General features: G+C 65.3%; 78 protein-coding genes and 1 pseudogene. 55 read left to right on the top strand and 24 right to left on the bottom strand.

Annotation, left to right across the window (positions count from 1 at the left end; all coding sequences use genetic code 11):
* Positions 1–252 (bottom strand): annotated as a pseudogene (locus tag V9L17_RS19160) (HNH endonuclease signature motif containing protein); the annotation flags it as partial.
* Positions 253–620: 368 nt separating this feature from the next.
* Here V9L17_RS19160 and V9L17_RS19155 point away from each other — a divergent pair.
* Positions 621–1,742, top strand: coding sequence for a zinc-dependent alcohol dehydrogenase (locus V9L17_RS19155; protein ID WP_337352526.1), 1,122 nt, complete (start codon positions 621–623; stop codon positions 1,740–1,742).
* A gap of 19 nt (positions 1,743–1,761) precedes the next feature.
* Here V9L17_RS19155 and V9L17_RS19150 read toward each other — a convergent pair whose 3' ends face one another.
* Both V9L17_RS19150 and V9L17_RS19145 read right to left on the bottom strand, forming a co-directional pair.
* Positions 1,762–2,670, bottom strand: coding sequence for a DUF1905 domain-containing protein (locus tag V9L17_RS19150; protein WP_337352525.1), 909 nt, complete (start codon positions 2,668–2,670; stop codon positions 1,762–1,764).
* A gap of 61 nt (positions 2,671–2,731) precedes the next feature.
* Positions 2,732–3,145, bottom strand: coding sequence for a hypothetical protein (locus V9L17_RS19145; RefSeq protein WP_337352524.1), 414 nt, complete (start codon positions 3,143–3,145; stop codon positions 2,732–2,734).
* A gap of 88 nt (positions 3,146–3,233) precedes the next feature.
* On the opposite strand from V9L17_RS19145, the gene V9L17_RS19140 reads away from it, so the two are divergent.
* Positions 3,234–3,956 (top strand): helix-turn-helix transcriptional regulator, encoded by a 723-nt coding sequence (locus V9L17_RS19140; protein WP_337352523.1) that lies wholly within the window; start codon positions 3,234–3,236, stop codon positions 3,954–3,956.
* Here the strand turns inward: V9L17_RS19140 and V9L17_RS19135 are convergent.
* Positions 3,922–4,503 carry a hypothetical protein gene (locus V9L17_RS19135; protein ID WP_337352522.1) on the bottom strand — a complete coding sequence of 194 codons (582 nt, stop codon included), beginning with the start codon at positions 4,501–4,503 and terminating at the stop codon, positions 3,922–3,924. The two genes, V9L17_RS19140 and V9L17_RS19135, sit on opposite strands and share 35 nt — an antisense overlap.
* Before the next feature lie 159 nt (positions 4,504–4,662).
* Between V9L17_RS19135 and V9L17_RS19130 the strand changes: the two genes are divergently transcribed.
* The 7 genes from V9L17_RS19130 to V9L17_RS19100 all read left to right on the top strand — a co-directional run bounded on the left by V9L17_RS19130 (position 4,663) and on the right by V9L17_RS19100 (position 16,649).
* A complete protein-coding gene (locus tag V9L17_RS19130) occupies positions 4,663–6,834 on the top strand; it encodes an elongation factor G-like protein EF-G2 (protein ID WP_337347245.1) in 2,172 nt (723 codons plus the stop codon).
* 124 nt (positions 6,835–6,958) lie between these two features.
* Positions 6,959–8,824: a gamma-glutamyltransferase family protein gene (locus V9L17_RS19125; protein WP_337347246.1), complete on the top strand. Its 1,866-nt coding sequence runs from the start codon at positions 6,959–6,961 to the stop codon at positions 8,822–8,824.
* Between the two features lie 105 nt (positions 8,825–8,929).
* Positions 8,930–9,982 carry a hypothetical protein gene (locus V9L17_RS19120; RefSeq protein ID WP_337347247.1) on the top strand — a complete coding sequence of 351 codons (1,053 nt, stop codon included), beginning with the start codon at positions 8,930–8,932 and terminating at the stop codon, positions 9,980–9,982.
* Between the two features lie 28 nt (positions 9,983–10,010).
* On the top strand, positions 10,011–10,364 hold the full coding sequence (locus V9L17_RS19115; protein ID WP_337347248.1) for a hypothetical protein: 354 nt from the start codon (positions 10,011–10,013) through the stop codon (positions 10,362–10,364).
* A gap of 60 nt (positions 10,365–10,424) precedes the next feature.
* Positions 10,425–12,602, top strand: a complete 2,178-nt coding sequence (locus tag V9L17_RS19110) for a hypothetical protein (protein ID WP_337347249.1) — start codon at positions 10,425–10,427, stop codon at positions 12,600–12,602.
* Between the two features lie 32 nt (positions 12,603–12,634).
* Positions 12,635–14,587 (top strand): M20/M25/M40 family metallo-hydrolase, encoded by a 1,953-nt coding sequence (locus tag V9L17_RS19105; RefSeq protein ID WP_337347250.1) that lies wholly within the window; start codon positions 12,635–12,637, stop codon positions 14,585–14,587.
* 22 nt (positions 14,588–14,609) lie between these two features.
* The gene (locus tag V9L17_RS19100; protein WP_337347251.1) at positions 14,610–16,649 is read left to right on the top strand and encodes a M36 family metallopeptidase; all 2,040 of its coding nucleotides are present in this window, start codon (positions 14,610–14,612) and stop codon (positions 16,647–16,649) included.
* A gap of 13 nt (positions 16,650–16,662) precedes the next feature.
* Here the strand turns inward: V9L17_RS19100 and V9L17_RS19095 are convergent, their stop codons facing one another.
* Positions 16,663–17,490 (bottom strand): DNA/RNA non-specific endonuclease, encoded by an 828-nt coding sequence (locus V9L17_RS19095; RefSeq protein ID WP_337347252.1) that lies wholly within the window; start codon positions 17,488–17,490, stop codon positions 16,663–16,665.
* 178 nt (positions 17,491–17,668) lie between these two features.
* Here V9L17_RS19095 and V9L17_RS19090 point away from each other — a divergent pair, with 178 nt between their 5' ends.
* Positions 17,669–18,409 (top strand): AfsR/SARP family transcriptional regulator, encoded by a 741-nt coding sequence (locus V9L17_RS19090; RefSeq protein ID WP_337347253.1) that lies wholly within the window; start codon positions 17,669–17,671, stop codon positions 18,407–18,409.
* Here V9L17_RS19090 and V9L17_RS19085 read toward each other — a convergent pair.
* Together V9L17_RS19085 and V9L17_RS19080 are read right to left on the bottom strand one after the other, a co-directional pair.
* Positions 18,406–18,678, bottom strand: coding sequence for a hypothetical protein (locus V9L17_RS19085; protein WP_337352521.1), 273 nt, complete (start codon positions 18,676–18,678; stop codon positions 18,406–18,408). The genes V9L17_RS19090 and V9L17_RS19085 overlap by 4 nt on opposite strands.
* Before the next feature lie 188 nt (positions 18,679–18,866).
* A complete protein-coding gene (locus V9L17_RS19080; RefSeq protein ID WP_337347255.1) occupies positions 18,867–19,895 on the bottom strand; it encodes a M12 family metallopeptidase in 1,029 nt (342 codons plus the stop codon).
* Between the two features lie 217 nt (positions 19,896–20,112).
* On the opposite strand from V9L17_RS19080, the gene V9L17_RS19075 reads away from it, so the two are divergent.
* The 3 genes from V9L17_RS19075 to V9L17_RS19065 are packed head-to-tail and all read left to right on the top strand — an operon-like array spanning position 20,113 to position 29,859.
* A complete protein-coding gene (locus V9L17_RS19075; protein WP_337347256.1) occupies positions 20,113–21,693 on the top strand; it encodes an esterase/lipase family protein in 1,581 nt (526 codons plus the stop codon).
* Positions 21,693–24,950, top strand: a complete 3,258-nt coding sequence (locus V9L17_RS19070; protein WP_337352520.1) for a hypothetical protein — start codon at positions 21,693–21,695, stop codon at positions 24,948–24,950. Before V9L17_RS19075 ends, V9L17_RS19070 begins: the two co-directional genes overlap by 1 nt.
* 13 nt (positions 24,951–24,963) lie before the next feature.
* Positions 24,964–29,859: a hypothetical protein gene (locus V9L17_RS19065; protein ID WP_337352519.1), complete on the top strand. Its 4,896-nt coding sequence runs from the start codon at positions 24,964–24,966 to the stop codon at positions 29,857–29,859.
* 68 nt (positions 29,860–29,927) lie between these two features.
* Here the strand turns inward: V9L17_RS19065 and V9L17_RS19060 are convergent, their stop codons facing one another.
* A complete protein-coding gene (locus V9L17_RS19060; RefSeq protein ID WP_337352518.1) occupies positions 29,928–30,404 on the bottom strand; it encodes an NUDIX domain-containing protein in 477 nt (158 codons plus the stop codon).
* Between the two features lie 148 nt (positions 30,405–30,552).
* On the opposite strand from V9L17_RS19060, the gene V9L17_RS19055 reads away from it, so the two are divergent.
* Positions 30,553–32,028: an APC family permease gene (locus V9L17_RS19055; protein WP_337352517.1), complete on the top strand. Its 1,476-nt coding sequence runs from the start codon at positions 30,553–30,555 to the stop codon at positions 32,026–32,028.
* A 33-nt stretch (positions 32,029–32,061) separates the two neighbouring features.
* Here the strand turns inward: V9L17_RS19055 and V9L17_RS19050 are convergent, their stop codons facing one another.
* Positions 32,062–32,346: a hypothetical protein gene (locus V9L17_RS19050; RefSeq protein ID WP_337352516.1), complete on the bottom strand. Its 285-nt coding sequence runs from the start codon at positions 32,344–32,346 to the stop codon at positions 32,062–32,064.
* A gap of 100 nt (positions 32,347–32,446) precedes the next feature.
* Here V9L17_RS19050 and hrpB point away from each other — a divergent pair, with 100 nt between their 5' ends.
* Together hrpB and V9L17_RS19040 are read left to right on the top strand one after the other, a co-directional pair.
* Positions 32,447–35,155 carry an ATP-dependent helicase HrpB gene (gene hrpB, locus V9L17_RS19045; RefSeq protein WP_337352515.1) on the top strand — a complete coding sequence of 903 codons (2,709 nt, stop codon included), beginning with the start codon at positions 32,447–32,449 and terminating at the stop codon, positions 35,153–35,155.
* 154 nt (positions 35,156–35,309) lie between these two features.
* The gene (locus tag V9L17_RS19040; RefSeq protein ID WP_337352514.1) at positions 35,310–35,462 is read left to right on the top strand and encodes a hypothetical protein; all 153 of its coding nucleotides are present in this window, start codon (positions 35,310–35,312) and stop codon (positions 35,460–35,462) included.
* Positions 35,463–35,470: 8 nt separating this feature from the next.
* On the opposite strand, the gene V9L17_RS19035 is transcribed toward V9L17_RS19040, so the two are convergent.
* Entirely contained in the window at positions 35,471–36,148 is a 678-nt protein-coding gene (locus V9L17_RS19035; protein WP_337352513.1) for an alpha/beta hydrolase family protein, read from the bottom strand.
* Between the two features lie 90 nt (positions 36,149–36,238).
* Between V9L17_RS19035 and ligD the strand changes: the two genes are divergently transcribed.
* Positions 36,239–37,261, top strand: a complete 1,023-nt coding sequence (gene ligD, locus V9L17_RS19030; protein WP_337352512.1) for a non-homologous end-joining DNA ligase — start codon at positions 36,239–36,241, stop codon at positions 37,259–37,261.
* 107 nt (positions 37,262–37,368) lie between these two features.
* Here the strand turns inward: ligD and V9L17_RS19025 are convergent, their stop codons facing one another.
* Entirely contained in the window at positions 37,369–37,989 is a 621-nt protein-coding gene (locus tag V9L17_RS19025) for an L-threonylcarbamoyladenylate synthase (RefSeq protein WP_337347266.1), read from the bottom strand.
* A 119-nt stretch (positions 37,990–38,108) separates the two neighbouring features.
* Here V9L17_RS19025 and V9L17_RS19020 point away from each other — a divergent pair, with 119 nt between their 5' ends.
* The gene (locus V9L17_RS19020) at positions 38,109–38,624 is read left to right on the top strand and encodes an AAA family ATPase (protein ID WP_337352511.1); all 516 of its coding nucleotides are present in this window, start codon (positions 38,109–38,111) and stop codon (positions 38,622–38,624) included.
* Here the strand turns inward: V9L17_RS19020 and V9L17_RS19015 are convergent.
* Complete coding sequence (locus tag V9L17_RS19015) at positions 38,621–38,791, bottom strand: hypothetical protein (protein WP_337347268.1); 171 nt, start codon at positions 38,789–38,791, stop codon at positions 38,621–38,623. The genes V9L17_RS19020 and V9L17_RS19015 overlap by 4 nt on opposite strands.
* A gap of 131 nt (positions 38,792–38,922) precedes the next feature.
* On the opposite strand from V9L17_RS19015, the gene V9L17_RS19010 reads away from it, so the two are divergent.
* The 3 genes from V9L17_RS19010 (at position 38,923) to V9L17_RS19000 (ending at position 40,368) form a co-directional block, all read left to right on the top strand.
* Positions 38,923–39,288, top strand: coding sequence for a DUF1801 domain-containing protein (locus V9L17_RS19010; RefSeq protein ID WP_337352510.1), 366 nt, complete (start codon positions 38,923–38,925; stop codon positions 39,286–39,288).
* Between the two features lie 107 nt (positions 39,289–39,395).
* Positions 39,396–40,049: a DNA alkylation repair protein gene (locus V9L17_RS19005; protein ID WP_337352530.1), complete on the top strand. Its 654-nt coding sequence runs from the start codon at positions 39,396–39,398 to the stop codon at positions 40,047–40,049.
* 196 nt (positions 40,050–40,245) lie between these two features.
* On the top strand, positions 40,246–40,368 hold the full coding sequence (locus tag V9L17_RS19000) for a hypothetical protein (RefSeq protein WP_337352509.1): 123 nt from the start codon (positions 40,246–40,248) through the stop codon (positions 40,366–40,368).
* Between the two features lie 396 nt (positions 40,369–40,764).
* Here the strand turns inward: V9L17_RS19000 and V9L17_RS18995 are convergent, their stop codons facing one another.
* Positions 40,765–41,037, bottom strand: a complete 273-nt coding sequence (locus V9L17_RS18995) for a helix-turn-helix domain-containing protein (protein ID WP_337352508.1) — start codon at positions 41,035–41,037, stop codon at positions 40,765–40,767.
* A 52-nt stretch (positions 41,038–41,089) separates the two neighbouring features.
* On the opposite strand from V9L17_RS18995, the gene map reads away from it, so the two are divergent.
* Positions 41,090–41,860 (top strand): type I methionyl aminopeptidase, encoded by a 771-nt coding sequence (gene map, locus V9L17_RS18990; RefSeq protein WP_337347272.1) that lies wholly within the window; start codon positions 41,090–41,092, stop codon positions 41,858–41,860.
* Positions 41,861–41,890: 30 nt separating this feature from the next.
* On the opposite strand, the gene V9L17_RS18985 is transcribed toward map, so the two are convergent.
* The 3 genes from V9L17_RS18985 to V9L17_RS18975 form a co-directional block, all read right to left on the bottom strand.
* Positions 41,891–42,838, bottom strand: coding sequence for an alpha/beta fold hydrolase (locus V9L17_RS18985; RefSeq protein WP_337352507.1), 948 nt, complete (start codon positions 42,836–42,838; stop codon positions 41,891–41,893).
* Between the two features lie 64 nt (positions 42,839–42,902).
* Positions 42,903–43,388, bottom strand: a complete 486-nt coding sequence (locus V9L17_RS18980; RefSeq protein ID WP_337352506.1) for a class I SAM-dependent DNA methyltransferase — start codon at positions 43,386–43,388, stop codon at positions 42,903–42,905.
* A gap of 87 nt (positions 43,389–43,475) precedes the next feature.
* Positions 43,476–45,452, bottom strand: coding sequence for an amino acid transporter (locus tag V9L17_RS18975; protein WP_337352505.1), 1,977 nt, complete (start codon positions 45,450–45,452; stop codon positions 43,476–43,478).
* A 178-nt stretch (positions 45,453–45,630) separates the two neighbouring features.
* Between V9L17_RS18975 and V9L17_RS18970 the strand changes: the two genes are divergently transcribed.
* The 8 genes from V9L17_RS18970 (at position 45,631) to V9L17_RS18935 (ending at position 52,412) form a co-directional block, all read left to right on the top strand.
* The gene (locus V9L17_RS18970; RefSeq protein ID WP_337352504.1) at positions 45,631–47,589 is read left to right on the top strand and encodes a DUF4118 domain-containing protein; all 1,959 of its coding nucleotides are present in this window, start codon (positions 45,631–45,633) and stop codon (positions 47,587–47,589) included.
* Positions 47,586–48,305 (top strand): response regulator, encoded by a 720-nt coding sequence (locus V9L17_RS18965; RefSeq protein ID WP_337352503.1) that lies wholly within the window; start codon positions 47,586–47,588, stop codon positions 48,303–48,305. The genes V9L17_RS18970 and V9L17_RS18965 overlap by 4 nt, the downstream gene beginning before the upstream one ends.
* 121 nt (positions 48,306–48,426) lie before the next feature.
* Positions 48,427–48,858 carry a VOC family protein gene (locus V9L17_RS18960; protein WP_337352502.1) on the top strand — a complete coding sequence of 144 codons (432 nt, stop codon included), beginning with the start codon at positions 48,427–48,429 and terminating at the stop codon, positions 48,856–48,858.
* A 57-nt stretch (positions 48,859–48,915) separates the two neighbouring features.
* Entirely contained in the window at positions 48,916–49,599 is a 684-nt protein-coding gene (locus V9L17_RS18955; protein WP_337352501.1) for a hypothetical protein, read from the top strand.
* A gap of 15 nt (positions 49,600–49,614) precedes the next feature.
* Positions 49,615–50,124 (top strand): HAD domain-containing protein, encoded by a 510-nt coding sequence (locus V9L17_RS18950; protein ID WP_337352500.1) that lies wholly within the window; start codon positions 49,615–49,617, stop codon positions 50,122–50,124.
* Between the two features lie 152 nt (positions 50,125–50,276).
* Positions 50,277–51,530, top strand: coding sequence for an inorganic phosphate transporter (locus V9L17_RS18945; protein ID WP_337347281.1), 1,254 nt, complete (start codon positions 50,277–50,279; stop codon positions 51,528–51,530).
* Entirely contained in the window at positions 51,527–51,748 is a 222-nt protein-coding gene (locus V9L17_RS18940; protein ID WP_337347282.1) for a hypothetical protein, read from the top strand. Before V9L17_RS18945 ends, V9L17_RS18940 begins: the two co-directional genes overlap by 4 nt.
* Before the next feature lie 106 nt (positions 51,749–51,854).
* Positions 51,855–52,412 (top strand): dihydrofolate reductase family protein, encoded by a 558-nt coding sequence (locus V9L17_RS18935; protein ID WP_337352499.1) that lies wholly within the window; start codon positions 51,855–51,857, stop codon positions 52,410–52,412.
* Positions 52,413–52,430: 18 nt separating this feature from the next.
* Here the strand turns inward: V9L17_RS18935 and V9L17_RS18930 are convergent, their stop codons facing one another.
* Positions 52,431–52,910 carry a hotdog fold thioesterase gene (locus V9L17_RS18930; RefSeq protein WP_337352498.1) on the bottom strand — a complete coding sequence of 160 codons (480 nt, stop codon included), beginning with the start codon at positions 52,908–52,910 and terminating at the stop codon, positions 52,431–52,433.
* Between the two features lie 193 nt (positions 52,911–53,103).
* Here V9L17_RS18930 and polA point away from each other — a divergent pair, with 193 nt between their 5' ends.
* The 5 genes from polA (at position 53,104) to rpsA (ending at position 60,420) form a co-directional block, all read left to right on the top strand.
* The gene (gene polA, locus V9L17_RS18925) at positions 53,104–55,746 is read left to right on the top strand and encodes a DNA polymerase I (RefSeq protein WP_376048186.1); all 2,643 of its coding nucleotides are present in this window, start codon (positions 53,104–53,106) and stop codon (positions 55,744–55,746) included.
* Between the two features lie 55 nt (positions 55,747–55,801).
* A complete protein-coding gene (locus tag V9L17_RS18920) occupies positions 55,802–56,413 on the top strand; it encodes a GyrI-like domain-containing protein (RefSeq protein ID WP_337352497.1) in 612 nt (203 codons plus the stop codon).
* A 72-nt stretch (positions 56,414–56,485) separates the two neighbouring features.
* Positions 56,486–57,772, top strand: a complete 1,287-nt coding sequence (locus tag V9L17_RS18915; protein ID WP_337352529.1) for a GNAT family N-acetyltransferase — start codon at positions 56,486–56,488, stop codon at positions 57,770–57,772.
* 274 nt (positions 57,773–58,046) lie between these two features.
* Complete coding sequence (locus V9L17_RS18910; protein ID WP_337352496.1) at positions 58,047–58,763, top strand: polysaccharide deacetylase family protein; 717 nt, start codon at positions 58,047–58,049, stop codon at positions 58,761–58,763.
* Positions 58,764–58,944: 181 nt separating this feature from the next.
* On the top strand, positions 58,945–60,420 hold the full coding sequence (gene rpsA, locus V9L17_RS18905; protein ID WP_305940977.1) for a 30S ribosomal protein S1: 1,476 nt from the start codon (positions 58,945–58,947) through the stop codon (positions 60,418–60,420).
* Between the two features lie 189 nt (positions 60,421–60,609).
* On the opposite strand, the gene V9L17_RS18900 is transcribed toward rpsA, so the two are convergent.
* Complete coding sequence (locus tag V9L17_RS18900) at positions 60,610–61,104, bottom strand: GNAT family N-acetyltransferase (RefSeq protein WP_337352495.1); 495 nt, start codon at positions 61,102–61,104, stop codon at positions 60,610–60,612.
* A complete protein-coding gene (locus tag V9L17_RS18895; RefSeq protein ID WP_337347289.1) occupies positions 61,088–61,780 on the bottom strand; it encodes an IMPACT family protein in 693 nt (230 codons plus the stop codon). The genes V9L17_RS18900 and V9L17_RS18895 overlap by 17 nt, the downstream gene beginning before the upstream one ends.
* Positions 61,781–61,865: 85 nt before the next feature.
* On the opposite strand from V9L17_RS18895, the gene coaE reads away from it, so the two are divergent.
* The 4 genes from coaE (at position 61,866) to V9L17_RS18875 (ending at position 67,967) form a co-directional block, all read left to right on the top strand.
* The gene (coaE, locus tag V9L17_RS18890) at positions 61,866–63,104 is read left to right on the top strand and encodes a dephospho-CoA kinase (RefSeq protein ID WP_337352494.1); all 1,239 of its coding nucleotides are present in this window, start codon (positions 61,866–61,868) and stop codon (positions 63,102–63,104) included.
* Between the two features lie 44 nt (positions 63,105–63,148).
* Complete coding sequence (gene uvrB / locus V9L17_RS18885) at positions 63,149–65,248, top strand: excinuclease ABC subunit UvrB (protein WP_337347291.1); 2,100 nt, start codon at positions 63,149–63,151, stop codon at positions 65,246–65,248.
* Between the two features lie 224 nt (positions 65,249–65,472).
* Positions 65,473–66,516 carry a TerC family protein gene (locus V9L17_RS18880; protein ID WP_337347292.1) on the top strand — a complete coding sequence of 348 codons (1,044 nt, stop codon included), beginning with the start codon at positions 65,473–65,475 and terminating at the stop codon, positions 66,514–66,516.
* A 110-nt stretch (positions 66,517–66,626) separates the two neighbouring features.
* Entirely contained in the window at positions 66,627–67,967 is a 1,341-nt protein-coding gene (locus tag V9L17_RS18875) for an MFS transporter (RefSeq protein WP_337347293.1), read from the top strand.
* On the opposite strand, the gene V9L17_RS18870 is transcribed toward V9L17_RS18875, so the two are convergent.
* Genes V9L17_RS18870 through V9L17_RS18860 form a run of 3 tightly spaced genes read right to left on the bottom strand, consistent with a single transcriptional unit; the run spans position 67,953 to position 72,401 of the window.
* Positions 67,953–69,341: an alpha/beta fold hydrolase gene (locus V9L17_RS18870; RefSeq protein WP_337352493.1), complete on the bottom strand. Its 1,389-nt coding sequence runs from the start codon at positions 69,339–69,341 to the stop codon at positions 67,953–67,955. The genes V9L17_RS18875 and V9L17_RS18870 overlap by 15 nt on opposite strands.
* The gene (locus tag V9L17_RS18865; protein ID WP_337352492.1) at positions 69,334–69,834 is read right to left on the bottom strand and encodes a GNAT family N-acetyltransferase; all 501 of its coding nucleotides are present in this window, start codon (positions 69,832–69,834) and stop codon (positions 69,334–69,336) included. The genes V9L17_RS18870 and V9L17_RS18865 overlap by 8 nt, the downstream gene beginning before the upstream one ends.
* 20 nt (positions 69,835–69,854) lie before the next feature.
* The gene (locus tag V9L17_RS18860) at positions 69,855–72,401 is read right to left on the bottom strand and encodes a DEAD/DEAH box helicase (RefSeq protein WP_337352491.1); all 2,547 of its coding nucleotides are present in this window, start codon (positions 72,399–72,401) and stop codon (positions 69,855–69,857) included.
* A gap of 340 nt (positions 72,402–72,741) precedes the next feature.
* On the opposite strand from V9L17_RS18860, the gene V9L17_RS18855 reads away from it, so the two are divergent.
* The 16 genes from V9L17_RS18855 (at position 72,742) to V9L17_RS18780 (ending at position 91,271) form a co-directional block, all read left to right on the top strand.
* Positions 72,742–74,490, top strand: coding sequence for an ABC transporter ATP-binding protein (locus tag V9L17_RS18855; RefSeq protein WP_443198050.1), 1,749 nt, complete (start codon positions 72,742–72,744; stop codon positions 74,488–74,490).
* The gene (locus tag V9L17_RS18850) at positions 74,487–76,382 is read left to right on the top strand and encodes an ABC transporter ATP-binding protein (protein ID WP_337352490.1); all 1,896 of its coding nucleotides are present in this window, start codon (positions 74,487–74,489) and stop codon (positions 76,380–76,382) included. The genes V9L17_RS18855 and V9L17_RS18850 overlap by 4 nt, the downstream gene beginning before the upstream one ends.
* Positions 76,379–76,759, top strand: coding sequence for a GntR family transcriptional regulator (locus tag V9L17_RS18845; RefSeq protein WP_337352489.1), 381 nt, complete (start codon positions 76,379–76,381; stop codon positions 76,757–76,759). The genes V9L17_RS18850 and V9L17_RS18845 overlap by 4 nt, the downstream gene beginning before the upstream one ends.
* A gap of 45 nt (positions 76,760–76,804) precedes the next feature.
* Positions 76,805–79,732, top strand: a complete 2,928-nt coding sequence (gene uvrA / locus V9L17_RS18840; protein WP_337347299.1) for an excinuclease ABC subunit UvrA — start codon at positions 76,805–76,807, stop codon at positions 79,730–79,732.
* A 90-nt stretch (positions 79,733–79,822) separates the two neighbouring features.
* The gene (locus V9L17_RS18835) at positions 79,823–80,539 is read left to right on the top strand and encodes an HAD hydrolase-like protein (RefSeq protein ID WP_337352488.1); all 717 of its coding nucleotides are present in this window, start codon (positions 79,823–79,825) and stop codon (positions 80,537–80,539) included.
* On the top strand, positions 80,526–81,194 hold the full coding sequence (locus V9L17_RS18830; RefSeq protein ID WP_337347301.1) for a lysophospholipid acyltransferase family protein: 669 nt from the start codon (positions 80,526–80,528) through the stop codon (positions 81,192–81,194). Before V9L17_RS18835 ends, V9L17_RS18830 begins: the two co-directional genes overlap by 14 nt.
* A gap of 55 nt (positions 81,195–81,249) precedes the next feature.
* On the top strand, positions 81,250–83,256 hold the full coding sequence (uvrC, locus tag V9L17_RS18825; RefSeq protein WP_337352487.1) for an excinuclease ABC subunit UvrC: 2,007 nt from the start codon (positions 81,250–81,252) through the stop codon (positions 83,254–83,256).
* 71 nt (positions 83,257–83,327) lie between these two features.
* Positions 83,328–84,251, top strand: a complete 924-nt coding sequence (rapZ, locus tag V9L17_RS18820) for an RNase adapter RapZ (protein ID WP_337347303.1) — start codon at positions 83,328–83,330, stop codon at positions 84,249–84,251.
* Positions 84,251–85,270, top strand: coding sequence for a gluconeogenesis factor YvcK family protein (locus V9L17_RS18815; RefSeq protein WP_337347304.1), 1,020 nt, complete (start codon positions 84,251–84,253; stop codon positions 85,268–85,270). Before rapZ ends, V9L17_RS18815 begins: the two co-directional genes overlap by 1 nt.
* Positions 85,271–85,279: 9 nt before the next feature.
* Positions 85,280–86,260 (top strand): DNA-binding protein WhiA, encoded by a 981-nt coding sequence (gene whiA, locus V9L17_RS18810; RefSeq protein WP_066284919.1) that lies wholly within the window; start codon positions 85,280–85,282, stop codon positions 86,258–86,260.
* A 138-nt stretch (positions 86,261–86,398) separates the two neighbouring features.
* Entirely contained in the window at positions 86,399–87,025 is a 627-nt protein-coding gene (locus V9L17_RS18805; RefSeq protein WP_337352486.1) for a superoxide dismutase, read from the top strand.
* A 262-nt stretch (positions 87,026–87,287) separates the two neighbouring features.
* Complete coding sequence (gene gap / locus V9L17_RS18800; protein WP_337347305.1) at positions 87,288–88,298, top strand: type I glyceraldehyde-3-phosphate dehydrogenase; 1,011 nt, start codon at positions 87,288–87,290, stop codon at positions 88,296–88,298.
* 10 nt (positions 88,299–88,308) lie between these two features.
* Positions 88,309–89,535, top strand: coding sequence for a phosphoglycerate kinase (locus V9L17_RS18795; protein WP_337347306.1), 1,227 nt, complete (start codon positions 88,309–88,311; stop codon positions 89,533–89,535).
* A gap of 101 nt (positions 89,536–89,636) precedes the next feature.
* Positions 89,637–90,452, top strand: a complete 816-nt coding sequence (gene tpiA, locus V9L17_RS18790) for a triose-phosphate isomerase (protein ID WP_337347307.1) — start codon at positions 89,637–89,639, stop codon at positions 90,450–90,452.
* Positions 90,453–90,503: 51 nt separating this feature from the next.
* Positions 90,504–90,761, top strand: a complete 258-nt coding sequence (secG, locus tag V9L17_RS18785) for a preprotein translocase subunit SecG (protein WP_337352485.1) — start codon at positions 90,504–90,506, stop codon at positions 90,759–90,761.
* 114 nt (positions 90,762–90,875) lie between these two features.
* A complete protein-coding gene (locus V9L17_RS18780) occupies positions 90,876–91,271 on the top strand; it encodes an RNA polymerase-binding protein RbpA (RefSeq protein WP_337352484.1) in 396 nt (131 codons plus the stop codon).
* Here the strand turns inward: V9L17_RS18780 and pgl are convergent.
* Both pgl and V9L17_RS18770 read right to left on the bottom strand, forming a co-directional pair.
* The gene (gene pgl, locus V9L17_RS18775) at positions 91,224–92,042 is read right to left on the bottom strand and encodes a 6-phosphogluconolactonase (protein WP_337352483.1); all 819 of its coding nucleotides are present in this window, start codon (positions 92,040–92,042) and stop codon (positions 91,224–91,226) included. The two genes, V9L17_RS18780 and pgl, sit on opposite strands and share 48 nt — an antisense overlap.
* Positions 92,032–92,172: OpcA/G6PD domain-containing protein (locus tag V9L17_RS18770; RefSeq protein ID WP_337352527.1), on the bottom strand; the 141-nt coding region annotated here is incomplete at its 5' end. The genes pgl and V9L17_RS18770, both read right to left, overlap by 11 nt.

Raw genomic sequence — 92,172 nt, 5'->3', positions numbered from 1 at the left:
CGCATACGCGGCGGCCAGGCGCACCCTGAACGCCGCCACCATCGCCTCCACCCGGACCGAACCGCCCAGCCCGTCCAAGCACGCATCCGCCTGCCCCCGCAAAGGATCACCACCCCCGGAACCCATCCCGGAACCCATCTGGAAACCCGCCTGAGAACCGCGGCCACCCAGCCCCCGGCGCATACAGGCAGCAAACTCCGCAGCAGCAGCCTCGAAGGCCTCAACCGCCTCCTCAACACCCGGGATCCCCATACCCCCATCATCCAGCGACCCGCCAACAAAAACACCACAGCAAATTCCCTATGTGGATAACCTCAGGACCCTCTCAGAATTGCCTTTGGGCGGTTTTCGTCCCCGGGTGCAGGGCAGCAAGTTGAAGGCCTCCGGCCGAGGCTGCCGTGAAAACCGGACTCGAGAGCGAACTTTTTCCGTCGGCGGTGTCATCCCCATGATCCGTGCCGGACCATCCCTGCGGCCACGAAGGACACGGAATGAGTTAGCGCTTCCAACCGGTCTTCTCGGAAGCCGCTGCTGCCCGTATCGTGGTGGGCGTCCCCGGCAGAATGAGCGGCAGGGGAGAAGATCATCAGCAGAGGGCTCCCCACAGAACGGATCCACCCATGCGTGAACTGAATTTCATCAGCACCGGCAAGCTGGAGTGGATTGAACGCATCGACCCGAGGCTGATCACAGGTGATGATGCGATCGTGCGCCCGATTGTTGTGGGCCGTTGCGACGGTGACACTCTGCCGATCCACCACCGTGTCTCGCGGGGGTTGCAGGCCGGTTTGAAGGCAGGGGTGATCGACCCCGTCGTCGGAAACATCTGTGGGCCGGTGCCCTTCCAAGGACCGTTCGCGATTGGGCACGAAGCGATCGCGGAGGTGGTCGAGACCGGCCCGTACGTCAGGAATCTCAATGTGGGCGACAAAGTGGTTGTGCCATGGTCCGTTTCTTGCGGACGGTGCGCAATGTGCAAGCGGGGCCTGACCTCCAAATGCACCGTTGCCCGGGACGGACGCGCCATCGCCGCTTACGGGTTCGGCCCGGCCTGCGGGCCCTACGGCGGGATGGTGGCAGACCTGATCCGGGTGCCGTTTGCCGAGCACATGCTCGTCCCGCTGCCTGACGGGCTGGACCCACTGCGCGTCGCGGCCGCCAGCGACAACCTCGCGGATGGATGGCGGACCGTGGTGCCGCAGCTCCGGGCCAGGCCCGGCGCGAAAGTCTTGGTCCTTGGTGGCGGGGGCAAGTCCATCGGCCTCTACGCCGCCGGCCTCGCCGTCGCACACGGCGCCTCGAAGGTCGATTATGTGGACACCAGTCACCGTCGCCTTGATGTTGCCCATTCCCTCGGAGCCGATGCCCACCAGCGCACCGGGAAGTCTGCCAGTCCAAGGGCCGGGTACGACATTGTGGTCGAGGCTTCCAGCACTGCTTCCGGGGTGCGCAAGGCCATCCGTGCCACGGCCCCAGGAGGGATCTGTACGGCCATTGGCTACTATCCGGGCACCAATACCGGAATCCCTCTGATGCACATGTACGCCAACGACATCACCTTGCATCTGGGTGTTTCCCATCCCCGCGCGGTCCTGCCCGAACTCCTGGACTGGGTCCATACCAACAACTTCCCCGCGGAGAAGGTCACGAGCCACCTCGCGGACTTCGACGACGCTCCCAGCGCGTACGCCGAGCACGCCACCAAGCTTGTCCTCCACCGCCCGGCTCTCATTCAGGCCTGAACGGGCATGGGCAAAGTGACTAGGGTTCCCGCAGGTGATGCTGGCAGCCCACCTCATAGGCTTCGCGGAGCCAGCCGGCGAGCTCGTCGTCGACAGCGGCGCGATTGGTGACGCGGACTGTGTAGATGTGCGTGTACGGCGTTAGCGTTTCAACTTTCCGGAACCGGGGAGACTCGATCCTGCGGGTGAGCCAGAAGTCCACATCGAGCCATCTCTTCGCCGGCTTGGCTCCGGCAAAGCGCACTCGGACCATAAAGGCCATGCGGTCCCGGTAGGGGACAAGCGTCACAGGTCCCATCGCTTCCACAGTTTGGCGGACCAGATCGAACAGTTGCCGGATTTCGGGCGGCTTCCCGCGGTATGGTTCGTCCAGTGAGTGCACGGCGCAGGAATGGTTCATGTTCCGAGTGACAAATGACTGACCGCAGTCCGGGCATGTCCACAAAGGCAGGTCGCTTTGGCGGCCCGGCGGGAGAACCGCCCCGCCGACGAGCTGCGCCACGACCTGGTCAACCCTTCGCTTCCGTGATCCCTGGGATCGGCCGTCTTCGATGAAGCGGGCCAGCTCCCGCCGATACGCCACCGGCAGCTGGCTCCAACGGTCCGCGACGCCTTGTTGATCGTGGAGCGCGGAGGCCAGTTCGCCGGGCGGGAGGACCTGCTGGGCAGTTTGCGGCTGGAGATCGACGGACACCACGTCGCCGGCCTTCACGCCAGTTGCCGCCCGAAGACCACCGGGAAGATACAGCACGTGCCCCCTGCCCTTGACGGGCATCAGGGTGGCGTTGAAGCCGGTGCCGTTGAGCTGACCGGCAATCCTGATCCGGCCATTCTCCGCAAAGGGCAACAAACCGCGCTCGGCCGGATCGGGTACATCGAGGCAGGGGTTGCGTCCCTGCAGCCGAACGAGAGCGCTGAAGTGGACCATGCGGCCATTATTTCTCCGCGCCCGCAGCCCGGCAAGGGTCCGGAAAGGGCCCTTGAGACGCCTAATGCGACTCCGCCGTGGCGAGCCGATTAAGTGCCAGGGCACCAACCAGGAGGCCGAAGTCGCGCAAGGCAATATCAAAGAAACTGCCCAGCAGCAGGAGGTTGACGATGATTCCCAGCAACCAGGCTGCCACGAGCAGGGACCCGAAGTGCGGTCGAACCGCCACCACGAGGCCGGCGATGATCTCCACCACTCCAACGGCATACATGATGGTCTGCGCCGGGAGGGGCACCACGCTGCTCGCCACGGGGGCCAGATAGATGGTCCAGTCGGCAAGAAGGTTGGTGAACTTGTCCAGCCCGAAAAGGATGGGGGCAACGGTAAAGACGGTGCGAAGCAGGAGGAACGCCTGATGCCCCGGTTCAGCCACCAGGCTCCGGCCGTTCGTCCGCTCCGCAGCAGTGGATTTCATGATGACTCCTTCTAAAAGTAGGTAATGCTATTTTAGAAGTGAAGCTATGATTAATCAACAGTTGTTGTTTTTAGAAGGAGGCTCCCTCATGCGCAGACTTCCGTGGGCCGGCCGGCTGGCCGCCGTCGCATCGTTGGGGGATGAAAAGCGCCGCCAGCTGTTCGAGTTTGTCTCAGCGTCGGACGGTGCCGTTGGCCGCGACGAAGCGGCAGCGGCCGTGGACTTACCGCGAAGCACCGCGTCCTTCCACCTGGACCGGCTGGTGAAGGACGGCCTGTTGGCCGTGGAGTTCCACAAACCGGCGGGAAAGACCGGCCCGGGTTCGGGACGGCCAGCCAAGATGTACAGGACCGCCGAGCCTGAGATCGGGGCCTTCGTTCCGGACCGGAACTACGATCTCGCCGGCGAGCTGCTCGCTGCAGCCATTGAGCATTCGTCGTCCGGCGGGACGCCCATCCGGGAAGCGCTCCTTGTCACTTCACGTGAAGCCGGCCGCACCGCGGCTGCGGGAAACGGGACACTGGAAGGCTTCCTCACGGCCGAGGGCTACCAGCCTGAACCGGATGGCGCCGGCGGCCTGACGCTGCTGAATTGCCCTTTCCATCGGCTGGCGGACAGGCATCCGGACACGGTTTGCGCGATGAACGGCGCATTCCTCCGCGGTGCGGCGTCCGGATGCGGTGATTCCGAGGACAGGGTGCTGGGCAACGACACTCCCGGGCAGTGCTGCGCAAGAATCGCCCCGCCAGGAGCGAACGACGCCGGATCCGCTGACCTCAGTCAACTGCCGGCAGGAACCTCCCGTTCCTGACCCGCGATTCACCGAACGCCACGGTCATGGGCGGAATCCCCACCGGTCCGCGGGACCGTGACTTCGGCCGGCCCACCGCCACGTGCGGCACCCAGTGCGGGTATCTGAACCCCAGTGCGGGCGAACTGAGGATAAAGTCGTCCACGTTGTCCACGAGCAGGCCGTCGAGCAGCACCCGCAGTCCCTCCACCAGCGACACCTGGAAATCATGCACCTGTTGCGGCACATCCACTTCCAGTCCGGCGATGCGACCTCCGCCCAGCACAATGAGCCGGTCTGACGTTCCGGAGAAGGCGCCGAGCACCGGCAGGGACCGCAGCCAACGTACCGTTTCCCGGGCTGCAGCGTCGGCGCTGGTGATGCCTTTGGTCCACTCGGTGACATCTCGGGAGAAGTCCTCCAGGATGCCGATGTGCAGCAGCGTCATGTGCAGTCCCCCCACCCGGCGCAGGCTATCGACGCGCTGGGCAAGGCCCTCATAGTCTGCCGGCCCCGATCCCACACCCAGCACAGGTACCTCCACCGTGATGCGCGGAAATGGCTGCATCCGGACCCCCTCACGCCAGCGCTGACTGTTCGGCTTGGTTGCAATTATCCACCGGTCCATGAATCGCCCGGCGGTGCCCTTGCCGTTCCGCCCGCCAGGGTGTCGAATCAAGTAACACGTTCAGCCCGGGTGGCATGGCAAAGACGCCAGGAGGTTCCAATGTCGGTGAAAGGTACCAAGGACGCAGCGAGGACGGCCGGCCGCGGCGGACCGGAGGCACGCCGGTCCGATGCCTCGGCCGGCATCCCCGCCCAGGACCCTGCGCAGGTCCGGAATGTGGCGCTGGTGGGCCACTCCGGAGCGGGCAAGACCATGCTCATTGAAGCGCTGCTTGCCGCGAACGGCATGATTACCCGCAAGGGCAGTATCGCGGACGGCACAACGGTCAGCGACTCGGATCCTTCTGCCGTCCATCAGCAGCGCTCGGTCACGCTGTCAGTAGTTCCGCTGTTGCTTGGCGACACCAAAGTGAACCTCCTGGACACGCCCGGATATCCGGACTTCATCGGGGAGCTCCGGGCAGGGCTGCGGGCTGCGGACGCCGTCCTTTTTGTGGTGTCGGCCGTTGACGGCATCGACGCGACCACCACGGCCCTGTGGGGTGAGTGCGAACACTTGGGGATGCCCCGCGCCGTGGCCATCACCCGTCTGGACCATCCCCGCGCCGATTACGACGGCGTCCTGGCCGCCTGCCGTGCGGCGTTCGGGGATTCAGTGCTGCCGCTCTATGTCCCGGTACGGACCGGCGGTGAAGTCACCGGCCTCCTCGGCCTGTTGTCGGGGACTGTCTCTGAATACGGGACGGGGGAGGTTCGCCCCACCGGGCGCCCCGGCAGTGCCCGGGAGCTGGAGGAAGCAGAATCTGCCCGGGCGGAACTCATTGAAGGGATCATCGCCGAAAGCGAAGACGAGACGCTGATGGACCGCTATTTGGGCGGTGAGGACATCGATACCGCTGTGCTGGTCGAGGACCTGGAAACCGCCGTCGCCCGCGGTTCCTTCTTCCCGGTTCTCTCCACATCGGCCGTGACAGGGGTGGGCGCGGCCGAACTGCTGGAGGTCCTGACCCAGGCGTTTCCATCACCGCTGGAGCGCTCCCTGCCTGACGTGACCGATCTGGCCGGAACCCCGTTGGGTGCCTTGGCGTGTGACCCTGCCGGGCCGCTGGCCGCGGAGGTTGTCAGGACCAGCATTGATCCGTTCCTGGGCCGCGTGTGTCTGGTCAGGGTGTTCTCCGGGGAGCTGCGGGCGGATACCCCGGTGCATGTGGCTGGCCACGGCCTGGCGGACCGCGGCCACCAGGACCATGACACCGACGAACGCGTCACCCACCTGTATTCCCCGTTGGGAGCCAACCTGCGTCCTGTGTCCAGCTGCATTGCCGGGGACATCTGCGCTGTGGCCAAGCTCGGCAGCGCCGAGACCGGGGATACGATTTCCGGCCGCGAGCAGCCCCTGCTCCTGGCCACTTGGGAGATCCCCGAGCCCCTGATGCCCGTGGCCATCGAGGCTGACTCCCACAGCGACGAAGACGTACTGGCCCGCAGCCTTGGAAAGGTGGCAGCGGGGGACCCTACCCTGAGGGTGGAACGAAACGCCGAAACCCACCAGCAGATCCTGTGGTGCATGGGAGAAGCCCATGCCGAGGTGGTGCTCGACAGGCTGCGCGACCAGGGCGTGAAACTGCACACCGTCAGCGTCGTGACGCCCCTCCGGGAAACCTTCGCCGCTCCTGCTGCCGGCCACGGCCGGCACGTAAAACAGTCCGGCGGCCACGGGCAGTACGCGATTTGCGACATTGAAGTCGAACCCCTCAGCCGGGGTGGTGGCTTCGAATTCGTAGACCGGACTGTGGGTGGAGTGATCCCGGGAACGTTCATCTCGTCCGTCGAGAAAGGTGTCCGGTCGCAGATGCAGAAAGGTGTCTCCGCTGGTTTCCCGGTGGTGGACCTGCGCGTAACCCTGGTGGGCGGAAAAGCTCACAGCGTGGACTCTTCGGACGCCGCCTTCCAGGCAGCCGGCGCCCTGGCGCTGCGGGAAGCCGCGGCAGCGGGGCGTATCCAGTTGCTGGAACCTGTTTCTTCAGTTGTCATCAGCGTCTCGGATGAGCATGTGGGGGCGGTGATGAGTGATCTTTCCGCCCGCCGCGGACGCCTGACCGGGACAACGTCCTCCGGCTCGGATCTGACCGAAATCAGTGCTGAGGTCCCCGACCAGGAACTCCTGAAGTACGCCGTGGAATTGCGGGCCCTTACTGCCGGCACCGGACGGTTCCGGCGCAGGTACCTGAGGCACGACCCTGTGCCCGGCAACACGGTTCCTGTCGCCTGAACGGCAGGGCCGCGGGCTGGCGCATTACCAGGGCGCGGGCTTTCGAACCACCGTTGAATGTCGAACTGCCGCGGAGTAGGCTGACGCCCACCTCAACCCGCACCACCCTCATCAGGGAGCGACTATGCCAGGTTTACGACGTCGACTTGCTGCCTCTACGGCGGTTTTGGCTTTGAGCGTTATGGGCGGGGCGGTGATGAATCCGGCCTCCGCCGATCCTCGCGAGACGACGAAGGAGGCTGTTGCCACCGGGTACGGCGGGGCGGTGAGCACCGTTGACCCGGAGGCATCGGCTGCGGCCATTGAGGTCCTGCGGGACGGCGGTAATGCCGTGGACGCCGCTGTTGCCGCCGCGGCTACGTTGGGCGTCACAGAGCCTTATAGTGCCGGGATTGGCGGGGGCGGCTATTTTGTGTTCTACGACGCGAAGACCGGCAAGGTGGGCACTATCGACGGCCGTGAAACCGCCCCGGCAACCATGCCGCCAACGGCGTTCGTGAACCCGGCGACAGGGACCTTCTACACGTTTGCGGAGCTCGTCTCCAGCGGCGTCTCGGTTGGTGTACCGGGCACGCCGGCCACATGGGAACGCGCCTTGGAACGATGGGGCACGCTGGACCTCGATGAGGCCCTCGAGCCTGCCATCAAGGTGGCCAACCGCGGGTTTGTGGTGGACGAAACGTTCCGCCAGCAGACCCTTGACAACAAAGTCCGTTTCTCCGCTTTCACGCCCACCAGTGAGCTTTTCCTTCCCGGTGGCGACGCCCCCGCCGTCGGCAGTGTCTTCCACAACCAGGACCTCGCGAAGACCTACCGGCTCCTCGCGAAGGAGGGGACGGATGCCTTCTACGGCGGCCCGCTCGCGGCGGAGATCGCCGCCACGGTGCAGGATCCGCCGAAGGATCCCACCTGGGTGGCTCCTGCACCCGTGCCACCTGCGACGACGCCCGTCTCCATTCCCGCTGTGCCCGGATACCTCACGACGGCGGATTTGGCTGCGTACCGGACGATTGACCAGGAGCCCACGCACGTCAACTACCGCGGCTACGACGTCTACGGCATGGCGCCGTCCAGCAGCGGCGGCACAACAGTCGGCGAGGCACTGAACATCCTTGAGCCGTTCGACCTCGCCGGAATGTCCGACGCCGGTGCCCTGCACCACTACCTCGAGGCGAGTGCGCTTGCCTTCGCGGACCGTGGCGCCTACGTGGGTGACCCCGCGTTCTTCGACGTCCCCACCGAGGTACTGACGGACCCGGTATTCGGCAAGGAACGGTCCTGCCAGATCGATCCGGACACTGCGGCCATCAAACCGGTACCGGCCGGGAACGTGACATCCTACGACGGCGTATGCCCGGTTCCACCCGCTGCGGCCGCTGATGAAACGGACACCGAAAACATCTCAACCACCAACCTGACCGTGGCTGACAAGTGGGGCAACGTCGTGGAATACACCCTCACCATCGAGCAGACCGGCGGCTCGGGCATTGTGGTGCCCGGCCGCGGATTCCTGCTCAACAACGAGCTGACCGACTTCTCCTATACCTCCACAAATCCGGACGACCCGAACCGGATTGAACCCGGGAAGCGTCCGCGCTCGTCAATGTCGCCCACGATCATCCTTCACGAAGGAGAACCGTTCCTGGCGCTCGGTTCGCCCGGCGGTTCCACCATCATCACCACGGTTCTGCAAACCATCCTTAACCGGGTGGATCTGGGCATGGGCATTTTCGACGCGCTCGCCGCGCCCCGTGCAGCCCAGCGCAACACGGTGAACGTCACGGCCGAGCCGGACTTCATCACGCTCTATGGATCCCAGCTGGCACCGTACGGCCACAACCTGGTACCCGCAGGGGACGCCTTCACGTCCGCGGCAGAGATCGGCGCCGCAACAGCCATTGAGTTTGGCCCGGATAACAGCATGACCGCAGTGGCCGAGCCCCTCAGGCGCGGGGGTGGTTCAGCGATGGTGGTCCGGCCGGCCAAGTGAGCGGTGGAAAGGATGGTTCCGTAACGCCGGTGTAACGCCGCCTGTCCATACTGGGTGCTCGTGGGGGGATGACAGATTCAGCCGCACGGGCGGAAGGCGACCGGGATGAGTGATCCAACCGAGAACGGGACGGTCCAGCAAGACCGGTTACGCCACAAAAACAGGATCTGGGCGGAGCAGGTCCTGACCCGCGCAACCCGGCTCAGGGCCCTGTCCGTGTGGATGCAGTCCCGCAGCAACGACGAATTCCTTGCAGTCCTCGACGAGGGCATCAGCCGGCACCTGGATATCGCCGAGACCTCCGCCGGGGGCAGGAACCACCGCGGATTCACCGACTTCGGCGGATCAGCCATCGAATGCGCCGTCAGCAACCTGGATGCCGCAGAATCCCTGCTGCTGCTACGCGCGCCGGACGATTACATCCAGGGGCATTTCCCCGGCATCCACTCGGACGTCCGCCGGTACCTTGAAGCCGAAGACCCACGGAGAAGGCGGATCGAAGCGCTGTCCAAACAGAGCCTTGAGTCGCCGGTCAGCATCGACACGCGCGAGAGCCTTGGCATAGCCCTCACGGCGGCCCGGTCGCATTCACGGCAGCAGTACATCAAGGTCCGGAACTTCCGGAACGCGGTGGTAGTGGCCACCGTGGTGCTGTTCTCGGTGGCCGTGGCATTGGGGATCTGGGGCCTGAGCGCGCCGCAGTCCATCCCGCTGTGCTTCAACCCCGATGACAAGATCGTCTGCCCTGCTGCGGAGTCGCTGTACCGCCCGGACGCCGGTGACGACAAGGACCTGGTGGTCTTGAGGACAGCGATGCCGGGGGACATCTTCCTGATCCAGTTCGTTGGGCTGGTGGCGGCTGCCGTGTCCGGGGCAACGTCCCTGCACCGCATGGAGGCAACCCCGGTTCCGTTCAGCCTCCCGATTGCCCTCACGGTCCTCAAGCTCCCCACCGGGGCACTTACCGCGGTGCTGGGCCTGGTCCTCATGGGCGGCGGGTTTGTGCCCGGACTGAGCGCACTGGATTCGGCGCCCCAGATCCTGGCCTGGGCCATCCTCTTCGGGGCGTCCCAGCAGTTGTTAACCGGCCTTGTGGACCGGCAGGCGAGGGGCGTCCTGGACGGCGTCGGCGGGAAACCGCACGGAGCCCGGACCTAGCGCTCCGATGGGCACTCCGGAGGAACGCATGGCCGAGGAATTCGTGGAGGCGCTGGTAGTACTGGACGTGGAGGCCGCCGCCGGTGGGCGGCTCGCGGAGTTGCGCCAGCACGCCGTCGTGCTTCAATGGCTGCCGCCGCGGATTGCCATTGTGCGAGTGCCGGCAACCCATCCGCTGCCCGAGGCAGTCCCGGGGACGCGCTGGTTCACTGGGGGCGTCCCGGCGGAAGTGGCAGCGGATTTCACGCCGGCGGAGCGGCTGTTTGCCGAGGCGTGGCTGTCCCGCCGCGAAGCCAAGACCCGCCCGGGGGAAGGCCTGCCGTGGGACGCGCCCGGAAGGGAAGCCCCTGACTGGCCGGAGGAGCCTCCGCAGCAGCAATAACACTCCAGTAACGCCCGCCGTCGCATAGTCCTTGCTGTACGCCGGTGTAAGGAGAGGGCAATGTCTGGAGATTTGAATGTCAGGGAGCAGGCCGTCCTGGACGATTTTCCGGGGCTGCGGAGCGGGGCGGATCCGAACCCGCCGGTCCACCAGTACGGGCGGATCCGGATCACCGTTGTGCCGCAAGGCGGCGGTCCACTGCGGAACGGCCTGGCGCCTGACGCGGTGCCGGAGGATCTCACGGACACCGAGCGACTCGGCTTGGATGCGCTCCGCCTGCGCGATTCGCAGGAGTTCCGGACCGCCAAGGAGAACCGTCCGCGGCAGGGGGAGCCCTGGGACATGACCGGCTGCACGGACGTCGCGCCCGTGGGGGAGGCGGACGTAGGCGCTGACAGCCTGGCCTTCGCTGCCGCACCCACCAGCAGTTACCTCGAGGGCACCGTTGCTGTGGGCATAGTGATAGTCCAGGGCCCGACGGCGGCCCTGCGGTTTTCGGACGCAGAGGTCCTGAAGGTGGTGGCTGAGGTCCAGAACGGGCTGGGCTACTTTGCCACGACCAACCCGATCGCAGGCATCAGCTTTGCCTATGACATCCAGAACGTCACCCTGGCTACCCCGGCGGATCCGGCAAACCCCGATCTGGAAGGGCTGTGGCGGAATCCGGCCATGGGCGCCATCGGATACAGCGCCGACTGGAGCGGCGTGGGTGCCTACGTGGAGGACCTGCGGACACGCTTTGGCACACGCTGGACCTTCTGCGGCTTCTTCACCAAGTACCCGCTCGGGCATTTTGCGTACGCGTCGATCGGCGGACCGCGGATTGTGATGGACTACAACAACGACGGCTGGGGACCGGACAACATCGACAGGGTCTTCGCCCACGAAACCGGGCACATCTTCGGCTGCCCCGACGAGTACGCGGCCAGCGGCTGCAACTGCGGCGGAAGCTGGGGCCGGTACGGGACAACCAACGGCAACTGTGAGAACTGTGCTGCCAGCGGCGGTGTCCCGTGCCTGATGAAGGGCAATACATTCACGCTGTGCGGCCACACCCCCGCCCATTTGGGCTGGTCGCCGCAACTCCTGGTCCGCAACTACGGGGCTTCCGCCGGCGGCTGGCAGGTGGGCCGCCACCCGCGGATCCTGGCCGACACTACGGGTGACGGCCGGGCCGACATTGTGGGCTTCGGCGACGCCGGCGCCTACCTGTCCCGGGCCCAGGCGGACGGACGGTTCGAAGTGCCCCATCTTGCCGTGAACGACTTCGGGTATGTGGCTGGTGGCTGGCGGGTGGAGAAGCACCCGCGGTTCCTGGCCGACACTACGGGTGACGGCCGGGCCGACATTGTGGGGTTCGGCGACGCCGGCGTGTACGTGTCCCGGGCCCAGGCGGACGGCACGTTTGATGCCCTGCGCCGTGTAGTGGACAACTTCGGGTATGTGGCCGGCGGCTGGCGGGTGGAGAACCATCCGCGGTTCCTGGCCGACACCACCGCGGACGGCCGGGCCGACATCGTCGGCTTCGGCAACGCCGGCGTGTACGTCTCCCGGGCCCAGGCGGACGGCAGTTACGACGCCTTGCGGCTGGTGGTGAACAACTTTGGGTATGTGGCCGGCGGCTGGCGCGTGGAGAACCATCCGCGGTTCCTGGCCGACACCACGGCGGACGGCCGGGCCGACATTGTGGGCTTCGGGGACGCCGGCGTGTATATCTCCCGTGCCCAGGCAGACGGCAGCTACGGCCCCGTGACGCTGGCTGTCGCCAACTTTGGCTACGTGGCAGGCGGCTGGCGCGTGGAGAAACACCCGCGCTTCGTGGTTGACCTGACAGGTGACGGGCGGGCGGACATCCTGGGCTTCGGGGATGCCGGGGCTTATGTTTCCCTTGCCCAGGCCGACGGCAGCTACGGCCCGGTGACCCTGGCCGTGGCCAACTTCGGGTACGTTGGCGGCGGATGGCGCGTGGAGCGGCATCCCCGGTTCCTGGCCGACACCACCGGCGATGGCTTGCCGGACATCGTGGGGTTCGGCGACGCCGGAGTGTACGTTTCCCGGAACCTGGGCGGCGGCGCTTTCGAGGGCCCCGGCTTGGTGGACACGCATTTTGGGTATGCGAACACGGCAGGCGGCTGGCGGATCGAACGGCATCCCCGCTTTGTGGTGGACGTGACCGGGGGCGGGAAGGCTGACATTGTCGGCTTCGGCGAAGCCGGGGTCTACGTGGCCCGGGCCTAGCTACCTCAACGCCTGGCACTGGAGGCACGAAGATGGCCACCGTCTTCTTCGACATCGGCGCGACGCTCGCGGATGCGAGTGCTGCCCCGGACGGTTCGCTGACCTTTCGGCCGCGTCCCCGTGTCCTCGAAGTCCTCGACGCGCTCGCCGACATACCTCTGGGGATCATTTCGAATCCTGGCCCCGGCGAGCGCGCACGGTCCAACGCCGCCGCGGCACTGGAGGTTGGGTTCCCCGGGCGTTTTACCGACGACGCGCTGATCCGCTGGGGACCGAAGGATTCACGCGCCATTTTTGACGACGCCGTGGCCGGGGCGGGAATCGACGCGGGAGACTGCGTTTTTGTCGGCGAGGACCCGGACGAGCGCGCTTTTGCCCGCGACGCGGGACTCCGGACAGCTCCCCATCCCGTGTTTGCCACCGCCGCCATCGACGGGCGGCGCGTCTTCTGGATCCGCATTGACCTGACGGCGGACCAAAACCTCCAGGATCTCGGGGCCGTGGCAAATGCTGCCGAAGTTGTCCCCGTTCACGTGCCGTCGGCACTGCTTGTCCTTGCCATGGCCACTGCGTCCGGCGCGGAGCAGTTGGAGCAGGCAGGCTTCTCCGTGGACCAGCAGGCGCCTGTGGACGACACCGTTGCGTTCCTGGTGCGGGACGACAGACCTGTCCAGCCGCCGTCGGGCGTTGAAGCCGCGGCAGAAGCGGCCGAGACTAACGCGGGAGGGCCGTCGATGGGCCTGGCCCGCGCCTCCGCCGCCTTTGCGTTTATGACCGGTGGGCTGACCGGGCTGACGCAGACGGTGACTTCCCTGGGTCCGGCACCCGGCGGCGTCTACATCGCGGCGGCCGCCGGCACATCGGTGGAGGAACTGCACATCCCCGGCGCCCGCCATGGCCACACCGAACGGCTGCTGCCTGACCCAGGCCTCCTCGGCCGTCCGGGGGAACGCGACGCCGGCGCGCTGGTGTCCGGGTTCGCCCGGGCCGGCTTCGCGGCGGCTGTGCCGTCGCCGGAAACGCTCGACGCCGTCCGTGCTGCGGTCACGTCCTCGGCAATCCGCCGGCACATCGCGAGGATCTCCGGTAAGGCCCCGCTGGTTGACGGTGGCGAGCGGACGGTCAGGAGCCGCGACGCCTCGCATCCCGACAACATGGAGGTGGTGGATGCTTTGGCGGCACAGTTCCGCGGCTTGGGCCTTGCCGTCACCCTGCAGCCCTTCACATGGCGGGGCCACCGGCTCGCCAACCTGGCGGCCGAACACCGGGTCGAGGGATCGGACGGGGCCGTCCTGGTTACCGCGCACCTCGATTCAACAGCGGCCTACGGCGCCTTCCTGGATCCGGACGGCAGTCCCCGTCCCTACGATCCGCGGACCGACCCGGCGCCGGGAGCAGACGACGACGGGAGCGGCACCGCGGGCGTCCTGGCGGCGGCAGAGTGCCTCAGCGACATGCTGGCCCGCGGCGCGACGCCGGCGCGGACCGTCCGCTTTGTCCTGTTTAATGCCGAGGAACAGGGCCTCATCGGCAGCAAGCTGTACGCCCGCGCAGCTGCCGCGATGGGCGACAGCATCACCGCCGTGCTGCAGATGGATATGATCGCCGGTCTGCAGGACGGCGCCCGCAGGGTGGAGATTCACGCGGGTTCGTCAGTGCCGGGGCCAGCGGTGGCTGCTTCGAACGCACTCGGTGACCGGGTTGCGGAGGCGGCGGCCGCGGTGGAGCCCGGGCTGGAAGTCCAACGGCTCACCGGGAGCGCGGATCCGGCCGCGGGGCGCAGCGACCACGCGAGCTTCCACGAACGAGGCTGGGCGGCAGTTGCCATCTCCGAGAACTTCTTCGCCGACACCTCACCCGCCACCGGCACCCGGCAGTATCACCTACCGGGAGACACGCTTGACGACGCCGACCACAACACCGAGTACGCCGCTACGATCGCGCGCGCCGTCACTGTGGCGGCGCTGACGCTTGCCGGACTCTGAACAACCGCCGAAGGGATACGCCATGGGCAGCATCATTGATCAACGGAATCTGGACTACGACCGCCTCGCTGAGCGCGGCGGCGAACGGCCCCCGCGGGAAAGTGCCGGCAGGGCTGCGCCCGGGGCCGGTCCGGAATCCGGTAGCGAAGCGGGCAACGTACGCGAGAACGTGAACCGCTTCACCGGGCACCGTTCCGAACTAAGGGCAGACCAGGTACCCGGCTTCGACGCCGGGGAGGAACGCAGCGAGTCAGAGTTCATTGCCAAAGCGAAGTCGTATGCCGTCTCCGTGGCGGACGCCGTCGGATTCGAGGTGGGCGTTGCACCGGAATTTGAGGCCGATCCAACAGTCACCACCACATCGGAAGGAATGCGGGTGGTCAGCCTGCAACAGATGTCGAACGGCATTGAGGTTTGGTCCATGGCTCCCAAAGTGTGGCTTCACAGCGACGGGGCTGTGGACCGGCTGGTGGGCGACACAGTGAGCGTCCCACCGGATCTCCCCGCCAAACCTGTTGTAGCCGCAGAGGCGGCCCTGCTGGCTGCAGTCCGGGAAGCGGCGAAGGCACGGACCGTGAGGAGCAATTTCGGCGATGACGAGCTGCCGCAGCTCGAGATCTCGGAGGGAGACTTCACCCGGTTGTCGTTCCAGTCGTTGCCGGCCCGGCCGATGACGTTCAGCCGCGGAGCTTTCGCCGAGGACATTCCGGCCCGGCTGGTGTACTTGGACATGGGCGGCAGCTTCAGGCTCACGTGGTTCTTTACGCTCTCCCGCGAGGACCTGATCGTCCAATACAAGGCCTTTGTGGAAGCCGATGAACAGACCAGGGACCCGGAAGCGCCGGAGATCCTGTACTTCTATGACTCCGCCAGCCACGCTGTGGGCGGCCGCGTCATCACCAGGAACCCCGGCCAGACCGACTTCCGCGACGTCCCGTTCCCCCTGCCCGTCAGTGAGTATCCGGTTGAGCCGCCGGTTGGCTTCCCGGCCTTCGGATCGTGGACGGACCCGGTAAACGGGAAGCTGGCCACGGTGGGCAACAACGTGCGGGCCCTCAACGGGACCACCCGGAAGCCCTTCGAGATTACCGCGTCACCCAGCGGCGGGGTCTTCGCTGCCAACGCCGACAGCCCGGAACAGTTCGTCACCAACATCTTCTTCTTCTGCAACTACATGCACGATTTCTTCCTGATGCTTGGATTCAATGAGGAATCAGGAAATTTCCAGGCCATCAATCCCGGCGGAGTGGGCAGGGGCGCGGACCCCGTCGATGCCCTCGCACATCCTGGCCGGGTAGTGGGCACCGCCAACATGAGCACCCGCGCCGATGGCGTGGCCGGCCTGATGAACATGGGCCTGGTGACCTCCACCGGCCGGCACACGGCCAACGACTCCGACGTCGTTTTTCACGAGTATGTTCACGGCGTGAGCAACCGGCTGGTGGGCGGGATGCTGGATGCAGAAGGCCTGAACGAAGACCAGTCGGTGGCCATGGGGGAGGGCTGGAGCGATTTCTTCGCACTGACCATCAACAACTTCCCAGGCACCCTTGAGCGTGTGGTCACGGGCAGTTGGGTGACGGCCCGGGAGTCCGGAATCCGGCAGCGGCCCTATGATTCGCGGTACCCGGGGACTTTTGGCGACATCGGCAAGGGGGCGGGAGAAGTTGGCGGCGCCGGCAATGCGGATCTTTCCTACCAGGAGGTGCACGACGTCGGGGAGATCTGGTGCGCGGCCCTGATGCAGGTAACGCGTGAGGTCGGGGCCGCGCTTGGCAGCAAGGAGCGCGGGTACCGGGTGACATGGCAGGCCGTGGTTGACGGGCTCAAACTGACGCCCAAGAACCCTTCCTTCCTGACGGCCCGTGACGCCGTCCTGCGTGCCTTCAAGTCAATGAAGGGCACCGGCCGGCTCGCGGACGGTGAGTACACTTCAGTCCGGGGCGCTGCGTGGGAGGCTTTCGCCAAATTTGGGATGGGCTTCGATGCCTCCTGCCCGAACGCCACGTTCAGCGGTTGCCGAGGTGGAACAGCACTTCCTCCTGAGGGGGTGGAAGACTAAAAGCCTTCAACTGTCACCATTGGATGTCGGATGGGCCGTTAAGCGGCTCCCGGTCGCCCGCCGGGGGCAAAGGAGCAAAGGCGTCTGCGCCCCGCAGCGCGTCGGCAAACCGAAGCTGCGTCCGATCTTCCAGTTCGGCCGTGCTGACCTGGAACGCCCGGAATTCATCCAGGTCCAGTGCCTCAAAGGGGTTCAGGTTCTGCGTCAGCAAGAAGGCGTTGCTCTTGAACACGCCCTGCTCCACGTAGGCAAGGATCTTCCAGTACTCCCGCGGCAGCCGGACTCCCCGGTACTCGCGGTCATTGTCCTGGAAGACCGGCCCGCCGAACACACTGACTTTCAAATCCTGGACGTCGACGTCGGCGAAGACCGCCTCTTCCAGCCGTCCCCAAACGCCGTCCTTGCTGCTTTGGTTGAAATCGTCCATGTGGGGTGCGATGTTCGTGAAGAAAAAGGAGTCGTCGTTTGCGCTCTCCGCCTCGGGCAGCTCGCCCCACAGCAGGTCTGCGCGGCGGGCCAGGTGGCCCCGGTCCAGGCGGTTACCACTGTAGAGCTCATCACCGTTCTGGAACGCCGCGGGAATCCTGGGGTCCTTGATGAAGGAGCTGCCTTTCCGGCTGACCCGCTTGAGGCGGCCGCCGTCGATATTCCAGGCCACCCACCGGGCGAACCGGCGGGACTTGCTGAGCGCGAGCGAGAAGTGGGTGTAGGGAATGATCTCGGACCCCTCGAGCTGGACGGCATCGTCCTCCAGCGTTGCATCGAGCACAGGGGGTTCAATAGTTTCACCGAGGAAGCCGGCAGAGTATCCGCCGCCCTGGAAATCCTGGATTTGAGCCATGCTGCGGACACTAGCAGGGGGCCGTTATCACGGCGTTACGGCGCCGCACAGCGGATCTGGCGCTGCGGCTCCGGGCGCGACACGGACGGAATGTCATTGACATCCCGCGTCAAACTGCGGATCGTCATTGCTACATAAGTTCCAGCTCATCAGACCCAGACTGAAATGGGGGGAACGCATGGGCGACGACGGCTATGGCCATTTTCAGTTGCGCCTGCTTCAATCCTGGCAACTCCGCCGCGATACCGACGTTGTGCATGTCGCGGCACGGCAACAGCGGCTCATTACTGCCCTGGCGATTACCGGTCCCCGGCTCCGAAGCTACCTTGTGGGCCTCTTATGGCCGGACAAGGCTGAGGCGAGGGCGCTGGAGAGCCTGCGCGTCAGCGTGCACCTGGTATCTCGGCAGTTACCGGGCCTGCTGGTCAACGACGGTGCCGTGCTGTCGCTGAACAGCCGGGTGGAGGTAGACCTGCACCGAGTCCGGGCAGGGATCCGGGCCCTGGCCCAGCCTGGACTCAACGGAAACATGGCCGCCTGCCTGCCCCTGCTCCGGGACGCCGAACTCCTCCCGGGCTGGTACGAGGACTGGGTGCTGTTTGAACAGGGAAGGCTGAGCCAGGAGCGCCTCCACGCGTACAACATCATTGCCCGGGAATCCCTGGCCCATGGGGACTACGAAACTGCCTCGGAAGCGGCCGAAGCTGCGCTGGAGGTAGAGCCACTGTACGAAAGCGCTGTTGGCCTGCTGATCCAGGCCGAAAGCAGGCAGGGAAACGCCGTTGCTGCCCTGCGTGCCTTCGAGAAATACAGGGCCAAGTTGAAGGAGGAACTGGGCCTGACCCCTTCGGACACTATCTTCCGGCTCGTGAGTGAGGTCCGGGAAAGCCAGACGTCACGGCAGGGGGAAACCTACTAGTTGACTGCTCCAGGCCTGGCGATCAGCCACCGGCGGACAACTGCCAGGACCTCTTCGGGATCTGCGGTAGTCACTATGGTCGGTTCGGCTTCAACAGGCGGAGTAGAGGTGACCCTGGCGCGGAAACCGTGCACGTGGTCCGGCTCCCACCAGGTACGGATGACCAGGGTGCCCTGGGCCAGGGTAGGGGCCTCGGGACGGGACTGGGACGGCGCGGCGGAATCTGTGCCGTCGTCGGCGATTCCTGACTGGCCGTCCCCGTGTGCCATGGCATTCCACCTTTATCCCAGCCGGTTGCCTCTGCTGGCTTGCACCCCCGGCTGCCTTGATGGTCCAGTACGAGAATCAGGAATCAGCGTGGTTATTCATAAGGTTTGCTCAAGATTGGGCCCCGGAGCCTGTCGCCCGCTGCCTGGAGCCTGCTACCTGCTACCTGCTACCTGCGGCCCGGTGCCTGCTACCAGTACATCACCGCGGTCTGTCCCGATTCACCCGCCCAGTACAGCCGCACGCGCACCACGTAGTTGCGGCCTTGGAACAGCTTTGCGCTGACCCGGGAGTTCCGGTCCTCGCCGCTGTCGTCGTCGCCCGCCACGAAGCGGAACTCGCCATCGATTTCTTCGAAGAGGACCACTACGGTATCTGAGGTCCCGAACGTCGCAATTTCGTACTTCCGTGAGGCCTGCGGCTGGATGGAGAAATCCGCCTGGCCCCCCGGGGAGAGCGAGAGGGGAACCGATTGGAAGGGCTGGAGCACGGGAACCGTGGGCTCCAGGGCGGGGAAGAACTTACGCACCCACTCCTTGTCCGCGTTGGACAACCCGCCCGGGGGATTGAGGCCGGTTTTGAACCGCGCAGGCTCCTTGATCAGTCCTGCGGGGAACCAGTACTCCATGACCGAATCCGGATCCCAAGGGGACCCCTCCACTTCGGTGGTTTCGATCTTGCGCAGCACATTGTGCAGCGTTTGTTCCGGCGTCCAGTGGTTGGGTGCACCGGTGAAATAGGCGTACACCTTCGGTTCATCCCAGACGATGCCGGCAAACGGGTTCTGGTGCTCGTGCGGCATGCCCAAGGTGTGCCCGATCTCGTGCAGGGCCGTAGTCCGGCCGTAGTCATCGGTCAGGTCCCAGCCGAAGTTCATGGTGGGTTCATTACTACTGATGCTCAGGACATCCCGGCCAACGTAGGACCACGAGCCGTCCGCCTGGTCAAAGGCGATCCGGACCTCGGATTCGCTGCGGTCCGCCACCTCCGTGAACTCCAGGCCGATGCCGAGGTCCTTCCATTCCTTGAAGGCTTTGCGCACCGCTTCCTTCTGCGGCGCAGGGCCCTCGAGGAACCAGTAGTGCAGCACAGTACCGTTGACCCATTTCAGCCGCAAAAGGCGTATGAGGCGGTCCCTGGCGGGGGAAAGGTCCGGCCGGAGCAGCGGCCTGGTTTGCGGCCTAACATCACAATGCGGCTGGGGTGCGGTCTTAGCCATGACTTGCTCCTTCAATACAGCGGCTCCTGATCCAGTAGAGCGGCGGGCCCGTTACTGCCGCGTTATCAGCGGGTGCCCTGCGCCGGCCGGGGTCCAACCATCCGAAGCGCAACTGCGGTAACACCGCAGTAACGCCTTGGATGCTCTACTGCCCGCACGAATGTGCCCCTGTCCCTTGCCGGAGCGGGGCGCCTATTTTCTGAAAGAGGGCTGCGAGATGGGTAATCCCGGCGACGACGGCAGGCTCCCGGTTATCTACGTCCGAGGATTCGCGGGCAACGGCTCAGCGATCAACAGTGCGGTGGATGATCCGTTCTATGGCTTCAGCCAGGGATCCGTCCACGTCCGTGCCGACAGCAGCGGCCGGGCAAAGTTCCACCAGTTTGAGTCTCCGATGCTTCGCCTGATTACCGACCACAAATACGAAGTTCCTGTCCACGGCGACCAATGGGCCTACCTCCAGAGCGTCGACGCCGGTACGGTAACTCCAGCGTCCGTGTGGATCCACCGGTTCTATGACGACGCCGCTGCCACGTTTTCGGAGGACCCGGAGAACTTCTCCTTCGAACGGGCCGCGGCGGACCTGTTCGAGCTCATCAAGCTGGTCCTGGACAAGACCCGCGCGCCCAAGGTCTTCCTCGTGGCCCATTCCATGGGCGGCCTGATCTGCCGGTCACTCCTGCAGCGCGTGATCCCTGAACAGCTGGCAGGAGACGACGGCGAGATCGACCCTGCGGCCGGGGCTAAATACGTGGCCCGGGTGTTCACCTATGCCACGCCACACGGCGGGATCAGCTTCGCCGTCGGCTTTGGCCTCCTGGAGCGTATCCGCGACGCCACCGGCTTCCAGGGCGCCGACATCTTCGGGCCGGACCGGATGTATGACTACCTCACGGCCCCGGCGCTGCGGAACCGGCGCACACGGGAGGAATTCAGCGGGACAACGATGCCGGATGACGGGTTTCCGGTGGATGAGCTGTTTTGCCTGGTGGGATCCAACCCCGAGGACTATGACGTGGCCTTCGGCCTGTCCTCGAAGGCCGTGGGCGCCCGCAGCGACGGCCTGGTCCAAATCGAAAACGCAGCAGTCAGGGGCGCTCCCCTGGCCGTGGTCCATCGGAGCCACAGCGGCCGGTACGGCATCGTCAATTCGGAGGAGGGCTACCAGAACCTGCAGCGGTTCCTCTTCGGCGACCTGAAGGTCGAGGTCGAGCTTGTGGGCTTCACCGTGGGCCGCGACGCCCCAAGCGACATCGAGTTCCAGCTCGATGTGGGCCTGGCCATCCGAGGGCTTCCGGTCCTGGTGCACGAGCAGAGCGCCGCCCACTTCTGCCCCGTCCAGATCGAGCACTGGAAGGAAGGAAACCCGATTGACACTCCCGTCCCGTTGCTGACCACGTTCCTGTCCTCCCACGCCCCCCGCCCGCGGGTCGCCGGCAGGGAGGTGCCCAGGCTGCGGCACGCGCTCAAGCTGCGGCTGATGTCCATCAAGGAACGGCAAGGCAGGTTCTTCTTCGATGACCATATGGAGCAGACGGAGGACTGGATGGACGCTTTGTTAGTGGACATCGAACCACCGGGCCCAGGCGGCCTGCCGCGGGCCTGGGCTGCCTGGACGAGCACCGTCCCCACCGCCGTCAGGGACTGGAACCCAGAAGAGAAGGACTTCCTCGCCGACACCGTGGACACCCCCGAGTTTTGGCGCGGGCGCATCGACGTCCCCGAGTTCTCCAAGGAACTGCTCGGCGCCAACGCCGGCATCCGGCTGACCGTCACGCCGCGGAAGGTGTCCATCTGATGCCGCCACGGGATGAGGAGCCACCCGTTGATGTCCGCCTGCTGCGCCCGCACGACCTCATCGACCTGCGGCTCGAAGCCCCCGGCTGCGCGATAGAGCCCACCGACGGCGGCGCGGAACTGGTTGCCGGTCCGGACGCATCGCTGGTGGTCCACTTCCCGCCGCAGCACGTGGGAGAGGAAGTCTGGCAGGCGGGTGCTCCGCCGCCCCCTCCCGCGCAGCCCCCGCGACCGTCGATGCATCTGGCAGCAGGGCCCAGCCGCCTCGTCTATGAGGTTCCCGAAGGCATGCGCATCACGTTCACGCTCGAGAAAGTGTTGGAAGCCCTCCGGAGCCTCACCCTGCGGGTCTCACCGAACGCGACGCCCGCCGGCGAGGCCGGGTACCGCGGCATCCACAAGCCGGGCGACCTGGAGACGGCCATCGAGGCTCCTTACCGCCTGATTGTCTCGCCCAGCAGGCTGGGCGCCTTCCGGCACTCCACAACGCCACTGGGACCGCCCGGCCGGGCCGAGCTCTGGCGCACGCACCTCACGGTCCGCACTGACACAGGAACGGACGACGGCGACACGGACCAGCGCATCGTCCGCGCGCTCTGGACCCGCGACAGTGAGTTGCCGCCGCCGGGCTTTGACCAGCCACTCATTCCGTTCGACCGCACCGCCATCGTGGACCAGACCAGCGGCGGAGACCCCGCCAACGCCGACACGCCGCTGCTGGTCAGTAACCTCTCGCTCTCCAGCCTGGGCGCCTGGTTCGACTGGAAGCAATCGTGGGAGTTCCCGTCCAACATCGTCGACTACCGGCATCAGGCCTTTATGGGCCGTGACGGCTACGTCCGGGTCGCCTATCCCGGGATCCTCTTCCCGTTCGGTCACAGGTGCTTCCTGGTGAAAATCACCGAGCGCGAGGTCAAGCACCGTGACAAGCCGGTCGCTTACCTGTGGCAACGATGGTTCATCATCGTGCGCCAGCCAACACGCACCTATCCGCCGGCTGAGCGGGACAACCCCTTCGGCCAAGTCACGGTCAGCCCGCTGGTCACCCCGGACATCGACAAGCCGCCGGAGAACCAGCAGCCGTTTGTCCCCACCCGCAACGGAGTCCCGTTCCCGTTCACCCTGACCACCGTGGACCGCGGCGGCGGCACCCGCAGCTGGTCCGCACCGCTGGTGTTCGTCCAGGCCGGCAAGGACGGGCCACAGGCCTTCATCTTCCACGCCGAGGACGCGTCGCCGCGCTACTTCACGGTCCGGCAGATCCAGGGCCGCGGACAGGCGCTCGCGGTTGCCGCACCGGTGAAGGCCGGGGACACCTCGGTGGATGTCGTACACCTGGTCTTCGACGGGGAGATTGACCAAACAAACGTCACGTCGCGGCCGTTCCTGACCGAGGCTCGGGCCGTGGTGCCCTCTATGAGGCACCTGGCCCCGCAGGCGCCCGCCGTCGACCTTGTCTTCGCCAAGCCCTACCTCGCCGACGGCCTGCCCACACGGGGCCCGGACGACAAGCCAGTGCCCGGTACGCCCAACGCCGGTGAACTGGTCCTGGCCTTGAAAAGCCCGCCCGCCGCCGTCGACTTCACCAGCGGTTCCGACCGGGCAGGCGGTTTCATCGCCCCCAACCTGTCAGTCAAGGGGATCTCCCGGGCTCTCGGCGCGATCGGCGAAAGCGGCAACGCGCCCTCGCCCTTCGACGCCGGCACGTTCGATCCGGCGTCGTTCCTGTCCGGGGCCATGCCCAAACTGTTCGGCCTGTTCAGCCTGGTGGACCTGCTCAAAGCGGCCGTGCTCGATGAGGCACCAGCGTTCGTGTCCGACGCCCTGGACGCTGTCGCCAGGCTCTTGACAGAAGCGCAACGGCTCCGGAATGCGCTGGACGACGCCGGCACGCGCCTTGCCAACGAGGTCACCGATGCAGCCCACGACGGTGCGCGGGCGGTCGCGCAGCACGCGAAAGACCAGCTCGACGCGCGGACCGCAGCCTTGGAAGCCCGCCTCGACGCAGTGATTGCTGCCGTCCATGGACTGCCGGGGAGTCCTGACGCCGTCAGCGCCGCCGCCGTCGCCCTCGCTTTGGAGCTGCAGCCCCTGCTGGACGCTATCGGTGGCCCGGGCGTTCCCGCCGCCGTCCGGTCTGCGCTGGTAAAACCGGTCCAGGCGCTGAAGACCCTCACCGATCTAGCCAAGGATGCGGCCGGCCTGGCGCAACTGCTGCAGGGTGCGGCGGGCGGACAGGTCACCGCGCAGCTGCGCTGGCGTCCGGCAATCAAGCCGTGGGGCCTGCCGGGGGTTCCCAACATCTTCAAGCCCAAGGACGAGCACGCCCTGCATGTTGACGTCGAGGTGCGCGCGTCCGCCACCGCGCCGCCCGCGGTGGACATCGTTGCCGAGATCGTCGACTTCGACCTGAACCTGATCGGCGACGGCTCCGCAGCCTTGATGAGGCTGATGTTCCGGCGGATCGGGTTCCACGCCGGATCCGCCGGCAAGCCCGAGGTGGACGTGGTGTTCGGCGGCATCGGCTTCCTGGGACCGCTGTCATTCGTGGACCGGCTGCGCGAACTCATCCCCTTTGACGGGTTCTCGGACCCGCCCTACGTGGACGTGGCCCCGACCGGTGTGACAGCCGGCTTCGACCTGACGCTGCCCAACGTGTCCGTCGGAGTGTTCAGCCTCGAGAACATCTCACTTGGCGCCGACGCACGCGTGCCGTTCCTCGGTGATGCGCTCACGGTGGGGTTCAACTTCTGCTCAAAGGACGCGCCGTTCCGGCTCACGGTGATGTGCATCGGCGGTGGCGGGTGGCTGGTACTGCGGGCATCCCCCAAGGGCCTGGTACTGCTGGAGCTGGGGCTCGAGGCGTGTGCGTGTCTGTCGGTGGACCTAGGAGTGGCGTCCGGCTCGGTGTCCATCGCCGTCGGCGTCTACCTCCGCCTCGAAGCCGACAAGGGCCTGCTCGCCGCCTACTTCCGCATCCGCGGTGAGGTGGACGTCCTGGGCCTGATCAGCGCATCGATCACCCTTGAGCTGTCGCTGATCTACCACTTCGAGACCGGCAAGCTGGTCGGTCGTGCTTCGCTGGTGGTTGAGGTGGAAGTGCTGTTCTTTTCCGCCTCCGTGGAGATCTCCGTGGAACGCAAACTCGCCGGCTCCAAGGGCGACCCCACGATGTACCAGGTGATGCCGCCCGATGCGGACGGCATGAACTCGGACTGGGCAGAGTACTGCGGTGCCTTCGCCCCGGTGCCGGCCTAAGACAGGAGAGACTATGCCCACCACCGTCCTGGCCACAGCACTGCCCTACTCGCTTGCCGACGACGCACCGTTCCACCTCACGGTGTTCATCACGCACAAGCTGACCGGCGGTGGAGCCCTGCTCTCCAGCTATCCCGCGGCGGTGGACTGGGTGGGCACACTGTCTGCTTGTACGCTGACGCTGGCCACCTCGCTGGACCCGGGCACCGCGTTGCCGCTGCGCGTCGTCTCTACCGCCGACGCCGCATCCTGGGCCGCCGTCCTGCCACCCGGTACGCCGGTGGCCCCGTTTCCCACCCCCGCCCTGTCCGGTAAGACATGGCGGACCAATCCTGCCAGCCGGATGAGCGACCACGCCGTTGACCTGCACCTTGCCGCCATCACAGCCGCGCCGGCAGTCAAGCCGGGGTTGGCAACCGACCCAGTGGCGGGCGGACTGCTTGAGACGCTGGCCAACCTCGACGAACGCGGCGCCTTGCGGCGGCTCCTTCGGGACGCCCCGGCCCGGGCCCGCCGCGCGCTGCAGGTTCCGGCGCAGCGGCTGCGGGACACCCTGGCCACCCTTGGCCCCCTCACCGACCCCGAGGACGCGGACCCCGAGCGGGGCCACGGCCGGGAACTTCCGCCACTGCCGCCATACCAGTCGGAGATCAAGGACAACCCTTCCCCTTTGCAGGTACTGCTGGAAGACCCCGAGGCCGACCTGCGGGTCACGAAGCGCCTTGACCGGCTCGTCGGCCAGGACCTGTCGGCCAACCCGCAGTTGCAGCTGATGGTGGACGCCCACGCGATGCGGCGTTACTACGAGCGTCCCGAGCAGCCGCAGCAGGAGCCCCGGACAGAACCTGATCCGGACGCCCCGCCCACGCCGCGTCCGGACCGGCCTGAGCATGACTTCCATGCCAAGGCCGCGTCCTTCGGGTCCACGCCGGCGTTGCTCCGCCGGCTCGGCCTCGCCATCGATGTGGTGCTCGACGGCGTTGATGCCGCTGGTGCAAGGGCAGCACTGGCAGGTGCCACTTGGGTGAGTGTCGCGATCTCGTCCCCGGACGCGGACGTTGAGGTGCTGCCGCCGCGGCGCACTTCGGTGGTAGTGGAGGGTCCCGTGTTCGCGGCCAGGTCGGGCGAGGCGTGGGTGGGCGGAGCCCTGCCGTTGGGTGAGGACGACTGGGTGGTGCTCGACGCCGACCCGGATGCGTCGGGCCTCAAGCTCGACCAGCACGCCCGGAACCTCGCCCGCCAATACGCGAGCGAGGCCAACGGCGATCCTGCCACGTCCGCGCCCGGCACCCTGCGCGCCACAGGGTTCGCCCTCGCCCGCCGGAACAGGGCCGCCCAGGTGCGGGCACGAGTCCACCAGGCTGAGCAGCTGGCCGCCGACGACGGCAGCCGCGAGCTCTTGTTGGATGATCTGGTGCGCGGCATCAGGGTTGAGGTCTGGGACGATGTCACGAGGCAGTGGCACAGCCTGCACCGCCGCCTCGTCACGGTGACCGGGCAGCCGGGGAACGTACCTGTCCTGGAAGATGCGGCCGACGTGGGATTCCTGCAGTTGTCGGCGCTTAACCGGGCCCCGGGCGACACCACCAACGGGTACTACCTGCACGAGGTAGTGGCTGGCTGGGACGGATGGAGCCTGTCCGCCCCGCGGCCCGGGCTGACCATTGTGCACGTCGAGCCGCCGGGGCCCGACGGCGCCACGGAGGTCGTCGTCGAAACCCCGCCGGATGAGCCGATCGACGGTGCACACATCACCTCCAGGGTGGAACCGGGGTCACTGCCGCGGCTGCGGTATGGCATGTCCTACAGTTTCCGGGTACTCGCCGTGGACCTGGCCGGCAATTCGGTGCCGCAGGTCGTACCGCGGCACCGTTCGCCCCATGCTCCTGACGAAGCAGCAGTCGAGGCTGCCCGGGCCCACCTCGACCGGCTGCGGACGTCCTACCGCGAGCGCGACCGCGCCGGAGTGGCGGCGGACCGCCGCGACGCCGTCGTCGAACATTTGCGGACCGCCGGGCGCGGGGTTGCTGACGTCGCGCTCCCTGGGGAGCTGCTGTCCGGTGATCCAGGCATCGACGCGACGTTGGAGGCCCTGGTGGCCCAGGCGTCAGCTCCCGCGGCGGCGGCACCTGCCCAACGTGCGTTCGATGACGTGGTGGCGGCATCGAGGGTCCTGGCGGAATCCCGCGAAACATTGCGCGTGCGGCCGCAGCTGCGCATCGATCCCGGCGACTTCGCCCGGCTGGCGCGAAACGATGACCTGCACCTGCCAGAGGACGCTCGGAGGCCCGGCCGGCCCGCCGTCACCGCCCCGCGGCCCTACCTGCGGTGGGAACCGGTCCCGGCCCCGGCACTGGTCGCCCGGCAAGAGCTGGGAACAGGGGAGCAGCCAGCCCACCTGGTGGTTCGCAGCGGACTGCCGGCAGACGGTGCCCCGGGTGACGGTGTTCCGGACGAGGGTCCTGATTCGCGGTCCGCGGCCGAGCGCCACATTGCCCCGCCGAAGTCCACCCAGTTGGAGGCCGAGACCGCCGGATACTTCGACGCCGCGATCGGCACCGGCAACGCCACCGAGATCCGCAGGCTCTACGCGGTTGCCCTGGCCGAGCGCGGAACATTGCTGGACCAGTCCGTACCCAGCCACACCGACGCCAGGGCCACGGAGGAACAGACCGGAATCGCGCTCGTTGACCGGCCGGGCGCGGACACCGGTTCGAGCCACCGGGCCACTTTGGCGGACATCGCCGCCGACCGTGGCCGGCCCATCGGTGAGGGCCAGTATGTGGTGCACAACACTGACGCCCTGAGGCTGCCGTATCTGCCGGACCCGTTCGCCACCGGCGTTTCGCTGGTGTTCTACGAGGCGGGAGCGCCACATGGCCTGCGGGAGCCGCGGGCGCTGCAATCTGTGACCGTCCCCTACCCAGGCTCGTGGCCTGCGCTGCAGCCGCTGAGGCTCGTCCTGGAGCCCGGCGACAAGCTGGGCGCCCGTGTTTCCGGCCACGAAGTGTACGTGTCTGTCCCGCCGGGTGAGCAGGTGCGGGTGGCGCTCTCCAGCACTTTGGAGCAGGCATCGCTGGACAAGTTCGGCCTGTGGCGGTCGCACCTGGCCAGCGTCGCAGATCCGGAGGACGGCTACACTCCGGACGAGGTGGTGGCCGCGGCCGCGCTCATGCGTGCGGCGTCCTCGGGCTGGACGTGGTGGCTGACCCCTTCGACCGACCTGCGGCTCGTGCACGCCGTGCCTGCGCCGGTGCGGCCGCCCGGGCTCAGGGCGCTGGAGGTATTCCTGCGGCCGCCGGGCCGTGCGGTCGTGGCGCTCACCGGACTGGTGGACGTGCATGGCCCCAGCACCGACACGCTGCTCGTGCGCGCGCGTTGGACCGAGACCGTCGATGACCCCGCGGCCCCGGGGCCGCAGACGGTGTCCAAGTCCGACGTCGTGGTCCGCACCGCCGTCGCGGAAACAGAACGGACGGGGGTGCTTTTCCTGTACGACTTCCTGCCCACGGGCCCGCTGGCGCAGGCACTCGGGAACATCGGCTTCCACCGGGCACTGCAGAGCTTTGAAGACACCCACTACCGGCGGGTGACGTACGTGCCCTCCGGCGCCACACGGTACTCCGAGTACTTCCAGCACGTGCCGGATCCGGAGGAACCGGCCCTGGCCGGCGAGCCGGTGGAGCTCGATATTCCCTCGTCCGCGCGGCCGGCTGCGCCCCTGGTGCTGGATGCGGTGCCACTGCTGCGCTGGGAGGCGGTGCCTGAACCAGCGGACCCGTTCGCCTGGCGGCAGGTGCGGCGTTCCGGCGTACGCATCTGGCTGGCCCGCCCGTGGTTCTCGTCCGGTGACGGGGAACTGCTGGGAGTGCTCGTCTTCGACCCCGACGAATGGGTGCAGCAGCCGGACGGTTCCTGGGCCCGCCGGCCAAAGGCGAGGCAGGCCCCGGATGGCGCCACCAGCCTGTGGGCAGCGGACCCGATCATCCACCAGGGCGGCGGCGTTTCCCCAGCCACCGTGCCGCCCCTGCTCACCCTCGACCAGTTGGTGCTTGACCTCGTGGAAACGGGCGCTGCCGAAGGAGTGGGCATTCGCCCGCCGCTCGGGGGCAGGCCGCCGGGCGGGCGGGACCGTGGGTGGCCGGATGCGCCTGGAAACCCGGTAACGGTCGCCGCGTCCCTGCCGTTACGGGATGTTCGGGGACGCCCAGCCGTGCGTGTCCTGGGCTACCGGCCGGAGTACGACGAGGCGTCGGGCCGCTGGTTCGTCGACGTCGCCCTCCAGGAGACCTCCGCCCTGTGGCCCTTCGTGCGGCTGGCGGTGGCCCGTTACCAGCCGCATTCCATCGCTGGCTGTGAACTCTCACCGGTGGCGCTGACCAGCTGGATCCAGCCGCTGCCCGCCCGGACCCTGACGGTGAGCCGGCCGGACCTCCAACACGTCCAGGTGACGTTGACGGGCGTGGTCAGCTGGCTGCGCTGGGATCCCCACGGTGCGCCGGGCCTGCCGGGCGAGCAGCTCACCGCCGACAGCCCAACCGGTGACGCCGCCACCCGGGCTTCCCGCCTGCAGCAGTCCAGGACGGTGCGCGCCTCGGTGCAGAGCCGGTCCGCGGGTGCGGGAGACCTGGAATGGCAGACGGTATCCAGTTGGCTGCTGCTTGCCGTCAGCGTCGAAGAATCCGGGGGATTCCGGGCCACTTGGTCCGGGGCCATCAGCCTGCCGCCGAACGCCGGGACGCCGGCCGGGGACGCGGCCGGCGTCCCGGGACTGCGCCAGCCGGGAAACCCCGACTCACTGTGGCGGGTGTTGGTTGAGGAGCACGAACTGCTCGACGCCGACCCGGCGCCGGGCGAGCGCAGCGCCCGCGTTCCGCGCCTCGTCTACGCTGACAGCGTGCCGCTGTAGGGGCTCCCTTTTGCGAGGTGGCACTTAGAGGAGGCACTTAAAGGCAGTGTTCGACGCCGGGACTGCCCCTAAGTGCCGCCTTGTTTGAGTTGTTCGACCAGTGCATCGAGGATGGGCAGTTGGCCCCGTACCAGCCTGGTGCGGGCTTCGGTCTCGGTGGCCCACTCTGCACGGTCAATCTCGGGGAAGTCCGTGATGACGCCCGAGCCCTTCGGCCATTCCAGCGGAAAGGTGTTGCTGACGATCCGCTCCGGCGTGAAATCCGACTCCGCCGCGAAGACTGTGATGACCTTCCCCGAGGGCTGGCGGAACGAACCCAGCAGCCGGTAGTCGCCGGCAGGTGCGGGCACGCCCATTTCCTCAGTAAACTCCCGTTGCGCAGCCGCCCATGGGTCCTCGTCCTCGGCGTACTCGCCTTTGGGAACGGACCAGGCCCCGGCGTCCTTGCGCGCCCAGAACGGTCCACCCATATGGGCGATCCAAAACTGGAGGCCCGATGCCGGATCCCCTCGGTACAGCAGGATGCCTGCGCTCCGGACTGTCATGTTCGCTCCATCGGGCTAGGCTATACCGCTGCGTCGCAGGGGTGTTGCCAAAGTGACCTGAGAGGTTCAAAGTGAAGTAGGTCACAAAAGGGCCGGGAATCCTGCTGCGGTTCCACCGGGAGCCGTCTACCCGCTGTGGAGGTCAGCCATGAGCCAGACGTCTGAAGAAGTGTACGACGTGACCCCCGAGGGGGACGGACCCAAGCTCAAGCGGGTCCTCGGCCCCAAGCTCCTGCTCCTCTTTATCGTCGGCGACATCCTTGGTGCCGGCGTCTACGCCGTGACTGGCACCATGGCCGGCACCGTGGGCGGCATCGTGTGGTTGCCGTTCCTGCTGGCCTTCGTGGTCGCCACCCTGACGGCGTTCTCGTACCTGGAGCTGGTTACGCAGTACCCGCAGGCCGCCGGTGCGGCGCTGTACACGCACAAGGCCTTCGGAATCCACTTCGTCACGTTCCTGGTGGCATTCGCCGTGGTCTGCTCCGGCATCACCAGCGCTTCCACCTCCGCGAACGTCCTCGCCCAGAACTTCTTCGGCGGCCTGGACATCAACGGCTGGATGGAAGTGCCTGGACGGGAGGTCATCACCCTGGTGGCGATGGCTTTTATGCTGCTGCTGGCGGTCATCAACCTCCGCGGTGTGGGCGAGAGCGTGAAATTCAACGTGGTGCTAACCCTCGTGGAGATGATCGCGCTGTGCATCGTGATCGGTGTCGGCTTCTTCGTCATGGCCCAGGGGACGGGGAACGCTGGAGAAATATTCGTCTTCAACGACTATCAGGACAAAGGGTTGTTCCTGGCAGTCACGGCGGCGACATCCATCGCGTTCTTCGCGATGGTTGGTTTCGAGGACTCCGTGAACATGGTGGAGGAGACCCATCACCCGGAGAAGATCTTCCCCCGGACCATGCTCACCGGTCTTGGCGTGGCGGTAATCCTCTACATGCTGGTAGCCATCTCCGTGGTCAGCGTGCTCTCGCCCACGGAGCTGGAGAACATCAGGGAAGCCGAGGGCGCGGCCCTCCTTGAAGTGGTGCATAAGGGTTCGCCGGACTTCCCGATCGACAGGATCTTCCCGTTCCTTGCCGTCTTCGCCGTCGCCAACACAGCCTTGATAAATATGCTGATGGCCAGCCGCCTGATCTACGGCATGGCCCGCCAGCACGTCTTGCCCCGGCCGCTCGGGAAGGTGCTCCCGGTACGCCGGACACCGTGGGCCGGCATCCTGTTCTCCACCGTCCTGGCGCTCGGCCTCATCTGGTACGTCACGTCCGACCCTGAGAGCAACATCGTGGCAAACCTCTCCGGGACCACCGCGTTCCTGCTGCTGTGCGTCTTCACCGTGGTCAACGTGGCCTGCCTGGTCCTGCGCCGTAAGCGGGATCCCAACCGCAAGGTGTTCTTCACCTCGCCGGGGCAACTGCCGCTGGTAGCCGCGCTCCTATGCGCCTTCCTGGCCGGCCCGTGGGTGGGCCGGAACGTCATCCAGTACCAGATCGCCGGCGGCCTGATGGCCATCGGTGTGGTGCTCTGGGTCCTCACATGGCTGATCAGCAGAAGGACCAACGCCGGCCCCGGAGGTCCGGACAGCCTGCACAATATTGGCAAGGAAGACAAGGGCTGACGCAGCTCCCTCCTTCCTAGGCCATGGGGTGGGCTACTGCTTCTGCCGCCCGTTCTCCGTCTTCCCCATGCCAGGGTGGATGGCCACGAATTCGATGCCTTCCTGGACCTTCTTCTTCGGACCCCTGGAAAATCCCTTGGCGTCGAGCTGGTTCTGTGCTCGGTATTCAGCCTTGGCTTCGTCGTAGATACGGTTCAGCCGGAGGCCGCTGAACACTTCCTGGGTGCCGTCAGCGAACGTGACAGTCACCTCGGCACTGCCGGGAAAATGGCGCTTCATCCGGATGAAGCCTTCTGCGTCCTGCTGGAGGTTGATCATGCTTGGTCCCGCTTTCGTGTGTGGCAGCCTCCAGTCTCTCCTACGCAGGCTCCTGACGGCACAGACAGCCGGGCACTCGTCGTACGGGGAGAATGGACGGGTGACTTCTCCGAACTCTGCCGCGACGTTTGACCTGGCTGCCATTGGTGCCGGCCTGGCCTTTGCCGATTCCCTCGGCGACCTCACCGCGGCGCTCAGGCGGGACGCAGAGGCCGGGACCGCGGTGGTGCAGGCGCCGCCGGGAACGGGCAAGACCACGCTGGTTCCGCCTCTGCTCGCCAACCTGCTGGCCGGTACCCCTGACGGGCAGCGACGTGTGGTGGTCACACAGCCGCGGCGCGTGGCTGCCCGCGCAGCAGCCCGGCGCCTGGCCGCACTGGACGGCAGCCGCCTCGGCGACCGGGTGGGCTACACCGTCCGCGGCGAGCGCCAAACGGGCTCCGGCACCGTCATCGAGTTCGTCACTCCGGGGATCCTGCTCCGCCGGCTGCTTGATGACCCGGGACTGGAGACGGCAGGCGCGGTGATCCTGGACGAGGTCCACGAACGCGGCCTCGAGACGGACCTGTTGCTGGGCATGCTCACCGAAGTGCGCCAGCTCCGCGGGGACCTCACCCTGGTGGCCATGTCCGCCACACTGGACGCGCCACGGTTTGCGGCCCTGATTGGTGCCTCCACCGCAGGAACAGAAGATCACGACGGCGGCGGGCTGGCTCCCGTGATCGACTGCCCTTCGGCCCTGTACCCCCTGGCCGTTGAATGGATGCCCGCCGGGGTTGCCAGGCTGGACAGCCGCGGCGTGACCCGCGGCTTCCTGGACCATGTTGCGGACACCGCCGCAGGGGCACACGCCAGGGCCGCTTCCGATGCGGACACGCTGGTGTTTGTCCCCGGCGCCCGGGAAGTGTCCCACGTTGCAGGGCGCCTGCGGGCCAGGACCGGCCCAGGAACGGAAATCCTGGAGCTGCATGGCCAGGTCAGCCCGGCCGAGCAGGACCGTGCCGTGTCCGGTCGCACCGACGAAGCGCTGTCCCGGATCATCGTCTCCACAGACCTCGCCGAATCCTCACTGACCGTCCCGGGCGTCCGCGTCGTCGTTGACTCGGGCCTGACCCGCGAGCCGCGGCGAGACGCAAGCCGGGGCATGTCCGGCCTGGTGACTGTCTCGTGCTCCCGTGCCTCTGCGGAGCAGCGCGCCGGCCGGGCCGCCCGGCAAGGTCCGGGCCTGGTGGTCCGCTGCTACGACCAGAAGGCCTTCGGCGCGGCACCTGCCCACGTCACGCCGGAGATCGCCGTCGCCGACCTCACCGCCGCTGCCCTGGTCCTGGCCTGCTGGGGTTCGCCCGCCGGAGCGGGACTGGCGCTTCCGGATGCGCCCCCGCCGGCAGCGATGCAGGAGGCCGTTGAGGTGCTCCGGGAACTCGGCGCGGTGGCGCAGGACGGCCACGCCACAGCGCTGGGCAGGACCCTGGCGAGGATCCCCGCCGATCCGAGGCTGGCCCGCGCGCTCCTGGACGGCGCCGCCTCCGTTGGCGTACGGACAGCCGCCGAGGCGGTGGCCCTGGTAGCGGGGGACCAACGCGCCCCGGGTGCCGACCTTACGCGGCTCATCGCGGCCCTCCGCACGGGCAGGGAGCCTGGATCCCGGCGCTGGGCGGAGGACGTGAGGCGGATGGAAACCATCGCTCGGGAGAAGGGCGCCGGCGTCGTGCCCCCAGTCCTGAGCGCTGCCCCGAACTCGACGTCTGCCAAGGTGGAAGCGGTGGGCGCCGTCGTCGCCCTCGCATTTCCAGACCGGGTGGCGCGGCGCGTTCCAGGCCAGGGGCCGGAGCGTTACCTGCTGTCGTCAGGCACCCGGGCCGGGTTACCGGCGGGAAGTTCCCTGGCCGGGCATGAGTGGCTGGCCGTTGCGGAGGTGTCGCGCGCAGAGGGCCGGGACGCTGCCGGCACGGGTGCCGTGATCCGTTCCGCTGCACCGATCACGGCGGACACCGCGGAAGCGGCGGCCCGCCACCTCCTCACCGACACTATCGAAGCGAACTTCAGCAGGGCCCGCGTCACAGCACGGCGGGAGCGCCGGCTCGGAGCGATCGTGCTGTCCTCCACTCCGGTCCGCCCCTCCCCGGACGAAGGGCGCGCCGCGGTGGCACGCGCCCTGGCCATAGACGGGCTGGAAACGATCGGATGGTCGACGGCGGCGGACACCTTGCGCCGTCGGCTCGCCCTGCTCCGCCGCGAACTGGGCGAGCCCTGGCCCGACGTCTCCGAATCCGCCCTGCTCGCGCGCCTGGACGACTGGCTGGGCCCGGAGCTTGAGAAACTGGCCGGCGGAGCGGCCACCGGCAGCATCGACCTCACCGACCCTCTGCGGCGGCTCCTGCCCTGGCCCGAAGCTGCGAAGCTGCCGGAGCTCGCGCCGGAAACCCTGGAAGTTCCCAGCGGATCGCGGGTGTGCATCGACTACCCGGACGTTCCGGACCGCGCAACGGCGACTGGTGCCGCGGCGGCTCCTGGACGGCCTGAACCTGCGGAACCTGGCGCCGGCGGCAGGCCGGTAGTGGCGGTCAAACTGCAGGAATGCTTCGGCTGGGCGGAGACGCCGAGGCTGGTGGGAGGACGCGTGCCCGTCCTGTTTCACCTCCTGTCACCGGCCCGGCGTCCGCTGGCCGTAACGGACGATCTCGCGTCCTTCTGGTCCGGGCCGTACGCGCAGGTGAGGGCCGAGATGAGGGGCCGCTATCCGAAGCACCCTTGGCCCGAGGATCCATGGACGGCGCAGCCAACCGCACGGACCAAATCCCGGATGTGACCATATCAGCGGGCGGATTCATCGTCCCCGGAAGACAGGGTGAGAGGAACGATACATACCGGAAACGTGGCGTCGACGTGCTGAAACATCGCGCCGTTAGGCTCGTCGGTACGTGGACAGCGTGGTCCACACCACGACATGAAAGGACACAACAATGTTGCTTTTGAGTAGCCTTAACCTCCTGCTGGACGCCCGCCGGAGTGACGAGAACCGTCCGTATGGCAGCGGAAACGGCCAGGCCGGGTTCCCCAACGGACAATTGAGCTCCACCGCCTGGGAAGGCTGGTGGCACGAGGACGCCGCATAGCGGGAGGGTCAGCTGCGGGCGCGCATGAAGTCCGCAACCGTCGGGGCCAATGACGCTCCGATGTCTTCGGCGCTGCGCTTCCTGCCTGCGATGGCAAAGGAGTGGTCTCCACCCTCGATCCACTCCACTACGGCGGATGTGCCGATCCGGGACACCACGCCCTCCAATAGTTCCGGAGTGGCAAAGGTGTCGCGGGAACCCTGCAGGAACAACATGGGAAGCGTCAGCCCGTAAAGGTGTTCGTCGCGGATTTTCTCCGGCTTGCCCGGCGGGTGCAGCGGATAGCCGAGGTAAACCAGCCCGGCGGTGTCCATGCCTTCCGCGACGGCCATCGACGCCATCCGCCCGCCGAACGACTTGCCGGCCGCCCAGATGGGTCCGCTCTCCCCGTGCTCCGCGCCCTGCCGCGCTGCCTCGTCCATTGCCGCACGCCAGGCCGCGATCGCCACCGGGGGCCGGTCCGGGAACTTCCGTCCCGCCTCCCGGTACGGAAAGTTGAACCGCAAGGTGGCCACGCCTTCGTCGTTGAGGGCGTCGGTGAACCCGCGCATGAACGGGTGCTCCATGCCCGCGCCCGCTCCGTGGGCCAATACCAGCGTTGCAAACGGCTGCTCGGGACGGGCATAGGAAGCAGAAACCCCGACGTCGCCCACGGCGATGGTCAGGGGGGACTCTGAGACGGTCATGGATCCATCATGCCGGAAGTCCGCTGGTTCCGACGCCGGGCCCGATGCAATGTGGTTTGCCAGCGGAAAGGCGGGGTGTAGCTTGTCCCCATGGCGAGCGAACAGACTACCCTTACCGTCCCCGGGCCCAACGGCGAGCGTGAGATGCGGATTTCCAGCCCCAGCAGGGTCCTCTGGCCCGAGCTGGGGCTGACCAAGCTGGACCTGGCGCGCTACATGGTGGACGTTGGGGAGGCCTTCATTGCCGCTAACGGCGACCGGCCGGTGGCACTGCAAAGGTACTCAGACAACGTCGACGGCGAGCAGTTCTTCTCAAAGAACCCGCCCAAGGGTACGCCGGAGTTCATCCGGTCGGTGAAGGTGGTTTTTCCGAGCGCGCGCTCGCATCCCATGCTGGTGCTCGACGAGCCCGCGGCCGCGGTCTGGGCCGTGCAGATGAACACTGTGGTGTTCCACCCCTGGCCGTCGCGGACCGGGAATACGGACAACCCCGACCAGCTCCGGATCGACTTGGATCCCCAGCCGGGAACTGACTTCGACGACGCAGTTCCGGCCGCGCTGGCGCTGAAGGAGGTACTGGCGGAGGCAGGCCTGGACTGTTTCATCAAGACATCGGGAAACCGTGGGCTCCACGTTTACGCACCGATCAAGCCCACGCATGAGTTCCTGGATGTCCGGCACGCGGTCATCGCTGCCGCCCGCGAGCTGGAACGGCGCATGCCCGACAAGGTCACTACGTCCTGGTGGAAGGAGGAGCGCGGCGAGAAGGTCTTCCTGGACTTCAACCAGGCGAACCGCGACCGGACCATCGCCGGCGCCTATAGTCCCCGCGCCCTGGCCCACGCGTCGGTTTCCTGCCCCATCACGTGGGAGGAACTGGAAAGCATCAGTCCGAAGGACTTCACCATCCTCACTGTCCCGGACCGGCTGAAAACCGTTGGCGATCCTTGGGCGGACATTAACGCTAATCCGGGGACCATCGACACCCTTTTGGACTGGTGGGACCGTGACGTAAAGGCAGGACTCGGTGAGATGCCGTTCCCGCCCGACTATCCCAAGATGCCTGGCGAGCCTCCGCGTGTGCAGCCCAGCCGGGCGCGCAAGCAGGACTAGGCGGGATTCACTGACTGATCGGGGGCCCGTTCATTCCCGCGAGGTGGCACTTAACGGCCGCCCCGCCGTCAAACACTGCCGTTAAGAGTCGTCCCGCGGAAGGGAACCTATTCGAAGCGGGAGGGGTCTCCCGTGCCGCGACGTACCACCTCGGCAACGCCGCTGGAGAAATCCACCACCGTGGTGGGCTCGGACCCGCAGTCGCCGGAATCGATGACTGCGTCCACTTCGTGGTCCAGGCGTTCCTTGATTTCCCAGCCTTGGGTCAGCGGGTCCTCTTCATCGGGAAGGAGCAATGTGCTGGAAAGGAGTGGCTCGCCCAGCTCCGCCAGCAGTGCCTGCACCACGCGGTTGTCCGGGATCCTCACGCCCACAGTTTTCTTCTTGGGGTGCAGCAGCCGGCGCGGGACTTCCTTGGTGGCCGGCAGGATAAAGGTATAGCTGCCAGGGGTAACGGACTTGATGCTGCGAAAGACGTCGTTGCCGATGTTCACGAACTGGCCCAGCTGGGCGAAGTCCTTGCAGACAAGGGTGAAGTGGTGCTTGTCGTCGAGCTTGCGGATGGTCCGGATCCGGTCCAACGCGTCTTTGTTACCCAACTGTGCGCCTAACGCGTAGCAGGAGTCCGTTGGGTAGGCGATCAGGCCGCCGTCGAGCACTATGCGGACGGCCTGCGTGATGGCGCGCGGCTGGGGATCCTGGGGATGAACGTCGAAGTATCTGGCCATGCCCATGAGCCTACGGCCCGGCTGGGAATAGCGCACTCGCGACTTGCCCTCTCAATCAGGCAAATCCTGGCCGACTTCTGAAATACTCGGAATCCCCGGCTGAATGAGAACAACGAACTGTGGCTGAATCAGTAATCCTGGTAAATGGCCTCCCCGGATCCGGAAAGAGCACTCTGGGGATCCAACTGAGCGAAAAACTGGGTGTTCCCCTCATCTCCAAAGACTCCATCAAGGAAGCCCTTGCGGATATTTGTCTGAGCCGTGTGAGCAGCGGCAAGCTGGGCCAGATTGCCTCGCAGACCATGTGGCAGCTGGCCGCCGCAATTCCAGGCACGGTCATTGTCGAGTCGTGGTGGTACCGGCCTCGGGATCTTGGCTTCGTCAACGCAGGCATAGCCCTCTCAGGACGTCCACAAGTGGTTGAAGTTTGGTGCGACGTGCCTCCGGGCCTGGCGTGGGATCGGTACAGGGATCGGCGGCGTCACAGGATTCATCCGGTCGGGATCAGTGCGGGGCAGGACTGGGCCGAGTGGTCAGCATACGGCGCGCCTTTGAGCATCGGCACCGTTGTCAGGGTGGATACGTCCTCGCCTGTCGATGCAGCCGCTGTAGTTGGCCTGCTGCCGTTCAGCTAGCCGCGGAGTTCCGATTCATCCCCAGACGCCTTCGCCTTTTCGGCTTGGCGTGCCGCGTCGATGATTCCATCACGGGTCGCAGCGCGAACCACGCCGTACAGGACATAAAAGAAGACGGCTGCGCCCACGGCGCACAGCACCAGAAAATTCAGCGGATTGGCGTCCATGCGTTCTTCCCCCAAGAAGCTACGTTGACCTGATTCGGACACGTCAAAGCCTATCGTCAGATATCTGTGCGGTGAGCACGTAGCGGACAGCGAAAGTGCTTGACTGTCTCATGACACTAAATCGAAACCCGGTGGTTGATTCGTTCCTGGAGTCGCTGGATCACCCCTTCAAGCCGGCAATTGAGTCGCTCCGGCTGGCAGTCCTCAACGGCGATGACGCAATAACGGAGCACATCAAGTGGAAAGCACCGAGCTTTTGCTTCAATTCCGTTGACCGGGTGACATTCAACCTGCGCCCGCTGAATCACATTCAGCTCATTTTCCACCGGGGTGCCAAGACGAACGAGGATGTCTTCCATTTTGATGCGTCGAAGTGGAGCGGGCTGTTGGAAATGATCGGGCAAGACCGCGGCCAAGTGATTTTTCCCAGCGCGGAAGTAGCGGCAGCACGGCAGGAGGATTTCGTAAGGCTCGTACGTGAATGGGTTCGTGACTAAGTGTTCGATGCTTCCAGGTTTCGGTCGTAGGCTGAATCGCACACATGATCGACAGGGAGGCAGACGTGGCTGATACGACGGTGGCCGAAGCGACAGTGGACCAGGTGATGGCCGAGCTTGCCGCACTCGAGGACCCAAGGGCACGCGAGGTGAACGAGAAGCGCGGGGACGATCACGGCGTGAACCTCAGCAAGCTGCGCGCTGTGGCGAAGCGGCTGAAGACCCAGCAGGAACTTGCGCGCCAGCTCTGGGAAACGAATGACACCGCGGCGAGGCTCCTGGCGCTTCTGATCTGCCGACCCAAGGCGTACGAGGGCGATGAGCTGGACGCCATGCTGCGCGAGGCAGGTACGCCCAAGGTGCACGACTGGCTCGTGAACTACGTAGTAAAGAAGAGCCCCCACTCCGAAGACCTGCGCCAGTCCTGGTTCGCGGATCCGGATCCAGTGGTCGCCAGTGCCGGCTGGGCGCTGACCACTGAACGCGTGGCGAAGAGTCCTGAAGGTCTGGACCTCCCCGGCCTCCTCGACGTCATTGAGTCCGGGATGCGGGAGGCACCTGATCGTCTGCAGTGGGCGATGAACCATTGCCTGGCTCAGATCGGGATTGAGCACGCCGAGCTCCGCGCCCGTGCACTGGACATCGGTGAGCGACTCGAGGTGCTCAAGGATTACCCGACGCCGCCCAACTGCACTTCTCCGTTCGCGCCCATCTGGATCAACGAAATGGTGCGCCGGGCGGGAGAAGGCCGGGCCGGATAGCCAGGTGGACGTCGTTCGGCAACGACACGGCCGCCGTCAAGCGTAGGGAGTGCGGAACAGAGTGACTCCCCATTCAGGGTTATGGAGCACGATGCCAGCTTCCTTTGGCGCGAACTGCAACGGCCCTTGGAGGTACCTTGCCATCCGCTTCTGCTCCTCATCCCACGGGAAGTTGCAGGTGCCAATGGAGCTTTCCATGGACCCCGGCTCCGGCGTGATTGTCTGGCCGACAATGCTAACCCTCAGCGCGTACGAAGCACAGGGGATCCGGACGGTCATCAATGTGCTTCCCCCAACGTTGGAGAACCTTACGGCGTAGTCACCGGAGCTTAGGCCCGGGCCAGACGGGACTGGGTCCGGCATCAGGGAGCCGGAAGTGAAGTACTGGCACTGCAGCACTCCATTAGCACGGGCCTCTTCCGGGCTTTGTTCCAAGCAGTCGTTTGCACCCTGGCCGGAAGCCGCGAGAGGCGCCGGCGGAACCGGTGCGGGAGTCTTGCCCGGCGACAACTCTGCGCCCGTCGAGGGTGCTTGAGCCATAGACGACGGCCTGGCGGCGGTGTGGTTGTCGGAGGCTGAGCCCTGCGGAGGCGCCAACCCACAGGCAGCTGCTACGACGCCGATAGTAAGGCCCGCCGTCGACAGCACTATTTGCCTGCGCACCCCACGAAAAACGGTCCCCCCAGATGCGTCCATGGTTCGAACCCTACGTGCTCTAAGAGGCTACATCGAGCTTTTCGCCGGACGACCTTCGCAGCGTTCGCTGGATAGCATCCAACGAGAGGCCCAGTTCCTCGGCCAGGGAAGCCACGATCACGAAAGAAGGCGTCGCGATTCGTCCCGTCTCGATTTTCCTGAGCGTCTCGGGGGATATTCCTGCTCCGAGAGCCACCTGGACAAGGGTCCGTTCTCCGCGTGCATTTCGGAGCATCTCTCCGAGCAGCCTCCCGGCGCGGACATCTTCGGGGCTAAGAGGAACTCTGACCATCCTCCCAGCATAGTACCGTTATAATAATACCGGTTCTATATTGGAGGATTCGTTGATTGAGCTACTCACACCCCGGGAAATTGACCAAGCACGTCACTCGGGCCAATTCGTGGCAAAAACCTTGTCGGACTTGCGTCAGAGAATCGAGCCGGGGACCAATCTCCTGGACATCAACGAATGGGCAGCTTCGATGATCCGGAGCGCAGGAGCCCGCTCGTGTTATGTCGACTATGCCCCGGCGTTTGGGCGCGGGCCATTCGGAAAAGTCATCTGCACGTCCGTCAACGATGCCGTCCTGCACGGACTCCCTCATGACTACGTTTTAGTGGACGGGGACCTGCTCACGCTTGATTTCGCGGCAAGTGTCGATGGTTGGGTCACTGATTCCGCCATCAGCTTCGTTGTAGGGAGTTCTGCCGCGCCCGGGGACCTGAAGATGATTGAAACCACGGAAAAAGCGCTTCTGGCTGGCATCCGGGCGGCCGAGTCCGGAGCCCGTATCGGAGATATCTCCCACGCAATTGGCGCAGTGCTCGAATCAGCGCATTTTGAGGTCAATACCGAATTTGGCGGACATGGTGTTGGAAGCACCATGCACCAGGATCCGCATATTCCGAATATCGGTGCGCCTGGCCGTGGATACGTGCTGCGGCCTGGACTGCTTCTGGCAATAGAGCCTTGGGTTATGGACGGCACCAGCAAGCTGGTGACAGCTCCCGACGGGTGGACCCTGTGCAGCTCCAATGGCCGGCGGACCGCGCATTCCGAGCATACGGTTGCCGTCACGGAATCCGGACCCGTTATTCTCACTCAACTGGCCTAGAGGGCTCCGAAGCCGTCGCAGCCCGTGAACTCAGGCCAGTGCAGCGATTTCTTCGACTGCTCGTGTCAGTGCTGCCATGCATCGAGTTCCGCCATGGCCCTCGTCCTCGATGACGATAAGCCGGCTGGACTCCCAGCGCCGGTGCAACTGCCATGCCGTGACGGCGGGGCCGCTGATGTCCCGCCTGCCGTGGATGAGGTAGCCGGGGATGCCGTTGAGCTCGTGGATCCGCGGGATGATTTCCCGGCCATCGACGAGGAATCCGTCCTTGGACCAGTAGTGCGTGACCAGGAGCGCGAAGGTCATCCGTTGGCGCTCGTCTTCGAACAGCAGGCCAGGAAGCCAGTTAGGATCCAGCGAAATGTGCGTTGATTCCCACCGGTCCCAAGACAGTGCAGCGAGGCGCGCGTCTGCGCGATCCTGGCCCGCCAGCCGACGAGCGTAAGCATCCACTATCCGTTCGCCGGGGGCCGCGCTGGCCGCTTGTGCGAACTCAGCCCATGCTTCGGGGAAGATGCGTCCGACGTCTTCTGTGATCCACTGGATCTCGTCCCTGCTGCTTGTTGTCACCGCTACCAAAGCGATGCCGAGAACCCGCGCGGGGTACTCCAGGGCATAGGCGAGGGCAAGCGTGCTACCCCAGGAAACGCCGGTCACGATCCACTTCTGTACACCCAAGTGTTCTCTCACAGCCTCGATGTCTTTGATCAAGGCTTGCGTCGTGTTCTCGGGCAGGTGGTCAAGGTCGTCCTGGACGACGGGAGTGCTCTTGCCGCAACCGCGTTGGTCAAGACCGATAGTGCGGAACCGGCCGGGGTCGTGGCGTTTACGGTACCCGCCCCGACCAAGGGAACCGCCAGGGCCTCCATGAAGGTAAAGGACCGCAATCCCGTCGGGATCTCCGGTGGCTTCCCAGTAGATTTCGGCATGGGGCACAGTCACCCAGCCGCTTTTTGCCTGGAATTGCTCGTCCGTCACCGGATCCACAGTATTCGACGTCGTGCCGTTCCGGTTGTTCCCCGGGTTCGGGAAAAGCGAGCCTTTACCGGCGGATCGCAGCAATGGCTGCATGCGGCCGCCTGCCGGCGTCATGCCTCGTTTCGACGTCGAGAACCTCGAACCCGGCATCCTGCAGTAGCCGGCTCATCTGGTCTAAAGAGTGCGGTAGCTCGGCCGGAACCAGGTGAATCAGCGAATACCAGGCGAGCACGCCACTCAGGCCCCCGTCCGCCACGTCCAGGGCACGAACTGAGGAGACCCGGAACAGTACCTCGGGGAAGCGGAGTCGGGCGATCTCTATGAACTCGGGAACGAAATCAACACCTGCGATGTCGACACCCCGTTTGTGAAGGTAGTCCGTCCAATGTCCCGGGCCGCACCCGGCGTCGATAACCGGACCGCGAATCTCCCCGGCCCACCGTTCAATCCGGCGCAGGTCGTGCTCGTGCATGTCCTCGATGGCGCCAAGGACGCTCGTGTATTCTGCCGCACGCGCGGCGTAGGCATGCAGAACCTGCGCATCAGTCACGCACCAAGTCTAGGGACAGGCAAGGAGATACCCGGCACAGTCCCCATGTCCGCACCAAGTGATCCGGCCGCCGTCGCAAGCGAGCCCTTACCCCACGTGCACCCACGGCCGCTTGGTGACATCCGGTTCGGCCTCCCGCAGGATCTCCCGTGTCACGGGAGCGATCTCACCCTCGCCCAGCACCAGGAAGCGCAGGAGGTTCACGGCAGGGTTGCCTTCGGTCCAGCGGAAGTACACGTGCGGCATCAGGCCAGTCACGTCCCGGATATGGAGGAGCACCGAGGCGATGGTGTTGGGTACTACCGGTCCGTGCACCTCCAGCACGGCGAAACCATGCCGCACTACGCCCCGGACTTCCAGCGCCGTTTCGAAGTCGGAGGAATCATCCACGGTGACTTCCAGGAACAGGGGCCGGTAGTCCGAGGGGAAGTGGCTGGCTTCGGTGGCGGACGCCAGCTTCTGCCGGTAGGCCTCCGCGGACTGGCGGAGCGGTTCGTGGGCGATGATGCCGATGGGCCCCGACAGGTTCTCCGCCATGAACTCCAGCGCCTGCGTATCCAACCGGACATGCGTGGCGTGCAGCTCGAAGGAACGCAATACCCTGGACAGCAGCGAAATGCTCACGATCCCCAGGATGAACAGCCCCGCAATCCTGATTCCCTCGGGCCGCTCAAAGATGTTGGTGACTGTGGTGTAGACAAAAAGCACGGCAATCACTCCGAACCCCATGGCCCGCTTCCGTTGCTGCAGGCGGCGCGCCGAGAGCGTCACGGCCACCGCCGCAGAAGTCATCAGCACCAGGACGCCGGTGGCGTACGCACCGCCCTGGGCATCGACGTCGGCCTCAAACAGCCATGTGATGAGGAACCCGGTGAGCGTGAAGACGAGCACCAGTGGGCGGACGGCCTTCGCCCATTCGGGGGCCATGCCGTACCGCGGCAAGTATCGGGGAACAAGGTTCAGCAGGCCCGCCATTGCGGATGCCCCGGCGAACCAGAGAATGGCGATGGTGCTGAGGTCATACACGGTTCCGAACCCGTCTCCCAGGTATTCGTGCGCAAGGAACGCCAACGCCCTTCCGTTCGCTTCCCCGCCAGGCTGGAACTCGTGCCCGGGGATCAGGACCACCGTCGTAAAACTGCTCGTCACCAGGAAGGCACTCATGATCATTGCGGCGGCGGTCAGCATCTTCCGTGTCCCCTGGATCCGTCCGGCAGGGTTCCCGTCGGTATCACCGGCGCCACCGCGCACCTGCGGCATCACCGCCACTCCTGTTTCGAAGCCGGACAGTCCCAGGGCCAGTTTGGGGAAGACCAGTAATGCCATGGCCACTGCCATGAGCGGATTGCCGTGCGATGTGTTGAGGGTCTGCCACCAGTCACCGACGGCAACCGGATGGGCCGCCGCCTCGCCGAGGGACGTGGCTATGACCACCACATTGAGCCCCAGGTACAGGACCACCAGTACGACGGCGACGCCGATGGCCTCCTTGAACCCGCGAAGGAAGACCGGGGCGAGCAACGCAAGCAGCACCAGCGTCACTGCCACCTCCTGGCCGTGCAGGAACTCCGGAGCAAACGGGTTTTCGATGAGGTGCGCGGTGGCATCGGCAGCGGAGAGGGTCATGGTGATCATGAAGTCCGTCGCGGCAAAACCGAGCAGCACCAGCACCAGAAGCTTTCCGCCCCACCGGGGGAGCAGCCGTTCCAGCATCGCGATGGACCCCTCACCGCGGGGGCTCTCGCCCGCCACCCTCCGATAGACCGGCAGGGCCCCTAACAAGGTCACAGCAACCAGAACCAGCGTGGCCAGGGGAGAGATGGCACCGGCAGCCAGTGCCGCGATGGCCGGCTGGTACCCGAGGGTAGAGAAGTAGTCCACGCCCGTCAGGCACATCACCTGCCACCAGTGGTGCTTCTTCTCCTCGTCAGCCGCGAGGCCACCTGGGCCTTGGTGTGCGCCTTTGGAGTCCTGCAGTCCGAACAGCAGCCAACTGCCAAAGGCCGCCTTCCGCGTCGGGCGGAGGGCGGACGGGTCGGCCGGGGGCCTGCTCATGGTGGTCATGAAAGCCTTTCAGTCCACAGCACGGCGCCGCGGGCACAGCCGAATCTAGTACTGGCCGGCCCTGCGGGACCTGGATTCCCCAGCATCTTGACGCATCCTTAACACCGCTATGACCAACACCACAGCTCGTGCGGCCGGACGGTGAAGGCGTGCAGGATCCTGGTGGGAGAATGGCCGCATGGCACGGGAACGGATAGTCATTGGCCTCAACGGCAGCGACGACGCAGAACTGCTCATCCGCCGCGCCGCCAGGATCCTGGAAAGGAGCGACGGCGGCGAACTGGTGGCCGTCCACGTCCGCACCGCAGAGGATGCGCCGGGAGAATCGCCGCAGGCGCTGGAGGCCCAGCGGCGGCTGGTCGTAGAACTGGGCGGAAGCTACCACACGCTCTCGGCACCTGACCCGGCGTCGGCCCTGCTCGACTACGCCCGCAAGTCCGATGCCACCCACATCGTGGTCGGCCAGTCCCGCCGCAGGCCGTTGGCCGGCCAGCTGTCCGGGCTCCTGTCCGGCGGCAGCGTGGAAACCAGGGTGGTCCGCGGCGCGGGGGACATTGACGTCCAGGTAGTGCCCCGCTCCGCGCCCGTGCACGCCCCACGGCGCAGGAGGCCCACCCTTGGCGGGGCGCGGGCCGGTGCCGGCTTTGCGCTCGCAGCTGCCCTTCCGCTCCTGCTGCAGTTGCTGCTGGCCGCGTTTGACCACAGCGTTGCCACCGCCGTCCTGATCCAGCTTGCGGGCGCCGTCGCGGTGGCGCTGGTGGGCGGGTTGTGGCCCGCCGTCGTCGGCGCACTGTGGAGCAGCCTGCTGGTGAACTATTTTTCGACGCCGCCGCTGGGGGACCTCGCTGTCAGTGATCCGCAGGACTTCCTGTCCTTGGGTATCTTTGTGGGCGTGTCCGTGGCTGTGGCCGGTGTGGTGGACAGGTCCGCCCGTCGGTCAAAGGAAGCCGCCCGGGCCCAGGCCGAGGCCGCCACGCTGGGTGATCTCGCCCTGGGCGCCTCCCGCTCGGAGGACACCCTCGAAGGCCTGCTGGCGGAAGCCCTGGACGTTTTCGGTGCAACAGGCGCCGGAGTGTTCAGCAGCCACACCGTGAAAGCGGAAGGCGCTGGACCGGCGTCGGAACTTTCAAGGGACGGGGGCCCGGACGCTGACGGCCGGGTATGGCGGTTGGTGGCCGGTGCCGGGGACATTGCCGGGTGGGAGCCGGGTGTTGCTGGCATCGCGGGCAGCACTGCAGAGCCGGTCGACGCCGATACCCGGCTCGTGCTGTTCGGCCGGCAGGTGCCGGCGTCGGAAAGCAGGCTGCTGGGTGCCTTTGCGGTCCACGTCAAAGCCCAGCTGGAGCGCCGGCAGTTGGCCGTAAGTCGCCGCGAGGTGCTGCGCCTGGCCGAAGGGAACACCATGCGCACTGCCATCCTGCGGGCTGTTTCGCACGATCTGCGGACGCCACTGGCCGGAATCAAGCTCGCCGCAGGTGGGCTGCTGCAACGGACAGTCACCTATACCGCTGCTGAGGAGAGGGAGTTGCTGGAAACCATCGATGAGTGCACCGACCGGCTGGACCAGCTAGTCGGTAACCTCCTGGATATGTCAAGGATTACCGCCGATTCGGTTATGCCCACGCTTGGGCCGGTTCGGTGGAGCGACGTTGTTTCCCCGGCCCTCCGTGGGCTGCCGGAGGGAACTGTTCGGGTTGAGCTGCCGGCCAACATGCCTGTCGTGGAAGCCGATCCGGTGCTGCTGGAACGCGTCATCGCCAACATCGTCGAAAACGCCGTCAAGTACGCCCCCGGATCCGGCATCACCATCACCGGCGCTTCCGACGGAATGGGCGCAGACACCCTGGACGGCTATCCTTCCGGTGAGTTGCGGATCATCGACCACGGCGCTGGCGTACCCGCCCAAAAAGTGCTGGACATGTTCCGGCCGTTCCAGCGGCTCCACGACCTTCCCCAATCCACGGGCGTGGGCCTGGGCCTGGCCGTCGCGGACGGATTTATCAAGGCCATGGGCGGCACGCTGACCGCACAGGAGACTCCCGGCGGGGGATTGACCATGGTCATCACGTTGGCCCTTTCCACCGGCGAAGCGGGCGCGCGCCATGCTGCAGGCCAGCCGCGGCAGGATGCCACGTGAACGCGGCCCAGACACACTCTGCGGGCACGCATCCGGGCCAACGGACCAGCGTCCTCGTGGTGGACGACGACCCCCACCTGCTGAAGGCGCTCCGGATCACGCTCCAGGCCCATGGCTATGCCGTGGATACAGCAGCCGACGGCGGCGCGGCCTTGCGTGCCGCATCGCACCGGCCGCCGGACCTGATGGTTTTGGACCTCGGGCTGCCGGACCTTGACGGGGCGGAGGTACTCCGGGAGCTCCGCCGCTGGAGCAGCCTGCCGGTGCTGGTGCTGTCCGCCCGGCATGGCTCCTCGGATAAAGTGGACGCCCTCGACGCCGGCGCGGATGACTACATCACCAAACCCTTCGGCCTGGACGAACTCCTCGCCCGGCTGCGCGCGCTGCTCCGCCGTGTGCCCGAGCCCGAATCGGCACCCACCGTGGCGGCCTCGTCCTTCACTGTGGACCTTGCCCAGCGGCGCGTCACCAGGGATGGCGACGCTGTGCGGCTGACACCCACCGAATGGAGCATCCTGGAGCTGCTGGTCCGGAACCCGGCCCGGCTCGTAACGCAGCAGCAGCTCCTGCTGGACGTCTGGGGGCCTGCTTACCAGAAGGAAGCCAACTACCTGCGCGTGTACATGGCGCAGCTTCGCCGGAAGCTGGAGACCGACCCCGGAAACCCGCGCCACCTGCTCACCGAACCCGGCGTGGGGTACCGGTTCGTGCCTTGAGCCACGCCATCGGCCAACAGGGAAACCGGCGGCCAGGGAACCCTATGAAGCGGGGTGGAATTGGGGCAGTATGTTGACTGTTCCTTTCCGATTCCGTTCCGTACCGCAAGGAGATTTGTCCATGCCAACGACGCTCAACCCCTACCTTGGATTCCGCGACAACGCCCGGGAGGCGATGACCTTTTACCAGTCCGTGTTCGGCGGCGACCTTGCCCTGAGCACGTTCGGCGAATTCCAGGCCAGCGAAGATCCGGCAGAGGCCGACAAAATCATGCATGGCATGCTGACCACCGATAAGGGCCTGGTACTGATGGGGGCAGACACCCCCAACGGCATGGACCTCGCGCAGGGCAGCTCCATCTCGGTTTCCCTCAGCGGCGATGACGAAGCAGAGCTCCGCGGCTACTGGGACAAGCTGTCCGGCGACGGCGGCTCTGTGACCGTGCCGCTGGAACCGGCACCTTGGGGCGACATCTTCGGCATGTGCACGGACAAATTCGGTACCGCCTGGTTGGTAAACGTCAATAACCCCCTGGCGGCTCCCGCGTCCTAGGCAGGCCCGAAGCCATAGTCCTTGAGCAGCTGCCTCGCGCGGTGCGACGATAGAAGCGTGCAGCCCATCCTGGATTTTATGGCCCATTACTGGTGGCTGGTCTTTCCGCTCAGTGGTGTCATGGGCGGTTGGGCCAAGGCGTGGCAGAACTCCACCGAGCGCAGGCACCAGCGCCGGGTGGAGCTCTACAAGCTGAGGAATCTGACGCTGCAGGCAGAGCAGGTAGCCGAGGCCGAAGTGGCCATGCTGATGGCCAGCCACGACGCCGTGAACAAACGCTGGCTGGACTACGAGCTCGATGTAGGCAAGCTGATCGATTTTCCCTTGATGACTGATGTCCGCGAACCCCTGACCGTGGCGTTCCTGCGGGCGAAACGCGAAGCCGACGGGCTTCGGCCTGCCGCGGCTAAAGAACTCACGGTGCCCTCCCGGCTCGAGGCCTACCGCTCGGCGGTCAACGGCTATGAGGTGGCTTTTTCCGTAGCCGAACGCGAGGCCAGGCGCATTAAGGATTCAAACTTTTCGGGCCCCGAGCGTGAACGGCTGGCCACAGCCAGGAAGCTGCTGCGTCTCGCGGAAGACAGCGCAGCCACGCCGGCAGAGCGTCAGGCAGCCTACAAGCGGGCTCGCCGCGAGCTGGACGGTCTGATTGTCCTTCCGGACGCCACAGTGACAGCTCTCGAGGAGAAAGTGGCGCCCATGCTGGACTCCGGCCACGCCCCGGAATACCCACAACGCTAGAGTTGCGGTGCGGCTGTGCGGAACGTCACCCTCTACTTGGATGTGGACGGAGTCATCTGCCCTTTCGGCCCCGCCGGCAGGAGCGAATGGGGCAGCGAATGGTGCCAGGCCGATGCCGGTTTGCTGCCCGTGGCCTATGCGCAGGAACTGGTGGACGGGCTCAATGACCTCGCCGCTAGGCCGGACGTTGCGTGCATTTGGCTTACCAGCTGGGAGGAGATGGCGCCTGAATACCTGTGCCCCGCCATTGGACTGGACGGCGGCCGATGGCCATACCTGACCGCTGACGGCGGCAATACAGGGGAGCGGTGGTGGAAGCTTGCGGCGCTCCAGGCGGATCTGGAACGTAGTAGCCCGGAGCGCATTGTCTGGATCGACGACCAGCTCCGGTTCGAAAAAGAGGCACAGCAATGGGCCCGGTTCCTCGGCGCGCGGATCCTGCTGGTCTCGCCGGATCCACGGCTGGGAATTTCGCCCGCGGAACTCGAATCCGTCAGCTCCTTTTTGATACCGCCGCTGTTTTGACCTGATGCCCGGTACGCGTACGATCGATAAGGTTTCACGCCGGTTGTGTTAACGCCACAAGTCATTCCACGCGAACAGCTGGTGAATTATGCTGTGCAAGGCAGCCGGGGGAAAGAAACTGCTGAACGTCGACTCTGCAGATTGGGCAACAGGTGGATATCACCTTCATGGTGGCGCTGGTCATCGCACTGGCACTATTTTTCGACTTCACGAACGGCTTCCATGACACCGCGAATGCGATGGCCACGCCTATCGCCACAGGTGCCATCAAGCCAAAAACGGCGGTGACACTCGCCGCCGTCCTGAACCTGGTGGGCGCATTCCTGTCAACGGAGGTCGCCAAGACAGTTTCCGGCGGCATCATCAGGGAAGGCTCTGACGGCGTCCAGATCACGCCGGACATCATCTTCGCCGGCCTGATGGGCGCCATCCTGTGGAACATGATCACCTGGCTGAAGGGCCTGCCGTCCAGTTCGTCCCATGCACTGTTCGGTGGACTGATCGGCGCGGCCATCGCGGGGATCGGGTTCAACTCCGTCAATCTGGAGACACTCCTGCAGAAGGTCATCCTGCCGGCCATCTTCGCCCCCCTCATCGCTGGGATTGTGGCCTACATCTGCACCAGGCTCGCCTATGCCCTGACCGCCCGCCACGACCCCGAAACGGGCAGCAAGCTCACGCAGAAGCGCGGCGGATTCCGCACCGGCCAGATCTTTACCTCCAGCCTGGTGGCACTGGCGCACGGCACTAATGACGCGCAGAAGACCATGGGCATCATCACCCTGGTCCTGATTGCCGCAGGAACCCAGGCACCAGGCTCCGGCCCGCAGTTCTGGGTCATCGCCGCGTGCGCCATTGCCATTGCCGTGGGCACCTATGCTGGCGGTTGGCGCATCATCCGCACCATGGGCTCCGGGCTCACCGAGGTTAAGCCCGCCCAGGGTTTCGCGGCCGAGACCAGCACCGCTTCGGCCATCCTGGCCTCCTCCCACCTGGGCTTTGCCCTTTCCACAACGCAGGTTGCGTCCGGATCGGTCATCGGCTCCGGCATGGGCCGCAAGGGCACCACGGTCCGCTGGAACATGGTGGGCAAGATCGCGCTGGGCTGGCTGTTTACACTCCCGGCCGCGGGCATTGTGGGCGCCTTGACGGCATTGCTCGTCAAGACAGGCGTGGTGGGTGTACTGATTGCCGCCGTCGCCGGTACGGCTGCCGTGCTGTTTATGTTCTTCTACTCCCGTAAGTCCCATGTTGGCCACCACAACGCCGTGGAGGTCGAGGAAGCCGGGCAGGCCGTCCGCTTCGCCAAGAAGAAAGCCCTCGCGCGGGCCCGCGCCCGCACCAAGGACAAGACCGCAGCTGAAGCCCCAGCCGAAGCGTCTGAGCAGAAGGATACGCAGCGATGAAGTGGTTGGAACTCCTGACCGTAGGCGGCGCCACCTTGGTGGCTGCCGTGACCGTAGTAGTCCTGTACTCGCTTGGCGTCCGGCTGACCGCCATCGCCGGTGACGCCCAGCAGGCCTCGCCGCGCGCCAAACGCTCCTTCGCATATATCTGTTTCGGCCTCTGTGGTGTTGCCGTGCTGTTTGGGCTGTACCTGATCATCCCGTACTTCAGCAAGTAGTTTTTTCCGGGGGATAGGCTCCGGCGGGGGAATAGCTAAGACTGTTGCGACGACGGACTGCGGGTGGAGTATGGGAACCCGGAGTCGAAATGACTACGCTTGAGCCATGTCCCGCTTCCAGTACTTCGTGGCCGCGTCCCTGGACGGCTTCATCGCCACCGCACATGACGACCTCACCTGGCTCCTGCAATTCGACGGCTTCGACGGCGGGCAGGACAGCTACGACACCTTCATGGAGGGCGTGGGCTGCATCGTCATGGGCGGGGAAACCTACGCCTGGCTGATGAAGCACGAACCCGGCAAATGGCCCTACCCGTCCACGCCCTGCTACGTCTTCACCCGGCACGAGCACACGGCGCCGGCCGGTTCAGACGTCACATTTGTCCGCGGCCCGGTCCGGGAATTCGTACAGGATTTCAAGGACGACGCCGGCGGGAAGAACGTGTGGGTGGTGGGCGGCGGCAACCTGGCAGCCCAGTTCGCCGCTGCGGGGTACCTGGATGAACTCATCCTCTCGGTCATCCCGGTGGTGCTGGGCGACGGCAAGCGCTTATTGCCGCTGGAAGGCCCGACGGCGCCACTGGAGCTGACTGCTTCGCGCACCATGGGGCGGGGGGTAGTTGAGTTGCGCTACAACCTCAACCCTGCGGACACGGCTGGCTAGGATCCCCTGCCTGCTGGACTAGTCGCCCTTTTTCGCGGGCCCATTGTCCCTGAGCATGTTGGTGATGCGGGCCGTTGACAGCCGCCTGCCCTTGTCATCGGTCATGACCACCTCGTGTGTGGTCAGCGTCCCGCCGAGGTGGACGGCGGTGCACGTACCGGTGACGGTGCCGGCCGCAACGGACCGGTGGTGGGTGGCGTTGACCTCGATGCCCACGGCATGCCTGCCAGCGCCGGCGTGCATGCCCGCCGCAAAGGATCCCAGTGTTTCGGCCAGCACAACGTGGGCTCCGCCATGCAGGATGCCTGCCACCTGGGTGTTGCCTTCCACCGGCATGGTGGCCACCGTCCGCTCGGGACTCATCTCCAGGAAGTGGATGCCCATCTTGAGCACCAGGGCACCGATTCCATATCCGCTGAGCCACTCATGCAGCTGTTCGGGGACGCCGGCTGTGACCAACTCCTCAGTAAAGGGGCCGGGCGTGAAATTGTCCATCATGGGAACTAGGCTGGCACCTGTGAGTGAAACTACCAAACCGGCCCCCTTCCCTTCCGAAACCGTTGCCCTTGAGGCTGACGCCGCCCTGCAGGACATCAAGGTCCCGCCGGCCGGGGGCCGGGTTTCCGCTACCGAGGCTCCCGTCATTCCTATTACCAGCCAGCCGCGCCTCCTGGTGCTGGACGGGCATTCGATGGCGTTCCGGGCGTTCTTCGCGCTGCCCGCCGACAAGTTTTCCACCGCCAACGGACAGCACACCAACGCAATCCACGGCTTTACCTCCATGCTGATCAACCTGATCAAGGAACAGCAGCCCACGCACATCGCCGTCGCCTTCGATGTCTCGGACGAGACCACGCACCGCAAAGCCGAGTACAGCGACTACAAAGGTGGCCGCAACGAAACGCCCCGGGAGATGAGCGGCCAGATCGACCTCATCGACAAGGTCATGCAGGCGTGGGGCATCAAGACCATCAAGCTGCCCGGCTACGAAGCGGACGACATCCTGGCAACGCTGTCCGTGATGGGGGAGAAGGCCGGCTACGAAGTCCTCCTGGTCACCGGCGACCGCGATGCGTTCCAGCTCATCACCGACAACGTTTTTGTGTTGTACCCCCGCAAGGGTGTCAGCGACATCCCCCGGCTGGACGCCGCGGCAATCCAGGAGAAGTACTTTGTCACGCCGCCGCAGTATTCCGACCTCGCCGCGCTGGTGGGGGAGTCCTCCGATAACCTTCCGGGTGTTCCGGGTGTCGGGCCCAAGACCGCCGCGAAGTGGATCAACCTTTACGGCGGACTCGAGGGTGTCCTTGAGCACGTGGATGCGATCGGCGGCAAGGTGGGCGACGCCCTCCGGGAAAACATCGAGGACGTTAAGCGCAATCGCCGTCTGAACCGGCTCCACACAGACCTCGAACTGCCCGTGACCCTGGAGGACCTCGCGGACCCGCGGCCGGACGAAGCTGCCCTCGAGCAGTTGTTCGACGAGTTGGAGTTCAAAACCATCCGTGCCCGGCTCTTCGCGCTGTACGGCAGCGAGGACCTGGAACCGGCGGAGCGCGAGAACGTCGCAGTGCCGGAGTATAAAACCCCGTCCAACGCAGCAGAATTGGGTGCTTTCCTCGCTGCCGGTGCAGGGAAACGCTCGGCCGTCGCCGTTGACCTTGTTCCCGGCCGAATCGGCGAAGACGCCGCAGCCATCGCCATTGTCCGTGACGATGCGGCCGTATACATCGACCTCGCCGGCCAGGACGCCGCAGCCGAAAACGTCCTTGCGGACTGGCTGCGGGACGCGTCGTCGCCCAAGGTCATGCACGGCTACAAAGCTGCCCTGAAGGCGCTGTCCAGCCGCGGCCTGGGTCTGGAAGGGGTGGTGGATGACACGTCCATCTCCGGCTACCTCATCCAGCCGGACCGCCGCACCTATGAACTGGCCGAGCTCGCCCAGCACCACCTGAACGTCAGCATCTCCTCCGAGACTGCCAAAGCAGGCCAGCTTGAGCTCTCGTTCGACGGCGATGACGCCGCCGCCGCTGACGCACTGGTCCAGGTGGCCGCCGTCGTCCAGGCGCTGAGCCGATACTTCGAATCGGAACTTGCCGAACGCCAGGCCGCGGACTTGCTGGCCACCCTGGAATTGCCTGTCAGCAGGGTGCTGGCCGACATGGAACTCGCCGGCATCGCCATCGATATGCCCCGCATGGATGAGCAGCTCGCGGACCTCGCCAAGGTAATTGACAACGCCCAGGAACTCGCGTTCGCCGCGATCGGCCACGAGGTCAACCTCGGTTCGCCCAAGCAGCTCCAGACTGTTCTGTTCGAGGAACTGCAGTTGCCGAAGACCAAGAAGATCAAATCGGGCTACACCACCGATGCCGCGTCGCTGAAGAACCTGTTGGAAAAAACCGGGCATGAATTCCTGGTCCAGCTCATGGCCCACCGCGAGTCCTCGAAGCTGCGCCAAATGCTGGAGTCGCTGAAGAAGTCCGTCACGGAAGATGGCCGGATCCACACCACCTACGCGCAGAACGTCGCAGCCACGGGCCGGATCTCTTCCAATAACCCCAACTTGCAGAACATCCCCATCCGCAGCGAGGAAGGTCGGCGAGTCCGCGGCATCTTTGTGGTCAGCGAAGGCTATGACTGCCTACTGTCCGCCGACTACTCGCAGATCGAAATGCGCATCATGGCGCACCTTTCGGGGGACGCCGGCCTGATCCAGGCCTACAAGGACGGCGAGGACCTCCACCGCTTTGTGGGCTCCAACATCTTCCACGTCCCCACCGACCAAGTCACCAGCGCCATGCGTTCGAAGGTCAAGGCCATGTCGTATGGCCTCGCCTACGGCCTGACGTCCTTTGGCCTCTCCAAGCAGCTGGAAATTTCCGTCGACGAGGCCCGGACACTCATGAAGGACTACTTCGACCGGTTCGGCGCCGTTCGCGACTACCTCCGCGGGGTGGTGGACCAGGCCCGGATTGACGGCTACACCGCCACTATCGAGGGGCGCCGCCGCTACCTCCCGGACCTCACCAGCACGGATCGCCAGCTGCGCGAGAACGCAGAACGCATCGCGCTGAACTCGCCCATCCAGGGCTCGGCGGCGGACATCATCAAGCGCGCCATGCTGGGTGTGCACGAGGAACTGGCGGCCCAGGGCCTGAAGTCCCGTATGCTCCTCCAGGTCCATGACGAACTGGTGCTCGAAGTGGCTACCGGCGAGCGGGAAGTGGTGGAGAAACTCGTCACCGAACAGATGGCCGGCGCCGCGGACCTCAGCGTCCCCCTCGACGTACAGATCGGCGTGGGTCCGAGCTGGTACGACGCCGGGCACTAGGACCGCCAGCGGCACAGGCCAGGGGCAGGGGCAGGGGACCGAAGGGCGGGGCGCGATGGACAAGTACGACGTCAGGAAACAGTTCAAGGAACTGTACGCGCCCCGCGCCCGGGACTTCGCGGTGGTTACCGTGCCCCCGCTGAACTACCTGATGCTGGACGGCCAAGGTAACCCCGGAACTGCGCCCGAGTACGCCGCTGCCCTGGAAGCGCTGTACTCGGTCTCCTATGCGGTGAAGTTTGCCAGCAAGCACGCGGGCCGGGACTACGCCGTCGGGCCGCTGGAGGGTCTATGGATGGCCGACGATCCCGGGGCCTTCACCAGGGGCGACAAGGACAGTTGGAAGTGGACCATGATGATCCCGCAGCCCGACTGGATCGGACCCGCCGACCTCCAGGACGGCATCGCAAAGGCCGCTGCGAAGAAGGTGCCGCGGCTGGACCGGCTCCGGCTTGAGACGCTCGACGAAGGGCTTTCGGTGCAGATCCTGCACATCGGCAGCTACGACGACGAGGCTCCCACCCTGCACCGCCTGCACCATGAGTTCATGCCTGCCAACGGCTTCGGGTTCGCCGGGCCGCACCACGAGATCTACCTCAGCGACGCCCGGAGGGTGGCGCCGGAAAAGCTCAAAACTATCCTCCGCCAGCCCGTGCGGAGGATCTGACCCACCTCGCGACCGTGTGTTGTTGCTGGCCAGGGGCCCGATGGGTTGGTTAGGCTCGGCAATGTGGCTGAACTGAGTGGAAACTACGAAATCCGGCGCTTCGACGCCGTCTCCAAAGATGAGCACGGATACGCCGAAGCGGAAAAGTGGGTCAGGGCAGTGGCCTTTGGCTTCCACGAGTCCACCCGGAGCCCGGAGCACGTGGCGAAGTCCCTGGCGACCTACCAGGCTGACCGCCGTGTCCTGACCGGCGCATACCAAACGGGGGAGGTGGCTCCCGGTTCCCTCCCCGCGGATGTCCCAGTCGCCACCTTCGGGACGCTCCGCAAGACCCTCAACATCGGCTTCGGCCGGATGCTGGAAACCCAGATGGTGACCGCCGTGACCGTGCGCACCTCGCATCGGCGCCGCGGCCTCCTGCGCAGGATGATGTCCGAGGACCTGGACCTGGCCCGCCGCGACGGCATCGCGATGGCCGCCCTGACCGCCTCCGAAGGGTCCATCTACGGGCGGTTCGGCTACGGCGTGGCCAGCTTCGAACGCACCGTAAAAGTGGACACAACCGTGCGGTTTCAACTGAACCACCAGGCCGTCGGCACTGTGGAAGTCGCCGAACCCACAGTGCTGCTGGACGTGGCACCGCAAATCTTCGACCGTGTCCACCGCGTGACCCCGGGATCGATCGGCCGCCAGGAGTGGTACCGCCAGCTGGCTTCGGGGTCCCTTGGCCGCGACGGAAAGGAAGATCCGGCCGTCAAAGTGGCGTTGCACTACGGCCCTGATTCCACCGTGGACGGCTATGTCTCCTACAAATTCCTGGGCTGGGATACAACGCCCTACACCGTCGAGGTGGTGGACCTGGTGGCCGCCACCAACGAGGCGTACCTCGAACTCTGGCAGTTCCTGGGCGCCATCGACCTGGTGGAACGGGTCACCTGGGCGGAGGCGCCGATGGATGATCCGCTGGCCTGGGCGCTGGCCGATCCCCGCTGCATCGAGTCCTCGGACGGCCGGGACATGCTCTGGCTCCGCATCCTGGATGTTCCTGCGGCACTTGAAGCCCGGCATTATCCCGTGGACGGCAGGCTGGTTCTGGACGTCCTTGATCCGCTTGGCCTCACGGCTGGGACCTACGCCTTGGAAGTCACAGGCGGCGAGGCCGCCGTCGTACGCCTTGAGGAGGAAGAGGCAGACCTGACGCTGGATGTCTCCGCCCTGTCATCAATTTACCTCGGCGGGGTCTGCCCGGTTACGCTGGCGGCGGCTGGGCGGATCCGCGAACACAAGCAGGGCGCGGCGCTCCAGGCGCGTGGCATGTTTGCGGTTGAGCGGTCCACGCATTGCCTGACCCACTTCTAGGGGCTCCTGCCGGATCCAAGGACAATTCATGGGGGATATTGGGGCGCCGGGGCTGACAGGCCGCCGGGCACTTTTGCTTGGCGTTACGTCGGGCGTTTTCGCGGCGGTGTCGGCGTGTGCCGCGCCGTCCGCAACCGGGACTGGCGGAGCGGCCAGTCCGGTTCAAACACAGAATCTGGCCGCGGCAGCCTCGCCGGTGCCAACTGTGCCTGGACAGCCCGTGCCAGTGCCCACAGAAGGCCCGCCAACCCTGGCGCCACCAAGCCCGCCGGTCGTGGTGCAACCGCTGTCGAAGGCCCAGGTCGTGGCGGAGTTCGCCGGCAGGCGCCCTACCGAGTGGGGACTGGAGGTGACCGGCGTGGTGACCAGGTCCGCCACGCAGAGAACGGTCATCACCCTGGATGCCTGCGGCGGCCCGGGCGGTTCCGGAGTTGACCAGGAGCTCCTTGCCACCCTGCGGCGGCTGAACATTCCGGCCACCTTGTTTGTGAACGCCCGGTGGATCCACACGAACCGCCAGCTCGCCGCCGAACTCGGCGCAGACCCGCTGTTTGAACTGGCCAACCACGGCTGGCTTCACCGGCCGCTGTCCGTCAACGGCAAAACCGCCTACGGCATCCCCGGCACCGCGAGTGTCTCGGACGCTTACGACGAACTGACAGGCTGCCAAGACGTGCTCACCGAGGCCGCCGGTCAGCCGTCACGCTTTTTCCGGGCAGGCACGGCGTACTTCGACGACGTGGCAGTCGCGATGACCCGCCGCTTGGGCATACTGCCTGTGAATTTCAGCATCAACGCCGACGCCGGCGCCACCATGCCACCGGCCGCAGTCGCTTCGGCCCTGTCTGCCGCAGGACCCGGAGACATCGTCATTGCGCACTTCAACAAGCCAGGCAGCGGCACCGCAGGTGGCTTTCGGCAGGCGCTGCCCCGGCTGCAGGATGGGGGTACCGCGTTTGGCCGCCTGGGCGACGTGCTGCCCGCGCTTTGACCCGTGTTGGCCCCTACGACTAGAATAAACGGGCGTGTACTACGTGCACGTTTCTAGAATCCACAAAATCAGGATGACCCGGCAGATCCTCGTGATCTGCCGAGACCTGCGCCTGCGTTCCATAACGCGGGCGCGGTGGTTTGCCTGACCGACTAACTATCCACAACGGAGCCCCTACTACATGACCATCACCTCCACCGAGAAGCCCGGTACCCCCGTAGTCGCCATTAACGACATCGGTACCGCTGAGGACTTCCTCGCAGCAGTCGACGCCACCATCAAGTACTTCAACGACGGAGACCTCGTCGAAGGTACCGTCGTCAAAGTCGACCGCGATGAAGTTCTGCTCGACATCGGTTACAAGACCGAAGGTGTCATCCCCTCCCGCGAGCTTTCCATCAAGCACGATGTTGATCCCGGAGACGTCGTCTCCGTTGGCGATCAGGTCGAAGCCCTGGTGCTCACCAAGGAAGACAAAGAAGGCCGCCTGATCCTCTCCAAGAAGCGCGCTCAGTACGAGCGTGCCTGGGGCGACATCGAGAAGGTCAAGGAAGAAGACGGTGTTGTCACCGGTACCGTCATCGAGGTTGTCAAGGGTGGTCTTATCCTCGACATCGGTCTGCGCGGCTTCCTGCCCGCATCCCTCGTCGAGATGCGCCGTGTGCGCGACCTTGCTCCGTACATCGGTCAGCAGATCGAAGCCAAGATCATCGAGCTGGACAAGAACCGCAACAACGTTGTCCTGTCCCGCCGTGCATGGCTCGAGCAGACCCAGTCCGAGGTCCGCTCCACGTTCCTCAACAAGCTGGAAAAGGGCCAGGTCCGTCCCGGCGTTGTTTCCTCCATCGTCAACTTCGGTGCCTTCGTGGACCTGGGCGGCGTAGACGGCCTCGTCCACGTTTCCGAGCTGTCCTGGAAGCACATCGACCACCCGTCCGAGGTTGTCGAAGTTGGCCAGGAAGTCACCGTCGAGGTTCTCGAGGTCGACCTGGACCGCGAGCGTGTTTCCCTGTCGCTCAAGGCTACGCAGGAAGATCCGTGGCAGACCTTCGCCCGCACCCACGCCCTCGGCCAGGTTGTTCCGGGTAAGGTCACCAAGCTCGTTCCGTTCGGTGCGTTCGTTCGCGTCGAAGACGGCATCGAAGGCCTCGTTCACATCTCCGAGCTGGCTGTCCGCCACGTTGAGCTTGCTGAGCAGGTTGTCTCCGTTGGCGACGAGCTGTTCGTCAAGGTCATCGACATCGACCTCGAGCGCCGCCGCATCTCCCTCTCCCTCAAGCAGGCTAACGAGGGCGTTGACGCCGAGAGCACCGAATTCGATCCGGCTCTCTACGGCATGGCCGCTGAGTACGACGAAGAGGGCAACTACAAGTACCCGGAGGGCTTCGACCCGGAGTCCAACGAGTGGCTTGAAGGCTACGAGAACCAGCGCGCCGCCTGGGAGCAGCAGTACGCTGACGCCCAGACCCGCTGGGAAGCACACAAGAAGCAGGTTGCCCAGCACGCTGCCGACGACGCTGCAGCTGCAACGTCCGGTGACAGCGATTCCGGCACCACCAGCTACTCCTCCGAGCCCGCTGCGGCCGAGACCGGTGCAGGTACGCTTGCTTCGGACGAGGCTCTTGCCGCTCTGCGCGAGAAGCTGACCGGCAACTAATTGCCACCGGCCCCTTCCCGGGCCAACACCATGGGCCCCTGCATTGAGCAGGGGCCCATGGTGTTTAATGCCTGTGTGCTCGACGGGAATGCGTAACTTTTGGCGGCGTCAGCCACGGCTTGCCCTGCAGCTGCGGGCTGAGGGCATCGGCTGGACGGCAAAAGTGACGCAATCCGGTCGGGGTTACCGTTAAAGTACGACGGCGGCCCTCACCGCGCCGCCGTCGTCGTAAGCCAGCTGGGCGCCCGCCATGCTGAGGAGGCGCTGGGCGCCAATGTTGTCTGCCGTGGTGTGGGCAATAACTTGCCCCAGCCCGGCACGGCGTGCTTCCGCCAGCACCAGGTCGAGTGCGGCGGCGCCCACCCCGTGCCCGCGGAATCCGCGGCCCAGCCAGATGCCGGTCTCGGCCACACCTTCTGCAGCCCGTTTAAGCCTTATCGCGCCTGCGGGGCTGCCGTCGCACAGCACAGCCCAGCTCTTTTCCCTGGCCGGTCCGTCCAGGCCGGCGTAGGCAGCACGGTGATAGGCACGGAACCAGTCGATCCGTTCGGTGGTCCACCCGGTCGCGTTGCCCAGGGGCGGAGTGACTTCATCAGCCGTGGCGTCGCAGGTGGCCAGTGCAAGGAGCTGCTCCAGCATGGGTTCGTCGACTTCGGCCAGTCGGACCTCAGGGGAGCGCGACATCGATCCACTCCGTTCCTGTGGGTGTGAGCCCGGCCTTCCCGGCGGTGAGTGACAGGACACGTTCGGCGGCTGCGGCGATTTCGGCTGGTTCGTCGGCGATGGCCAGGCGAAGCACGGTGTCCCGCTCGCCGTAACTGGTTTCCGCCATCACATATCCCGCCGCCCGCAGGTCATTCTCCAGCCGGCCGGCGGCGGCGTGCGGAACGGACGATTCGCAGATCCGCAGCCGTCGGCGCCTGACCAGCGGAGCCACGTCCAAAGCAGAGGACACGGACTCTGAGTAGGCACGTACCAGTCCGCCTGCCCCTAGGAGGATGCCGCCAAAATAACGCACGACGACGGCGCTGACGTCGCTGAGGTCCGTTGCGCCCGGTGCGCTTTCCCTTTTGATGAGTGCTTCCAGCATGGGGATGCCGGCTGTGCCGGACGGTTCGCCGTCGTCATTGGACCGCTGGATCCCGCGATCCGGTCCGAGGACGAAGGCAGAGCAGTGGTGGCGGGCATCGTGGAATTCGCGCCGCAGCCCGTTCACCAGGTCGCGTGCCGCTTCCTCGGTGTCTGCGCGGCGGAGCACCGTGATGAACCTGGACCGTTTGACCTCAAGCTCGTGCCGGAACTCTTCTCCCGCGGCAAGGGTGGTGTAGGACGTTGCCCGGCTGTCTTGCTCTTGCACCATCCGAGTCTAGGCCCCACCACCCCTTCACCCCGTGACGCCCGGCCAGGGAACCCCGGCGGCGTGGGCCCAATAGTAGGCTGGTGGGGTGCTGAAGATCGGTTTGACGGGCGGCATCGCCTCGGGGAAGTCAGTGGTGGCCTCTCGCCTGGCTGAGCTTGGTGCCGTGCTCGTGGATGCCGACGCCTTGGCCAGGCACGTCGTCGAACCGGGAACACCGGGCCTGGCACGGGTGGTGGAGGCGTTTGGGCAGGACATGCTCGATGGTGCCGGCCGGCTGGACCGGGCCCGGCTTGGGGCCGTGGTGTTCGGGAACGACGCGCAGCGGGCCGTACTGAACGGCATTGTCCATCCACTGGTCCGCGAAGCTGCCGCCGGCATCCTTGCGACAGCCCCGGACGGAGCGGTGGTGGTCCAGGACATACCGCTGCTCGTCGAGACCGGCCAGGGCAGCGACTTCCATTTAGTCGTTGTGGTGGACGCGCCAGACGATGTCCGCGTCCGGCGGATGCAGGAAAACCGGGGGATGACCGCCGAGGAGGCACGTTCCCGGATGGCAGCGCAGGCTTCCCGGGATGAGCGGCTGGCCGCGGCCGACGTCGTCTTGGACAACTCCGGCACGGTCGACGCGCTGTTGGCACAGGTGGACGGGCTCTGGCAAGGGCGGCTCGCGCCGTTTGCCCGGAACATCATGACGGCGACGCCGGCCGAACGCCCGGGCGGGCCGGTACTGCACGGTCCGCGCTCAGAGTGGCCCCGGGACGCCGAGCGGGTGATGGCCAGGATCCGCTCGGCACTCCGGAAACATGCCGGAGCAGACGGTATCGCACCAGTGGGATTGGACCATATCGGCTCCACGTCGGTCCCCGGCCTGGACGCCAAGGACGTGCTCGACCTCCAGCTCACTGTCCCGGCCCTGGTCGTGGCGGCGCAACTGGAACCGGTCCTGGCGGCCGCCGGTTATCCCCGTGTGCCGGCCATCAGCACCGACGTGCCCAAACCAATGCACCCGGACCCCTCCGCGTGGGCAAAGCGGTTCCACGCCAGCGCCGACCCAGGCCACGCCGTCAACCTGCATGTCAGGGTTGCAGGCTCTCCCGGGTGGCGCTTCGCCCTGTGTTTCCGCGACTGGCTCCGGGCCGTCCCGGATGCGGCGGCCGACTACCTGGCCCTCAAGCGCCGCCTGTCCGAGGTGCACGCCAGCGACCCAACCACCGCCGCCTACGCTGCCGCCAAAGAGGCTTGGTTCGCCGCGGCGGAAGGCCCGATGGAGCGGTGGGCCGCGGCCACCGGGTGGGCGCCGCCGTCGTACCCTGTTCGCCGGTAACTGATCCGGCTGCCTCTGTCGGTCCCCGGTTGTAGATTAGATGCATGAGCCTTGCCCAGGAGATCAACCGCGTCGTCGCTCCCTTCGAAGTCATCAGCGAGTTCCAGCCGGCCGGCGACCAGCCGGCAGCCATCGCGGAACTGACGGAGCGGATCAAGAACGGCGAAAAGGATGTTGTCCTGCTGGGCGCCACCGGTACCGGCAAGAGCGCCACTACGGCCTGGCTTATCGAACAGATCCAGCGGCCCACCCTGGTGATGGTGCAAAACAAGACCTTGGCCGCCCAGCTCGCCAACGAATTCCGCGAACTGTTGCCCAACAACGCTGTGGAGTACTTCGTTTCCTATTACGACTACTACCAGCCTGAGGCGTACGTAGCGCAGACGGACACCTTCATTGAGAAGGATTCGTCCATCAATGAGGAGGTGGAGCGGCTCAGGCACTCCGCCACCAACGCCCTGCTGACCCGCCGGGATGTGATCGTGGTCGCCACGGTGTCCTGCATCTACGGCCTGGGCACTCCGGAGGAGTACATCGCGGGCATGGTCACGCTCCGCAAGGGTGCGCAGATGAACCGCGACGACCTCCTCCGGAAGTTCGTCTCCATGCAGTATGCCCGCAACGACATGGACTTCCACCGTGGCACCTTCCGGGTCCGCGGCGACACCGTGGAAATCATCCCGATGTACGAGGAACTGGCCATTCGGATCGAGTTCTTCGGCGACGAGATCGAAAACATCCATACGCTTCACCCGCTGACCGGCGAGATGATCCGGGACGAAGAGGAGATGTACGTCTTCCCGGCCTCGCATTATGTGGCCGGTCCCGAGCGGATGGCACGGGCCATCAAGCGGATCGAGGACGAACTCGCCGAGCGGCTGGAGGTCTTGGAAAGCCAGAACAAGCTGGTGGAAGCCCAGCGGCTCAGGATGCGCACCACCTACGACCTCGAAATGATGCAGCAGATGGGCTTCTGCAACGGCATCGAGAACTACTCGTCGCATATTGACGGCCGAGCCCGCGGCACCGCCCCGCACTGCCTCATCGACTACTTCCCGGACGACTTCCTGCTGGTGATCGACGAATCCCACGTCACCGTGCCACAGATCGGTGCCATGTACGAAGGCGACATGTCCCGGAAGCGGAACCTTGTGGACTTCGGCTTCCGGCTGCCATCGGCCATGGACAACCGTCCGCTCAAGTGGGATGAGTTCCTCGAACGTGTGGGCCAGACCGTCTATCTGTCTGCGACGCCCGGCAAGTACGAGCTCGGCAAGGCTGACGGCTTTGTGCAGCAGATCATCCGGCCCACCGGGCTGATCGACCCCGAGGTAGTGGTCAAGCCCACCAAGGGCCAGATTGACGACCTCCTGGGCGAGATCAAGACGCGGACAGCGAAGAATGAACGCGTCCTGGTCACCACGCTGACCAAGCGGATGGCGGAGGACCTTACCGACTACCTGCTGGGCCACGGCATCAAGGTCGAATACCTGCACTCCGATGTAGACACCCTGCGGCGGGTTGAACTGCTCAGGGAACTCCGGATGGGCGTCTTCGACGTCCTGGTAGGCATCAACCTGCTCCGCGAAGGCCTGGACCTGCCAGAGGTCTCGCTGGTGAGCATCCTGGACGCGGACAAGGAAGGTTTCCTGCGGTCCTCCACCTCACTTATCCAGACCATTGGGCGTGCGGCCCGCAACGTGTCCGGCCAGGTTCATATGTACGCAGACCGCATCACCGACTCCATGGCCCACGCCATCGACGAGACCAACCGGCGCCGCGCCATCCAGGTGGCCTACAACACGGAAAAAGGCATTGATCCGCAGCCCCTGCGGAAGAAGATCGCCGACATCACCGACCAACTGGCCAAGGAGGACGCCGATACCCAGGAGCTGCTCAACAACAACAGGCTGGCCAAGGGTGCCAAGCGCGGAAAGTCCGCCGCGAAGGGCGCAGCCCAGGTCCGTGCAGATGGCCTTGCCGCGGCTCCGGCAGAGGACCTCGTGGGTTTGATCGAGCAACTGACCGAACAAATGCACGGTGCCGCCGCCGAACTTCAGTTCGAGGTAGCCGCCAGGATCCGCGACGAAGTCAGCGAACTCAAGAAGGAGCTCCGCCAGATGCAGGCTGCCGGCCACGCCTGACGCGGCTGCCCGGTGCCACACCGCCAGCCAGGTCATGTTCGAATCTGGAGTGCCCCCTGCTGTACAGTTAACGTCACGTAGGGGAGTATCCCGAGCGCTACGATCGTCAACACGCCAGGCATGGTTGCCTGGCCGGGCGTAGCGGGCCACCACATCAGCACTAAGTGCGCAGGATGGCCGGAGAGACTTACACCGCTTCTCTGTACCCTGCGAAAGGCTACCCTGTGCTCGAATTGCCCGTGTGGTTCGAGGTTGGCTCTCTAGTCGCCCTCGGCCTGATTCTCCTCATCGACCTCCTGCTGGTTATCCGGCGGCCCCATGAACCTTCCATGAAGGAAGCCGGCCTGTGGGTGGCGTTCTACGTCACGCTTGCCCTGGTGTTCGCCGGCGCCATGTTCGCCTTTACCGGAGCCGAGTTCGGCGGCCAGTTCGTGGCCGGCTGGGTCACCGAATACAGCCTGAGCATCGACAACCTGTTTGTCTTCATCATCATCATGGCCCGTTTCTCCGTACCCCGGAAATACCAACAGGAAGTCCTGATGGTGGGCATCATCATCGCGCTGATCCTGCGCGGGATCTTCATCCTCCTCGGCGCCATTGTGATCGAGCAGTTCAGCTGGGTGTTCTACATCTTCGGCGCGTTCCTGCTCTGGACTGCGTGGAAGCAGGCCCAGGATGAGGGTGAGGACGAAGAGGACAAGGAAAACCCGCTCATCGCCCGGATCCGCAAGGTCATCCCGATGTCGGAGAAGTTCGACGGCGGAAAGCTTCGCACCACGGTTAACGGCAAGAAGGTCTTTACCCCGATGCTGATCGTGTTCATCACCATCGGCCTGACTGACCTCCTCTTCGCTGTTGACTCCATCCCCGCAATCTTCGGCCTCACGCAGAGCCCGTTCATCGTGTTCACGGCCAACCTGTTCGCCCTGATGGGCCTGCGCCAGCTGTACTTCCTTCTGGGTGGCCTGATGAACCGCCTCATCTACCTGAAGCACGCACTGTCCTTCATCCTGGCGTTCATCGGCGTGAAGCTGGTCCTGCACGCCATGCACGTGAACGAACTGCCGTTCATCAACGGTGGCCACCACATCGAATGGGCGCCTGAGATCCCCACGTTCGTCTCCCTGGCCGTCATCGTGGGCACCATCATTGTTGCCGTGGTTGCCAGCCTCATCAGTTCCAAGGCAAAGACAGCCCACCTGGACCCGCGCCTCGAGGAAGACGCCAAGAAGAGCCTCAGGGACGCCGACCTCACCGACGCCGAATAACGCTCCGCTTCTCCACCGTCCAGTCCCGTAATCCCGGCCGCAGCGCGGCCGGGATTACTGGCTTAAAACTGGCACTGTAGGACCGGGCCGCCGAGGACTATGCTCGGACCATGGCTGGCACTGTGATGACCGAAAGTGGAGTGCGCCAGGTGCAGAGGCGCACCGTGACGCTGCTGAGCGTGGCCCAGGTTTTCGCCGGCATCGGCACGGGGGCCACCGTTTCCATCGGCTCCATCCTTGCCGTGGAACTCTCAGGCTCCACGGCCTGGGCAGGCTCCGTTGCCACCGTCATGACGCTCGGCGCAGCACTGGCCGCGCTGCCGCTTGCCTCCCTCGCAGACCGTCGGGGCCGCCGGATAGGCCAGGTCACGGGGCTGTCTGCGGCACTGCTGGGCACGGTCCTGATGGTGCTTGCCGTGGTGTCCGGGCAATTCATCCTTCTCGTCCTGGGGGCCGCGGGCATTGGCGTGGGCACCGCAGCCAGCCTCCAGGCGCGCTTCGCCGCCGTCGACCTCGCTGATGCCGAGCACCGTGGCAGGGCGCTGTCCGCCGTAGTGTGGGCAGTCACCGTCGGAGCTGTCGCCGGACCGAACCTGGTCCAGCCGGGTGCGGTGGTGGGCCAGGCACTCGGGCTGCCTCCCATTGCGGGTCCTTTCGTCATTTCTGCAGCTGGCCTCCTTGTGGCTACGGTAATGCTTTTTGCCGGCCTCAGGCCCGACCCCCTCCTCCTGGCCCGGGAGCTCGTCGCACAGCAGGGGGCCGGCCAGCCGCCGGTGACTCTCCAGGCTCCGCCTGCACAGGCCCGAAGCGGCGGTTCACTCGTCCGCGGCATGCGTGCAATCCGCCAGTCGAGGGCAGCCTGGCTGGCACTGGCCGCCGTCGTCGGTGCCCATGCGGTCATGGTGGGGGTGATGTCCATGACGCCGCTGCACTTGCAGGAACTCGTCGCAGGGCCTGGCCATGCCGGGCACGCCGCCACGGGCGATGTGCTGGTAATCATCGGGTTCACGATCTCCCTGCACATCGCGGGGATGTTTGCCCTATCGCCAGTGATGGGTTGGCTGACAGACAAGGCCGGCAGGACAGAGACGATCATGATCGGCTTCGCCACACTGATCGCGGCTGTCGCGGTGGCCGGGTTCGGCCAAGCGTCCACGGCGGCAGTTGCCGTGGGGCTCGTGCTGCTGGGTGTGGGCTGGTCTGCGTCCACCATTTCCGGTTCCACCCTCCTCGCCGAAAGCGTCGGCCAGGAGTCCCGCGTGATGGTCCAAGGCGTGTCCGACATGCTGATGGGAGCCGCCGGGGCGGTTGGCGGGGCAACCTCCGGCCTGGTCCTTAGCGGGGCGGGCTACTTGGGGTTGAACCTGGTGGGCGCCGTAGTAGGGGCGGCGGTCCTGGCGGCTGCCTCCGTGACACTCCTGGCGCAGCGACGTAAGTCAGTGCCGGGCTGAACGCACCATACCGAGCAAACGGCCGAAGATGGCCTCGCCGTCGTCCGCTATGCCGTCATGGTGAAAGTCGGCTGTCTCCCAGACCTGTAGGCCGCGGACGGCGGCCGCCGTTTCCAAGGAAAGGCCGCGATCCACGTAGATGTCGTCACGGTAGACCGCGGCGGCAACCGGGACGCTGTTGGCGGCCAACTGGGTGCAATCGTACAGCGGCTTCCAGTCCGACTTGGCAGCCAGCAGTTGGGCGACCTGCCGCAGCGGCTGCAACGCCGGGTCCTGCTCGAAGTACCACGGGTAGACCATTTCCCCCGTCAGCAGCAGGGGCTGGGCATCAGGACCGAACTCCGGGAACTCCTCGAGCACGCGCCAAGCGGCCCAGTCGCTGGCCCGCCCCTGGCCGTAGATGGATTCGTGCATCAGTGCATAGAGGGGGTTGGCCAGGCGGGACACAATACCCTGCACCTGCTCAAGGAACGTATCGGAGAGCCTGGCCCCGTTCGGTGACCCGGTGAACGCATCCTCCAGCAGGTAGTGCAGGCCATCCACCCTGGTGTTGCCGCCCAGGAAGGCGCCCACCATCTGGAACCGTTCTACGGTGAGGCGGCCGCCGTCGGGCAGGATTTCCTTGTTCTTGCGAAGGTGGGCGGCAATTCTTTCCACCGTCCTGCGGTCCTCCGGGTACCAGCTGAAATATTCGGTGTTGCGCTCGGCGACGCGACGGAAGGTGGCCCTGTAGACGTCGTCCGCGTGGCCGGACAGCGGGGCCAGCCCACCAGTGATCAGCGCTTCCTTGAGCCCCTCGGGCGCGAACGACAAATAGGTGAGGGCGCAGAATCCGCCGTAGCTTTGGCCATAAATGCTCCAGGGGCCAGAGCCGAGGGCAGTACGGATGAGTTCCGCGTCGGCCACGATCGAATCCGCCCTGAAGTGCTCAAGATAGCCCGCCTGCTCCTCAGTCGTTCCGTGCAACGGCAGCGTGTTCCGGTCAAGGGGGGTGGAGAGCCCGGTTCCGCGCTGGTCCAGCATCAGGATCCGGAAGTCCCTGGCGGCCGCCTTGTTCCAGCCGCCCAGTGACGCGAGCCGGTTGCCCCGGCCACCTGGGCCGCCCTGGAGGAACAGCAGCCAGGGCAGTTCTTCCGCTTCAGCCTCGGTGTGGGCTGTCGAGACGTACTCACGGGCAAATACCGTGATGGTCTCCGGAGCCGTCCCGCCCGTGGCGGGCGCCGGCTCCCCGGTGCCTGTCCCCGTCCCGAAATGATCCAGCGGGACAGTGAAGTAGTGCTCGGCGGTGCGCATGCCACGGAATTCATGGCGCGCCCGTACCGTGTGCCGGACCGGCGTTTTGGTCCTCGCGGCCGTGACGGCCCGCTCAGCCATGGATGGCCGCTGCTGTGCTGCTGCCGAAGTGTTCCAGGGCGTCACCAGTCAGCCGGAACGTGGACCAGCCGTCCATAGGACGCGCCCCGAGGCCCCGATAGAAGTTGATGGAGGGCTCGTTCCAGTCCAGGACGCTCCACTCCACCCTGGCGTAGCCGTTTTCGACGGCGGTGGCGGCCAGGTGCTGCAGGAGCGCCTTGCCGTGCCCCTCACCACGGGCGTGCGGGCTGACATAGAGGTCTTCAAGGTAAATGCCGTGCACACCTTCCCACGTGGAGTAGTTAAGGAACCACAGCGCAAACCCCTGGACCTCGCCCGCCGAATTTTCGGCCATGGTGGCAAACACCCGTGGATTGTCCCCGAAAAGGGCCTCGGCCAACATTTCCGGGGTGTTGCGGACGGCGTCCGGTTCCTTCTCGTAGATGGCCAGTTCGTGGATCATCTGCAGGATCGCGGGGACGTCGTGCCGGGTTGCCGGGCGGATTACACTCATGGTCCGAGTTTACTAGGGCCCTAGAGCCGGTTGACGTCTGTCACTCGGACCATTGCCGTGCCGGTTTCGTCGGAGGCGGCGAGGTCCACCTCCGCAGAAATTCCCCAGTCGTGGTTACGTGCCGGGTCATCAAAGATCTGCCGGACCTTCCACAGCCCCGGTTCCTCGGTGATGATCAGCAGGCCCGGGCCGCGGGCATCCGGCCCGGTACCGATGTCGTTGTGCTCGTCGAAGTAGTCGTCCAGGACGTCCTCCCAACGCTCGGCATCCCAGCCCGCACCGCCGTCGAGCTCGCCCAGCGCTGCGGCGTCCTCATCGGCGAACAGTTCCACCCTGCGGAACATTTCGTTGCGCACCATCACCCGGAAGGCCCGGATGTTGGATGTCAGCGACGGCGGCGGGAGAGGCGGTGCATCGTGCGGTGTGGGCGCTGCCCCGGACGTCAGTTCCTCCCATTCGTCCAGCAGGCTCGAATCGACTTGCCGGACCAGTTCGCCGAGCCAGGCGATGAGATCTTCGAGGTCCTCGCGGAGGAGATCCTGCGGTACGGTCTGGCGCAACGCCTTGAAGCAGTCGGCGAGGTAGCGAAGGACAATGCCTTCGGAGCGCGCCAGCCCGTAGAACTGGACAAATTCGCCGAAGTTCATGGCACGCTCGTACATGTCCCGGACCACGGACTTCGGTGCCAGCTCAAAGTCGCCCACCCACGGCGCAGCCTTGCGATAGACCTCGAAGGCTTCACCCAGGAGCTCCGCGAGCGGCTGCGGATACGTGACCTCCTCCAGCATGGCCATGCGCTGGTCGTACTCAATGCCGTCGGCCTTCATGGCGGCGATGGCTTCGCCGCGTGCCTTCTTCTGCTGGGCGGACAGGATCTGCCGGGGCTTCTCCAGCGTCGCCTCAATCACGGACACTACGTCCAGGGCGTACGACGGCGACTCCGGATCCAGCAGTTCCAGTGCAGCGAGGGCGAACGGCGAGAGCGGTTGGTTCAGCGCAAAGTTGGCCTGCAGGTGGACGGTGAGCCTGACGGTCCTGCCGTCAGCGCCCTGCTCTGGGGCGGGAATCCGCTCCACCACCTCGGCGGCAAGCAGTTCCCGGTAGATCCCCAGGGCCCTTTTCATGAGCTGGAGCTGTGATGACCGGGATTCGTGGTTCTCGGTCAGGAGCCGCCGGGCGGCCTGGAACGGGTCGCCCGGCCGCTCCATCAGGTTCATCAGCATCGCGTGGGTCACGCTGAAGCTTGAGTTCAAGGGATCGGGGACGGACTCGACCAGGCGCTTGAACGTAGGCTCACCCCACGACACAAAACCTTCCGGCGGCTTTTTCTTGACCACCTGCCGGAGTTTCTTCTGGTCATCGCCGAACTTGGCTGTGGCCTTGGCCATTGCCTTCACGTTTTCCGTCACGTGCTCCGGCGCCTGAACCACTACCGTCCCGGCGGTGTCATATCCTGCGCGTCCTGCCCGACCGGCAATCTGGTGGAACTCACGTGAGTTGAGCAGCCGGGTGCGTACGCCGTCGTACTTGCTCAAAGCCGTGAGCAGCACGGTGCGGATGGGCACGTTGATACCCACGCCCAGCGTGTCAGTTCCGCAGATCACCTTTAGCAGGCCTGCCTGGGCAAGCTGTTCAACGAGCCTCCGGTACTTCGGCAGCATGCCCGCATGGTGGACGCCGATGCCGTGCCTGACGAGCCTGTTGAGGGTCTTGCCAAAGCCTGCGGCAAAACGGAAGTTGGCGATCAGCTCCGCGATCTTGTCCTTCTCCTCGCGGGTGCACACGTTGATGCTCATCAGGGTCTGGGCGCGGTCGATCGCCTCGATCTGGCTGAAGTGCACAACATACACAGGAACCTGCCTGGTGGAGAGCAGTTCCTCGAGGGTCTCGTGGACCGGCGTCTGGTGGTAGTAGTAGTGCAGCGGGATGGGACGCTCGGCGGAACTGACGGTGGTCGTGGGCCTGCCGGTGAGTTCGGTGATGCCGTCCTCGAACCGGCTTACGTCGCCCAGCGTCGCGGACATCAGGAGGAACTGGGCCTGGGGAAGCTCCAGCAGCGGCACCTGCCACGCCCAGCCGCGCTGGGGATCCGAGTAGAAATGGAACTCGTCCATGATCACGGCGCCAAGGTCCGCACCTGCCCCTTCGCGGAGGGCGATGTTCGCCAGGATCTCGGCCGTGCAGCAGATGATGGGTGCGTCCTGGTTCACGCCCGAATCACCGGTGATCATGCCAACATTCTCGGCGCCGAAAATGTCGCACAGGGCAAAGAACTTCTCCGAGACAAGTGCCTTGATGGGCGCTGTGTAGTAGCTGCGCTGCCCCCGCGCCATTGCCTGGAAATGTGCTGCGATGGCGACGAGCGATTTTCCGGAACCGGTGGGCGTGGCAAGGATGACGTTGGCGCCCGTGGCGAGTTCCATGATGGCCTCGTCCTGGGCAGCGTACAGGGCAAGCCCGCGGCTTTCGGTCCATTCCAGGAATTGTGTGTACAAGGCGTCCGGGTCAATGCCTGCACCCGTGGGGTTTGGGGCGGGCAGGACGGGCAGCTGGTCAACGAGTTTCATTGCTTTCCAGCTTAGTGCCCGGGAGCCGCCGCAGATCCTGGCGAGGGCGGGCCAGGCTCGCGGTACCGGTGCGAACAACAGACCATGGAGACATTCGAGGATACGGACATGGTGGGCCTACCATCCACGGAACAAGGGACAGCGTTCCCGTTCCGAAGAATCTTCGCGGTAGCCCGGAAAAACGCCTAGGCCTGGAATTCCATTCCCTGTAGATTGCTTACGGCACGCGTCACGCCGCGTGACAACAGAACGAATGTGATGTGGCTTACAATGACGGAGCGGCTGTTGGGGGAGGGGCATCCTGTTCCCGATTGGCCTCCAGACGACTTGTGGAGGTGCAGTGCTTATCGGCTTGATGATCCGGCTGCTCGCCGCCCACAAGGTCGCTGTCGCAGCCATCGTCTTCCTGCAGTTGGTCCAAACCTTTGGCAACCTGCTGCTGCCCACCGTCAATGCCGCCATCATCGACGACGGCATCGTCCCTGGCGACACCAATGTCATTCTCAGGCTCGGCGCAGTCATGGCCGCCATTGCGGTTGTTCAGGCGGCGGCAGCCCTGGCGGCCGGGTATCTTGGGGCCGTAGTGGCAATGCAGCTCGGTGCGCAGTTGCGCCAGGAGGTTTTCGGGAAAATCCAATCGCTCTCATCCCAGGAAGTCGCGTCCTTCGGCGCTCAGAGCCTGGTGACCCGGACCACCAACGACACCCTGCAGATCCAATCGTTCGCCGTGCTCGTCTTCACCATGCTGGTAGCGGCACCGGTCATGGGCGCGGGCGGGATCGTCCTGGCACTGCAGCAGGATGTGGCGCTTTCCTCGGTCGTCATTGTGGTGGTGCCGGTGCTGATGGCCATCATGTACGTCATCGTGCGCCGCTTGGTTCCGCTGTACCGTGATGGACAGGAGCTCCTGGACCGGACCGGCGAAGTGCTGCGGGAACAGATCATCGGCGCGAACATCATCAGGGCCTTCGTCCGGCAGGACCACGAGACCCAGCGCTTTGCGCAGGCGAACGGCAGGCTGACACGGAACAACCTCCAGTCTGCCCTGCTCGTGGCAGGCATGCTGCCGCTGATCATGATCGTCGTGAACCTTTCCTCGGTCGCCGTTATCTGGTTTGGCGGACACCGGGTCCAGGCCGGTGACATGAAGCTCGGCGCCCTGACAGCTTTCATCGCGTATATTCTGCAGATTTTGCTGGCCATCATGATGGCCATGTATGTCCTGATGACCGGGCCCCGGGCTGCCGTGTGTGCCGAGCGGCTGCGGGCCGTTCTTGACACCTCCCCTTCGGTCGCGGACCGTCGCCCGGAAGTCCCCACAGGCACCGACCGGCCAGCGTTCGACGGCGGTGATCTCGCCTTCCGCGACGTCTCGTTCTCCTACCCCGGCGCCGAGGCCCCGGTACTGGAAGCGGTCTCCTTCACGGCCCGGAAGGGCAGCATCACCGCAATTGTGGGTTCGACGGGCAGCGGGAAATCTACCCTGATCAACCTGCTGCCTCGTTTTCTTGACGCCACGTCCGGCCACATCACCCTCGCGGGACGGGACATCCGGTCCATGCCCCTGGATGTCCTCCGCCAGAACATCGCCTTGGCGCCGCAGCGGTCCCACCTTTTTACCGGGACCATCGCCGACAACCTGAGGGTCGCGGCCCCGGACGCGGCAGATGCCGAGCTCTGGGACGCGCTGGAGACTGCCCAGGCGGCGGAATTCGTGCGGGAACTTCCACTGCAGCTCCAGGCTCCGGTGGGCCAGGGGGGAACAACGCTCTCCGGCGGCCAGCGCCAGCGTTTGTGCGTTGCCAGGGCGGTGCTTCGCCGCGCGCCCCTCTATCTCTTTGATGACAGCTTCTCAGCGTTGGATTTTGATACTGAAGCCCGGTTGCGCGACCGCCTTGAAACGGCGCTGGGACACGCCGTCGTGATTATCGTGGCCGAACGGATTTCCACTGTCGCGGGTGCGGGCCAAATACTGGTGCTCGACGACGGCCGCCTGGTGGCCGGGGGTACGCACGGTGAGCTGCTGGAAACTTCCCCAACGTACCGTGAGATCGCAGGGTCCCAGTTGGCGTTGGGGGACATGCCATGACCGCGCCGCTGCCGGGTGGGGAGGCGGGGCTGCGTTTCTGGCCCACTGCCCGCAGGCTGCTCGGACTGCTGCACCCCTTCCGGTGGGCCATGGCCGGCGCCATTGCCGCGACCTGCATTTTTGCCGGGCTGAATGTTGCCGCCCCTAAGTACCTGGGCGACGCCACGGACATCGTGGTGGAGGGAGTGATGGCCGGCACCCTAGACTCGCGTGCACTGGGCAGCGTGCTCGGGGCAGTCTCACTGATGTACGTCGGCGCCTCGCTATTTAACTGGATCCAGGGCTCACTTACGGCCAGCTCCGTCCAGGGCGTGATGTACCGCCTGCGGGCCGCGGTGGAGGACAAGCTGAACCGGTTGCCGTCAACCTACTTCCAGGAAAAGTCGCGGGGCGACGTCCTCAGCCGGGCCACGAATGACATCGACAACATCGCCCAGGCCCTTAGCCAGGCCCTCACCCAATTGATCATGTCGGTCCTGATGCTGTGCGGCGCACTGGCAATGATGCTCTTGATCTCGCCGCTCCTCGCCTGCATAGCCCTGCTGTCCGTTCCGCTCTCCACGGTGATTACCGTGCTGGTGGCGCGCCGGTCCCAATCGCATTTCTCCCGGCAATGGACCGAGACAGGCGAACTGAACGCGCACGTCGAGGAATTCATCACGGGGCATGAGGTCATCAAGGCTTTTGGCTACCAGGAACAGGCAGCTGCTGTGTTTGCTGCCAGCAACGACCGCCTGGCCAGGGCTGCGACCAAGGCCCAATACTCGTCGGGCCTGGTCCAGCCGCTGATGATCCTGGTGGCCAACCTCAATTACATCGCAGTTGCCGTCGTGGGAGCGCTGCAGGTCACTGCCGGAGCAATGACCATCGGCGGAATCCAGGCTTTCATCCAGTTCAGCAGGCTCTTTACGCAGCCCGTGGGCCAGATCGGCGGCCTGCTGAGCGTCATCCAGTCCTGCATGGCATCCGCAGGGCGGGTTTTCGACCTCCTCGACGCCGTGGAGCTGCCTTCGGAACGCCGGGCGAAACAGTCAACAACAGAACCGGCCGGCCGCATCGTCTTCGATAACGTTACGTTCGGCTATCGCGAGCGGGTCCACGCCGTGCGCGGCCTGTCCTTCGCGGTAGAACCAGGCCAGACGGTGGCGATCGTAGGCCATACCGGCGCCGGAAAGACCACAGTGGTCAACCTCCTGATGCGGTTCTACGAATTAGGGTCAGGGCGCATCACCATAGGCGGAACCGATATCGCGGCCATGCCCCGGGATCTTCTGCGCTCAGCCTTTGGCGTGGTCCTTCAGGATGCCTGGCTTTTCGCCGGCACCATCCGGGAAAACATCGCTTATGGGCGCCTCGGAGCCACGGAGCACCAGGTCGTTGCCGCCGCGGAGGCCACGCACGTGGACCACTTCGTCCGGGCCTTGCCCGCTGGCTACGACACCATGCTTCACAACGGAGGGGACCCGCTGAGCCAGGGCCAGCGCCAGCTGATTACGATTGCCCGCGCCCAATTGGCGGGCAGGAGCGTGCTGATCCTCGACGAAGCCACCAGTTCCGTGGATTCCCGGACCGAAGTGCTGATCCGGCAGGCCATGCAGAGGCTCCGGCGCGGGAAAACCAGTTTTGTCATCGCGCACCGTTTGTCCACAGTCCGGGACGCTGATCTAATTCTGGTCATGGACCACGGACGCATCGCGGAGCAAGGCACGCATCACAGCCTGCTGGCCGCCAACAGCTATTACGCCCGGCTTTACGCTGCCCAGTTCGCTGGCCACCCCAATGGACGCAAGAACGGTGACGCCAAGGAAGAGGCCGCAGGCCTCCCTCCCTTGGAGAGTCGGCCGCTGGAGGCTGACGCCATGGGTGCCGGTGCATTGGAGGCGGGCATTTGACCGCGGCGTCGCCCTTTCCCGGGGAATGGAAGCCGAACCAGGGCAGCACGGTGGCGCTCTTCGAACAGCTCCGACTGCAAGTGATCAAGCTGGCGGACAGCGGAGCGTTGCCGCCGGGCACCAGGCTTCCGGCGGTGCGGAGCCTCGCAAGTCAGCTCGACGTCGCCCCTCATACCGTCGCCCGCGCCTACAAGGAACTCGAGGCGGCTGGAGTGGTTGCCACCAGGGGGAGGAACGGTACGGTTGTCTGCGCGCGGGACGAACGCTGGGAAACACTCTCCGCCGCGGCGGCTACGTACGCGTCCGCTGCCCGGGCACAGGGGGCATCGTTCGCAGAAGCCGTACAGCTCCTCGCGGCCGCTTACGATGCCGAGTAGCACGCTGCATGGATATTCGAAGAAGTTTTCGATTAGCATTAGTGGGTGCCTAAAGCCGTAGCTGAAGAAACAGCAGTCGAGTCCGTGCCCGCCACCATTGAAAAGTCCATCGTCAAGCCTGTACGTCCGGACCTCTCCCGCCTGGTGGTGAAGGGTGCGCGCGAACACAACCTGCGCAACGTGGACCTGGACCTTCCCCGCGATGCCATGATCGTCTTCACCGGCTTGTCGGGCTCCGGGAAATCCTCCCTTGCCTTTGACACCATCTTCGCCGAGGGGCAACGGCGTTACGTCGAATCGCTGTCAGCCTACGCCCGGCAGTTCCTGGGGCAAGTGGACAAACCCGACGTCGACTTCATCGAAGGACTCTCGCCCGCAGTCTCCATCGACCAGAAATCGACCAGTAAGAACCCGCGGTCCACTGTGGGGACCATCACCGAAATCTACGACTACATGCGCCTGCTGTGGGCCAGGGTGGGCCGGCCGCACTGCCCGGTGTGTGGCGAGCCCGTAGCCAAGCAGACGCCGCAGCAGATCGTGGACCAGTTGCTGGAGCTCGAGGAGGGAACTCGCTTCCAGGTCCTCGCCCCGGTTGTTCGCGGACGCAAGGGCGAATTCGTGGAACTGTTCAAGGAACTCACAGCGAAGGGTTACTCGCGGGCGCGTGTGGACGGTGAACTGGTCCAGCTCAGTGACGCCCCGAAGCTGGGCAAGCAGTTCAAGCACACCATCGAGGTAGTGGTGGACCGGCTGGTGGTCAAGGAAGGCATCAGCCAGCGCCTGACAGATTCCATCGAGACAGCCCTCGGCCTCGCCGAAGGACGCGTACTGGCAGAATTCGTGGACCTGGACGCCGATGACCCCGGCCGGCTGCGCGCGTTCTCCGAGAACCTGGCCTGCCCCAACGAGCACCCGCTTGCCATTGACGAGATCGAACCCCGTTCCTTCTCCTTCAACAATCCCTTTGGCGCCTGCGCCGCCTGCAGCGGCATCGGCACCCGGCTCGAAGTGGACGAGGAACTGATTGTCCCCAACCCGGAGCTTTCCCTCTCCGAGGGTGCCATCGCCCCATGGTCCCTGGGCACGGCTACCACTGAGTACTGGAACCGGCTGTTGGAAGGCCTGGCGAAGGAACTGGGCTTCTCCATGAAGACACCGTGGGAGAAGCTGGGCAACGACGTCCGCCAGACGGTCCTGCACGGCAAGGACCACAAAGTGGTGGTCCAGTACAAAAACCGGTTTGGCCGGGAGCGGAAATACAGCACCGGCTTCGAAGGCGCCATCCAGTACGTCCACCGCAAGCATGGTGAAACGGACTCTGATTGGGCCCGCGACCGCTACGAAGAATACATGCGGCAGATTCCGTGCCCCGCCTGCAACGGGGCGCGGCTGAACCCTGCCTCCCTCTCGGTCCTCATCAACGGCAAGTCCATCGCCGACGTCGCCGCCCTGCCGATGCGCGACTGCGCGGACTTCCTGAACAACCTGGTGCTGACCGGCCGCGAAGCACAAATCGCACATCAGGTGCTCAAGGAAATCCAGGCCCGGTTGACCTTCCTGCTGGACGTGGGGCTGGAATACCTGAACTTGGAGCGCCCGTCCGCAACTCTGTCCGGCGGCGAAGCGCAGCGAATCCGGCTGGCCACGCAGATTGGATCGGGGCTCGTGGGCGTGCTCTACGTCCTCGACGAGCCATCCATCGGGCTGCACCAGCGGGACAACCGCCGGTTGATCGACACCCTCACCCGGCTGCGGGACATGGGCAACACCCTCATCGTGGTTGAGCATGATGAGGACACCATCCACGTGGCGGACTGGATCGTGGACATCGGACCCGGCGCCGGCGAGCACGGCGGCCAGGTGGTGCACTCCGGGTCCTACCAGGACCTGCTCAAGAACACGGAATCCCTGACGGGCGACTACCTGTCCGGCCGAAAGCAGATCGAGGTGCCTAAAAAGCGCCGCAAGTATGACAAAAAGCGTGAGCTCAAGGTTGTGGGCGCCCGGGAAAACAACCTGGTCAACGTTGATGCCGCCTTCCCGCTTGGCCTGTTCACGGCCGTGACCGGCGTCAGCGGCTCAGGCAAGTCCACACTCGTCAACGAAATCCTCTACAAGGTGTTGGCCAACAAGCTCAACGGAGCCAAGCAGGTGGCCGGCCGGCACAAGCTGGTCCAGGGCCTGGAGCACCTTGACAAGGTGGTGCATGTGGACCAGAGCCCCATCGGCCGCACCCCGCGGTCCAACCCGGCCACCTACACCGGCGTCTTCGACAACATCCGCAAGCTGTTCGCGGAGACCACCGAGGCGAAGGTCCGCGGCTACCTTCCGGGCCGGTTCTCCTTCAACGTCAAGGGCGGACGCTGCGAAGCCTGCTCGGGCGATGGCACGCTCAAAATCGAAATGAACTTCCTCCCGGACGTTTATGTGCCCTGCGAGGTCTGCCATGGTGCCCGGTATAACCGGGAAACCCTGGAAGTCCACTACAAGGGCAAGACCATCGCCGATGTCCTGAACATGCCCATCGAGGAAGGGGCGGAGTTCTTTGCCGCCTTCTCGCCCATCGCACGGCACCTGAACACGCTGGTGGACGTCGGCCTGGGCTACGTGCGCCTGGGACAGCCTGCCACAACGCTCTCCGGTGGCGAGGCCCAGCGGGTCAAGCTGGCGGCGGAACTGCAGAAGCGGTCCAACGGCCGCAGCGTCTACGTCCTTGACGAGCCCACCACGGGCCTGCACTTCGAGGACATCCGCAAGCTCCTGATGGTTCTGCAGGGCCTCGTAGACAAGGGCAATACCGTCATCACCATCGAGCACAACCTGGACGTCATCAAGAGCGCCGACTGGATTGTGGACCTTGGCCCGAACGGCGGCTCGGGCGGCGGCCAGATCGTGGCCACCGGAACCCCGGAACAGGTAGCCAAATCGACGGAGAGCCACACGGCAGCGTTCCTCGCTGAAATTCTGGGCTAACGGCGTCGGCGCCGGCCGAAGCATTCCCGAAATATTCCCTGACGGGTATGCGAGTTTCAGGCTGGACAGGTGTCGTGAGAAACTAAGCCGGTGACTCAAACAACAGTGCCCGTGATCTTCGACCTGGACGGCACTCTTGTCGATCCGGCCGGTGGGATAACAGACGGAATCGCTTCGGCCCTCCGGGAGCTGGGGCTCCCGGTCCCCGGCCAGGAGCTCCTGGACGCGATGATCGGTCCCAAACTGAGCGACTCGCTCCTGACCGTGGCGCAGGTTCCGGCGGACAAGCTCGATGACGTCATCCGCCTCTACCGGCAGTACTACCTGGCGCAGGGCATTGCCCAGGGCCGGCTCTACCCGGGAATCCTGAATGTGCTGGACAGCTTCGCAGCCGCAGGCCGTCCGGTGGCTGTGGCCACCCAGAAGCCTGAGGGCCTGGCCCGAATTGTCCTTCAGCACCACGGTATTGCCGGCAAGTTCAGCTTCATCAGGGGTTCAGCCGATGACGAGTCCGCGGCCGCCGCGGGTCCGGTGGGCAAGGCAGGGATTATTGCCGCGGCGCTGGGCGACCTCACCACCCAGCACGCCGTCATGGTGGGTGACCGGGCCCAGGACGTGGCAGGTGCTATCGCCAACGGCCTTGACTGCATCGGCGTGAGCTGGGGATTCGCTCCCAACGGCGAGCTGGAGAACGCAGGCGCAGTCGCCGTCGTGGACACCGCCCCGGACCTGGTGGCGGCCATCGAACGGCTGGAAGCCATCCACACCGCAGCTATGAGTGAGGTGCACAACGATGGCACTGTTTGAGGCGGTCCGCTGGACCTTTCGCGGGCTCGTCGCGGGTACCTGCCGGCCCACCGTCGTCGGCCTTGAAAACGTCCCCAAAGAGGGGCCCTTCATTGTGGCGCCGAACCACCTCTCGTTTTTTGACAGCGTCATCGTCCAGGCACTGATGCCGCGGCCTGTGGCCTTCTTCGCCAAAGCCGAGTACTTCACCACGGGTGGCGTCAAGGGAAAGGTCATGAAATCTTTCTTCGAGTCCGTGGGGTCCATCCCCGTGGAGCGCGGCGAGCAGGCAGCAAGCGTCCAGGCGCTCAAAACCCTTATGGACATCCTGGAGGACGGAAAGGGCATCGGCATCTACCCGGAAGGCACACGGTCCCGGGACGGAATCCTCTACCGCGGGCGCACCGGCGTGGGCTGGCTTGCGCTGGCAACCGGAGCCCCCGTAGTCCCCGTCGGCCTGATTGGCACGGAGAACCTGCAGCCGGCGGGTGAAAAGGGTTTCAAGCCGCATCACTTCACCATGAAGGTGGGAGAGCCGCTCTATTTCGACAAGACCGGCCCCGACCACTCCCTTCCCGCCCGCCGCCAGGTGACTGACCGCATCATGGATGCGATTGCCGAACTCAGCGGGCAGGAACGCTCCACCAGTTACAACCAGAGCAAAGCAACGGATTAGGAGCCGCGTGCTTCAGGTGGCACAAGCCGCCGCGCCGCCTCAGTAGACTGGATAGGTGGCAAATCCAGCAAGTTACCGGCCCCAAACGGGAGAAATTCCCACCAACCCGGGGGTCTACAGGTTCCGTGACCCCCACGGCAGGGTCATCTACGTCGGCAAAGCCAAAAGCCTCCGGTCACGGCTGAATTCCTACTTCGCGAACCCGGCCGGCCTGCTGCCCAAGACCTATGCCATGGTGCACGCGGCGTCCAGCGTGGAGTGGACCGTAGTGGGCAGCGAGTTGGAGTCCCTGCAGCTCGAGTACACCTGGATCAAGGAGTTCAAGCCCCGGTTCAACGTGGTCTTCCGGGACGACAAGACCTACCCGTACCTGGCCCTCACCATGAGCGAAAAGCTGCCCAGGGTCCAGGTCATGCGGGGTGACAGGCGAAAAGGCACCCGTTACTTCGGCCCTTACACCGCCGGTGCCATCAGGGAAACCATGGACACCCTCCTGCGCGTGTTCCCGGTGCGCAGCTGCTCAGCCGGTGTCCTTAAGAGGGCCCAGGCAAGTGGCCGGCCGTGCCTGCTTGGTTACATCGACAAATGCTCGGCGCCCTGCGTGGGCCGCATCTCCCCGGAGGACCACCGGGCCCTGGCTGAGGACTTTTGCGCGTTTATGGGCGGCGAGGCCAAGCGCTTTATCTCCCGGCTCGAAAAGGAAATGGCTGCCGCCGTGGCGGAGCTCGACTATGAGCGCGCCGCACGGCTGCGTGATGACATCGCCGCACTGCGCAAAGTCTTCGAGCGGAATGCAGTGGTCCTGGCGGAGGACACGGATGCCGACGTCTTCGCACTTCACGAGGACGAACTCGAGGCCGCCGTGCAGGTCTTCCACGTCCGGGGCGGCCGCGTCCGCGGTCAGCGGGGCTGGGTGGTCGAAAAGGTCGAGGATTCAACTCTTCCGGATCTCGTGGAGCACTTGCTGCAGCAGGTCTACGGCGAGGACGGCGACAGCCACGGCCGGCTCCCGAGGGAAGTGCTGGTCCCTGTTGTCCCCAGCAACCACACCGAGCTGACGCAATGGCTCGGCGGGCTGCGGGGCGCCAAAGTCGACATCCGGGTACCGCAGCGCGGCGACAAGGCTGCCTTGATGTCCACGGTCCGCGAGAACGCCGAGCATGCCCTCAAACTGCACAAAACCCGGCGTGCCGGTGACCTTACGGTCCGCTCCCAGGCGCTCCAGGAGCTTCAGGAAGCACTGGACTTGCCCGTGGCGCTGCTGCGCATCGAATGCTATGACGTCTCGCACGTCCAAGGCACCAATGTGGTGGCTTCCATGGTGGTGGTTGAGGACGGGCTGCCCAAAAAGTCCGATTACCGAAAGTTTTCCGTTACCGGCGATGCAGCCGCCGACGACACCGCCGCCATGCACGACGTCCTGACAAGGCGTTTCAGGCACTACCTCACGGACAAAACGGCACAGCTGGAAGCTTCTGCCCTTTCCGGGCACCAAGCTGCGCTCAATGCCGCCGGAGACGCGGCGGTACTGGACACCACTACCTCTGCTCCGAAGGCAAAGTTCGCCTATCCGCCCAACCTGGTGGTGGTCGACGGCGGCAAGCCCCAGGTCAACGCGGCCGCCCGCGCCCTCGCCGACCTCGGCATCGACGACGTCTACGTCGTGGGCCTGGCTAAACGCCTTGAGGAAGTCTGGCTGCCGGACAGCGACTTCCCGGTAATCCTCCCCAGGACATCGGCGGGGCTGTACCTGCTGCAGCGAATCCGCGATGAGGCCCACCGCTTCGCCATCACCTTCCACCGCCAGAAGCGCGGCAAGGCCATGACGGTCTCCGCACTGGACGGCGTGCCGGGGCTGGGTGAGTCCAAGCGCAAAGCATTGCTGGACCATTTCGGCTCCGTCAAGGGGGTCAAGGCGGCCTCCGCGGAAGAGCTTTCGGAGGCAAAGGGCATCGGCCCGGCGCTGGCTGCTGCCATTGTTGCCCACTTCGGCTCCGACGCCGAGACTGCCGACCTGGTCCCGGCAGTGAACATGGCCACCGGCGAAATCCTCGAAACTTAGCTAGGGTAAAGGTCGGGGATTCCGCCTTTGCGGTTCCCCGCCAACATGAGGACAGGAACGGGGCGGAATCAATGGCAGACTCGACGGCGGGATCCGGGACGGAGCAGGACGGGCTGACGCCGGTCAAGCCCCTCGAAGCGGAACTGCTGGTGGTCACCGGGATGTCCGGGGCAGGACGCAGCACGGCTTCGGACGCGCTGGAGGACCATGGCTGGTACGTCGTGGAGAACCTTCCGCCGCAGATGCTGGGAACCCTCGCGGAACTGGTCTCGCACGCGCCCCAGTCCATTCCCCGGCTGGCCGTTGTGATGGACGTCCGCAGCAAGGGTCTATTCGCCGATATCCGCGCCGCCCTCGGCGCGCTGGCCGCCAGCGGTGTCACGTTCCGGGTGTTGTTCCTGGACGCGAACGACGACGTCCTGGTCCGCCGCTTCGAACAGGGCCGCCGGCCGCATCCCCTCCAGGAAGGCGGCCGGATCCTTGACGGCATAGCAGCCGAACGTGAGCTGCTGACGGAACTGCGCGACAGCGCCGACGTCGTGCTGGACACATCCACCTACAACGTCCATGGCCTGGCCACGGCCATCACCGAACTCTTCAGCGAGACCGGCCCGGTGGCACTGCGGCTCAACGTCATGAGCTTCGGCTTCAAATACGGCCTTCCGGTCGATTCCAACTACGTGGCCGACGTCCGCTTTATTCCGAACCCGCATTGGGTGCCCCAACTGCGCCCCCACACGGGGCTGGACAAGGACGTCAGCGAGTACGTGCTGGAGGCCGAGGGGGTTAAGAATTTTGTGGACCGCTATGTGCTGGCATTGGAACCTGTCCTCGACGGCTACCGCCGCGAAAACAAGCACTACGCCACGATCGCCGTCGGCTGCACGGGTGGCAAGCACAGGTCTGTAGCCGTCGCCGTCGAACTTTCCAAGAAACTGGCCCAATATCCCAGGGTCACCGTGACAACCACCCACCGGGACCTGGGCCGCGAGTAATGGGGATGCTTACCGGCCCGCTGCCTCTGGTTCCGCCTTCTGGCGGGACGGGATCCAGCCAGAAGGACAAAGGCCCCACCGTCGTTGCACTCGGGGGTGGCCACGGCCTGTTCGCTTCCCTCTCCGCCTTGCGGCTGCTCACCTCCGAGCTCACCGCGATCGTCACAGTGGCGGACGACGGCGGCTCGTCCGGGCGTCTGCGCGAAGAGTACGGCGTGCTGCCACCCGGGGATTTGCGCATGGCACTGTCCGCGCTATGTGACGACACCGACTGGGGCCGAACCTGGCGCGACGTGATGCAGCACCGCTTCCGGCCGGGGGAGGGCCGTGGCGGCTCACTGGACGAGCACGCCATGGGCAACCTGCTGATCGTCACACTCTGGGAACTGCTGGGCGACGCCGTCGCCGGACTGAAATGGGCCGGCGCGCTGCTGGGGGCACGCGGCCAGGTACTGCCGATGTCCACCGTCCCGCTCACGATTGAAGGCGACATCCGCCTCGCGTCCCCGGATGGCACGTCGGCACTGCAGACCATTGTCGGCCAGGCGCGCTGTGCCGTGGCCGGTTCGCTGGAACACGTCAGGCTGCTCCCCGAGGCGGCACCTGCCTGCGTTGAGGCTCTGACCGCCATCGAGCTCGCTGACTGGGTGATCCTCGGCCCAGGGTCCTGGTACACCTCCGTGCTGCCGCACCTGCTGCTGCCGGAAATGCGGCAGGCGCTGTGCGGGACAGCCGCCAAACGGTGCCTGACCATGAACCTGGCCACGGACACCAAAGAGACATCCGGTATGACCGCTGCCGACCACCTCCACGCCCTGCGCAAATACGCCCCGGACTTCAGCGTAGACGTCGTGCTCGCCGATCCGGCCTCCGTTCCTGACAGGCAGGAGTTCGAAAAGGCAGCCGGGATGATCGGTGCCGAGGTCGTCTTGGGTAAAGTAGGGGCGTCGGGCCGCCGACCCGTCCATGACCCCTTGCGTCTGGCAACGGCGTACCACGACATTTTTGGGAACAGTTAGGAAGGTGCCATGGCACTGACAGCATCGGTCAAAGAAGAACTGTCCCGTCTGGACATCAAGAAATCATCGGTCCGCAAAGCCGAGGTCTCCGCGATGCTCCGGTTCGCCGGCGGACTGCACATCATCTCCGGCCGGATCGTGATCGAGGCTGAAGTGGACCTGGCGTCCACGGCACGGCGACTCAGGGCCGCCATCGCGGAAGTCTACGGACACCAGAGCGAAATCATCGTCGTCTCCGGTGGCGGGCTCCGCAAGGGCAGCCGCTACGTTGTCCGGGTCGTGCGCGACGGCGAAGCGCTGGCCCGGCAGACCGGGCTCCTAGACGGCCGTGGCCGGCCCGTACGGGGGCTGCCTTCCGCCGTCGTTAATGGATCGGCAGCGGACGCCGAAGCCGTGTGGCGCGGCGCCTTCCTCTCCCACGGATCCCTCACCGAACCTGGCCGTTCCTCGTCCCTGGAAGTGACCTGCCCCGGGCCGGAATCGGCATTGGCACTCGTGGGGGCCGCCCGCCGCCTGGGTATCCAGGCCAAGGCCAGGGAAGTCCGGGGAGTGGACCGCGTGGTCATCCGCGACGGCGACACCATTGCTGCCCTCCTGACCCGCATGGGTGCCCACGACGCACTCATGGTTTGGGAAGAACGCCGGATGCGCAAGGAAGTCCGCGCCACGGCCAACCGGCTGGCCAACTTCGACGACGCCAACCTCAGGCGCTCCGCACAGGCCGCCGTGGCCGCCGGGGCACGGGTCGATCGTGCGCTGGAGATCCTGGGGGACGACGTTCCGGACCACCTCAAATATGCCGGCGAGCTCAGGGTCGCCCACAAGCAGGCCAGCCTGGATGAACTTGGCCGCCTGGCGGACCCGGTGATGACCAAGGACGCCATCGCCGGGCGGATCCGCCGGCTGCTGGCCATGGCCGACAAACGTGCCCTTGACCTTGGCATCCCCGGGACGGACGCCAATGTGACGCCGGAAATGCTGGACGAGTAGCAGCCCCCTAGAATCAAGACCATGTGACGGAAATGCCCGCCATCTCCGCCGCAGCAATCTTCCGGATGCCCGCCATCCGGATGCACAATCCGAGAGAGTTACCAACCGGACAGTCAGTCCACGACATTGGAGGATCTTGTGACCGAGTACGTATTGCCTGAACTCAGCTACGACTACGCCGCCCTTGAGCCGCACATCTCTGCGCGCATCATGGAGCTGCACCACAGCAAGCACCACGCTGCCTACGTTGCAGGTGCCAACAACGCGCTGGCCCAGCTGGCAGAGGCGCGCGATAAGGGCGACTTCGCCAACATCAACCGCCTTTCCAAGGACCTCGCGTTCCACACGGGCGGCCACGTCAACCACTCGGTGTTCTGGAACAACCTGTCTCCGGACGGTGGCGACAAGCCCGAAGGCGAACTGGCTGCGGCCATCGACGACGCCTTCGGCTCCTTTGACGCGTTCCGCGCCCAGTTCAGCGCTGCGGCGCTCGGCCTGCAGGGTTCCGGCTGGGGTTTCCTGGCCTACGAGCCCATCGGCGGAAACCTGGTCATCGAGCAGCTTTACGACCAGCAGGGCAACGTGGCACTGGGCACCACCCCGCTGTTGATGCTTGACATGTGGGAGCACGCTTTCTACCTGGACTACGTCAACGTCAAGGCTGACTACGTCAAGGCTTTCTGGAACATCGTGAACTGGGCCGACGTCGCCAAGCGGTTCGACGCAGCACGCACCAACGCCACGGGCCTGATCACCCTCCCGTAGTGACTGGCGCAACATGTGCCTGTAACAAACTTCACATTTCGGCGCTTTAGGGCCGGAATGTGGAAGGTCCGCCCCCGCACTTGCGGGGGCGGACCTACTTAAACGTAAGATGGATCACGGAAGGCGGTTAGCCTTCAGCAACGTGGCTGGTCGCCCTCCAATCTGTTAATCATCTCTGCCCAATGGCGTGCGGGATCTGTTAGTTGGCTTGAACGCCCGCTCAACTAGTTGTGCTTAAGCAAGCACCAAGGAGACTGAAAAAGTGACGACCCGTATTGGTATCAACGGCTTTGGCCGTATCGGCCGCAACTACTTCCGCGCAGCACTCGCACAGGGTGCGGACCTCGAGATCGTTGCAGTCAACGACCTCACCAGCCCCGAGGCCCTGGCCCACCTGCTCAAGTACGACTCCGTCGGCGGCCGCCTGACCGAAACCGTGGAGGTCAAGGACGGAAACATCGTTGTCAACGGCAACATCATCAAGGTCCTCGCCGAGCGCGACCCGGCCAACCTCCCGTGGGGCGAGCTCGGTGTCGACATCGTCATCGAGTCCACCGGCTTCTTCACCAAGGCCGCTGCCGCCCAGAAGCACATTGACGCAGGCGCCAAGAAGGTCCTGATCTCCGCTCCGGCATCCGATGAGGACATCACCATCGTGATGGGCGTCAACCACGAGCTCTACGACTCCGCTGCGCACCACATCATCTCCAACGCGTCCTGCACCACCAACTGCCTCGGCCCGCTGGCCAAGGTCATCAACGACGAGTTCGGCATCGAGCGCGGCCTCATGACCACGGTCCACGCCTACACCGCCGACCAGAACCTGCAGGACGGACCGCACAACGACCTCCGCCGTGCCCGTGCCGCCGCCATCAACATGGTCCCCACCTCCACCGGTGCGGCCAAGGCAATCGGCCTGGTCCTCCCGGAGCTCAAGGGCAAGCTGGATGGCTACGCCATCCGCGTCCCGGTCCCCACCGGCTCCGCAACCGACCTCACCGTCACCGTTGGCCGCGAGACCACCGTCGAGGAAGTCAACGCTGCGCTGAAGAAGGCTGCCGACTCCGACGCGTTCCAGGGCATCCTGACCTACACGGACGCTCCGATCGTTTCCTCGGACATCGTAGGTGACCCCGCGTCGTCCATCTTCGACTCAGGGCTGACCAAGGTCATCGGCAACCAGGTCAAGGTTGTTTCCTGGTATGACAACGAATGGGGCTACTCCAACCGCCTCGTGGACCTGACGGAGCTCGTCGCATCCAAGCTGGGCTAGGGTTAGACACATGACATTTCACACCCTCAACGAACTGATCGCTGAAGGTGTCCGCGGGCGGTACATTCTTGTCAGAAGTGACCTGAATGTGCCGCTCGACGGCTCTACAGTGACTGACGACGGCCGGATCAAGGCCTCCCTTCCAGTCCTGACGAAGCTCACGGACGCCGGTGCCCGCGTGCTGGTAACAGCCCACCTCGGACGGCCCAAGGGCGCTCCGGAGGAGAAGTACTCCCTCAAGCCTGCCGCGTCCCGGCTGGCTGAACTCGCAGGGTTCAAGGTCTCCCTCGCAGACGACACCGTCGGCAGCTCCGCGAAGGAACAAGCCGCTGCACTGCAGGACGGTGAGGCCCTTGTCCTGGAGAACGTCCGCTTTGACGCCCGCGAAACCTCCAAGGACGACGCCGAACGGGCCGCCTTTGCGGATGAACTGGTCTCCCTCACCGGGGACAACGGCGCCTTTGTTGATGATGCTTTCGGCGCTGTGCACCGCAAGCACGCCAGCGTGTATGACGTCGCCACCCGGCTTCCATCGTTCCAGGGTGACCTCGTGCACACCGAAGTGGAGGTGCTGCGCAAGCTCACGGCTGACACACAGCGTCCCTACGTGGTGGTGCTCGGCGGTTCCAAGGTCTCCGACAAACTCGCCGTCATTGACAACCTCATTGGCAAGGCTGACACCATCCTGGTGGGCGGCGGCATGCTGTTTACCTTCCTCGCCGCAGAAGGCCACAAAGTGGCCGGAAGCCTCCTGGAGGAGGACCAGATCCCCGTTGTCCAGGACTACCTGAAGCGGGCAGCGGACGCCGGCACCGAGTTTGTTGTTCCCACTGACATCGTGGTGGCCAGCAAGTTCTCTGCAGACGCCGATCACGAGACCGTCCCGGCGGACGGCATCGAGGGCAGCAGCTTTGGTGCCCAGGGAATTGGCTTGGACATCGGACCCGACTCCGCCGCAGCTTTTGCGGACCGGATCAAGGGCGCCAAGACGGTGTTCTGGAACGGCCCCATGGGTGTCTTCGAATTCGAGGCCTTCTCCGGCGGCACCCGGGCAGTGGCACAGGCCCTGACCGAAGCTGACGCGTTCACCGTGGTGGGCGGCGGGGACTCCGCTGCCGCCGTCCGGACGCTCGGTTTCTCCGATGACCAGTTCGGACACATTTCCACCGGCGGCGGCGCCAGCCTGGAATACCTTGAAGGCAAGGACCTTCCCGGACTGACTGTCCTGGACCGCTAAGTCATCACGCCTGCCAACTTGGACTGCCAAGTCCTCCGGCCGGCAGGGAGCCCGCGGGTTCCCTGCCGGCCGAATACATCCTCAGAACTTTTGGAGAATACGTGACTACGTCAACGAATGGCTCTTTTGACCGTACGCCTTTCATCGCAGGCAACTGGAAGATGAACATGGACCATGTCCAGGGCATCACCCTCCTGCAGAAACTGGCCTGGACCCTGTCGGACGCCAAGCACGACTACAACCGGGTTGAGGTTGCTGTCTTCCCGCCGTTCACGGACCTTCGCGGCGTGCAGACGCTCGTCCAGGGCGATGAACTGGACGTTGCCTACGGCGCACAGGACCTGTCCCAGTTCGATTCCGGAGCCTACACCGGGGACATCTCCGGCCAGTTCCTGGGCAAGCTCGGCTGCAAGTACGTGCTTGTGGGCCACAGTGAACGCCGCACCATCCACCTGGAGTCGGACGAGGTCCTCAACGCCAAGGTCAAGGCGGCGTACAAGCACGGCATCGTCCCCGTGCTTTGCGTCGGCGAAGGCCTCGAAATCCGCCAGGCCGGTACCCACGTCGAGCACACGCTGACCCAGCTCCGCGCCGACGTCGCAGGCCTCACACCGGAACAGGCCAGCGAGCTTGTAGTGGCCTATGAGCCCGTCTGGGCCATCGGCACCGGAGAAGTGGCAGGCCCGGAAGATGCACAGGAAATGTGCGCCGCCATCCGTGCCGAACTGGCCACGATTTTCGGTGACGACGTCGCTGCCAAGATTCGCCTCCTCTATGGCGGCTCGGTCAAGGCCAGCAACGTTGCCGCGATCCTCAAGGAACGTGACGTCGACGGCGTGTTGGTGGGCGGCGCGAGCCTCGACCCCGCTGAGTTTGCTAATATTGTCAGGTTCGAGAGTCACCTGCTGACGGATTAGTCCAGTACGCAGCGTAAGCTCCCGTAATTCCCAATCTTCCGAAAGGCCGTCGTGGACGTTCTTCATGTCATTCTGCAGATTCTCCTGGGCATCACCAGCCTCCTGCTGACGCTGCTCATCCTCCTGCACAAAGGACGGGGCGGTGGCCTGTCGGACATGTTCGGTGGCGGCATGAGCTCCGGACTGAGTTCCTCCGGGGTTGCGGAACGGAACCTGAACAGGTTCACGGTCATCCTGGGCGTCACGTGGGGCATTGTCATCATCGCCCTCGGCCTCATCATGAGGTTCAGCGGCTCCGGCGACTCCTGAGGTCCGGAAGCAACTGATCCCCTTCCGGCACTGCCGCCAGGGGAAACTGCGAACTAAACTGTGGCTGTTGGCTCCCAACAGCCACAGTTTCGTTTAAGCGGTCAGGAGTCCCGAATGGTACATACTGCTTCAGGCTTCCGCGGCACCCGTGTGGGTGTCACGGAGGGAGCCGGCCCCAGGCACCAGTCCGAAGACCTTCACGGTGAAAGTCTCCCTCGTATCCGCGTGTCCTACTGGTGCGCCAAGGGACACGAGACCACCCCCGTGTTTATCAAACTTCCGGAGGACCAGATACCGGTGATGTGGGACTGCCGAAGGTGTGGCGCCCCGGCGTCCAGGGACGGCAGCGAAGCCGCAGGCCTGGACACCCCCGAGGAGGGTTTCAAGAGCCACCTCGAATACGTTAAAGAAAGACGCTCCGACCAGGACGCGGAAGACGTCCTGGCCGGAGCGCTCGAAAGGCTACGCGCCCGCGGCGTCCTTGCGGACGAGCTGCTGCGGGACACGTGAGGCTGCGTTCTCGTCGATAAGCCATAGAGTCCGGGCGGTGCCCCGCGGGCCGGCTGCAGGGACCTGTACCGGGTTTGCACCGGCCAAGGCCAGGCCCACCGCACCGGCCTTGTCCTCACCCGCGACCACCATCCAGACTTCGGCCGCCGTGTTAATGGCAGGCAGCGTCAGTGAGATACGCATCGGCGGCGGCTTGGGGGAGTTGCGCACGCCGACGACAGTCAGCGACTTCTCCCGGATACCGCCCTGCTCCGGAAACAGGGAAGCCACATGCGCGTCGGGCCCAACGCCCAGCAGAACAACATCCAGCCGCGGAACAATGCCCGGCTCATCCGGACGGTCATCCGACATGTCTGCAGCGTGCTCGGCCTGGGCTGCTTCCCGGAGCCTGCGCGCGTAATCCTCTGCAGCCTCCTCGGGAGTGTCAAAGTCGTCGGACGACGCCGGCTGGTTGATCCTGGCGGGATCCACCGGGATGTGGGACAACAGTGCGTCGAACGCCTGCTTGGTGTTCCGGTCGGCGTCGTCGGCGGCAACAAACCGCTCGTCACCCCACCAGAAGTTCACCCTCGACCAGTCGACCGCGGGCGCAGCCGGGGAGTCAGCAACAGCCTTCAAGGTACCGATGCCCACCGTGCCGCCGGTCAGGACCACGGTGGCTTCACCATGTTTGTCCTGTACATCCACGAGTTTGGTGATCAGGCGGGCTGCGATGGCAGCCATCAGGACGGACGAATCAGGATGAATGCTTACTCTTGGGTCAACGCTCACTGGGTCGGACGCTCCTTAGATTTGTACGTGGCAGTCCAATAGTAATCACTTCTCCGAAGACCTCGTCGGGGTCGAGGCGGCGGAGTTCTTCGGCGAGGCAGTCGCGGAGGCTGCGGCGTGGCAGGGAGAT

The sequence above is a fragment of the Pseudarthrobacter sp. CCNWLW207 genome (genome assembly GCF_037203945.1).
In the GTDB taxonomy this organism is placed as follows: Bacteria; Actinomycetota; Actinomycetes; order Actinomycetales; family Micrococcaceae; genus Arthrobacter.
The sequence above is the reverse complement of the archived record's forward strand: the minus strand, read 5'-3'. Positions and strand labels throughout refer to the sequence as shown.

Bases quoted from the DNA above. Each gene is read 5' to 3' on its own strand.
- V9L17_RS18875 (WP_337347293.1), top strand. From the start codon at position 66,627: ATGGCTGGCACTGTGATGACCGAAAGTGGAGTGCGCCAGGTGCAGAGG.
- V9L17_RS19110 (WP_337347249.1), top strand. From the start codon at position 10,425: ATGTCTGGAGATTTGAATGTCAGGGAGCAGGCCGTCCTGGACGATTTT.
- V9L17_RS19075 (WP_337347256.1), top strand. From the start codon at position 20,113: ATGGGTAATCCCGGCGACGACGGCAGGCTCCCGGTTATCTACGTCCGA.
- V9L17_RS19115 (WP_337347248.1), top strand. From the start codon at position 10,011: ATGGCCGAGGAATTCGTGGAGGCGCTGGTAGTACTGGACGTGGAGGCC.
- rpsA (WP_305940977.1), top strand. From the start codon at position 58,945: ATGACCATCACCTCCACCGAGAAGCCCGGTACCCCCGTAGTCGCCATT.
- V9L17_RS19130 (WP_337347245.1), top strand. From the start codon at position 4,663: ATGTCGGTGAAAGGTACCAAGGACGCAGCGAGGACGGCCGGCCGCGGC.
- V9L17_RS19135 (WP_337352522.1), bottom strand. From the start codon at position 4,503: ATGCAGCCATTTCCGCGCATCACGGTGGAGGTACCTGTGCTGGGTGTG.
- rapZ (WP_337347303.1), top strand. From the start codon at position 83,328: ATGGCAGACTCGACGGCGGGATCCGGGACGGAGCAGGACGGGCTGACG.
- V9L17_RS18795 (WP_337347306.1), top strand. From the start codon at position 88,309: ATGACATTTCACACCCTCAACGAACTGATCGCTGAAGGTGTCCGCGGG.
- ligD (WP_337352512.1), top strand. From the start codon at position 36,239: ATGGCGAGCGAACAGACTACCCTTACCGTCCCCGGGCCCAACGGCGAG.
- V9L17_RS18935 (WP_337352499.1), top strand. From the start codon at position 51,855: ATGTCCCGCTTCCAGTACTTCGTGGCCGCGTCCCTGGACGGCTTCATC.
- V9L17_RS19025 (WP_337347266.1), bottom strand. From the start codon at position 37,989: ATGGCCAGATACTTCGACGTTCATCCCCAGGATCCCCAGCCGCGCGCC.
- V9L17_RS18860 (WP_337352491.1), bottom strand. From the start codon at position 72,401: ATGAAACTCGTTGACCAGCTGCCCGTCCTGCCCGCCCCAAACCCCACG.
- V9L17_RS19035 (WP_337352513.1), bottom strand. From the start codon at position 36,148: ATGACCGTCTCAGAGTCCCCCCTGACCATCGCCGTGGGCGACGTCGGG.
- V9L17_RS19040 (WP_337352514.1), top strand. From the start codon at position 35,310: ATGTTGCTTTTGAGTAGCCTTAACCTCCTGCTGGACGCCCGCCGGAGT.
- V9L17_RS18895 (WP_337347289.1), bottom strand. From the start codon at position 61,780: ATGGTGCAAGAGCAAGACAGCCGGGCAACGTCCTACACCACCCTTGCC.
- V9L17_RS18970 (WP_337352504.1), top strand. From the start codon at position 45,631: ATGGCACGGGAACGGATAGTCATTGGCCTCAACGGCAGCGACGACGCA.
- V9L17_RS18930 (WP_337352498.1), bottom strand. From the start codon at position 52,910: ATGATGGACAATTTCACGCCCGGCCCCTTTACTGAGGAGTTGGTCACA.
- V9L17_RS19155 (WP_337352526.1), top strand. From the start codon at position 621: ATGCGTGAACTGAATTTCATCAGCACCGGCAAGCTGGAGTGGATTGAA.
- V9L17_RS19015 (WP_337347268.1), bottom strand. From the start codon at position 38,791: ATGGACGCCAATCCGCTGAATTTTCTGGTGCTGTGCGCCGTGGGCGCA.
- V9L17_RS19090 (WP_337347253.1), top strand. From the start codon at position 17,669: ATGGGCGACGACGGCTATGGCCATTTTCAGTTGCGCCTGCTTCAATCC.
- V9L17_RS18830 (WP_337347301.1), top strand. From the start codon at position 80,526: ATGGCACTGTTTGAGGCGGTCCGCTGGACCTTTCGCGGGCTCGTCGCG.
- V9L17_RS18960 (WP_337352502.1), top strand. From the start codon at position 48,427: ATGCCAACGACGCTCAACCCCTACCTTGGATTCCGCGACAACGCCCGG.
- V9L17_RS19150 (WP_337352525.1), bottom strand. From the start codon at position 2,670: ATGGTCCACTTCAGCGCTCTCGTTCGGCTGCAGGGACGCAACCCCTGC.
- V9L17_RS18920 (WP_337352497.1), top strand. From the start codon at position 55,802: ATGGACAAGTACGACGTCAGGAAACAGTTCAAGGAACTGTACGCGCCC.
- V9L17_RS19070 (WP_337352520.1), top strand. From the start codon at position 21,693: ATGCCGCCACGGGATGAGGAGCCACCCGTTGATGTCCGCCTGCTGCGC.
- V9L17_RS19095 (WP_337347252.1), bottom strand. From the start codon at position 17,490: ATGGCTCAAATCCAGGATTTCCAGGGCGGCGGATACTCTGCCGGCTTC.
- V9L17_RS19145 (WP_337352524.1), bottom strand. From the start codon at position 3,145: ATGAAATCCACTGCTGCGGAGCGGACGAACGGCCGGAGCCTGGTGGCT.
- uvrB (WP_337347291.1), top strand. From the start codon at position 63,149: ATGAGCCTTGCCCAGGAGATCAACCGCGTCGTCGCTCCCTTCGAAGTC.
- V9L17_RS19120 (WP_337347247.1), top strand. From the start codon at position 8,930: ATGAGTGATCCAACCGAGAACGGGACGGTCCAGCAAGACCGGTTACGC.
- V9L17_RS18865 (WP_337352492.1), bottom strand. From the start codon at position 69,834: ATGAGTGTAATCCGCCCGGCAACCCGGCACGACGTCCCCGCGATCCTG.
- V9L17_RS19005 (WP_337352530.1), top strand. From the start codon at position 39,396: ATGGCCGAGCTTGCCGCACTCGAGGACCCAAGGGCACGCGAGGTGAAC.
- polA (WP_376048186.1), top strand. From the start codon at position 53,104: ATGGCGTTCCGGGCGTTCTTCGCGCTGCCCGCCGACAAGTTTTCCACC.
- V9L17_RS18995 (WP_337352508.1), bottom strand. From the start codon at position 41,037: ATGGTCAGAGTTCCTCTTAGCCCCGAAGATGTCCGCGCCGGGAGGCTG.
- V9L17_RS18900 (WP_337352495.1), bottom strand. From the start codon at position 61,104: ATGTCGCGCTCCCCTGAGGTCCGACTGGCCGAAGTCGACGAACCCATG.
- V9L17_RS19100 (WP_337347251.1), top strand. From the start codon at position 14,610: ATGGGCAGCATCATTGATCAACGGAATCTGGACTACGACCGCCTCGCT.
- V9L17_RS18870 (WP_337352493.1), bottom strand. From the start codon at position 69,341: ATGGCTGAGCGGGCCGTCACGGCCGCGAGGACCAAAACGCCGGTCCGG.
- V9L17_RS19065 (WP_337352519.1), top strand. From the start codon at position 24,964: ATGCCCACCACCGTCCTGGCCACAGCACTGCCCTACTCGCTTGCCGAC.
- V9L17_RS19125 (WP_337347246.1), top strand. From the start codon at position 6,959: ATGCCAGGTTTACGACGTCGACTTGCTGCCTCTACGGCGGTTTTGGCT.
- V9L17_RS19060 (WP_337352518.1), bottom strand. From the start codon at position 30,404: ATGACAGTCCGGAGCGCAGGCATCCTGCTGTACCGAGGGGATCCGGCA.
- whiA (WP_066284919.1), top strand. From the start codon at position 85,280: ATGGCACTGACAGCATCGGTCAAAGAAGAACTGTCCCGTCTGGACATC.
- V9L17_RS19105 (WP_337347250.1), top strand. From the start codon at position 12,635: ATGGCCACCGTCTTCTTCGACATCGGCGCGACGCTCGCGGATGCGAGT.
- V9L17_RS18850 (WP_337352490.1), top strand. From the start codon at position 74,487: ATGACCGCGCCGCTGCCGGGTGGGGAGGCGGGGCTGCGTTTCTGGCCC.
- V9L17_RS18975 (WP_337352505.1), bottom strand. From the start codon at position 45,452: ATGACCACCATGAGCAGGCCCCCGGCCGACCCGTCCGCCCTCCGCCCG.
- V9L17_RS19140 (WP_337352523.1), top strand. From the start codon at position 3,234: ATGCGCAGACTTCCGTGGGCCGGCCGGCTGGCCGCCGTCGCATCGTTG.
- V9L17_RS18780 (WP_337352484.1), top strand. From the start codon at position 90,876: ATGGTACATACTGCTTCAGGCTTCCGCGGCACCCGTGTGGGTGTCACG.
- V9L17_RS18940 (WP_337347282.1), top strand. From the start codon at position 51,527: ATGAAGTGGTTGGAACTCCTGACCGTAGGCGGCGCCACCTTGGTGGCT.
- V9L17_RS19000 (WP_337352509.1), top strand. From the start codon at position 40,246: ATGGACCCCGGCTCCGGCGTGATTGTCTGGCCGACAATGCTAACCCTC.
- V9L17_RS19050 (WP_337352516.1), bottom strand. From the start codon at position 32,346: ATGATCAACCTCCAGCAGGACGCAGAAGGCTTCATCCGGATGAAGCGC.
- V9L17_RS18815 (WP_337347304.1), top strand. From the start codon at position 84,251: ATGGGGATGCTTACCGGCCCGCTGCCTCTGGTTCCGCCTTCTGGCGGG.
- V9L17_RS19080 (WP_337347255.1), bottom strand. From the start codon at position 19,895: ATGGCTAAGACCGCACCCCAGCCGCATTGTGATGTTAGGCCGCAAACC.
- V9L17_RS19055 (WP_337352517.1), top strand. From the start codon at position 30,553: ATGAGCCAGACGTCTGAAGAAGTGTACGACGTGACCCCCGAGGGGGAC.
- V9L17_RS19085 (WP_337352521.1), bottom strand. From the start codon at position 18,678: ATGGCACACGGGGACGGCCAGTCAGGAATCGCCGACGACGGCACAGAT.